General features: G+C 67.9%; 110 protein-coding genes and 1 riboswitch (2 of these 111 only partly in view). Of the genes, 60 read left to right on the top strand and 50 right to left on the bottom strand.

Annotated features, from left to right (window positions below; all coding sequences use genetic code 11):
* Positions 1 to 119, top strand: partial view of an NACHT domain-containing protein gene (locus ABD768_RS27280; protein WP_343967675.1) — the 3' portion only. Its footprint begins 2,164 nt before the window's first position; only the last 119 of its 2,283 coding nucleotides appear in the window; its start codon lies beyond the left edge, outside the window; its stop codon occupies positions 117 to 119.
* Here the strand turns inward: ABD768_RS27280 and ABD768_RS27275 are convergent.
* From ABD768_RS27275 to ABD768_RS27235, 9 genes are read right to left on the bottom strand one after another with little or no spacing between them, the layout of a single operon-like run.
* The gene (locus ABD768_RS27275; protein WP_344845285.1) at positions 102 to 710 is read right to left on the bottom strand and encodes a TetR family transcriptional regulator; all 609 of its coding nucleotides are present in this window, start codon (positions 708 to 710) and stop codon (positions 102 to 104) included. The two genes, ABD768_RS27280 and ABD768_RS27275, sit on opposite strands and share 18 nt — an antisense overlap.
* Positions 707 to 1,534, bottom strand: a complete 828-nt coding sequence (locus tag ABD768_RS27270; RefSeq protein ID WP_344845282.1) for an SDR family oxidoreductase — start codon at positions 1,532 to 1,534, stop codon at positions 707 to 709. The genes ABD768_RS27275 and ABD768_RS27270 overlap by 4 nt, the downstream gene beginning before the upstream one ends.
* Positions 1,527 to 3,083, bottom strand: a complete 1,557-nt coding sequence (locus ABD768_RS27265; protein WP_344845280.1) for an AMP-binding protein — start codon at positions 3,081 to 3,083, stop codon at positions 1,527 to 1,529. Before ABD768_RS27265 ends, ABD768_RS27270 begins: the two co-directional genes overlap by 8 nt.
* A gap of 54 nt (positions 3,084 to 3,137) precedes the next feature.
* Positions 3,138 to 4,295 carry an acyl-CoA dehydrogenase family protein gene (locus ABD768_RS27260; RefSeq protein ID WP_343966634.1) on the bottom strand — a complete coding sequence of 386 codons (1,158 nt, stop codon included), beginning with the start codon at positions 4,293 to 4,295 and terminating at the stop codon, positions 3,138 to 3,140.
* A complete protein-coding gene (locus ABD768_RS27255; protein ID WP_344845277.1) occupies positions 4,292 to 6,235 on the bottom strand; it encodes an ATP-binding protein in 1,944 nt (647 codons plus the stop codon). The genes ABD768_RS27260 and ABD768_RS27255 overlap by 4 nt, the downstream gene beginning before the upstream one ends.
* Positions 6,236 to 6,240: 5 nt before the next feature.
* Complete coding sequence (locus ABD768_RS27250) at positions 6,241 to 7,815, bottom strand: acyl-CoA carboxylase subunit beta (RefSeq protein WP_344845275.1); 1,575 nt, start codon at positions 7,813 to 7,815, stop codon at positions 6,241 to 6,243.
* Positions 7,812 to 8,933, bottom strand: a complete 1,122-nt coding sequence (locus ABD768_RS27245) for an acyl-CoA dehydrogenase family protein (RefSeq protein ID WP_344845272.1) — start codon at positions 8,931 to 8,933, stop codon at positions 7,812 to 7,814. Before ABD768_RS27245 ends, ABD768_RS27250 begins: the two co-directional genes overlap by 4 nt.
* The gene (locus tag ABD768_RS27240) at positions 8,930 to 10,651 is read right to left on the bottom strand and encodes an acyclic terpene utilization AtuA family protein (protein ID WP_344845270.1); all 1,722 of its coding nucleotides are present in this window, start codon (positions 10,649 to 10,651) and stop codon (positions 8,930 to 8,932) included. The genes ABD768_RS27245 and ABD768_RS27240 overlap by 4 nt, the downstream gene beginning before the upstream one ends.
* Positions 10,648 to 11,436 carry a TIGR03084 family metal-binding protein gene (locus ABD768_RS27235; RefSeq protein ID WP_343966644.1) on the bottom strand — a complete coding sequence of 263 codons (789 nt, stop codon included), beginning with the start codon at positions 11,434 to 11,436 and terminating at the stop codon, positions 10,648 to 10,650. Before ABD768_RS27235 ends, ABD768_RS27240 begins: the two co-directional genes overlap by 4 nt.
* A gap of 174 nt (positions 11,437 to 11,610) precedes the next feature.
* On the opposite strand from ABD768_RS27235, the gene ABD768_RS27230 reads away from it, so the two are divergent.
* A complete protein-coding gene (locus tag ABD768_RS27230; RefSeq protein ID WP_344845267.1) occupies positions 11,611 to 12,327 on the top strand; it encodes a GntR family transcriptional regulator in 717 nt (238 codons plus the stop codon).
* A 2-nt stretch (positions 12,328 to 12,329) separates the two neighbouring features.
* Here the strand turns inward: ABD768_RS27230 and ABD768_RS27225 are convergent, their stop codons facing one another.
* Together ABD768_RS27225 and ABD768_RS27220 are read right to left on the bottom strand one after the other, a co-directional pair.
* On the bottom strand, positions 12,330 to 12,764 hold the full coding sequence (locus ABD768_RS27225; protein WP_344845264.1) for a MarR family winged helix-turn-helix transcriptional regulator: 435 nt from the start codon (positions 12,762 to 12,764) through the stop codon (positions 12,330 to 12,332).
* A gap of 29 nt (positions 12,765 to 12,793) precedes the next feature.
* On the bottom strand, positions 12,794 to 13,951 hold the full coding sequence (locus ABD768_RS27220) for an ROK family transcriptional regulator (protein ID WP_343966650.1): 1,158 nt from the start codon (positions 13,949 to 13,951) through the stop codon (positions 12,794 to 12,796).
* Between the two features lie 99 nt (positions 13,952 to 14,050).
* Here ABD768_RS27220 and ABD768_RS27215 point away from each other — a divergent pair, with 99 nt between their 5' ends.
* The 5 genes from ABD768_RS27215 to ABD768_RS27195 are packed head-to-tail and all read left to right on the top strand — an operon-like array spanning position 14,051 to position 19,022.
* Positions 14,051 to 15,343, top strand: a complete 1,293-nt coding sequence (locus tag ABD768_RS27215) for an extracellular solute-binding protein (protein WP_343966652.1) — start codon at positions 14,051 to 14,053, stop codon at positions 15,341 to 15,343.
* Positions 15,340 to 16,227, top strand: a complete 888-nt coding sequence (locus ABD768_RS27210; protein ID WP_344845260.1) for a carbohydrate ABC transporter permease — start codon at positions 15,340 to 15,342, stop codon at positions 16,225 to 16,227. The genes ABD768_RS27215 and ABD768_RS27210 overlap by 4 nt, the downstream gene beginning before the upstream one ends.
* On the top strand, positions 16,227 to 17,069 hold the full coding sequence (locus ABD768_RS27205; protein ID WP_343966657.1) for a carbohydrate ABC transporter permease: 843 nt from the start codon (positions 16,227 to 16,229) through the stop codon (positions 17,067 to 17,069). Before ABD768_RS27210 ends, ABD768_RS27205 begins: the two co-directional genes overlap by 1 nt.
* Positions 17,066 to 18,070, top strand: coding sequence for an SIS domain-containing protein (locus tag ABD768_RS27200; protein ID WP_344845257.1), 1,005 nt, complete (start codon positions 17,066 to 17,068; stop codon positions 18,068 to 18,070). The genes ABD768_RS27205 and ABD768_RS27200 overlap by 4 nt, the downstream gene beginning before the upstream one ends.
* Positions 18,071 to 18,074: 4 nt before the next feature.
* A complete protein-coding gene (locus tag ABD768_RS27195; protein ID WP_344845255.1) occupies positions 18,075 to 19,022 on the top strand; it encodes a carbohydrate kinase family protein in 948 nt (315 codons plus the stop codon).
* A gap of 113 nt (positions 19,023 to 19,135) precedes the next feature.
* On the opposite strand, the gene ABD768_RS27190 is transcribed toward ABD768_RS27195, so the two are convergent.
* Positions 19,136 to 19,453: a MarR family winged helix-turn-helix transcriptional regulator gene (locus ABD768_RS27190; RefSeq protein WP_344845252.1), complete on the bottom strand. Its 318-nt coding sequence runs from the start codon at positions 19,451 to 19,453 to the stop codon at positions 19,136 to 19,138.
* Between the two features lie 68 nt (positions 19,454 to 19,521).
* Between ABD768_RS27190 and ABD768_RS27185 the strand changes: the two genes are divergently transcribed.
* The gene (locus ABD768_RS27185; protein ID WP_343966666.1) at positions 19,522 to 20,235 is read left to right on the top strand and encodes a hypothetical protein; all 714 of its coding nucleotides are present in this window, start codon (positions 19,522 to 19,524) and stop codon (positions 20,233 to 20,235) included.
* Here ABD768_RS27185 and ABD768_RS27180 read toward each other — a convergent pair.
* From ABD768_RS27180 to ABD768_RS27170, 3 genes are all read right to left on the bottom strand, one after another.
* Positions 20,206 to 21,408 carry an aminotransferase class I/II-fold pyridoxal phosphate-dependent enzyme gene (locus ABD768_RS27180; RefSeq protein ID WP_344845249.1) on the bottom strand — a complete coding sequence of 401 codons (1,203 nt, stop codon included), beginning with the start codon at positions 21,406 to 21,408 and terminating at the stop codon, positions 20,206 to 20,208. The two genes, ABD768_RS27185 and ABD768_RS27180, sit on opposite strands and share 30 nt — an antisense overlap.
* A gap of 91 nt (positions 21,409 to 21,499) precedes the next feature.
* Positions 21,500 to 22,867, bottom strand: coding sequence for an NAD(P)/FAD-dependent oxidoreductase (locus ABD768_RS27175; protein ID WP_344845248.1), 1,368 nt, complete (start codon positions 22,865 to 22,867; stop codon positions 21,500 to 21,502).
* Positions 22,852 to 23,334 carry an Lrp/AsnC family transcriptional regulator gene (locus ABD768_RS27170; RefSeq protein WP_328331787.1) on the bottom strand — a complete coding sequence of 161 codons (483 nt, stop codon included), beginning with the start codon at positions 23,332 to 23,334 and terminating at the stop codon, positions 22,852 to 22,854. Before ABD768_RS27170 ends, ABD768_RS27175 begins: the two co-directional genes overlap by 16 nt.
* 147 nt (positions 23,335 to 23,481) lie before the next feature.
* On the opposite strand from ABD768_RS27170, the gene ABD768_RS27165 reads away from it, so the two are divergent.
* From ABD768_RS27165 to ABD768_RS27145, 5 genes are read left to right on the top strand one after another with little or no spacing between them, the layout of a single operon-like run.
* Complete coding sequence (locus tag ABD768_RS27165; RefSeq protein ID WP_343966674.1) at positions 23,482 to 24,669, top strand: polyamine ABC transporter substrate-binding protein; 1,188 nt, start codon at positions 23,482 to 23,484, stop codon at positions 24,667 to 24,669.
* A gap of 6 nt (positions 24,670 to 24,675) precedes the next feature.
* The gene (locus ABD768_RS27160; RefSeq protein WP_344845245.1) at positions 24,676 to 25,842 is read left to right on the top strand and encodes an ABC transporter ATP-binding protein; all 1,167 of its coding nucleotides are present in this window, start codon (positions 24,676 to 24,678) and stop codon (positions 25,840 to 25,842) included.
* Entirely contained in the window at positions 25,839 to 26,762 is a 924-nt protein-coding gene (locus ABD768_RS27155; RefSeq protein ID WP_344845242.1) for an ABC transporter permease, read from the top strand. The genes ABD768_RS27160 and ABD768_RS27155 overlap by 4 nt, the downstream gene beginning before the upstream one ends.
* Positions 26,759 to 27,583 (top strand): ABC transporter permease, encoded by an 825-nt coding sequence (locus ABD768_RS27150; protein ID WP_343966680.1) that lies wholly within the window; start codon positions 26,759 to 26,761, stop codon positions 27,581 to 27,583. Before ABD768_RS27155 ends, ABD768_RS27150 begins: the two co-directional genes overlap by 4 nt.
* A complete protein-coding gene (locus ABD768_RS27145) occupies positions 27,580 to 28,968 on the top strand; it encodes an NAD(P)/FAD-dependent oxidoreductase (RefSeq protein ID WP_344845240.1) in 1,389 nt (462 codons plus the stop codon). The genes ABD768_RS27150 and ABD768_RS27145 overlap by 4 nt, the downstream gene beginning before the upstream one ends.
* Here ABD768_RS27145 and ABD768_RS27140 read toward each other — a convergent pair.
* The gene (locus ABD768_RS27140) at positions 28,965 to 30,356 is read right to left on the bottom strand and encodes an aspartate aminotransferase family protein (RefSeq protein ID WP_343966685.1); all 1,392 of its coding nucleotides are present in this window, start codon (positions 30,354 to 30,356) and stop codon (positions 28,965 to 28,967) included. The two genes, ABD768_RS27145 and ABD768_RS27140, sit on opposite strands and share 4 nt — an antisense overlap.
* Before the next feature lie 154 nt (positions 30,357 to 30,510).
* Here ABD768_RS27140 and ABD768_RS27135 point away from each other — a divergent pair, with 154 nt between their 5' ends.
* Both ABD768_RS27135 and ABD768_RS27130 read left to right on the top strand, forming a co-directional pair.
* Positions 30,511 to 32,190, top strand: coding sequence for an amidohydrolase (locus ABD768_RS27135; protein WP_344845236.1), 1,680 nt, complete (start codon positions 30,511 to 30,513; stop codon positions 32,188 to 32,190).
* 63 nt (positions 32,191 to 32,253) lie between these two features.
* Complete coding sequence (locus ABD768_RS27130) at positions 32,254 to 33,678, top strand: gamma-aminobutyraldehyde dehydrogenase (RefSeq protein ID WP_344845234.1); 1,425 nt, start codon at positions 32,254 to 32,256, stop codon at positions 33,676 to 33,678.
* A gap of 142 nt (positions 33,679 to 33,820) precedes the next feature.
* On the opposite strand, the gene ABD768_RS27125 is transcribed toward ABD768_RS27130, so the two are convergent.
* Positions 33,821 to 34,651 (bottom strand): LLM class flavin-dependent oxidoreductase, encoded by an 831-nt coding sequence (locus ABD768_RS27125; RefSeq protein ID WP_344845231.1) that lies wholly within the window; start codon positions 34,649 to 34,651, stop codon positions 33,821 to 33,823.
* Between the two features lie 198 nt (positions 34,652 to 34,849).
* Here ABD768_RS27125 and ABD768_RS27120 point away from each other — a divergent pair, with 198 nt between their 5' ends.
* Both ABD768_RS27120 and ABD768_RS27115 read left to right on the top strand, forming a co-directional pair.
* A complete protein-coding gene (locus tag ABD768_RS27120; RefSeq protein ID WP_344845228.1) occupies positions 34,850 to 35,824 on the top strand; it encodes an N-acetylglucosamine kinase in 975 nt (324 codons plus the stop codon).
* A 99-nt stretch (positions 35,825 to 35,923) separates the two neighbouring features.
* Positions 35,924 to 37,198, top strand: a complete 1,275-nt coding sequence (locus tag ABD768_RS27115) for a hypothetical protein (RefSeq protein WP_344845226.1) — start codon at positions 35,924 to 35,926, stop codon at positions 37,196 to 37,198.
* Here ABD768_RS27115 and ABD768_RS27110 read toward each other — a convergent pair.
* Entirely contained in the window at positions 37,187 to 39,250 is a 2,064-nt protein-coding gene (locus ABD768_RS27110; RefSeq protein WP_344845224.1) for a YhgE/Pip domain-containing protein, read from the bottom strand. The two genes, ABD768_RS27115 and ABD768_RS27110, sit on opposite strands and share 12 nt — an antisense overlap.
* Positions 39,247 to 40,047 (bottom strand): ATP-binding cassette domain-containing protein, encoded by an 801-nt coding sequence (locus tag ABD768_RS27105; RefSeq protein ID WP_344845222.1) that lies wholly within the window; start codon positions 40,045 to 40,047, stop codon positions 39,247 to 39,249. Before ABD768_RS27105 ends, ABD768_RS27110 begins: the two co-directional genes overlap by 4 nt.
* Before the next feature lie 58 nt (positions 40,048 to 40,105).
* Between ABD768_RS27105 and ABD768_RS27100 the strand changes: the two genes are divergently transcribed.
* Positions 40,106 to 40,714 (top strand): TetR/AcrR family transcriptional regulator, encoded by a 609-nt coding sequence (locus ABD768_RS27100; protein ID WP_344845219.1) that lies wholly within the window; start codon positions 40,106 to 40,108, stop codon positions 40,712 to 40,714.
* 28 nt (positions 40,715 to 40,742) lie between these two features.
* Here ABD768_RS27100 and ABD768_RS27095 read toward each other — a convergent pair whose 3' ends face one another.
* Positions 40,743 to 42,311, bottom strand: a complete 1,569-nt coding sequence (locus tag ABD768_RS27095) for a molybdopterin-dependent oxidoreductase (RefSeq protein ID WP_344845216.1) — start codon at positions 42,309 to 42,311, stop codon at positions 40,743 to 40,745.
* Between the two features lie 79 nt (positions 42,312 to 42,390).
* The gene (locus ABD768_RS27090) at positions 42,391 to 42,945 is read right to left on the bottom strand and encodes a MarR family winged helix-turn-helix transcriptional regulator (RefSeq protein WP_343966704.1); all 555 of its coding nucleotides are present in this window, start codon (positions 42,943 to 42,945) and stop codon (positions 42,391 to 42,393) included.
* A gap of 198 nt (positions 42,946 to 43,143) precedes the next feature.
* Between ABD768_RS27090 and ABD768_RS27085 the strand changes: the two genes are divergently transcribed.
* From ABD768_RS27085 to ABD768_RS27075, 3 genes are all read left to right on the top strand, one after another.
* The gene (locus ABD768_RS27085) at positions 43,144 to 44,046 is read left to right on the top strand and encodes a DUF8175 domain-containg protein (RefSeq protein ID WP_344845213.1); all 903 of its coding nucleotides are present in this window, start codon (positions 43,144 to 43,146) and stop codon (positions 44,044 to 44,046) included.
* On the top strand, positions 44,046 to 45,506 hold the full coding sequence (locus ABD768_RS27080; RefSeq protein WP_344845210.1) for a hypothetical protein: 1,461 nt from the start codon (positions 44,046 to 44,048) through the stop codon (positions 45,504 to 45,506). The genes ABD768_RS27085 and ABD768_RS27080 overlap by 1 nt, the downstream gene beginning before the upstream one ends.
* A gap of 96 nt (positions 45,507 to 45,602) precedes the next feature.
* Positions 45,603 to 46,199, top strand: coding sequence for a metallophosphoesterase family protein (locus ABD768_RS27075; protein WP_344845207.1), 597 nt, complete (start codon positions 45,603 to 45,605; stop codon positions 46,197 to 46,199).
* Between the two features lie 132 nt (positions 46,200 to 46,331).
* Here ABD768_RS27075 and ABD768_RS27070 read toward each other — a convergent pair whose 3' ends face one another.
* Positions 46,332 to 46,976 carry a GNAT family N-acetyltransferase gene (locus ABD768_RS27070; RefSeq protein ID WP_344845204.1) on the bottom strand — a complete coding sequence of 215 codons (645 nt, stop codon included), beginning with the start codon at positions 46,974 to 46,976 and terminating at the stop codon, positions 46,332 to 46,334.
* Positions 46,977 to 47,028: 52 nt separating this feature from the next.
* Here ABD768_RS27070 and ABD768_RS27065 point away from each other — a divergent pair, with 52 nt between their 5' ends.
* Positions 47,029 to 47,955 (top strand): hydroxymethylglutaryl-CoA lyase, encoded by a 927-nt coding sequence (locus ABD768_RS27065; protein ID WP_344845202.1) that lies wholly within the window; start codon positions 47,029 to 47,031, stop codon positions 47,953 to 47,955.
* Between the two features lie 164 nt (positions 47,956 to 48,119).
* Here ABD768_RS27065 and ABD768_RS27060 read toward each other — a convergent pair whose 3' ends face one another.
* The 4 genes from ABD768_RS27060 to ABD768_RS27045 form a co-directional block, all read right to left on the bottom strand.
* Positions 48,120 to 48,950, bottom strand: a complete 831-nt coding sequence (locus tag ABD768_RS27060) for a helix-turn-helix transcriptional regulator (RefSeq protein WP_344845199.1) — start codon at positions 48,948 to 48,950, stop codon at positions 48,120 to 48,122.
* A gap of 32 nt (positions 48,951 to 48,982) precedes the next feature.
* Positions 48,983 to 49,369: a VOC family protein gene (locus tag ABD768_RS27055; RefSeq protein ID WP_344845196.1), complete on the bottom strand. Its 387-nt coding sequence runs from the start codon at positions 49,367 to 49,369 to the stop codon at positions 48,983 to 48,985.
* Positions 49,369 to 50,064 (bottom strand): EcsC family protein, encoded by a 696-nt coding sequence (locus ABD768_RS27050; protein WP_343966720.1) that lies wholly within the window; start codon positions 50,062 to 50,064, stop codon positions 49,369 to 49,371. Before ABD768_RS27050 ends, ABD768_RS27055 begins: the two co-directional genes overlap by 1 nt.
* Before the next feature lie 123 nt (positions 50,065 to 50,187).
* Entirely contained in the window at positions 50,188 to 51,099 is a 912-nt protein-coding gene (locus tag ABD768_RS27045) for a class I SAM-dependent methyltransferase (protein ID WP_344845193.1), read from the bottom strand.
* Positions 51,100 to 51,196: 97 nt separating this feature from the next.
* Here ABD768_RS27045 and aat point away from each other — a divergent pair, with 97 nt between their 5' ends.
* Positions 51,197 to 51,883, top strand: a complete 687-nt coding sequence (aat, locus tag ABD768_RS27040; RefSeq protein ID WP_343966724.1) for a leucyl/phenylalanyl-tRNA--protein transferase — start codon at positions 51,197 to 51,199, stop codon at positions 51,881 to 51,883.
* Here the strand turns inward: aat and ABD768_RS27035 are convergent.
* Positions 51,867 to 52,556 (bottom strand): TetR/AcrR family transcriptional regulator, encoded by a 690-nt coding sequence (locus tag ABD768_RS27035; protein WP_344845190.1) that lies wholly within the window; start codon positions 52,554 to 52,556, stop codon positions 51,867 to 51,869. The genes aat and ABD768_RS27035 overlap by 17 nt on opposite strands.
* 121 nt (positions 52,557 to 52,677) lie before the next feature.
* Here ABD768_RS27035 and ABD768_RS27030 point away from each other — a divergent pair, with 121 nt between their 5' ends.
* Positions 52,678 to 53,139 (top strand): nitroreductase family deazaflavin-dependent oxidoreductase, encoded by a 462-nt coding sequence (locus ABD768_RS27030; protein WP_344845188.1) that lies wholly within the window; start codon positions 52,678 to 52,680, stop codon positions 53,137 to 53,139.
* A gap of 4 nt (positions 53,140 to 53,143) precedes the next feature.
* Here ABD768_RS27030 and ABD768_RS27025 read toward each other — a convergent pair whose 3' ends face one another.
* The gene (locus ABD768_RS27025; RefSeq protein ID WP_344845185.1) at positions 53,144 to 53,923 is read right to left on the bottom strand and encodes a DUF899 domain-containing protein; all 780 of its coding nucleotides are present in this window, start codon (positions 53,921 to 53,923) and stop codon (positions 53,144 to 53,146) included.
* 1 nt (position 53,924) lies between these two features.
* Entirely contained in the window at positions 53,925 to 54,533 is a 609-nt protein-coding gene (locus ABD768_RS27020) for a DUF1016 N-terminal domain-containing protein (protein WP_343966734.1), read from the bottom strand.
* Positions 54,534 to 54,606: 73 nt separating this feature from the next.
* On the opposite strand from ABD768_RS27020, the gene ABD768_RS27015 reads away from it, so the two are divergent.
* From ABD768_RS27015 to ABD768_RS26995, 5 genes are all read left to right on the top strand, one after another.
* Positions 54,607 to 55,689 (top strand): adenosine deaminase, encoded by a 1,083-nt coding sequence (locus ABD768_RS27015; protein ID WP_344845182.1) that lies wholly within the window; start codon positions 54,607 to 54,609, stop codon positions 55,687 to 55,689.
* A 34-nt stretch (positions 55,690 to 55,723) separates the two neighbouring features.
* On the top strand, positions 55,724 to 56,236 hold the full coding sequence (locus tag ABD768_RS27010; protein ID WP_344845179.1) for a GNAT family N-acetyltransferase: 513 nt from the start codon (positions 55,724 to 55,726) through the stop codon (positions 56,234 to 56,236).
* Between the two features lie 67 nt (positions 56,237 to 56,303).
* Positions 56,304 to 56,999, top strand: coding sequence for a PadR family transcriptional regulator (locus tag ABD768_RS27005; RefSeq protein WP_343966740.1), 696 nt, complete (start codon positions 56,304 to 56,306; stop codon positions 56,997 to 56,999).
* A gap of 149 nt (positions 57,000 to 57,148) precedes the next feature.
* Entirely contained in the window at positions 57,149 to 58,138 is a 990-nt protein-coding gene (locus tag ABD768_RS27000) for an ATP-binding cassette domain-containing protein (protein WP_343966743.1), read from the top strand.
* Entirely contained in the window at positions 58,135 to 58,959 is an 825-nt protein-coding gene (locus tag ABD768_RS26995; RefSeq protein WP_344845177.1) for an ABC transporter permease, read from the top strand. The genes ABD768_RS27000 and ABD768_RS26995 overlap by 4 nt, the downstream gene beginning before the upstream one ends.
* A 169-nt stretch (positions 58,960 to 59,128) precedes the next feature.
* On the opposite strand, the gene ABD768_RS26990 is transcribed toward ABD768_RS26995, so the two are convergent.
* Entirely contained in the window at positions 59,129 to 59,659 is a 531-nt protein-coding gene (locus ABD768_RS26990) for a hypothetical protein (protein ID WP_343966747.1), read from the bottom strand.
* A gap of 67 nt (positions 59,660 to 59,726) precedes the next feature.
* The gene (locus ABD768_RS26985) at positions 59,727 to 60,680 is read right to left on the bottom strand and encodes a GlxA family transcriptional regulator (RefSeq protein WP_343966749.1); all 954 of its coding nucleotides are present in this window, start codon (positions 60,678 to 60,680) and stop codon (positions 59,727 to 59,729) included.
* Between the two features lie 83 nt (positions 60,681 to 60,763).
* Between ABD768_RS26985 and ABD768_RS26980 the strand changes: the two genes are divergently transcribed.
* Positions 60,764 to 61,033, top strand: coding sequence for a hypothetical protein (locus tag ABD768_RS26980; protein ID WP_343966752.1), 270 nt, complete (start codon positions 60,764 to 60,766; stop codon positions 61,031 to 61,033).
* A gap of 52 nt (positions 61,034 to 61,085) precedes the next feature.
* Here the strand turns inward: ABD768_RS26980 and ABD768_RS26975 are convergent, their stop codons facing one another.
* A complete protein-coding gene (locus ABD768_RS26975; protein WP_344845173.1) occupies positions 61,086 to 62,189 on the bottom strand; it encodes a peptidoglycan DD-metalloendopeptidase family protein in 1,104 nt (367 codons plus the stop codon).
* Between the two features lie 192 nt (positions 62,190 to 62,381).
* Here ABD768_RS26975 and ABD768_RS26970 point away from each other — a divergent pair, with 192 nt between their 5' ends.
* The 3 genes from ABD768_RS26970 (at position 62,382) to ABD768_RS26960 (ending at position 66,678) form a co-directional block, all read left to right on the top strand.
* A complete protein-coding gene (locus ABD768_RS26970; RefSeq protein ID WP_344845170.1) occupies positions 62,382 to 64,727 on the top strand; it encodes a tetratricopeptide repeat protein in 2,346 nt (781 codons plus the stop codon).
* Positions 64,728 to 64,849: 122 nt separating this feature from the next.
* Positions 64,850 to 65,791: a DUF6528 family protein gene (locus tag ABD768_RS26965; RefSeq protein WP_344845167.1), complete on the top strand. Its 942-nt coding sequence runs from the start codon at positions 64,850 to 64,852 to the stop codon at positions 65,789 to 65,791.
* A 62-nt stretch (positions 65,792 to 65,853) separates the two neighbouring features.
* A complete protein-coding gene (locus ABD768_RS26960) occupies positions 65,854 to 66,678 on the top strand; it encodes a class I SAM-dependent methyltransferase (protein WP_343966759.1) in 825 nt (274 codons plus the stop codon).
* Between the two features lie 16 nt (positions 66,679 to 66,694).
* Here the strand turns inward: ABD768_RS26960 and ABD768_RS26955 are convergent, their stop codons facing one another.
* Positions 66,695 to 66,838, bottom strand: a complete 144-nt coding sequence (locus tag ABD768_RS26955; RefSeq protein WP_185441943.1) for a hypothetical protein — start codon at positions 66,836 to 66,838, stop codon at positions 66,695 to 66,697.
* Between the two features lie 80 nt (positions 66,839 to 66,918).
* Positions 66,919 to 67,416, bottom strand: coding sequence for a CbrC family protein (locus ABD768_RS26950; protein WP_343966763.1), 498 nt, complete (start codon positions 67,414 to 67,416; stop codon positions 66,919 to 66,921).
* A gap of 145 nt (positions 67,417 to 67,561) precedes the next feature.
* Between ABD768_RS26950 and ABD768_RS26945 the strand changes: the two genes are divergently transcribed.
* From ABD768_RS26945 to ABD768_RS26925, 5 genes are all read left to right on the top strand, one after another.
* Complete coding sequence (locus ABD768_RS26945; RefSeq protein ID WP_343966764.1) at positions 67,562 to 68,419, top strand: DNA-formamidopyrimidine glycosylase family protein; 858 nt, start codon at positions 67,562 to 67,564, stop codon at positions 68,417 to 68,419.
* A 42-nt stretch (positions 68,420 to 68,461) separates the two neighbouring features.
* Positions 68,462 to 68,779: a rhodanese-like domain-containing protein gene (locus ABD768_RS26940; protein ID WP_343966766.1), complete on the top strand. Its 318-nt coding sequence runs from the start codon at positions 68,462 to 68,464 to the stop codon at positions 68,777 to 68,779.
* A 139-nt stretch (positions 68,780 to 68,918) separates the two neighbouring features.
* Positions 68,919 to 72,305 carry a phosphodiester glycosidase family protein gene (locus tag ABD768_RS26935; protein ID WP_344845161.1) on the top strand — a complete coding sequence of 1,129 codons (3,387 nt, stop codon included), beginning with the start codon at positions 68,919 to 68,921 and terminating at the stop codon, positions 72,303 to 72,305.
* A 36-nt stretch (positions 72,306 to 72,341) separates the two neighbouring features.
* A complete protein-coding gene (locus ABD768_RS26930) occupies positions 72,342 to 72,980 on the top strand; it encodes a flavin reductase family protein (protein ID WP_344845158.1) in 639 nt (212 codons plus the stop codon).
* Positions 72,977 to 73,894: a S66 peptidase family protein gene (locus tag ABD768_RS26925; protein ID WP_344845156.1), complete on the top strand. Its 918-nt coding sequence runs from the start codon at positions 72,977 to 72,979 to the stop codon at positions 73,892 to 73,894. The genes ABD768_RS26930 and ABD768_RS26925 overlap by 4 nt, the downstream gene beginning before the upstream one ends.
* Here ABD768_RS26925 and ABD768_RS26920 read toward each other — a convergent pair.
* The 3 genes from ABD768_RS26920 to ABD768_RS26910 form a co-directional block, all read right to left on the bottom strand.
* The gene (locus ABD768_RS26920; RefSeq protein WP_344845153.1) at positions 73,887 to 75,677 is read right to left on the bottom strand and encodes a S9 family peptidase; all 1,791 of its coding nucleotides are present in this window, start codon (positions 75,675 to 75,677) and stop codon (positions 73,887 to 73,889) included. The genes ABD768_RS26925 and ABD768_RS26920 overlap by 8 nt on opposite strands.
* 90 nt (positions 75,678 to 75,767) lie before the next feature.
* The gene (locus tag ABD768_RS26915; RefSeq protein ID WP_344845150.1) at positions 75,768 to 77,546 is read right to left on the bottom strand and encodes an ABC transporter ATP-binding protein; all 1,779 of its coding nucleotides are present in this window, start codon (positions 77,544 to 77,546) and stop codon (positions 75,768 to 75,770) included.
* The gene (locus ABD768_RS26910; RefSeq protein WP_344845147.1) at positions 77,543 to 79,306 is read right to left on the bottom strand and encodes an ABC transporter ATP-binding protein; all 1,764 of its coding nucleotides are present in this window, start codon (positions 79,304 to 79,306) and stop codon (positions 77,543 to 77,545) included. The genes ABD768_RS26915 and ABD768_RS26910 overlap by 4 nt, the downstream gene beginning before the upstream one ends.
* 189 nt (positions 79,307 to 79,495) lie before the next feature.
* Between ABD768_RS26910 and ABD768_RS26905 the strand changes: the two genes are divergently transcribed.
* Complete coding sequence (locus ABD768_RS26905; RefSeq protein WP_344845145.1) at positions 79,496 to 80,926, top strand: MFS transporter; 1,431 nt, start codon at positions 79,496 to 79,498, stop codon at positions 80,924 to 80,926.
* Between the two features lie 52 nt (positions 80,927 to 80,978).
* Entirely contained in the window at positions 80,979 to 81,950 is a 972-nt protein-coding gene (locus tag ABD768_RS26900; protein ID WP_343966783.1) for an ArsR/SmtB family transcription factor, read from the top strand.
* Here the strand turns inward: ABD768_RS26900 and ABD768_RS26895 are convergent.
* Positions 81,947 to 82,975, bottom strand: coding sequence for a GTP pyrophosphokinase (locus tag ABD768_RS26895; protein ID WP_343966785.1), 1,029 nt, complete (start codon positions 82,973 to 82,975; stop codon positions 81,947 to 81,949). The genes ABD768_RS26900 and ABD768_RS26895 overlap by 4 nt on opposite strands.
* A gap of 166 nt (positions 82,976 to 83,141) precedes the next feature.
* Between ABD768_RS26895 and ABD768_RS26890 the strand changes: the two genes are divergently transcribed.
* Positions 83,142 to 84,335, top strand: coding sequence for an ATP-binding protein (locus ABD768_RS26890; RefSeq protein ID WP_343966787.1), 1,194 nt, complete (start codon positions 83,142 to 83,144; stop codon positions 84,333 to 84,335).
* Positions 84,336 to 84,357: 22 nt separating this feature from the next.
* Here ABD768_RS26890 and darG read toward each other — a convergent pair whose 3' ends face one another.
* Both darG and darT read right to left on the bottom strand, forming a co-directional pair.
* Positions 84,358 to 85,413: a type II toxin-antitoxin system antitoxin DNA ADP-ribosyl glycohydrolase DarG gene (gene darG / locus ABD768_RS26885; protein WP_344845142.1), complete on the bottom strand. Its 1,056-nt coding sequence runs from the start codon at positions 85,411 to 85,413 to the stop codon at positions 84,358 to 84,360.
* A gap of 35 nt (positions 85,414 to 85,448) precedes the next feature.
* Complete coding sequence (darT, locus tag ABD768_RS26880; RefSeq protein ID WP_344845139.1) at positions 85,449 to 86,075, bottom strand: type II toxin-antitoxin system toxin DNA ADP-ribosyl transferase DarT; 627 nt, start codon at positions 86,073 to 86,075, stop codon at positions 85,449 to 85,451.
* A gap of 183 nt (positions 86,076 to 86,258) precedes the next feature.
* On the opposite strand from darT, the gene ABD768_RS26875 reads away from it, so the two are divergent.
* From ABD768_RS26875 to ABD768_RS26860, 4 genes are all read left to right on the top strand, one after another.
* Entirely contained in the window at positions 86,259 to 87,116 is an 858-nt protein-coding gene (locus ABD768_RS26875; protein WP_343966789.1) for a DUF3152 domain-containing protein, read from the top strand.
* 60 nt (positions 87,117 to 87,176) lie between these two features.
* Positions 87,177 to 88,034 (top strand): hypothetical protein, encoded by an 858-nt coding sequence (locus ABD768_RS26870; protein WP_344845136.1) that lies wholly within the window; start codon positions 87,177 to 87,179, stop codon positions 88,032 to 88,034.
* A complete protein-coding gene (locus ABD768_RS26865; RefSeq protein ID WP_344845321.1) occupies positions 88,031 to 88,690 on the top strand; it encodes an alpha/beta fold hydrolase in 660 nt (219 codons plus the stop codon). The genes ABD768_RS26870 and ABD768_RS26865 overlap by 4 nt, the downstream gene beginning before the upstream one ends.
* 21 nt (positions 88,691 to 88,711) lie before the next feature.
* A riboswitch (TPP riboswitch) is annotated at positions 88,712 to 88,837 on the top strand.
* Positions 88,832 to 90,166, top strand: a complete 1,335-nt coding sequence (locus tag ABD768_RS26860; RefSeq protein WP_343966793.1) for a purine-cytosine permease family protein — start codon at positions 88,832 to 88,834, stop codon at positions 90,164 to 90,166. Its footprint overlaps the riboswitch before it by 6 nt.
* Here the strand turns inward: ABD768_RS26860 and ABD768_RS26855 are convergent.
* Both ABD768_RS26855 and ABD768_RS26850 read right to left on the bottom strand, forming a co-directional pair.
* The gene (locus ABD768_RS26855; protein WP_343966795.1) at positions 90,099 to 91,307 is read right to left on the bottom strand and encodes a cation:proton antiporter; all 1,209 of its coding nucleotides are present in this window, start codon (positions 91,305 to 91,307) and stop codon (positions 90,099 to 90,101) included. The genes ABD768_RS26860 and ABD768_RS26855 overlap by 68 nt on opposite strands.
* Before the next feature lie 7 nt (positions 91,308 to 91,314).
* A complete protein-coding gene (locus ABD768_RS26850; RefSeq protein ID WP_344845133.1) occupies positions 91,315 to 92,025 on the bottom strand; it encodes a flavodoxin family protein in 711 nt (236 codons plus the stop codon).
* A gap of 155 nt (positions 92,026 to 92,180) precedes the next feature.
* Here ABD768_RS26850 and ABD768_RS26845 point away from each other — a divergent pair, with 155 nt between their 5' ends.
* Positions 92,181 to 92,861 (top strand): class I SAM-dependent methyltransferase, encoded by a 681-nt coding sequence (locus tag ABD768_RS26845; protein ID WP_343966799.1) that lies wholly within the window; start codon positions 92,181 to 92,183, stop codon positions 92,859 to 92,861.
* A gap of 82 nt (positions 92,862 to 92,943) precedes the next feature.
* On the opposite strand, the gene ABD768_RS26840 is transcribed toward ABD768_RS26845, so the two are convergent.
* Both ABD768_RS26840 and ABD768_RS26835 read right to left on the bottom strand, forming a co-directional pair.
* On the bottom strand, positions 92,944 to 93,510 hold the full coding sequence (locus ABD768_RS26840) for a methylated-DNA--[protein]-cysteine S-methyltransferase (protein ID WP_344845130.1): 567 nt from the start codon (positions 93,508 to 93,510) through the stop codon (positions 92,944 to 92,946).
* Positions 93,503 to 93,985: an RNA polymerase sigma factor gene (locus tag ABD768_RS26835; RefSeq protein ID WP_344845128.1), complete on the bottom strand. Its 483-nt coding sequence runs from the start codon at positions 93,983 to 93,985 to the stop codon at positions 93,503 to 93,505. The genes ABD768_RS26840 and ABD768_RS26835 overlap by 8 nt, the downstream gene beginning before the upstream one ends.
* A gap of 344 nt (positions 93,986 to 94,329) precedes the next feature.
* Between ABD768_RS26835 and ABD768_RS26830 the strand changes: the two genes are divergently transcribed.
* The 5 genes from ABD768_RS26830 to ABD768_RS26810 are packed head-to-tail and all read left to right on the top strand — an operon-like array spanning position 94,330 to position 98,889.
* Positions 94,330 to 94,893, top strand: coding sequence for a flavin reductase family protein (locus tag ABD768_RS26830; RefSeq protein ID WP_344845126.1), 564 nt, complete (start codon positions 94,330 to 94,332; stop codon positions 94,891 to 94,893).
* A 12-nt stretch (positions 94,894 to 94,905) separates the two neighbouring features.
* Positions 94,906 to 95,973: an ABC transporter substrate-binding protein gene (locus tag ABD768_RS26825; protein WP_344845124.1), complete on the top strand. Its 1,068-nt coding sequence runs from the start codon at positions 94,906 to 94,908 to the stop codon at positions 95,971 to 95,973.
* Positions 95,970 to 96,821, top strand: a complete 852-nt coding sequence (locus ABD768_RS26820; RefSeq protein WP_344845121.1) for an ABC transporter permease — start codon at positions 95,970 to 95,972, stop codon at positions 96,819 to 96,821. The genes ABD768_RS26825 and ABD768_RS26820 overlap by 4 nt, the downstream gene beginning before the upstream one ends.
* Positions 96,818 to 97,555, top strand: coding sequence for an ABC transporter ATP-binding protein (locus ABD768_RS26815; protein WP_344845319.1), 738 nt, complete (start codon positions 96,818 to 96,820; stop codon positions 97,553 to 97,555). The genes ABD768_RS26820 and ABD768_RS26815 overlap by 4 nt, the downstream gene beginning before the upstream one ends.
* On the top strand, positions 97,552 to 98,889 hold the full coding sequence (locus ABD768_RS26810) for an LLM class flavin-dependent oxidoreductase (protein WP_344845118.1): 1,338 nt from the start codon (positions 97,552 to 97,554) through the stop codon (positions 98,887 to 98,889). Before ABD768_RS26815 ends, ABD768_RS26810 begins: the two co-directional genes overlap by 4 nt.
* Positions 98,890 to 98,943: 54 nt before the next feature.
* Here the strand turns inward: ABD768_RS26810 and ABD768_RS26805 are convergent, their stop codons facing one another.
* Positions 98,944 to 99,873 carry a hypothetical protein gene (locus ABD768_RS26805; RefSeq protein WP_344845116.1) on the bottom strand — a complete coding sequence of 310 codons (930 nt, stop codon included), beginning with the start codon at positions 99,871 to 99,873 and terminating at the stop codon, positions 98,944 to 98,946.
* Between the two features lie 140 nt (positions 99,874 to 100,013).
* On the opposite strand from ABD768_RS26805, the gene ABD768_RS26800 reads away from it, so the two are divergent.
* The gene (locus ABD768_RS26800) at positions 100,014 to 100,367 is read left to right on the top strand and encodes a 5-carboxymethyl-2-hydroxymuconate Delta-isomerase (RefSeq protein ID WP_343966817.1); all 354 of its coding nucleotides are present in this window, start codon (positions 100,014 to 100,016) and stop codon (positions 100,365 to 100,367) included.
* 9 nt (positions 100,368 to 100,376) lie between these two features.
* Here ABD768_RS26800 and ABD768_RS26795 read toward each other — a convergent pair whose 3' ends face one another.
* Positions 100,377 to 101,348, bottom strand: coding sequence for a zinc-binding alcohol dehydrogenase family protein (locus ABD768_RS26795; RefSeq protein ID WP_344845113.1), 972 nt, complete (start codon positions 101,346 to 101,348; stop codon positions 100,377 to 100,379).
* Positions 101,349 to 101,475: 127 nt separating this feature from the next.
* Positions 101,476 to 102,174 (bottom strand): NADPH-dependent F420 reductase, encoded by a 699-nt coding sequence (locus tag ABD768_RS26790; RefSeq protein WP_344845110.1) that lies wholly within the window; start codon positions 102,172 to 102,174, stop codon positions 101,476 to 101,478.
* Between the two features lie 94 nt (positions 102,175 to 102,268).
* Here ABD768_RS26790 and ABD768_RS26785 point away from each other — a divergent pair, with 94 nt between their 5' ends.
* The 4 genes from ABD768_RS26785 to ABD768_RS26770 all read left to right on the top strand — a co-directional run bounded on the left by ABD768_RS26785 (position 102,269) and on the right by ABD768_RS26770 (position 105,282).
* On the top strand, positions 102,269 to 102,649 hold the full coding sequence (locus ABD768_RS26785; protein ID WP_343966823.1) for a winged helix-turn-helix transcriptional regulator: 381 nt from the start codon (positions 102,269 to 102,271) through the stop codon (positions 102,647 to 102,649).
* Positions 102,650 to 102,717: 68 nt separating this feature from the next.
* Entirely contained in the window at positions 102,718 to 103,599 is an 882-nt protein-coding gene (locus ABD768_RS26780) for a glycerophosphodiester phosphodiesterase (protein WP_343966825.1), read from the top strand.
* A gap of 252 nt (positions 103,600 to 103,851) precedes the next feature.
* Complete coding sequence (locus tag ABD768_RS26775; protein ID WP_343966827.1) at positions 103,852 to 104,268, top strand: ATP-binding protein; 417 nt, start codon at positions 103,852 to 103,854, stop codon at positions 104,266 to 104,268.
* A 45-nt stretch (positions 104,269 to 104,313) separates the two neighbouring features.
* On the top strand, positions 104,314 to 105,282 hold the full coding sequence (locus ABD768_RS26770; protein WP_343966829.1) for a DUF5926 family protein: 969 nt from the start codon (positions 104,314 to 104,316) through the stop codon (positions 105,280 to 105,282).
* Positions 105,283 to 105,511: 229 nt separating this feature from the next.
* Here ABD768_RS26770 and ABD768_RS26765 read toward each other — a convergent pair whose 3' ends face one another.
* Entirely contained in the window at positions 105,512 to 106,714 is a 1,203-nt protein-coding gene (locus ABD768_RS26765) for an arginine deiminase (protein WP_344845104.1), read from the bottom strand.
* A 213-nt stretch (positions 106,715 to 106,927) separates the two neighbouring features.
* Here ABD768_RS26765 and ABD768_RS26760 point away from each other — a divergent pair, with 213 nt between their 5' ends.
* Genes ABD768_RS26760 through ABD768_RS26750 form a run of 3 tightly spaced genes read left to right on the top strand, consistent with a single transcriptional unit; the run spans position 106,928 to position 109,634 of the window.
* Complete coding sequence (locus tag ABD768_RS26760) at positions 106,928 to 107,686, top strand: glycosyltransferase (protein WP_344845102.1); 759 nt, start codon at positions 106,928 to 106,930, stop codon at positions 107,684 to 107,686.
* Positions 107,683 to 109,251: an MptA/MptB family glycosyltransferase gene (locus ABD768_RS26755; RefSeq protein ID WP_344845100.1), complete on the top strand. Its 1,569-nt coding sequence runs from the start codon at positions 107,683 to 107,685 to the stop codon at positions 109,249 to 109,251. The genes ABD768_RS26760 and ABD768_RS26755 overlap by 4 nt, the downstream gene beginning before the upstream one ends.
* A gap of 32 nt (positions 109,252 to 109,283) precedes the next feature.
* The gene (locus tag ABD768_RS26750; RefSeq protein WP_344845098.1) at positions 109,284 to 109,634 is read left to right on the top strand and encodes a cupin domain-containing protein; all 351 of its coding nucleotides are present in this window, start codon (positions 109,284 to 109,286) and stop codon (positions 109,632 to 109,634) included.
* Between the two features lie 81 nt (positions 109,635 to 109,715).
* Here ABD768_RS26750 and larC read toward each other — a convergent pair whose 3' ends face one another.
* Together larC and larB are read right to left on the bottom strand one after the other, a co-directional pair.
* On the bottom strand, positions 109,716 to 111,404 hold the full coding sequence (gene larC / locus ABD768_RS26745) for a nickel pincer cofactor biosynthesis protein LarC (protein WP_344845096.1): 1,689 nt from the start codon (positions 111,402 to 111,404) through the stop codon (positions 109,716 to 109,718).
* Positions 111,401 to 112,138: a nickel pincer cofactor biosynthesis protein LarB gene (gene larB / locus ABD768_RS26740; protein ID WP_425558452.1), complete on the bottom strand. Its 738-nt coding sequence runs from the start codon at positions 112,136 to 112,138 to the stop codon at positions 111,401 to 111,403. The genes larC and larB overlap by 4 nt, the downstream gene beginning before the upstream one ends.
* Positions 112,139 to 112,270: 132 nt before the next feature.
* On the opposite strand from larB, the gene ABD768_RS26735 reads away from it, so the two are divergent.
* Positions 112,271 to 112,746: the 5' portion of a DUF4446 family protein gene (locus tag ABD768_RS26735; RefSeq protein WP_343966841.1), read on the top strand. The gene runs 52 nt beyond the window's last position; 476 of the gene's 528 nt are visible here — the first part of the coding sequence; it begins with the start codon at positions 112,271 to 112,273; its stop codon lies beyond the right edge, outside the window.

Raw genomic sequence — 112,746 nt, 5'->3', positions numbered from 1 at the left:
TCATCCACCTACTAGTGCGCGACCACTTGGCCGAGTGCGACCCAGACGCCCTGGCCGCGAAGGTAGACCAACGAATAGCTGCCCGAGCAAACCGAGGCAACCTAGCGCGCAGCCGCTAACACCTGGTCAAGGATCAGCGACCACTGCCGCACAATGCCGCGCCGTCGCGCCGCATCATCAGTCAGCAGGTCTGCAAGCCCCAGCCCGCGAGCCAGGTCGAGCACACCCTGGATGGTCTCCCGCACTCCAGGCGTGCGCTCCTCAACGTCCAATACCTCCAACAACGCCCGGTGCGCCTGCCGCCCGACATGCGCCTCCAGCCGCACGATCTGCTGCCGCAGCGGCTCCTCGGTAGAGGCCGCTACCCACAAGTGCAGCGCTGCCTTGAACAGCGGCCCGGTGTAGACGTCCGCAAGCATCCCGACGATCGCCTCGGTCCGTCCCTCGCCACTAGGTAGCCCGACAGCCTGCTCGCGGATCTCGGCCAGCCGCACCTCAGTCATGTACTCCACTGCCGCCGCAAACAGGTCTGCCCGGGTAGGGAAGTGATGCTGCGCCGCCCCACGTGATACCCCGGCCCGAGCCGCCACCACCGCGACAGTGGTCGCCGCATAGCCCACCTGTGACAGTGACTCGAGCGCTGCCTCCAGGAGCTTCTGCCGGGTCGCCCGGCTCCGATCCTGCTGCGGCTCCCGCAGTACCTCACTCACAGCGAGTCCAGGAAGATATCCGGCGCCAGCTCCGCGTCCGTCGCGCCCGTCCGGTACTGCGAGAAGTCAGTCACCCCGACTGACGCCAGCACCTCGTCATCGATCAGGAACTCACCGGACCGCCGCCCGGTCAGTACGACGTACGCCGCATCCGCCACGATCTCCGGTGTCCGCGATCGCGACGTCGCGGCCTCGCCACCCAGCAGGTTCTGCACAGCAGCCGTCGCGATCAACGTCCGCGGCCAGAGCGAATTGACCGAGATCCCGTCGGCGCGAAGCTCCTCCGCGAGTCCCAGCGTCGTCAGGCTCATCCCGTACTTCGCCATCGTGTACGCCAGGTGCTCCCCGGCCCACCGCGGATCCAGGTTCAGCGGCGGCGACAACGTCAGGATGTGCCCGGCCGCCGATTTGCGCAGCCACGGGATGCACAGCTTCGACAGCAGGAACGTCCCTCGCGCATTGATGTCCTGCATCAGGTCGTACCGCTTCATCGCGATGTCCGCCGTCGGCGTCAGGTCGATCGCCGACGCGTTGTTCACCACGATGTCGATCCCGCCGAACTCCTCCGCCGTCCGCCGGACAGCCTCGGTCACCGACTCGTCCGAGCGCACGTCGCCCACGATCGGCAACGCGTGCCCGCCGGCCGCCTCGATCGCCGCGGCGGCCGTGTAGATCGTGCCCGGCAACTGCGGATGCGGCTCGGCGGTCTTCGCCAGCAACGCCACGTTCGCGCCGTCGCGGGCGGCCTTCATCGCGATCGCCAGCCCGATCCCACGACTGCCACCGGACATGATCAGCGTGCGACCAGCCAGGGTTTCACTCACGCGCGGCCTCCCGTGCCCTCAGCTCGCGCCGCAGGATCTTGCCCGAAGCGGCCTTCGGGACGGCGTCGATGAACTCCACCTGCCGGACCTTCTTGTACGGTGCCACCCGCTCCGCGACGTACTCGATCACGTCCGCCTCGGTCAGCTCCACTCCAGGCATCGCGACGACGAACGCCTTCGGCACCTCGTTGCCATCCGCCTGTACGCCGATCACTGCCGCATCCGCGATCCGGGTGTCGGTCAGGAGCACAGCCTCCAACTCGGCCGGCGGCACCTGGTACCCGTGGTACTTGATCAGCTCCTTGAGCCGGTCGACGACGTACAGGTAGCCGCGCTCGTCCACCCGCCCGATGTCACCGGTGTGCAGCCAGCCATCCGGGTCGATCGTGGCGTCCGTCTCGGCGGGCCGGCCGAGATAGCCCTTCATCACCTGCGGCCCACGGATCCAGATCTCGCCCTCGTCGGCATCGTTGCCGTCGGCACCGACCAGCCGCATCTCGGTGGACGGGAACAGCTTGCCCACGGCGCCGGCCGGCGGGTCGATGTCGTCCTGTGGGACCGCGTGCGTCCCCGGCGACAGCTCGGTCATCCCGTAGCACTGCAGGATCGTGTGCAACCCGAGCCGCTTGGCGCAGGCCTCGGCCAGATCACCGTCGAGCGGTGCCGCGGCGGACGTCACGTACTTCAGCGCGGACAGATCCACTCCGTCCACGGCGGGGTGCTTCGCCAGCGCCAGCACGATCGGCGGCGCGACGAACGCCCGGGTGATCTTCTGCTCGTCGAGCACGGTCAGGAACTGCTGCAGGTCGAACTTGGGCAGCACCACCACAGTCGCGCCGAGCCGCAGCGGCAGATTCATCAGCACGCTCAGGCCGTAGATGTGGAAGAACGGCAGGATCGCGATGATCCGCTCGCCCTCGTCGAGCTCGAACATCGCCTCGGCCTGGGTCAGGTTCGTGCCGATGTTGCGATGGGTCAGCATCACGCCCTTGGCGGCGCCCGTCGTACCGCTGGAGTACGGAAGTACGGCGACGTCGTTCGCCGGGTCGATGTCGACCACCGGCTCCGGCCCGGTCGATGCCAGCAGCTCCTGCACCGAGCGGTATCCCTCGGCCTGGTCGCAGACGAGGATCTCCTGGACGTCGGTACCGTCCACTGCCGCGGTCGCCACCGGCAGGAAGAGCGAAATCGTCACCAGCAATTTCGCCTTCGAGTCCACCAACTGCTTGTGCAGCTCGCTGGCCGTGTAGAGCGCGTTGACGGTCGTCACGGTGGCGCCCGCCCGGGTCGCGCCGTAGAACACCGCCGGATAGATGATCGTGTTCGGGCTGTGCAGCGCGATCGTGTCGCCGTGCACGATGCCCAGCTCGGCGAATCCGGCCGCGATCCGCCGGCTCATCCCGTCCAGCTGGGCGTAGCTGACCTCGCGTCCGCTGACGCCGTCGACCAGGGCGATCCGGTCGCCGTACTCCTGCGCCCGGCCGAGCACCACGTCGTGGATCGGCGCGTCGAGGATCTCGATCGGCGGGTACTGACTCTGAATGACCACGGGCGGGGTCCTCTCTGCGCTGCTGGCCGACGGGTTGGAGGAACGATGACGGAATCAGTAGGACTTCGGTAGGCCCAGACTGTGTTGCGCGACGAAGTTGAGGATCATTTCGCGGCTGACCGGCGCGATCCGGGTGGCCCGCGCCGCCGCGACGAGCGAGGCGACCCCGTACTCGACGGTCATCCCGTTGCCGCCGAGCGACTGCACCGCCTGGTCGGTGGCCCGGACGGTCGCTTCGCCGGCGGCGTACTTCGCCATGTTGGCCGCCTCGCCCGCACCGAGGTCGTCGCCGGCGTCGTACAGGGCGGCGGCCTTCTGCATCATCAGCCGGGCGAGCTCGAGCTCGATCTTGTTCTGCGCGAGCGGGTGCGCGATGCCCTGGTGGGCGCCGATCGCGGTCTTCCACACCTGCCGCTCCTTGACGTACGCGACGGCCTTGCCGAGCGCGTGCCGGCCGATCCCGATCGCGAACGCCGACGCCATGATCCGCTCCGGGTTGAGCCCGGCGAAGAGCTGCATCAGGCCGGCGTCCTCGGACCCGACGAGTGCCTCGGCGGGGAGCTGGACGTCGTCGAGGAAGAGTGAGAACTGCTTGTCCGGGCTGATCAGGTCCATCTCGATCTGCCGGAACTCCACGCCTGCAGCGTCCGTCGGCACGATGAAGAGCGCGGGCTTGAGCTTGCCGGTCTTCGCGTCCTCGGTGCGCCCGACGACGAGCACGGCCTTCGCCACATCGAGGCCGGAGATGTAGACCTTCCGCCCGGACAACGACCAGCCGTCGCCGGTACGCCGTGCCGTCGTGGTGATCTCATGCGAATTGGACCCCGCGTCGGGCTCGGTGATCGCGAAGGCCATCGTGGTGGACCCGTCGGCCAGCGACGGCAACCACTGCTCCTTCTGCCCCTCGGTGCCGAACCGGGTGATCACCGTGCCGCAGATCGCCGGTGACACGACCATCATCAGCAACGGACAGCCGGCCGCGCCCAGCTCCTCCAGGACGATCGACAGGTCGCCCATACCGCCGCCACCGCCGCCGTACTGCTCAGGCAGGTTGACGCCCAGATAGCCGAGCTTGCCGGCCTCCTGCCACAGCTCCGTCGTCTGCCCGCCGGACCGCGCTCGCTCGTTGAAGTACGCGTAGCCGTACTTCTTCCCCAGCTCGCTCACCGCCGCCCGCAACGCGCGACGTTCCTCGGACTCGACGAAGCTCATGCGCTCTCCTCAACTTGTACGACGGCCAGGACGGCCCCCACCTCAACCTGCTGCCCCGCTGCGACGCTCAGCTCCACGAGGACCCCATCGGCCGGCGCGGAGATGGTGTGCTCCATCTTCATCGCCTCCAGCCAGACGAGCCCTTGCCCCGCTGTCACCTTGTCGCCCACCTCAACTCCCACCCGCACCACGGTCCCCGGCATAGGCGCCACCAACGACCCAGCCACCAACTGCTCCGCCGGATCCACAAATCGCTCAACAGGCACCAACGCCACGGCCCCGACGCACACCAACCCCGGATAAGCAGCAACCTCGTACGCCCGCCGCACCCCGCCGACCTCCAGCACCACCCGCTCAGCCGTCGCCTCGACGACCTCCACCCCATCGACCGCTACGCCTGCTCGAGTCGCCCGGTAATCCACGTCGTACTGCCGATCCCCAACCAGGTAACTCTTCCGCTGCCCCTGCGAAGCCAAATTCCGCCACCCACCAGGCAACCCTCGCTGCACAGTCGCCGTGGCCCGACGCCCAGCCGCATCCGCCAACGCCGCCACAACCGCCGCAACCCGCTCACCGGCCTCATCCGCCGGCTCCCCAATCCCATGCGTCTCGAAGAACGCCGTATCGGTATCCCCAGCAAGAAACGCGGGATGCCTGAGGATCCACACCAACAGATCCCGGTTCGTCTGTACCCCGTGGATCGCGGCCCGCCGCAACGCCGCCGCGAGCCGTGCAGCGGCTTGCTCGCGCGTCGCCCCCCAAACGATCACCTTGGCGAGCATCGCGTCGTAAAACGGTGAAACCACCGACCCGCTCACAACCCCCGAGTCAACCCGAACCCAAGGCGAACCCTCCCGGGAACCACCGGGCTCAAAGGAAGAACCAGGCAGTGAGAAGCGGTGGAGGGTTCCGGTCTGAGGTTGCCAATCAGCAGCCGGATCCTCCGCATACAAGCGGACCTCGATCGAATGCCCAACCGCAGCAGGTGGTTCAGCCGGCAGCGCCTCGCCGGCAGCAACAGCAAACTGCAGCGCGACCAGATCGAGTCCAGTCGTCGACTCCGTCACCGGGTGTTCGACCTGGAGGCGGGTGTTCATCTCGAGGAAGTAGAAGCCACCGTCCTCGTCGGCGAGGAACTCAACTGTCCCGGCCCCGACATACCCAATCGCCTCGGCAGCTTTACGCGCAGCATCGAAGAGCCGCGCCCGCATCCCCGAAGTACGTTCCACCAAAGGCGAAGGCGCCTCCTCGACGACCTTCTGATGACGCCGCTGGATCGAGCACTCCCGCTCGCCGACAGCCCACACCGTCCCATGCTGATCAGCCAGCACCTGTACTTCGATATGCCGCCCGCGAGCCAGATACCGCTCGCAGAAAACGGTCCCATCCCCAAACGCCGACAACGCCTCAGCCGACGCCGCATCGATCTCAGCCGCCAGATCCTCCAGCCGCCGCACCACCCGCATCCCGCGCCCACCACCACCCGCCGACGCCTTCACCAGCACGGGCAGGTCGGAAGCACCCACCGATGCCGGCGTCAGCTCGGCCAGCACGGGCACCCCGGCCGCCGCCATCAGCTTCTTCGCCTCGATCTTCGACCCCATCGACGAGATCGCCTCGACCGGCGGCCCGATCCAGGTCAGCCCCGCATCGATCACCGCCGCCGCGAACCCAGCGTTCTCCGACAAGAATCCATACCCCGGATGCACCGCATCAGCGCCCGCCTTCAGCGCCGCCTCGATCACCAACTCGCCCCGCAAGTACGTGTCGCCAGGCGCCGTACCGGGCAGATGCACCGCAGCATCCGCCTCACCGACATACGGAGCGGCAGCATCCGCGGAGGAATGCACCGCCACGCACTCCATCCCCAAGGAACGAGCGGTCCGGAACACCCGCCGCGCGATCTCGCCCCGATTGGCCACCAGTACAGAGGTCATCATCGCCATCACATCCGGAAGACGCCGAAGTTGGCGCCATCGAAGCGGGTGCCCTCAACAGGGCCGGAATGGATCGCGGACAAACAAAGCCCAAGCACCGTCCGGGTGTCCCGCGGATCGATCACACCGTCGTCGTAGAGCCGCCCGGACAGGAACATCGGCAGCGACTCCGCCTCGATCTGCCCTTCCACATAAGCCCGCATCGCGGCATCACCGTCCTCGTCGTACGGCTGCCCCTTCGCCGCCGCGGCCGCCCGCGCCACGATCGACAGCACCCCTGCGAGCTGCTGCGGCCCCATCACCGCCGACTTCGCCGACGGCCACGCAAACAGGAACCGTGGATCAAAAGCCCGCCCACACATCCCGTAATGCCCGGCGCCGTACGAAGCCCCCATCAGGATCGAGATGTGCGGCACCTTCGAGTTGGAGACAGAGTTGATCATCTGCGCGCCGTGCTTGATGATCCCGCCCTGCTCGTACTCCTGCCCGACCATGTACCCGGTCGTGTTGTGCAAGAAGATCAACGGCGTATTGGCTCGATTGGCCAACTGGATGAACTGCGCAGCCTTCTGTGACTCCTCCCGGAACAGCACTCCGCGCGCATTTGCCAGGATCCCCACCGGATACCCGTGCACCGACGCCCATCCAGTCGCCAGCGACGACCCGTACAGCGGCTTGAACTCGTCGAACACCGAGCCGTCCACCACCCGAGCGATCACGTCTCGCGGGTCGAACGGAATCTTCAGATCCCCCGGTACGATCCCGAGCAGCTCGTCCTCGTCGTACAACGGCTCCTCGTACGAGGAGGCCGGCGCCGGCCCGAGCTTCTTCCAGTTCAGCCGGGACACGATCTGCCGCCCGAGCCGGATCGCGTCCGGCTCGTCCACCGCGAAGTAGTCCGCCAGCCCGGACGTCCGCGCGTGCATCGCCGCGCCACCGAGCGACTCGTCGTCCGCGTCCTCACCGGTCGCCATCTTCACCAGCGGCGGCCCGGCCAGGAACACCTTCGCCCCGCCGTCGACCATCACCACGTAGTCGCTCATGCCCGGGATGTACGCCCCACCAGCGGTCGAGTTGCCGAACACCAGCGCGATCGTCGGGATCCCCTCAGCCGACAACCGGGTCAGATTGCGGAACATCGCCCCGCCCGGGATGAAGATCTCCTTCTGCGTCGGCAGATCCGCGCCGCCCGACTCGACCAGGCTGATCACCGGCAACCGGTTCGCCCGGGCGATCTCGTCCGACCGCAACGCCTTCCGCAGCGTCCACGGATTGCTCGCCCCGCCCTTTACCGTCGGGTCGTTCGCGGTGATCAGACACTCGACTCCGCAAACCACACCGATCCCGGTGATCAGGCTCGCGCCGACCGTGAAGTCGCTGCCCCACCCGGCGAGCGGCGACAGCTCCAGAAACGCGGTGTCCGGATCGAGCAGCAACTCGATCCGCTCCCGCGCGAGCAACTTGCCCCGCTTGTGATGCCGCTCCACGTACTTCGGCCCGCCACCGGCCAGCGCCTTGGCGTGCTCAGCCTCCAGCTCGGCAAGCTTGTCGAGCATGGCGGAGCGATTGTCGGTGACAGTCATGCGGTGAACCCCAGTCTCTTGGCTGCCAGCCCGGTCAGGATCTCGGTCGTACCGCCGCCGATGGCGAGAATCTTCTGGTCCCGGTACTGCCGCTCGACCTCGGCCTCGCGCATGTACCCGAACCCGCCGTGCAACTGCAGCGCTTGATCGCAGACCCACTGACCGGCCTCGACCGCGGTGTTCTTGGCGAAGCACGTCTCGGCGATCACGTCCTCGCCGCGCTCGGCCCGCTCGGCGACCGAGTGCACGTAGGTCCGGGCGACATCGATCCGCCGGGCCATCTCCGTCAAGGTGTGCTGCACGCTCTGCCGCGAAATCAGCGGCCGGCCGAACGTCTCCCGGGCCCTGCACCACTCGACGCTGAGATCCAGCGCCCGCTGCGCCCCGGCATAGGCCTGCACGGCAAGTGTCAGCCGCTCGGCGACGAAGTTCACCGCCAACTGCACGAATCCGGTCCCCGCCTCGCCGACCAGGTTGGCCACCGGCACCCGGACATCGGTGAAGGACAGCTCAGCCGTATCCGAGCAGAGCCACCCCATCTTCGACAGCTTCCGCGACACCACGAACCCCGGCGTACCGCGCTCGATCACCAGCAGGCTGATGCCGTGCGCACCCGGCTCGCCGGTCCGTACCGCCGTCGTCACGAAGTCGGCACGGCTACCGGAGGTGATGTACGTCTTGGCCCCGTTGACGACGAAGTGATCGCCGTCGCGTCGGGCCGTCGTCCGCAACCCAGCGACATCCGAGCCGCCGTCGGGCTCGGTGATCGCCAACGCGCCGATCAACTCACCCTCGAGCGTCGGCCGAACCCAGCGCGCGATCTGCTTCTCGTTGCTGGTGGCAACAATATGTGGAAGCGCGATCCCACAGGTCAGCAGCGAGGCGACCAGCCCGCCGGAGCCGCCCGCGTAGTGCATCTCCTCGACCACCGCGATCGCATCGCTCAGCGATCCGCCGCCACCACCCACAGCCTCCGGGAACCCGACGCCGAGCAGCCCGAGCTGGCCGGCCTGCTTGTGCAGCTCCCGCGGCAACTCGCCGTCCCGCTCCCACTGCTCCAGATTGGGCAACACCTCCGCGCTCATGAAGCGCCGGACGCTGTCCCTGAAGTCACTCACAGCAGGACCTCCGGTACGTCGATGTACCGCGACCGCAGCCATTCGCCGACCGCCTTGGCCTGCGGATCGAACCGCGCCTGCGACGCGACCCCGTCACCGAGCAGCCCTTCGACGACGAAGTTCAGTGCCCAGAGATTGGGGAAGACGTGCCTGGTCACCGTCAGCTCCTGCGTCTCGGGCAGCAGCTCCTTGAACTTCTCGACCGTCAATGTGTGCGCGAACCACCGCCAGGCCGTCTCGTTCCGCACCCACACCCCGACGTTCGCGTCGCCGCCCTTGTCGCCACTCCGCGCCCCGGCGATGCGGCCCAACGGCACCTCGCGCGTGAGCGACCTTGCCGGCCGCCCAGCCGCGACGAGCTGCGGCAACGGCATCGGCAGTGCGCCACCTTCCGCCTCCGTCAGCACCTGGGTGTCCTCGGATGGCGCGATGGTCTGGCGCCGGCCGTCGGGCAGCACCACGACATGCTCCAGCTGATGCGGATCGACGTACCCGGCGGTGAACAGCCCGTACGCCGATGCCTCGCCTGGTGGAGCTGTCACGTGGAAGCCCGGGTAGCTCGACAGTGCCAGCTCGACTGCGGCGCTGGTGAACACGCGTCCGGCGACCAGCGGATCGGGGTCCTTGATCGTGCACTTGAGCAGGACGCTTGCCTGCTCCTCGGTCCCCGCGTTCGGCTGCTCGCTCCACAGCACGGACCACTTCATCTCGGCCGGCCGCTTGACCAGGTCCCTTTCGAGCTGCCGCTGGATCAGCTCCGCCTTCGCCTCCAGCTCCAGCCCGGTGAGCACGAAGGTCACCTCGTTGCGGAAGCCACCGTGGCTGTTCAACGACACCTTGTACGTCGGGGGCGGCGGCTCGCCCTCGACGCCGGTGATCCGGATCCGGTCCGGGCCGTCCTCGGACAGCTCGATCGAGTCCATCCGCGCGGTCACGTCCGGACCGGCGTACCGGGCGCCGGTGATCTCGTAGAGCAGTTGCGCCTTGACGGTGTCGATCGTTACCGCGCCGCCGGTGCCGTCGTGCTTGGTGATCACGCTGCTGCCATCGGCGTGGATCTCCGCGATCGGGAAACCGGGCCGGCCGAGGTCGCGGATCTCCTGGAAGAACGAGTAGTTGCCGCCGGTCGCCTGACAGCCGCACTCGATCACATGTCCGGCGACGACGGCGCCGGCCAGTTCGTCGTACTGGTCGCGCCGCCAGCCGTGATGTGCGGCGGCCGGTCCGACGATGACCGAGGCGTCGGTGACGCGGCCGGTGACGACGATGTCGGCGCCGGCCTTGAGCGCTTCGGCGATGCCCCAGGCGCCGAGGTACGCGTTGGCGGTGAGCGGGTCGCCGAAGCCGAGCTCCTCCGCGCGCGAGATGAGGTCGTCGCCCTCGACGTACGCGATCTTCGGGTGCAGTCCGAGCTTGTCCGCGATCTCGTGGATCTTCTCGGCGAGCCCCGCGGGATTCAGGCCGCCGGCGTTGCTGACCACCTTGACGCCGCGGTCGAGCACCTCACCGAGGGCGCCCTCGAGCTGCGCCGGGAACGTCTTCGCGTACCCCATCGAGGGATCCTTCGACCGGTCGCGGCCGAGGATCAGCATCGTCAGCTCGGCCAGGTAGTCGCCGGTCAGCACGTCCAGCGGTCCGCCGGTCAGCATCTCCTTGAACGCCTTGAAGCGGTCGCCGTAGAACCCGGACGAGTTCCCGATCCGAATCGGCTCAGTCATCCGAACTGTCCTCGCTCCCGCCCCTTGCCCGGCATCCCGGCGAACGCCTGGATGATCCCCAGCCACTCGTCCGCCTCGGCTCCCACCGCCTGTACGTCGAGGTCGTCACGATGCCGTCGCTGCGTCGCCAGCAAACAGAAGTCCAGCGCCTTGCCCGTCACCTGCTGCTCGGCGTCCTCGGGCCCCCAGGTCCACGCCTCGCCGTCAGGCCCGGAAAGTTCCACGTGGAACGCCTCGGCCGGTGGCTGCCGGCTGTTCAGCAGATAGGCGAAGTCCCTCGTCCGTACTGCGAGGTGCGCCACGTGCCGGAGCCGCCCGGACGGCCGCCGCGTCACCCCCAGCGCATCGGCGACGTCCTGCCCATGCGCCCACGTCTCCATCAACCGGGCCGTCGCCATCGAGGTCGGACTCATCGGTGGACCGAACCACGCCACCTTCTGCCCGGCCGGCACCGCCTTCAGCGCGTCCTGCACCTCGCCACGCGTCTGCCGCCAGTAGGTCAGCAACTCTCCGGCCGGCAGCGCGGCCCCTTCGGCAGCACCGTCGTCCACAAACCCGGCCGGGTTTTCCACAGCCTTCTGCAGCTCGACCTGGAACGCCTCCGGCTCGGCCGCCGCCAGCCGGGCAGCCTCATCCGTCCAGGCCAGATGAGCGATCTGATGCGCGATCGTCCACCCCTCGGCGGGCGTCGGCGTACGCCATCCATCGGTAGCGAGCCCACCGACGAGCAGATCCAGCTCGACACTCTCGGCACTCAGATCGGCCAGCACATCATCCAGCTGCACGCGCGACTCCTGCCCTAGACCCGGTGTTCCCCGAGCCTCCCACCCAACCCGGAAAGAATCAAGCACGCGTGCTTGTTTTTGCCGTACGACGCCAGGCTGCCCGATCGGTCCGTCCGTAGTTGCATGCTGTTGGAAAAGGTTCCTGGCGACCCTCGGGTGGTGTTAGGCAGGGGGATGCACAGTTCCCTGCCGGGTAAGGCCGCCGAGATCCGGGCGCTGCTGCTCAGCCTGATCGACACGTTGCCGGAAGGTGCCGCGTTGCCGCCTGAGCGGGAGCTGGCGGCTCGGTGGAATGTCGCGCGGATGACGTTGCGGCGGGCGGTCGACGAGCTGGTGATCGAGGAACTGCTGGTCCGCCGGCACGGGAGCGGGACCTACACGGCCCGGCCGAAGGTGGCCAGGTGGCTGGGGATGATGGGGTTCTCCGAGGACATCCGCCGGCGCGGGATGCGGCCGGGGAGCCAGACGCTCGAGTTCCGCCATACGAAGGCCGAACGCGGGGCCGCCCGCCGGCTACGCATCCCGGTCGGCGATCCGGTCCTCACCTTCACCCGGCTCCGGCTGGCCGACGGGATGCCGATGGCGGTCGAGCGCACCACGCTGCCCGGCAGCTACGTACCGGGCCTCGAAGCCGACGACCTGAGCGGCTCGCTGTACGAGCTGCTGACGAACCGGTACGGCATCGAGCTGGCCTCCGGTACGTCGAAACTCGAGCCCGTGATGCCCGACGCCAAGACGGCTGGATGGCTCGACATCCCCAGCACCCAACCGTGCCTGGCCCTGCACGGCGTCAGCTTCGACCGCCGCGAGCGCGTCTTCGAGTACACCTCATCCGTCTATCGCGGCGACCGCTACGCCTTCACCGCCGAACTCCGGATGACCCCGAGCTGACCTCAGCGATTCTTCTGGTGCTCCACGATGTCCTGAAAAGCAGCCTTGAACTCCGCGTACCTCTGCCGCCCCAACCGCCGCGCATGCCGCTCCTGCATCGCCGCCAAAATCCTGTCGGCCGCCGCCAGCTCCGCCACCCCACGCTCAGTCGGACAGATCAACTTGGCCCGCCGATCAACCGGATCAGGCCGCCGCTCGACGTACCCCAGCCCCTCCAGCTCATCAACCATCGTCCCGATCACCTGCTTGTGCTGCCCCGACCGCCGAGCCAACTCGGTAGCCCGAACCCCCTCCGGCTCCAGATAAGCCAGCACCGCCCCATGCCGCGGATGCAGATCATCGAACCCGAGCTCACCCAGCTTCCCGAACAACTCCCCCTGAACGGCGAACAGCAACTGCCCGGCCAACACCCCAAGGTCCACCCGCCTGACAGTCATGATCACTGACTACCACAATTCATCCGCAGCTACCCGGTGACCGAGTCCGGGGCTTCTACTCGGGAGAGGAGTTCGGTGGTTGCGTGGGTGGTGGCGGTGGTGATCGCGCCGACCAGGCTGGCTCGGTCGCCCAGGGCTGAGCGGACGATGGTGGGTGGGATCGGGAGGGCGGCGGCCAGTTCGGCGACTCGGGCGGCCAGGAAGTCGTTGTCGCCGATGCCGCCGCTGAGGATGACTGTTTCGGGGTCGACGACGGCGCAGATGGCGGCGACGATCTCGCTGATCCGGCGGCACTCGTCTTCGACCAGGGAGAGCGCCTGGGGATCGCCTTGCTGGGCTCGTTCGAAGAGGTCGGCCACGTCTTTCAGGGCCGGGTCGAGCGCTTGGGCTTCGCGCAGGAGCGCTTTGCCACCTGCTTCGTCGGCGCTGCTCGGAGTACCGCTGCGGTGGGCGTGGCCGGTTGGCAGGAAGGCGACCTCGCCGGCCGCGCCATGGGCGCCGCGCAGGAGCGCGCCGTTGTGCATGATGCCCGCGCCGACGCCGGTCCCGATCGCGATCACAGCGAACGTCGAGGCCTCGGCGCCGGCTCCGTGCCGCTGCTCGCCGATCGCGGCGAGGTTGACGTTGTTCTCCAGCAGTACCGGCCCGTCGATCGCGGCCGACAGCTGCGAGTAGAAGTCGTACGGCTTGTCCTCACCGACATTCCAGGCGTACCGGACCATCGGATCGTGCCGATTCACCACCCCAGGAATCGACACCCCGGCAGCCAGCAACGGCACATCCACCCGATCGGCTGCCGCGCGTGCCTCGGCCAGCAACTCCACGGCCTGCCGTACAACGCTCGCTGCACCCTTCGCCCGCGTCGACCGCTTGAGCTCCGCCAACGGGGCGCCACTGAGGTCACAAACCGCTGCCCGAAGGTTCGTACCGCCGATGTCGACCCCCGCCACACACCCAGCACCAGCCGGTACGCCGTACAGCGTGGCGGTCCGTCCGGGTAGACCACTCCGCTGCGCCACCGGCTCCGCCAGGCCGAGCGACTCGAGCCGTTCCACCGCGGCGAAGACCGTCGGGCGGGACAGGGCACACGCCACCGCGAGCTCGGACCGGGTCTGTGGTCCAGACCGGGTCAGCAGCTGGGTCAGCACGACGCTCGCGCTGGGAGTGCCGCTCACAACACGGTTCATGCGTCACCTCCGGTTAAGCCTTGACTACCGCCTCGGAGCCTGATGATACTTCCCGTAAGTTAGGCAGGCTGCCTAACAAACTCGGAATCGGAGTGAGTCATGGCAGACAACCTCTCCCGGCGGACCGCCCTGCAAGCGGCGGGTGGACTCGGGCTGGCAGCGTTCCTGGCGGCGTGCGGCGGTGGCAAGGGCGCCTCGACGGGCGACCAGGGCAGCGGCAAGGGCGAGGTCCGCGCGCTGTTCATGAAACAGGCGGGCTACTCCGAGGACGACATCACCAAGATGACGGCCTCCTTCGCCGGCGCGAACCCGGACATCACGGTCAAGCCGGAGTTCGTCGCCTACGAGGCGCTGCACGACAAGATCGTCGCCGCCGGTCCGGCCGGTACGTACGACGTGGTGCTGATCGACGTGATCTGGCCGGCCGAGTTCGGCGGCAAGAAGATGGTCACCGACGTCACCAGCCAGTGGCCAGCCGAGTGGAAGTCCGGCATGCTCGCCGGCGCGGTCGCGACCGCGGAGTACGACCAGAAGCTGTACGGCGTGCCGTGGATCATGGACACCAAGTACTTCTTCTACAACGAGGCGCACCTGCAGACCGCCAAGGTCGACGCGGCCGGCCTGGACACCTGGGACGGCGTGCTCGCGGCCGCCCGCAAGATCAAGGCGACCGGCGCTGCGAAGTACCCGCTGATCTGGTCGTGGCAGCAGGCCGAGGCGCTGGTCTGCGACTACGCCCAGCTGCTCGGCGCAATGGGCGGCAAGTTCCTCGACGACTCGGGCAAGGCCGCGTTCAACACTGGCGGAGGGGTCCAGGCGTTGGAGTTCATGCGGCAGACGATCGTCGACGGGCTGACCAACCCGGCGTCGACGCAGTCGCTCGAGGCCGACGTACAGCGGGTGTTCCAGGCCGGGCAGGCGAGCGCGGTACTGAACTGGACCTACATGTACGGCGCGGCCAACGACGCGAAACAGAGCAAGATCGCAGGCAAGGTCAAGGTCCTCCAAACGCCCAAGGGCTCGGCCGGACGCCCAGGCGTCAACGGCGGGATGGCCCTCTGCGTCACCACCGGCAGCAAGAACCAGGCGGCGGCCTTCAAGTACATCAGCTTCCTCACCAGCCAGGCCGAGCAGAACAAGTACGCCCTCGACTCGCTCCCGGTCTGGAAGACCTCCTACGACGACGCCGCCGTCGTGAAAACCAACCCCGCGGTCGTCCCCCAGGCGAAGAAGCAACTCGACGACCTGATCCTCCGCCCCCAGGCCCGCAACTACAACGCCTTCTCCCAGGCCCTCCAAGCCGAACTCCAGAACGCATTGCTGGGCCGCAAGCCCGCCCAAAAAGCCCTGGACGACGCCGCCGACAAAGCGAACAGCCTCCTGCAGTCGTGAGCCGAACCAGACATGTAGTAGTCAAAGGGGAGGGCAAGTTCGCACTGTTCTTGCTCCTCCCCGCCGCGCTGGTCGTCTTCGGCGTCGTGCTCTACCCGGTCATCCGCACACTGTTGATCTCGCTCTACAAGGTCGACAGTGCGATGCCGGGGAGTTATCCGTTCGCGGGGTTGAGCAACTACACCAAGGTTTTCAGTGACCCGTCGTTCTATCCGGTGCTCGGGCATACGGCGTACTTCACGCTGGTGTCGACCGCGATCGAGCTCGTCCTCGGGCTCGGCGTCGCGCTGCTGCTCAACGCGCCGCTGCGCTTCCGCTGGCTGTGGCGCAGTCTCGTAGTACTCCCGTGGGCGCTCCCGACGATCGTCAACGGCGCGCTCTGGCGCTGGATCTACAACGGCCAGTACGGCGTACTGAACCAGATCCTCGGCACCGACACCCAGTGGCTCGGCTCGCCGTTCCTCGCGCTCAACATGGTGATCGTCGCCGACGTCTGGAAGAACACCTCGATCGTCGCGTTCTTCCTGCTCGCCGGCCTGCAGACCATCCCCGCCGAACTGCACGAAGCAGCCGTGGTGGACGGCGCGAGCAAGCTGCGCACCTTCTGGTCGGTCGTCATCCCGCTACTCAAGCCGAGCATCGCCGTCGTCCTCGTCCTCCGCACGATCGAGGCCTTCAAGGTGTTCGACATCATCTACGTGATGACCGGCGGCGGCCCCGCGTCGGGCACCCAGACCGTTGCCTTCTACACCTACCTGCAGGCGTTCTCGAACCAGCTCTTCGGGTACGGCGCCGCCCTCGCGTACCTGATCGTGATCGCCGTCGGCGCGCTGGCGATGTTCTACCTGCGCATCCTCCGGCAGAACCAGTTGGCAGGTGTCTGATGCGCAACCGCCCCTCTCCCGTGCTCTACGTCTTCTGCGCAGTTCTCGCAGTGGTCGTGCTCGCACCCTTCGCCTGGCTGGTCATCTCCAGCGTCTCCCCATCGAGCGAGCTGACCGCCGGTACGCTCTGGCCGGACCACCCGACGCTCGAGCGCTACCGCGACATCTTCACCTCGTCGTCGGGTGGCGACAACGTGGCCGGCACCTTCCGGCTCGCCATGCTGAACAGCCTGATCGTCGCGTCCTGCACGACGATCATCTCGCTGGTGGTCGGCTCCCTCGGCGGCTACGCCTTCGCCCGCTTGCGGTTCCGCTTCCGCCGTACGACGCTGTTCGCCTTCCTCGCGATCTACATGCTCCCGCCGATCGCGCTGGTGATCCCGCTGTACCTGGCCATGGCGAACCTGCAACTGCTAGACACCAAACTCGGCCTGATCGTCACGTACTGCTCGATCGTCACCCCGTTCTGCCTCTGGACGATGAGCAACTTCTACCTCAGCCTCCCGGTAGAACTTGAAGACGCCGCCCGCGTAGACGGCTGCTCCCGCCTAGGCGCCCTACTCCGAGTAGTCCTCCCCCTCGCCCGCCCCGGCATAGTCGCCACCGCCATGTTCGGCTTCCTCCTGGCCTGGGACGAGTTCCTCTACTCGTTGATCTTCACCTCGACGACCAACGCAAAAACCATCCCAGTAGCCATCGCCGAATTCACCGGCAAATTCTCCTCAGACTTCGGCCTGGTAGCCGCCGGCGGTGTCTTGGCCGCCCTGCCCCCGGTACTCCTGGCCCTACTCTTCCAGCGCTACATAGTCAGCGGCCTAACCGCCGGCTCGGTCAAAGGATGAAGTTCCCCGAAGGCATAGCCGCCCAACCCGCAGCCCTAGCCACGAGCCTCGGCTCCCTCAAACTCCCTTCGTACGAAGGCGGTCTGATCGCTCTAGTAGGAATAGGAGCCAGCGAGTATGCCGCCCAAGGAGCAGCCAGCGCCTGGCGCTCCACCGGCCTCCCAGCAGTCGCCATCCCAGCCTCCGCCCCACCTCTGGACGCAGCCGTAACCCTCCTAATCAGCGAATCCGGCCGCAGCGCAGAAGTCCTCGCCTACAAACCCTCCTCAAGAACAATCGCCCTCACCAACTTCCCCGGCAGCCCGTTGGCTGCCGCAGCCGACGAACTCATCCTCCTGAACTCCGGCCCAGACAGCCCCGTCTACACCACCGGCTACACCGCCACCCTCCAAGCCCTAGGCGCCCTAGGCGACCACTGGACCGCCGCAGCGTCCGCTGGAGTCAGTGCGCCCGCCTCCACCGCGGCCGCCTCCAACGGCGCTGGCTCGTTTGGGTCGGGCTTCGACTGGACTTCGTTGCCGGCTCTCGTCTCCGCCGCGCTCGTCGCGCCGCTAGGCGCGGCGAGCGCGTACCTGGATGAGGCTCGGGTGGTGGATGTGGTTGCCAGCGGTGTGAGTGTGGCGACTGCGGGCGAAGGTGGGTTGTTGTTGCGGGAGTCGGGGCGACTGCATACAGCGGTGCATGAGACTCGGAACTATCTGCATGGGCCGATGGAGATTCTTGATCAGCAGACCACCTGTGTGCTGATCGGGGATGGGCGGGAGGTGCAGTTGGCGTACGACGTACTGGAGTACGGGACCAAGGTTGTGCTGATCACCACGGCCGATGTCGAGCCGGCTGACAACCTGGCTGTCATCAAGTTGCCTGAGGCAAGTAATGGGCTGGCTCGGGCGGTGGTGGAGATGGTGGTGGTGCAGCGGTTGGGGTGGGAGGTTGCTCAGCGGCGTGGGTTGAAGGTTGATGGGTTCAGACATCGTCAGAGCGATACGAAGGTGAGTTGAGGTTTTGCCTACGATTCATGTCATCGGCAACGTGCAGCTCGACGTACTGGCCGATCCGGTCACCGCCCTCCCACGCCCGGGTGGCGACTCGATCATCGAGCGGATCGACGTCCGCCCGGCCGGTGCCGCGGGCAATGTGAGCCTCGCGCTTGCCGCACTCGGCACCCCGCATCGGCTGTTCGCCGCAGTGGGCGACGACTACGCCGGCCGCTGGGTGCTCGCCGAGTTGGAGAAGCTCAAACTCCACGAGGACATCCTCGTCAAACCCGGCGCGACCGGCATCTCCATCGCCGTCGAGGCCCCCGGCCGCGAGCGCGCGTTCATCACCGCGCACGGAGTACTGGCCGACTGGACCCTCGAAGACCTCCCGGACGATGCGACCGAGGCTGACTATGTCCTGCTCACCGGCCACTTCTCCCTCCCCGCCCTCCGCCCCGCCACCCACGAACTCCTCAAGCGGGCCCGCGTGAACGGCGCCACCACCCTCCTCGACACCGGCTGGGACCCCGACGACTGGAAGACCACCGGCCGCCAGGAGATCCTCGACCTTCTCCCGCTGGTCGACCTCTTCCTCCCCAACGAACCAGAGGCGCTCGCCCTCACCAACCTCCCCATCCCGCACGACGCTGCCATCGCCCTCACCAAACACAGCAACCACCAAACAATCCTCAAACGAGGCCCCGCCGGCGCCCTGCTGACCACCCCCACGCCACCCAACAGCCGTCCTGGCGCAGCAACCCCCGGCGCCGACACCATCGTCATCACCGCCCCACCCGCCATCCCCCTGGACACGACCGGCGCCGGCGACAGCCGCGCCGCCGCCATCCTTGCCGAGCTAGCGACCGGCAAACCCCTCCCCGAAGCCCTGACCTTCGCCGTCGCCTACGCCTCCGCGGTAGTAACCCGCCCCTCCCACAACCGCCACCCCACCCGCACCGAGGTATCTCGCTAGCCACCCTGCGCCGAGGAAGTGGCGACCTCGAACACCACGTGGTGACCTTGAACATCTAACAACGTGTTCACGCACACCATTTGGTGTCAAAGGTCGCCACAACTGCTCTGAGGTCAGCGGAGTTTGGCGGCCAGTTCACCCAGTACTTCGCGGAAGACGGCGAAGCGCTCAGCCCCGACCTCAGCCCGCCACGCCTGCTCCACACCGTCGAGCAGCGCGCTCACTTGCCCCACCACGGCGTCCCCGGCGCCGGTACGCCGAATCAGCTTCGCCCGCCGATCATCCGGGTCGGCCGCCAGCTCGACGTACCCCTCGCGCTCCAGGTGCTTGACCAGTTGCCCCAGCCCCTGGCTGCTCACCCGCAACTCCCCGGACAGATCGACGATCCGGGCTACCTCGTCGACCAGGCCCTGGCGATGCCCCGCTGACACAGAGTGATCGGGCAGTCACTATGATCACAAAAGTGATCATGTGCGCAGAATTGTGGGCACGGTAGCCGGTGGACTTCAGTACGCCGATCAGCACCGTGATCCCCTCGCTAGACGGACCCGTGCTCCAAGTGCTCGCGCGCTCCGACCGCATGCTCTCCGGTCGTCAAGTGCATGCCGAAGCAGGCACTGGCAGCGTGGCTGGCGTCCGCCTGGTCCTGCAGCGCCTGGCGTCGACCGGCCTGGTGCACGTCGACGAGGCCGGCACCTCACTGCTCTACCGGCTCAACCGCTCTCACCTAGCGGCTCAAGCAGTGGAACTCCTGGCGAACCTCCGCGCCACCTTCGCCGACACCCTCGCGGCGAACCTCGCCTCCTGGCGCATCCCACCCCTGCATGCCAGCCTGTACGGCGCTGCCGCCCGCGGCGAGGGCGACCTCACCAGTGACGTCGCCCTGCTCCTGATCCGCCCCGACGAGGTAGCCACCGACAACCTTCTCTGGGAGCAACAGGTCGGCGGCCTGATGAACGACATCGTCGAACTGACCGGCAACCCGGTCGACGTCGACGAGCTGAGCCTGCGAGACCTCGCCAATCACCACCACGCCGCCGTCCCGGTGATCGAGGACTGGTTGCACGGGCCGACCATCCTGTACGGCCCGCCACTCCAGGTACTGCTCGCGGCCAGAGCCAGCGTCAACCGCCCGACCCTCGCCGATCTCCCATCCCTCCCCAACCTGGCCAACTTCCCAGCCCTACCGGCCCTGACCGGCGCCCCCAGCTAGCCACTTGGCGATCGCCTGGACCAGGCCGAGGATGTCGTCCTGCGTCTGGTGCACGGTGATGGTCGCGCGCAACCCGGACCGCTTCGCCGGTACGGCCGGATAGCTCGCCGCGTTGACGAAGTACCCGGACTCCTGCAGCCGCCGGACCAGCGTCGCCGTGGACTCGATGTCCCGCCCGGTCACGACGTACCGGATCGGCGATTCGGACTCGTTCAGCAGCGGCAGCCCGTACCCCACCGCCTCGCGGTTGAAGAACCGGATCCGGTCGACCACCCGCTGCTGCCGCTCGGCCACCTCGCCGGACAGATGCAACCGCGCGGACGCGACGATCCCGGCCAGCATCGGCGGCGGCACCGGACCGGAGAAGATCATCGGCAGGCCGAGGCTGAACACCTGGTGGCGCAACTCGTCGGTCGGGAACGTCATCACCCCGCCGGCGATCCCGAACGCCTTGTTCAGCGAGCCGACCACCACGGTCTTCTCGAGCGCCGCCGGGCTCAGCCGGTCCAGCACGTGGCCCCGGCCGTTGCGTCCGGTCCAGGAGATCGAGTGGGCGTCGTCGAAGTACAGCCAGAGTTTCTCGTACCGCTCGGCCAGGTCGCCGAGTTCACCAACGGGGGAGAAGTCGCCGAACATGCTGTAGAGGCCGTCGGCCATGAACCAGACCCGGTCGTACTCGGCGGACAGTTCCCGGACCCGGCGCTCGAGTACCTCCAGGCTGTTGTGCGGGACCGTCCGGATCGGCGCTTCGGTCAGCCTGGCCGCCATCCGCACGCTGCGATGCACCTGCGCGTCGAGGATCATCGCGTCGCCCGGGCCGACCAGAGTCGGTATCGCCGAGAGGTTGCCCATGGTCGTGCTGGCCGAGATCGCCGCCGGCCGGCCGAACAGAGTCGTCAGGGCGGCCTCGGCCTCGGCGTACTGCGGAGCGGACAGGAAGGCTCGCGTGGTCGAGAACTGCGTGCCGTAGCGCTGAACGGCCTCGGCGACGGCGTCCTTGAGTCCTTGGTGCATCTCCAGCCCGGTGTAGCCGCACGAACTGAAGTTGACCATCTCGCGGCCGCCGACCGTGACGATGCGGCCATCCAGCCGCTGGTCCTCCGCGGCGAGGTGGACGACGCCGTGGGTTTCCGCGACGGAGAAGTGGTACATGGCGTCCTGGGCAGGACTCACAGCGGTCAAGGCATGCCTCCGGGGATTCGATGTATCCCGAACCCTAGGCAGCGCAAGCGTTCGTTTCGTGCCTGATGAGGCAGCGCTGGGGTCAGCCTCCGAGGAGCGGCGACATCAGGCGGGCGATCCGGCTGTCGCGGCGGGTCAGCTTCTCTTCGGTGTCGGCGACGGTCATCGCCCGCAGGCCCGCGTTGATGCCCAGCCAGCGCAACGGCTCCGGCTCCCAGCGGGGCGAGCGATGGTCCACCCAGGGGAGGTGGATGAGCGGAGTGTCGCGACGGAGGATGAGGTCCGTCAGTGTCCGGCCGGCCAGGTTCGTCGTACTGACGCCGTCGCCGACATAACCGCCGGCCCACGCCAAGCCCGACTCGTGATCGATCCCGACCGACGCGCACCAGTCCCGCGGTACGCCGAGCGCCCCTCCCCACGCATGCGTGAAGGCAACGTCATCGAGTCCGTCGAAGAGATCGCGCAAGGTGGCCTGCAACGCGGCAAACACCCGCGGCTCCTCATCGAAGGACGGCTTGACCCGGGACCGGAAGTGGTACGGCGCCCCGCGCCCGCCGAAGGCCAGCCGCCCATCAGCCGTCCGCTGCCCATAGATCACCAGATGCCGGTGATCGCTGAACGTCGGCCGATCCGCCAGCCCGATCCGCTCCCATGTCGCCGCACTCAACGGCTCCGTTGCCACCATCAACGAATAGACCGGCGCCAATGTCCGAGCTTCACCGGCAAGCGACGGCGTGAATCCCTCAGTAGCCCGGACGACCACCTCGGCCCGCACCGCCCCGTACGCCGTACGCGCAACCCCACCCGCAATGGAAACCACCGGAGTGTGCTCATGAATAGTCACCCCGAGCCCCTCCACCACGGCTGCCAGCCCCCGCACCAACTTGCCCGGATGAATCGCAGCGCAATGCGGCGTAAACGTTGCCCCCAGCACCTTCGTCGCCCGCACCTGCTCCGCGACCTCATCAGGCTCCAGGAACCGCAGATCCCCCGGCCCCCACTCTCCGGCCGCCGCCACCTCAGCCCGAGCCCGAGCCAGCTGAGCCGCCGATCGAGCCAGCACGATCGTCCCGCCCTTGTGGTAATCGCAGTCGATGCCCTCAAGAGCACTGACCCGACCCACCTCGTTCACCGACCCCTGCATGGCCAGATGCATCGCGATCGCCGACTCCCGGCTCGACCCCGGCAGCGAGGCCAGCCGATGCGAAGACACCGGGAACAACGCCGAACACCAACCACCGTTGCGCCCCGAGGCGCCGAAGCCGGCAGTCGCGGCCTCCAGCACGACAATCCGCAGCGACGGATCAGCCTTGGCCAGGTAATAGGCAGTCCACAGCCCGGTGTACCCGGCCCCGACGATCGCCACGTCGGCATCCCGGTCGCCCGCCAGCCCCGGCCGCTCGACCACAGGTGCCGCGGCCGAGCTCCACAGGATCAGCGCACACCCCACGAGTAGGTCTGCTTGACCAGCTTCAGGTACACAAAGGTCTCAGTACCCTTCACGCCCTTGATCGAACGCACCCGTTCCGACAGCACCCGCAGCAGTTGCTCGTCGCTCTCGCAGAGCACCTCGGCCAGCAGGTCGAACGAGCCGGCCGTGATCACGACGTACTCGATCTCGTCCATCGCCGCGAGTTCGTCGGCGATCGGCTCGAGCGCCCCCTCGGCCTTGATCCCGATCATCGCCTGCCGGGCGAACCCCATCTCCAGCGGATCGGTGACGGCGACGACCTGCATGATGCCGGCCTCGGTCAGCCGCTGGACGCGTTGCCGGACCGCGGCCTCGGACAGCCCGACCGCCTTGCCGATCGCGGCGTACGACCTGCGCCCGTCGACCTGGAGCTCGCGGATGATCGCCTTGGCGGTGTCGTCGAGCAGTACAGCGTTCTTTTCGGGGTTCCCCGTGCGTCCGGTCACCTGCAGATCCTGTCAGCGTCACCGGGGGTAAGCAAGCACGAGTATCGGAATCCGTTGCGAAATGAGCATCCAACTGCGGAATCCCTTGTCTTGACGGAAACCGTTTGACAGTATCGCCCGCTAACAGACCCAGACAGGGAGGTCCGGATGAGCTCTCGTCCCCAGCCTGTGATCGGGCGCCGGGCCCTTCTCCGCGGGGCCGCGCTCGGGCTGGGCGCCGCCGGCCTGCTCAACGGCTGCGGCATCCCGGCCGCGAAGCAGAGCGCCGGCAGTTGCGTCAGTACGGACAGGTCGGCGACCGAGAAGGCGCTGATCTTCTCCAACTGGCCGAGCTACATGGACGAGTCGGACGAGAAGGTCAACGGCAAGACCGTGCTGCCGACGCTGGAGGAGTTCGAGAAGAAGTCCGGCGTCCAGGTCACGTACACCGCCGACGTCAACGACAACTCCGAGTTCTACGCGAAGGTGCGGGACCAGCTCGGCGCCTGTCAGCCCTGCGGCCGCGACATCTTCGTGCTGACCGACTGGATGGCCGCTCGCACGGTCGGCCTGGGCTGGATCCAGCAGCTCGACCACGCCAAGATCCCGAACGTCGATGCCAACCTGCTCAAGCAGCTGAAGGCGCCGCGCTGGGATCCGAACCGCGACTTCAGCGTGCCGTGGCAGTCGGGGCTCACCGGCATCGCCTACAACGCGAAGTACACGAAGGAGGTCGGCAGTTTCGCCGACCTGCTCACCCGTGGGGATCTCAAGGGCAAGGTCACCATGCTGTCGGAGATGCCGGACACGATGTCGTTCATGCTCCGGCTGGTCGGCGCCGACCCGAACAAGTTCGACGACGCCGCCTGGAGCAAGGCGCTCGACAAACTCAGTGGGTACGTCGCGTCCGGGCAGGTCCGCCGCTTCACCGGCAACGACTACGTGCAGGACCTGAACGCCGGCAACATCGTCGCCTGCCAGGCCTGGTCGGGTGACGTCCTGGCGCTCCAGGCGGACAATCCGGACGTCAAGTTCGTCGTACCGGAAGAGGGTCTGGCGCTCTGGTCGGACAACATGCTGGTGCCGAACAAGGCGACGCACAAAGCGAACGCCGAGGCGCTGATGAACTACTACTACGACCCGGAGGTCGCCGCCACGCTGGCGGCCTGGGTGAACTACATCTGTCCGGTCGAGGGCGCCCGGAAGGCGATGGAGAAGGTCGATCCCGAGCTGGTCGACAGCCCGCTGATCTTCCCTGACACCGAAGTGCTCGAGAAGACCTTCGCGTTCATGCCGCTGGACACGGCCAAGGCGAAGCTCTACGAAACCGACTTCAACCTCGCGATCGGGGGCTGACCGCCAATGACCGTCACCGAAAAGGACACAGTCGCCGGTACCACCGCAGGGACCAGCGATCTGGTGCTCAACGGGATCACCAAACGGTTCGCGACCTTCACGGCCGTGAACGATCTGGATCTGACCGTGCCGCAGGGCGAGTTCTTCGCGTTGCTCGGACCGTCCGGCTGCGGCAAGACGACGACGCTGCGGATGGTCGCCGGGCTGGAGGAACCGACCAGCGGGACGATCAGTCTCGGCGAGCAGAACATCACCGGCCTGCGACCGTACAAGCGGCCGGTCAACACCGTCTTCCAGAACTATGCGCTCTTCCCGCACCTGGACATCTTCGAGAACGTCGCCTTCGGGCTGCGTCGCCGCAAGGTCAAGGACGTGAAGCAGAAGGTCGACGAGATGCTCGAGCTGGTCGAGCTCGGCACGTATGGCAAGCGCAAGCCCGGCCAGTTGTCCGGTGGCCAGCAGCAACGAGTCGCGCTGGCGCGTGCGCTGATCAACCGGCCGCAGGTGCTGCTGCTCGACGAGCCGCTGGGTGCGCTCGACCTGAAGCTGCGGCGGCAGATGCAGATCGAGCTGAAACGGATCCAGACCGAGGTCGGCATCACCTTCGTGCACGTCACGCACGACCAGGAAGAAGCGATGACGATGGCCGACACGATCGCCGTGATGAACGGTGGCGTGATCGAGCAGCTGGGGTCGCCGGCGGAGTTGTACGACCTGCCGGCGACGACGTTCGTCGCGAACTTCCTCGGGCAGTCGAACCTGGTCCGGGCCAGGATCGTCAGCCAGGCGGACGGCAACCTGGTCGTCGACGTGCAGGGCGGCAAGGTCGTCGTACCGGTTCCACGGTGCCGGGTGACCGAGGGCGACGTGTGGATGGGGATCAGGCCGGAGAAGGTCTTCCTCGCGCCGTCGGGGTCGGAGGACGACAGTGGCTCGAACGTGCTGCGGTCGGCCGTGGTGACGGATGTGAGCTATATCGGGGTGAGTACGCAGTACCTGGCGAAGCTGCCGTGGGGGCAGGAGCTGACGGTGTTCGAGCAGAACACCGGTGCCCGGGAGGCGTTGAAGGTCGGCGACTCCGTCGATCTGCACTGGCAGCCGTCGCACACGTTCGTCCTCGACGCGGCGCAGGACGCGCTGGCCGGTGTCGAGGACATCGCGGACGCGGGATGAGCGCCCTCGGCCAACTCCCGGGGCCGGCAGCCGGTACTACGGCCGGTACGCCGCCTGCCGCCGTGGAGCCTGAGCGCAAAGGCCGCAGCCTGACGGGGTACCTGCTGCTGGCGCCCGGTGCGCTGTGGTTGTTGCTGTTCTTCGTCGTGCCGATCGTGTCGCTGCTCGCGGCCAGCCTGTACGACCCGAACGGCTCGATCGAGGCCGGCTTCAAGATGACGTGGAGCTTCCACAACTATGTGGACGCGCTCGCCGACTATGCCCGGCCGTTCGCGCGATCGCTGTGGTACTCCTTGCTGACCACGGCTTTCTGCCTGCTGCTCGGCTATCCACTGGCCTATGCGATCGCGTTCAAGGCGGGTCGCTGGAAGAACATCATGCTGGCGCTGGTGATCGCGCCGTTCTTCACCAGCTTCCTGATCCGCACGCTGTCGTGGAAGCTGCTGCTCAGCGACAACGGCTTCGTCGTGGACTTCCTCAAGACGGTCCACATCCTCGGCTCGGACGGCCGGCTGCTCGCCACGACCGCCGCGGTGGTCACCGGCCTCACGTACAACTTCCTGCCGTTCATGATCCTGCCGCTCTACGCCAGCCTGGAGAAGATCGATCACCGCCTGATCGAGGCCGGTGGCGATCTCTTCGCGGGGCCGTTCACCACCTTCCGCACGGTGACCTTGCCGCTCTCGATGCCGGGCGTCGTGGCCGGGACGCTGCTGACCTTCATCCCGGCCGCGGGTGACTACATCAACGCGCAGCTGCTCGGTACGCCGAAGCAGCGGATGATCGGCAACGACATCCAGCGCCTCTTCGCCGCCGGCGCCTACCCGACGGCCGCCGCGCTCTCGGTCACGCTGATGGCCGCGATCGTCGTCCTCGTTCTCTTCTATGTCCGCCGCGCCGGGACGGAGGAGCTGGTATGACCAGGCTGAGTCTGACTGGTTTGGGCCGCTGGATCGGTCGTCACCTGATCCTCTTCCTCGGGCTGCTGGTCCTGCTGTACCTCTTCGCGCCGATCTTCGTCGTGATCCTGATGTCGTTCAACGCGCCCAAGAGCAAGCTGTCCTACACCTTCGACGGCTTCACCTGGGAGAACTGGCAGCACCCGTGCCGCCCGTTCGGGCTGTGTGACGCGGTGGGCAAGAGCCTGCAGATCGGCCTGGCCGCCACCGTGATCGCGACCGCGCTCGGCACGCTGATGGCGTTCGCGATGGTACGTCAGCGCTTCCGCGGCCGGTCCGCGACCAACCTGTTCATCTTCCTGCCGATGGCGTCTCCGGAGATCGTGCTCGGCTCCTCTCTACTCGCGTTGTTCGTGTCGTCCGGTTTCGGCGGCCGGCTCGGCTTCTGGACGATCCTGATCGCGCACGTGATGTTCTGCCTGTCGTTCGTCGTCGTCACCGTGAAGGCGCGGCTGTCCGGGATGGACTCACGGCTCGAACAGGCGGCGATGGATCTGTACGCCAACGAGTGGCAGACGTTCTGGCGGATCACCTTCCCGCTCGTCTTCCCCGGCATCATGGCCGCCGCCCTGCTCAGCTTCTCGCTGTCCTTCGACGACTTCATCATCACCAACCTCAACGCCGGCACCACGGTCACCTTCCCGATGTTCGTCTGGGGCTCCGCCCAACGCGACCTGCCACCCCAGATCAACGTCGTCGGTACTGCGATGTTCCTCCTCGCTCTCTTCCTGGTACTGGGCGGCGAGCTGGCCCGCCGCCGACGAAACGCCCGCGCTCGGTGAGCGAGCCGCCCGTGCTCGCCTTGCGAGACGCCCAGCCCCGTGTCTTCTGGCTGGACGACCCGGCCGCCCCGGAACCGGCTGAACAGCTCATCGGGGAACATACAGCAGACCTGGCGATCGTCGGCGGCGGCTACACCGGCCTGTGGACAGCGCTCCGGGCCAAGGAACGCTACCCATCGCTGGACGTCGTCGTCCTGGAGGCGTCGACTTGTGGCAGCGCGGCGAGCGGTCGCAACGGCGGCTTCTGCGACGCCAGCCTGACGCACGGCTTCGGCAACGGCCAGGCCCGCTGGCCGGACGAGTTGCCGTTGCTGGAGCGACTCGGTGAAGAGAACCTGGAAGCGATCGGCGCGACCATCGCGAAGTACGGAATCGACTGCGGCTGGGAGCGTACCGGCGAACTGACCGTCGCAACCGCGCCCCATCACCTGGAAGGCCTGGCCGAGGAGGCAGCGGCCCGACAGGCACTCGGTCACAAGGTCTCGCTCCTCGACGCGGACGAAGTCAGAGCCGAGGTGAACTCCCCGACCTACCTGGGCGCCCTGGCCGACCACTCCGGCACCGCACTGATCGAACCCGCACACCTCGCCTGGGGACTTCGGCGCGCTTGCCTCGACCTCGGCGTCCGCATCCACGAGCACTCACCCGTCACCGCACTCCGCGGCAACTTGTTGCGCACGGCAACCGGTTCGGTGCGCGCAGGCCGAGTCGCCCTTGCCACCAACGCCTTCCCGTCCTTACTCCGGCGCCTACGCCTGTACACCGTGCCTGTCTACGACTTGGTCCTCACGACGGAGCCGCTGTCGGCTCAGCAGCTGAGCGAGATCGGCTGGCGCGGCCGCCAAGGCATCGGTGACGCCTCCAACCTCTTCCACTACTACCGCCTGACCCGCGACAACCGCATCCTCTGGGGCGGCTACACACCCCTGTACTACTTCGGCAGCCGAATCGACCCAGCCCTGGAACAACGCGACACCATCCACGAGATGCTCGCCCGCCACTTCTTCACCACCTTCCCCCAGCTGGAAGGCCTCCGCTTCACCCACCGCTGGGGCGGTGTCATCGACACCAGCACCCGCTTCTGCGCCTTCTTCGGCACAGCGTCCGAAGGCCGCATCGCCTACGCCCTCGGCTACACCGGCCTGGGTGTAGCCGCCACCCGCTTCGGCGCCGACGTCATGCTCGACCTCCTGTACGCCGAGAAGACCGAACGTACGGAACTCAAGATGGTCCGCGAACGCCCGCTACCGTTCCCGCCGGAGCCGATCCGATCAGCCGGCATCCACCTGACCAGATGGTCGATGGCCCACGCGGACTCCCACGCGGGCCATCGCAACCTCTGGCTCAGAACCCTCGACCGTATGGGTCTCGGGTTCGACTTCTAGAGCTTGGTCTCCGCCTCGGTCAGGACCGAGCGGAGGATCTGCTCCATCTCGTCGAAGTGCGACTGGTCGCAGATCAGTGGCGGGGACAGCTGGATGACGGGGTCGCCGCGGTCGTCGGCGCGGCAGTAGAGGCCGGCGTCGAAGAGGGCCTTGGAGAGGAAGCCGCGGAGGAGGCGCTCGGACTCCTCGTCGTTGAAGGTCTCCTTGGTGGTCTTGTCCTTGACCAGTTCGATGCCGTAGAAGTACCCGTCACCGCGGACGTCGCCGACCAGAGGCAGGTCGAGCAGTTTCTCGAGCGTCGCACGGAACTCCCCCTCGGTGTCCCGGACGTGTTCGTTGATGCCCTCACGCTCGAAGATGTCGAGGTTCGTGAGCGCGACGGCCGCGGAGACGGGATGGCCCCCGAAGGTGTAGCCGTGGGCGAACGACGTGTTGCCCTGCAGGAACGGCTCCATCAGCCGGTCCGTGGCGATCATCGCGCCCAACGGGGCATAGCCGGAGGTGAGACCCTTCGCGCAGGTGATCATGTCCGGCTGGTAGCCGTACCGCTCGGCGCCGAACATGTGGCCGAGCCGGCCGTACGCGCAGATCACCTCGTCGGAGACGAGCAGTACGTCGTACTCGTCGCAGATCTCGCGGACCCGCTCGAAGTAGCCGGGCGGGGGCGGGAAGCAGCCGCCGGCGTTCTGGACCGGTTCGAGGAAGACGGCCGCGACGGTGCTGGGGCCTTCGTTCTCGATCGCGACGGCGATCTGGTCGGCGGCCCAGCGGCCGAACGCGACCGGGTCGTCGCCGTGGATCGGGGCGCGGTAGATGTTCGTGTTCGGCACCCGGAAGGTGCTCGGTACCAGTGGCTCGAACTGCTGCTTGAGCTCCGGCAGGCCGGTGATCGAGAGCGCGCCGTGGGTGGTGCCGTGGTACGCGATGGCGCGGCTGATCACCTTGTGCTTCATCGGCTTGCCGGTCAACTTGAAATAGTTCTTCGCGAGCTTCCAGGCGGTCTCGACGGCCTCGCCGCCACCACTGGTGAAGAAGACGCGGTTGAGGTCGCCCGGCGCGTAGCTGGCGACCCGCTCGGCGAGCTCGATCGACTTCGGGTGCGCGTAGGACCAGAGCGGGAAGAACGCCAGCTCGGAGGCCTGCTTGGCCGCGGCCTCGGCGAGCTCGGTGCGGCCGTGGCCGAGTTGGCTGACGAACAGGCCGGCCAATCCGTCGAGGTAGCGCTTGCCGCGGGCGTCGTAGATGTACGCGCCGTCGCCGCGGACGATGACCGGTACCTCGGCTGTCTCGTAGCTGCCCATCCTGCTGAAGTGCAGCCACAGGTGGTCGCGCGCGGACTGCTGCAACCGGTCGAAGGCGGCGTCGTCAAGGCCGTCGGACGTCATCATCGTTTTCCCCATCTCAAGCTGGCCGTTCCCGCCATCCTGCCCGCCAGCCCGACGCCTGGCAAGTGATTTCGTTCCCGTGTGGCCTATATCCTGCCGATCTCCTCGGTTGAGAACACCATCTGATTCGGATTCCGCACTACGAGAGGATGACTCCGTGGACACCCTCTTCACCAACGGCTCCCTGTTCGACGGCCGTGCACGCCAACCGGGCTGGTCGGCCGTGGTCAGCGAGGGCCGGATCATTGCAGCCGGCCCCGGACCACAGCCCAGCCCCGGCGCCACCAGTGCGGCCAGCTCCGCCCGCCTCTCCTGTCTTCTCGATCACTTCGGTCTGCGCGCAGCGCAGACCGAAGTGATCGATCTTGCCGGTGGCCTCTTGCTGCCCGGCTTCGTCGATGCGCACGTGCACCCCGTGCAGGGCGGACTTGAACGCGCTCGCTGCGACCTCTCGCCGCTCTCGGGTCGCGCAGCAACGCTCGCGGCGATCTCGGCGTACGCCGAAGCGAACCCTGGTGTGGAGTGGATTCTTGGGGGTGGGTGGCATCAGCCCGACTATCCGGGTGGTGCGCCGCTGGCGGCCGACCTTGACGCGATCGTCGGCGACCGACCGGTCTTCCTCGCCAACGCCGACCATCACGGCGCCTGGGTCAACTCGCGTGCTCTCGAGCTGGCCGGCATCGACGCCCGTACGCCGGACCCCGCCGACGGCCGGATCGAACGCGACCCCGACGGCAACCCCACCGGCACCCTCCACGAAGGCGCCATGGACCTGGTCGGCCACCTCGTCCCACCGACAACCCACGATGAGCAGGTCGCCGCCCTCCTCGGAGCCCAGGCGTACCTCCACTCCTTCGGCATCACCGGCTGGCAGGACGCGATCTTCGGCGACTACGCCAACCTCGACGACTCAACCCCCGCATACGTCGAGCTAGCCAACGACGGCCGCCTCACCGCCCGAGTGAACGGAGCCCTCTGGTGGCGCCGCGACCTGGGCGCCGAGCAACTCCCATCCCTGATCGAACGCCGCGACGCCCTCCAACACCCACGCCTCCGAGCCGGCAGCGTCAAGATCATGCAAGACGGCGTCGCCGAGAACTTCACCGCCGGCCTGCTCGACCCGTACTACGACGGCTGCGGCTGCCGAACCACCAACGCCGGCCTCTTCTTCGTCGACCCCATCGCCCTGCGCGACCACATCACCGCCCTCGACAAAGCCGGCTTCCAGGTCCACGTCCACGCGATCGGCGACCGTGCGGTCCGCGAAGCACTCGACGCCTTCGAAGCGACAAAAGCAGCGAACGGCGACACCGACCGACGCCACCACATCGCCCACCTGCAAGTCATCCACCCCGACGACGTCGGCCGGTTCGCCGCGTTGAACGTGACAGCCAACCTGCAGGCGCTGTGGGCGGCCCATGAGCCACAGATGGACGAGTTGACCATCCCGTTCCTCGGTCCGGAGCGGACCCGGTGGCAGTACCCGTTCGGTGACCTCGCGCGGTCGGGGGCACGGCTGGCGGCCGGTTCCGACTGGCCCGTTTCGAGTCCGGACCCGCTGGCCGCGGTACAGGTCGCGGTGAATCGGCGGCATCGCGATTCGGAGTACGAGCCGTTCCTCCCGGAGCAGGCGCTCGACCTGGCGACTGCGCTTGCGGCGTACACGTCGGGGAGCGCGTGGGTGAACCATGCCGACGAGACCGGGCGGATCGCTCCCGGGATGCTGGCCGACCTCGCGATCCTCGACCGCGACCCGTTCGCGCAGCCCGTCGAGGAGATCGGCGAAGCGCGGGTTGTGGCGACCTATGTCGAAGGCGATCGCGTGTATGGCGAGTGAATCCGTTGTGAGCTGCCAGTCAGGCCTACCGAATTCGTTGTGAGTCCAGTTAGGCTCCCGGGCATGCAGACGCTCTCGAATCTTGTGGATGGCAAGCCGGCCGGCGCGCTCGGCGGCGCGACCTACGACGTGATCGACCCGACGACGGGTGAGGTCTACGCGCAGGCGCCGAAGTCCGGGGTGGAGGATGTCGACGCCGCGATGCGGGCGGCGGACCGCGCCTTCGAGACCTGGCGGGACACGACGCCGGCGGAGCGGCAGCGGATGCTGCTGAAGATCGCGGACGCGCTGGAGACGCGCGCCGACGAGTTCACCCGGGTCGAGAGTCAGAACACGGGCAAGCCGCTCGCGCTGACGGCTTCGGAGGAGTTGCCGCCGTGCGTGGATCAGCTGCGGTTCTTCGCCGGGGCGGCGCGCGTGCTGGAGGGGCGGTCGGCCGGGGAGTACATGGCCGGGCATACGTCGTGGATCCGGCGGGAGCCGATCGGGGTCGTCGGTCAGGTGACGCCGTGGAACTACCCGCTGATGATGGCGATCTGGAAGATCGCGCCGGCGCTGGCGGCGGGCAACACGATCGTGCTGAAGCCGAGCGACACGACGCCGGCGTCGACGGTGTTGCTGGCCGAGCTGTGCAACGAGTTCTTGCCGCCGGGAGTGTTCAACGTCGTCTGCGGTGATCGCGACACCGGGCGTGCGCTGGTGGATCACGAGGTCCCGCAGCTGGTTGCGATCACCGGCTCGGTGCGGGCGGGGATGGAGGTCGCGTCGGCCGCGGCCCGGCAGCTCAAGCGCACTCATCTCGAGCTCGGTGGCAAGGCTCCGGTCGTCGTCTTCGATGACGCTGACCTCGAAGCGGCCGCTGAGGCGATCGCCGTCGCGGGCTACTTCAATGCGGGCCAGGACTGCACCGCCGCGACCCGGGTCCTCGCCGGACCGCGCATCCACGACGACTTCGTCGCGGCGCTGACCGATCAGGCTCGCGCGACCAAGACCGGGCGGCCGGAGGACGATGTCGCGTACGGCGCTCTGAACAACGCCGACCAGCTCAGCCGGGTCAGCGGCTTCATCGACCGCCTCCCCGACCACGCCGCTTTGCAGACCGGCGGCAACGCGGTCGGCGACCGCGGCTACTTCTACGAGCCGACGGTCGTCTCAGGGTTGAAGCAGGACGACGAGGCCATCCAGCAGGAGATCTTCGGCCCGGTCATCACCGTCCAGCGCTTCACCGACGAGGCCGAAGCCCTCCGCTGGGCCAACGGTGTCGACTACGGCCTCGCCTCCTCGGTCTTCACCCGCGACCACGGCCGGGCGATGCGGATGGCCCGCCGCCTCGACTTCGGCTGCGTCTGGATCAACACGCACATCCCGATCGTCGCCGAGATGCCCCACGGCGGCTTCAAGAACTCCGGCCACGGCAAGGACCTCTCCATGTACGGCCTAGAGGACTACACCCGCATCAAACACGTGATGTCGAACATCGAGATCTGATCACCCGACCCGTCCTCCGGCCGTCACCCCAACTCGCCCGGCCACTGGCAGGTTCTTCGCCCGCTGGCGTGAAGCATCACGCCAGCGGCACCAAAACCTGCCAGCAACCCAAACCACTCGCCACCCCTGCAGCAGCCTGGTGTCAGCGGTAGGCGTCGAGCTTGGCGCTGACCTTGTCGAAGACGGCCTGCTCGTGTGCCTTGGGGGCGTAGACGACTATCTCGTTGAAGCCGATTGACTCGTAGCGTTCGACCAGGCGGGCGAAGCCGTCTTCGGATGCCCATGGGTCGATCTGCCCGTAGGCGAGCAGGACTCGGCGGATCTGCCGGCCGGCGAGGCCTGCGTCGAGCGTCTTCGCGCGTTCGATCGACTTCGCGTAGAACTCCTCCTCGGTCGCGGCGCCGGGGAAGGTCACCCAGCCGTCCGCGTGGGCCGCGACGACGGCGAGTGCGCGCGGGGCATTCGCGGCGACGATCAGGGGCAGGCGCTCTTGGATGGTCCCGGGCGTCATCGCGGCCAGCGTGTACGGGTAGTACGGACCGTCGTGGTCGCTGACATCGCCTGACAGCAGCCGCTCCACGACGGCGACGAACTCGGCCAGCCGGTCGGTACGCTCGCGCGCGGTCCAGACCGGCGTACCGGCCATCCCGTGGTCGGTCGGCCAGACTCCCGAACCGATACCGAGGTCGAACCGTCCGCCGGAGATGTGATCGAGCGTGGTGGCCGCCTTGGCCAGCACCGTCGGCTGCCGGAACACCATGTTCGCAATCAGCAACCCAACCCGGATCCGACTGGTAGTCGCCGCCCACCCAGCGATGACAGTCGGCCCGTCATGCACCGGGATCGCGGCATCACGCGGATTGCGCAGGTTGTCGCCAGTCCACAGCCCATCGAACCCAACCGACTCGGCAACCTTCGCCCACCGCGCCGCGTCCTCCCACCCAGCCGGATTCACCTTGAGCCCGAAGCGCATTCTCGTACCCCTCCCGAAGTCCTGTTTCCACCACCCTCGCACGCCATCAGTCCGCAACCCCGAGAACCCGCCCCCAACCCCAAAACCCTGCCCACAAGCGCGAAACCCTGCCCGGGAAGACCCCCGGCACGTGACCAGTGGTCTACTCGGTTTGCTCCATCCCACCCCCGCCACACAGAAGGCAAAGGTTCTCATCGCATGACCCACCTAGCTTTCGATGGCGGCCAATCAGCCCTCCGCCTCCGAGTCCTCCCCACCCGCACCACAGCCGAAGGCCCCGGCCACACCCACACCCCCCACAGCCTCCAGGCCACCCTCACCGCCATCCGCCAAACAGCCACCCAGGCCGGCATCCCCGAGCAACTCCCAACCCCCTCCGCCGCCACAGCCCCCGCACCCACCACCTCCACGGAGGCCGCCTCGTCCGCCGGGTTCGGCGGGTGGGAGGGGGTTGAGGTTGTCGCCCTCGGGCTGACCGGATTCCCCCAGGATCCGGTCGCCGCGCGACAACTGGCGGCCGGGATTGCGGAGGTGTTGCAGGCGAAGGAGGTGCGGCTGACGCAGGACATGGTGACTGCTCATGCGGGCGCTCTGCCCGGTGGGTACGGGGTGGTGGTTGCGGCGGGGACCGGGTTGGTCTGCTTGGCGGTGGACCGGGACGGGGCTTGGTACAAGGTGGATGGGCATGGATATCTGTTCGGCGACGCGGGGAGTGCGTTCGCGATCGGGCGCGCGGGGCTGGTCGCAGTACAGCGAGCAAGGGACGGGCGTGGGCCTGCAACCACGCTTGCCGAGACGGCGGTCGACCCCATCGCGCTCTACCCGTCGCCGACCCTGGTGGATGACGTCGCGCGGTTCGCTCCGGAAGTACTGCGGTGTGCCGCCGAGCAAGACCCCATCGCCCAGAACATCGTCACCAGCGCAGTCACTGACATCGCCGAAACCATCGCCACCGCCATCGCCCAACTGTCCGGCAACGAGCCCGTCCCCGTCGCCTGTGTCGGCGGCCTCTTCGCCGGAGCCGGTGACCAACTCACTGACCCCCTCCGCGCACTCCTCCCGCACCGCGCCCACCTCGCCGAACCAGCCGGCAACTCCCTCGACGGCGCCGAACGGCTCGCCACCCAACCACCCGGCCCGTACGCCGACCTACTCGTCATCCACCGCGCCTGATGCCACCGAAGCACCCTCGCTGGATCCTTTGGGGGTGCTGCCTGTCTACTTGGTGTGCACAGGCAGATCAGCACGGGGTTGACGGCTGGAGCATTGAGAATGAGTGAGCTGCTGCTGGCAGCGGTGTCGCTGGACGTGACCCCACCACCGGGTCATCGCCTCGACGGATACGCCGCCCGTGAGGGCAACGCCACCGGTACTGCGGACCCGCTCCGCGCGACCATGATCTGGCTCAGTACGGCGGACTCGCCCGGAGTGCTCTGGCTGAGCCTGGACGCGATAGCCGTCGGCACCGAACTGGTAGCCGAACTCTCCACCGCCGCCGGAGCCGCCGCCGGCATCCCGCCCGAATGCGTCCTCGTCTGCGCCTCCCACACCCACTCGGCCCCCGCAGGCTGGTCCGGCCAAATCCACCCGGTCATCCCAGTACAACGTGAGCCCGCCCTGTACGAACCTCTGACGGCCGCCGTCGCATCGGCTGTTCTAGAGCGCCACCCAGTCCGCGCATCCTGGCGCTCGACCGAAGTCATCGGCGTCGGCACCAACCGCCACCGACGCAACGGCCCGCACGACAACACGGCCGGCATTCTAACGTTGCATTCCGTCGCCGACGGATCACTCAGCGCCGTCCTTCTCGACTTCGCCTGCCACCCCACCACCTACGGCCCCGAAAACAACCTCTACTCCGCCGACTGGCCCGGCGCCACCCGCACAACCCTCACCAGGCTGACCGAAGCACCTGTCGTGGGCTTTCTCCAAGGCGCAGCAGGTGACGTCAGCCCTCGCTTCACCCGGCAGGGGCGAGGCGCTCCCGAGGTAGCCCGCCTAGGCGGCCTGCTGGCCACCCGCGTAGCGGCGGCCATCGCCGCCCCCGGCCTCGACCTTCCCTCCGAGGCCCCGACCATCCGCCGCACCACAGTCAGCCTCAAGGTCCGCGATCTCCCCACCCCACCCGACCTGGAAGCAGTAGTCGCCACCGCCGAAGCCGGCCTCCACACCGGCCAGGACGACCCCACCCAGCGCATAGCCCAAACCCGTCTCGACGGCGCCCGAGGCCAGTCCCTGATGGCCGCCGCCAACCTCCCACTGACCCTGGACCTCCCCATCAGCGTCGTCATGCTCGGCGACGTCGCCTGGGTCCACCTCCCAATAGAACTCTTCGCCAGCCACGGCTGCTTCCTCCAAGCCGACAGCCCCCACCCCATCACCCGGGTAATCGGCTACACCGACGGCTACTACGGCTACGTAGTAGACCCAGACGCCGCCCACCACGGCACCTACGAAGCCCTCATCACCTACTTCGACCAACCCACCACCCAAACCCTCCTGACTTCAGCCACCAACCTCCTCTCCCACGAGGTGTTAGAGGGCTAGTTCGGGTTGGAGTTTTTTGGCGGGCCAGACTCGTTGTTTGCGGGCGGCCAGGGCGGAGGCGCCTAGGCCGGCCAGGAGCCAGGCGACCAGGACGAGGAGGTCCTTGCCGAGGCTGTTGCCGGGGCCGTCGTACATGAGGTGGCGGACGCCGTCGATGGCGTAGCTCATCGGGAGTACGTGGTGGAAGAAGTACAGCGGGGCGGGGATCGTCTGCCAGGGGAAGGTGCCGCCGGCGGAGACGAGCTGGATGACCATCAGGACCAGGCCGAGGAACTTGCCGACGGCTCCGAACCAGGATGAAAGAGCGTGCAGGATCGCGACGAAGGTGATCGATGTGAGCATCAGGTAGAGAACCGTCAGCAAGGGATGTGCGGTGTCGATGCCCAGCCCGAAGATGACCGCGGTGAACACCAGTGCCGCCTGGATCGAACCGAAGATTGCCGGAGGCAACCAACCGCCGAGCGCGACCCGGATCGGCGCCTGCAGGCCGGCCAGGGCTCGGGGTGACAGCGGACGTACCAGCAGGAAGAGGACGTACGCGCCGATCCAGCACGAGAGGCTGAGGAAGAACGGAGCGAGGCCGGCGCCGTAGCTGTCGGCGGTCGCCTGCGAGTCGTTCTTCAGGCCCACCGGAGCGCCGAGGGTCTCCGCCACCGCCTTGCGTGCTTCGGGTGAGGGATCCGGGATCTGCTTCGCGCCATTGGTCAGGGCTGTGTTCAACGAGCCGGCGCCGGTCTTGAGCTTGCCGACGCCCGTCGCGAGGCTGTTGACGCCCGCGAGTAGTTGGCCCTGTCCGGTGACCGCCTGCTGTTCACCCGTCGCGAGTTGCGCGGCGCCGGACTGCAGAGCGTCGACGCCCGTCTTCAACTGGCCAGCGCCTGAGTTGAGCTGCCCGGCGCCATTGGCGGCGCTCGAGATGCCGGCCGTCAGCGCCGGAGTCGCGTCGGCGAGCGTCTGCGCGCCGGTCGCCACCTGCCGCGCACCCGAGGCGAGCTGGTTGAGCTGCTTCGAGGTCGACTGGATCTTGGTGTTCGCCGTGACCACAGGGCCGCGCAGCTTGGCCGTCTCAGTCAGTACCTGGTTGATCTGCGCCTGCGTGAAGCCACGGTCCTTCAGCCGCGCGGCGAGTCCCTTGTCGAGCGCCGACAGATCCGACACCAGCGTGCTCGATGCAGTCGCCACCTCCTGCCCGATGCCTGCGATCCTCTCGTTGCCATCAGCAACTTGATCGGCGCCGTTGGCGAGCTTCCGCGTATCGGCCGGCAGGCTGGCCGTCTTGCTCTTCAAGGTCGTCAGCCCGGAGCTCAACTGGCCGGCCCCGCTGGCGAGATCGCCCGCGCCCTTCGAGGCCGTCGTGAGCCCGGTGCTCAGCTTGCTCGCGCCGGCAGACAACTGCTGCTGTGCGGTGTTGAGCTGACCAGCACCGGTCTGGAGCTTGCCGACACCAGTCGCGGCCGAGGTGAGGCCGGTCTGCAATTGACCAGCGCCGTCCGCGGCCTTGGTGATCTGCCCATGGATCGTGCTGAACCCGGCCAGCAGCTTGCTCGCCGCCGTCTCGCTCACCTGCGCCGCAACGGATTTGGTCACCTGCGCGACGACCTGATTGGCGATCGTGTGGGCGAGGTAGTTGTTGGCGTCGTTGGTCAGCAGCTCGAGATTCGCCTGCCTGGGTTCGAATTCCGCGCTCGACGCGAGGTCGGACGAGAACGACTTCGGCAGTACCAGCGCGAACTCGTACTTCCCGTTCTCCACGCCCGCCAGCGCCTCGGCCCGGTCGACCCGGTGCCAGTCGAAGCTCTTCGACTGCACGAGTTCATCGGCGACCTGCGGTCCGACGGAAAGCTTCTCGCCGGTGGACAACGTAGTACCGGCGTCTTCGACGACGACCGCCGTCGGCACCTTGTCGAGGCGGCCGTACGGGTCGTGGTTCGCGTACAGGTAGAGGCCGCCATACAGCGTCGGGACGAGGATCATCGCGATCACGGCCAGCTTGGGCAACCGCCCCGCGGTCAACCGCCGCAGCTCGCTCATCGCCATCCGGATCGAGGTCATGCTTCGTCCTTCTTCCCGTCAACCGCGGTCGCCTCTGCAGGCTCTTCGTCGTCCAGCACTGCTGTTTCTTCGACCGGCGCTTCAACTTCGGCCGGCTCCTCGACCTCGGTCGGTACTTCGTCCTCGATCGGTACTACGGGTTCGACCGGCGCCGCCGCCTCCACCTGCACCGGATCGGGCTGATTCACTGACCCAAGCTGCGCCGCCTCAACCCCCAGCAACCGCGCCGACGCGTCCGCACACGTGATCACCACGCCGTACCCGCGCGACGCCAGCTCCCGGCCCACCGCGTACCACTCGTGCGGATCTCCGCCGAGCCGATCCGGCATCGTCAGGATCACGAACTTCACCTCAGGCCGCGCCACCGTCAGCTCAGCGAGCATCTCGGTCCGCACCCCGACCGGCAGATGCTCGAACCGCCGCTCCGCGAACTCAGCCCAGTCATGCGAGTCCAGCCACGCATCAACCGCCTTGCGCCCGGCCTTGTGCCCAGCAATCGCCAGCTCCTCGCCCACGACCGTCCGCACCGGCAGTGCGTCGTCAGGCTCGGTGATCCCCGGCGTATCGACCACAGCAACCCGCTGGCGTAGTACGCGCCCAGAGGTATCGCCATCCAGCTGCACGTCCCCACCGTTCGGCTTCAGCCGCCCGGAGAGCCCCAGGGCCAATGCGACGTGCCCAGGTCCGGGATAGCCCGTCAGCAGGACCAACTGATGGTCACTGACGCTGATCGACGTCGCATGCAGCATCGGCGCGTGCGGACCCTGCACGCTGATCGCGTGAGCCTTGAGCTCCATCGTGAACTACCCCGTTCAATACGGTTGTGTATTCAATACAGAACTGTATCCTACTGCCATGGAAACGCCCAAGCGACGTCGCTCCGCCACCCGGGCCCGGCTGCTCGAAGGTGCCCTCGAGGTGTTCGCCGAGCGTGGCTTCCACGGCGCCTCGGTCGAGGACATCTGCGACCGGGCCGGCTTCACCCGCGGCGCGTTCTACTCGAACTTCGCTTCCAAGGACGAGTTGGTGCTCGCCCTGTTCCAGGCGACCACGGATCGCCTGCTGGAGCAGATCGCCGCGCTGCTCCCGGACCTTGCGAATCAGCCAGGAACGCTGCTCGATGCAGTCCTCGGCCTGCTGGACGAGGCCGCGCCAGACCAGCGCCAGTGGCACCTGATCTCGACGGAGTTCACCCTGCACGCCCTGCGCCACCCCGAGGCCGCGGCGGCGCTCAACCTGCAGCGCGCGATGTTCCGCGATCAGCTCACCCGGCTCGTCGAGGAGATCACCCGGGCCAGCGATCTCCAGATGAGCGTCCCGCCACAGCAGTTCGTACGCCTGGTGATCGCCGTCCACGAAGGCGCCCGCGCCCAAAGCCTGCTCGAGCCAGACCTGGTCCCGGCCGGCTCGCTGGAACACACGTTCCTACCGCTGGTACTGGACGCCGTTTCCAGTCGCACCTGACCTCAGCCGCGCCTGACAGGACGTAGTTCTAGCCGACCTTGATGTCGACGCTGTGGAGGCCAGTCGAGCCGTCCGGTGCGGGCGGGGCCTGCGCCTCGATCTGCGGGTTGCCCTGCGCGTCGAACGCCCGGACCTGCAGCACGTGGTTGCCCCTCGGCGCATCCCAGGTCCAATGCCACTGCCGCCACGTATCGATCGACGCGTCGGCTGCCAGCTCGGCCTCTTGCCACTGGCCGCCATCAACACGGACCTCGACCTTCGAGACACCCACATGCTGATCCCACGCGACTCCGGCCACAGTCACCTGACCAGTCGACGCTTTCGATCGCGGTACGTCGATCCGCGACGACAACTTGATCGGCCCCTTCTCCGACCAGCCGCGCGGAGTCCAGTACGCCTCGAACTGGTCGAAGCGGGTCACCTCGATCTCGGCCAGCCACTTCGTCGCCGAGACGTAGCCGTACAGACCCGGTACGACGATGCGCACCGGGAACCCGTGTTCCACCGGCAACGGCTGTCCATTCATCGCGAACGCCAGCATCGACTCCCGATCATCGGTCAGTGCGCTCAACGGCGTACCGGCCGTGAAGCCGTCCTTCGACGTCGACTTGATCGCGTCGGCATTGGCCGCCACTCCGGCCTCGGCCAGCAGGTCCTTGAGCAGGACGCCGGACCAGAGCGCGTTGCCGATCAGGTCGCCGCCGACCTCGTTGCTCACGCAGGTCAGCGTGACCCACTTGTGCACAACCTTGCGCTGCAACAGATCGCTGAAGTTCAGGTTGATCTCGCGATCGACCATGCCGTGGATGCGCAGCTTCCAGTCGCTCGGCATGATCAGCGGAACCGACAGCGCCGTGTCGATCCGATAGAAGTCCTCATTGGGCGTCGCCCACGGACCAGCCCCGGCAGCCTGTACTCCGGCCGGCGGGTCGAGGCTCGGCGGCAACGGCAGCTTGAGCGCGTCGCGTGCCTCCGCGACAGCTGCCCGATGCCCACCGATGACCCGGCCGAGAGCGCCGACCGCGATGGTGCCGAGGGTCACCCCGGCCGAGAGCTGGAGGAAGCCGCGGCGACTGACGCCGTCCTCGGGGTACCTGACCAGGCCGGACAGCCGGGTGGCGAAGAGCCGGAGGATGAGCAGGGCGGTGATACCGGCGACGAAGGAGGGGGCGAAGCCCGTCTGCCCGGCGTCAGGTCTGGTCGAGGCGGCGATTACCGCGACGCCCGCGAGCACGATGACGACGGCCGCGCCGGCCCAGTACCGGAGTACCGACAGGATGCCGCCGAGAGCGGCGAGGGCGAGCAGTACGACGAGGATGCCGGTCTTGAGCGCCAGCTTGTCGTGCGTCCCGAAGAGCGAGATCGCGAGGTCTTTCAGCCACGGCGGAACGCGGTCGATGAACGCCGAGCCGATCGCCACGACGGGCGTCTGGCGGGTTCCGAGAAGGGCGGCGGCCACCGAGCCTGCGGCGAGACCTGCGACGGCGGCGAGGATGCCGCCGGCAGCTGCTCTGACGAAGAGGCCTCTCCGGCCAGGCCGCGCTGGGACGTCGCTACCGGGGTCGCTCAGGGGAGACCGGACCAGAGGATGGTTCACAGCTAAACCATCGCTCGGAGCGGCGTCCGACACCAGCCAGACGCCGCATCCGTTAGTAGCGGGTAATGCGAGGGGTGGTTCAGATCCGGTCGGCCGCGGACAGCGAACCGAGGTTGGGCCGGCCGTTGGGCCAGCGACGGGCATTGTCGCGAACGCGACGGAGCTTGCCGAGGACGAGTTCCTGCTCGTCCGCCAGCTGGGACATCCACAGGCTGTCGATCTCCAGGAGGTGGTCCGGCAGCGCGTCGCGAAGCCGCCGCTTTCCCTCCTCCGTGAGGACCGCGTACGAGCCGCGGGCGTCATCGGGACAGGGCTCCCGGCGCACCAGACCGAGGTTCTCGGCGCGGTCGACCAGCCGGGTGATGCCGCCGGTGGTGACGGTCAGCTCCCGGGCGAGTGAGGTGAGACGCTGCTTCTCCCCGTGGCTGCGGGCAAGCCGCAGCAACAGTTCGAACATTGCCATTTGCAGACCACTGCGCTTGAGGGAATGGCGCATCAGGTGATCGAGTTCGGCTGCTGCTTCTCGCAGCAGGCCGTACGCGGTGATCACGTCGCTTTCCCAGGGTTCGGCGGCGTGAGTGGGTTCTGCATCGGCGAGCGCTAGGGGCGAGCAAAGCGAAGGCGCGATGGTCATGCGCGGACTCTATTAGCTGACGCGGTGACTTCGCTACACGGGGTGACCTATCGGCTACAGGTCGAGACGCGATTGATGGCAGATTGAGCGTGACTGAGGCCGTTTCAGGTGCTGCCTGTGGATAACTTCCGCGGCGGCCGGCCGATCTTTGCCAGGCTTTCCCTTGTCCGTCCGACGAGGGGAAAGCAGGAGTTTCCGATGACCGAGCCCGAAGAGAAATCCCCGTACGGCCCAGGCTTCATCGCGGCCTGCATCACCCTCACCGCCATCCTCGCCTGTGGCGCCCTCCTCCTCTTCACCGCCCCCTCCGACACCCCCAAGTCCGCCAGCAACGCCTGCGCCGACGGCTCAACGGGCGGCGCCTCCACTGGTGGCAGCGCCCCGGCCGGTGTTGGCCAACCCGGGTGTGGGACAGGCGGAGATGGCTCCCGCGACAGCGGCGGTCCAGCCTCCGAACCGACCTCTGGTCAGGAGGGATCCGGCTCGGCCACCCCACCGCCCGCCGGCGAGGCCGTGGCTCTTCCGACTGGGTCGACATCGACGGGGTCGTCCGGTACTTCGAGCAGCTGCGGCCTACCGGATGGCGACCAAGCGACACCGTCCAGCCGGCCGCCGACGGCTGACCTGTGGGAGATCAGCCGTCGAGTGGTGGTGCCGCGCTCATCGGCGTACGGGCCCGCCAAGACCGACTCCGACGGCTTCCGGAGATGCTTCGCGCATTCGCCGACCGGCGCGGTCTACGCGGCGTACAACCTGATCGCCGCCCTGGCGGACCAGACCAAGATCATCCCGACCGCGACCAAACTGATGGTCCCCGGCCGCGACACCGACCTCCTGCTCCAGGAAGTGCGCAAGGAAACCCCCGACACAGCGTCCACTCCGGCCCAGGTCGCGGGCTATCGGATCGTCGACGCCGACCGCGACCGCGTCACCATCATGCTCGCGATGCCGGCGAAGACGGAGTTCATGAGTGGCACGTTCACGCTGACCTGGCATGCCGGCGACTGGCACCTGGTGCCACCGCCAGACGCCGCCGCGGTCGGTACGCCGTACGCCCAGCACCACAACCTCAACGACTTCGTCGAATGGAGCGGTGTCTGATGTGCGGGAACTTCGACGTCGGCTGCAAGGTCAGCGAAGGCCTCGGCAACGTGATCAGCAACGCCACCGAAGGACTGGTCCGGCAGCTGTCCGACGCCGTGCTCGCCTGCCTGCACTCGCAGGCGACCTTCTGGGTGAAGATCCCCGGCCCGACGCTGGCCACCGAGGACGCCAAGCTGCACTGGACGAACCAGCCGACGATCGCCTTCCTGCAGACGCACACCTTCTGGCTGACCACCACGCTGTTCGGGCTGGCGATCATGGTGTCCGGCATCAGGCTCGCCTGGGAGCAGCGCGGCGACCCGCTCCGACAGTTGCTCAAGGCAATGATGACGTTCGCGCTGGTGTCCTCGGCCGGGACCGCCACCCTGCAACTGCTGTCCGCGTGGTCGGACAGCTTCGCCAAGAACATCGTCGACGCGGCGCTGCCGAAGGGCGAGAGCTTCGAGACCGCGATGAGAAGCGTGATGATGCAGGACGGCAGCCAGCTCGCCCAGCGGATGCCGCTGTTCCTGATCATCTTCTCCGCCCTCGGTGTGCTGTTCGGATCACTCATCCAGATCGTGCTGCTGCTGATCCGCGCGGCGATGATCGTCCTGCTGGCCGGCACGTTCCCGCTGGCGGCGGTCGCGACGCATACCGAGCTGGGTAAGGCCTGGTTCAAGAAGTTCTGCGGCTGGGCGCTGGCCTTCATCGCGTACAAACCGGCGGCCGCGTTGATCTACGCGGCCGCGATCCAGATGACCCACGAGGGCATGATCAACTCGACCGGCGACGGCCTGATCCAGACGCTGACCGGCATGATGATGCTCGGCCTCGCCGTCGTCGCCCTCCCCGCCCTCCTCCGCTTCACCGTCCCCCTGACCGCCGCAGCAGCAGGCGGCAGCTCAGGCACCGGCGCCGCGGCCATGGACCCAGGCGGTCTGGCCTCTGGTGCCGTCAACGTAGGCCGCTCCTCAGGCTCAAGCTCCGGTGCCGGCAAGGCCAGCGGAGGGGCCGGGGCCAGCTCCGGTGCGGGCGGCAGTGCGGCTGGTGCAGGCGGCGGCGCCTCCGGTGCGATCGGAGCCGGAGCGGCCGCCGGCGCAGGCCCAGCAGGCGTAGCCATGGCCGGCGCCCAAAAGGCAGCCGGCTCCATAGCCGGCGCAGTAGCCCACTCAGCCGGCGAACCAGGCGGCGGCTCCTCAGCCTCCGGCGGCTCCTCCGGTGGCTCAAGCGGCTCCCGCTCCGGCGGGTCGGGCGGATCCCGGTCCGGCGGCCCCCGCGGCGCTCGCTCAGCCGGCCCAAGCTCAGGTGGTGGCTCGCAGGCGGGCGGCTCAGGTACTGGCTCAAGCGGCGGCTCCTACGGTGGCGGCGGCCCCTCCGGCTCCGGAGGCGGCCAACCCCGCTCCAAACCTCCGCCGCCATCGGCGCCCCCAGGCCCCTCGACGTCCGACCCATCAGCGCCGTCCGGCAGTTGGTGAGCCAACCCCCGACCACCTGCACCGACAGCGCTTCCACCCGCCACCCGCCGGCCGCCGCTCGCCGCCCGGCCGCGGACCTCGGCCCCGGCCTCGTTCTTGCCGAATCCGGCTCGCGAGTTCGACAGCGAAGGTCTGCGGTGGTGGAAGAACGAGCTCCGCGAAGACCAGTGGACCTGGCTGCGCGCACTCCCCTTCAGCCACGACTTCCTGCTCAGCGGCCGCCAGATCCGGCTCTTCCACGCGTCGGCGACCAGCGTTCACCGACGCGTCCGCTTTGACCATGACGAGCAGGAGTTCCTCGGCATGTTCGAGAACACCGAAGCGACCGGCGACGGCCCGATCCCGACGGTCGTCGGCTACGGCGACACCCACGACGCCTTCTACGAGGTCGACCTGCAACGCCGAACCCTCTTCAACACCGGCAGCGTCGGCAACAGCATGTCCGACCCCACCCCTGTCTACGTCATCCTCGAAGGCATCCCCGACTCCCCCGAGGACGGCCCCTTCTCCATCCAGTTCGTCCGGGTCCCGTACGACGCCCACGCCGAACTGGAAATAGCCCGCTCCCTGTCCATGCCAGAACTCAACGGCTACGAAGCCGAAATCCTCCACGGCCTCTACCGAGGCGACCTCTACTCCAACACCACCCCCACCTACCACCGCCGCCCCCACTCCGCGATCCAACCCGCCTAGTTCGACCGGCTCGTCGTCATGCCCAGCTGTGGATAACGCTGTGCAAAAGTCTGGGGACAACGCGTCAGACAGGGAATCGATGCCATCGGCGCCAATCCCATTGTGGCTTTGTGAATTGGCCTTGGGGCGGGGTCAGCGGACGAGCAGGGCTTCGGAGCCGATGGGTTGGTAGTCGGCGGCCAGGAAGGTTCGGGTGGAGGCCGCGTTGCCGGGGGAGACCTGGGACCAGATGTGGGTGCCGGGTGGGATGAGGGCTCGGGCGGCTCGGGCAAGGTGGCGGCCGTGGCCGGTGCCCCGGGCGGAGGTGGGGACTTCGAGGGCGACCTCGAGGCGGCCGGCCAGGCCTCGGCCGGTGAGGACCAGGCCGCCGTACGGGGTGGCGTAGGCGTGGACGTCGTCGCGGTAGCGCCAGGCTCGTTCGATGCGGGGGTGGCCGCGTTCGGTGACCTCGACCAGGCCGTCGACGGCGGCGGCGCGTTCGGCCGGGTCGGTGAGGGCGGGGGCCAGGAGCATCTGGTCGATGGCGTTGACGCGGCGGCCGGTGAGTTGTTCCAGGGCGTACAGGAACGGCGGGTTGAGCGGGGCGGACAGGTCGCCGTCGGGGATCAGGCCGGCGACCCAGTCCGGCGAGACGTCCGCCGCGATCACGATGTGCGCGGTGAAGGCGACCACGCACGCCTCGCGGCCGGACGGAGCCGGTACCACCGTGATGCTCAGGTCCGGGGTGGGGAAGACGCCGCCTTCGATCCCGCGCAGAATGTCAGCCAGAGTTGTCATCACGAGCCATTGTGGAGGAGAACCCTCCCCGGCTCCTGAATTGGAGGCACACGTGCGCAAGCCTGAGTTGGTCACCGCCGAAGGGCTGCCCGAGAGCGTCACGATCTACGAGGTCGGACCGCGGGACGGGTTGCAGAACGAGGACGCGATCGTCGACGTCGCGGTCAAGGCCGAGTTCATCCAGCGGCTCGCCGCGGCCGGGCTGACCACGATCGAGACGACCAGCTTCGTGCACCCCAAGTGGGTGCCGCAGCTCGCCGACGCGGCCGAACTGCTGGCCCGCCTCGACCTGCCGGACGGACTCCGTACGCCCGTGCTGGTGCCGAACGAGCGTGGTCTCGACCGGGCGCTCGAGGCCGGCGTGAGCGAGATCGCGATCTTCGCCAGCGCGACCGAGACCTTCGCCGCGAAGAACCTGAACTCGACGGTCGACGAGCAGTTCACGATGTTCGCGCCGACCGTGCGGCGGGCGCTCGACGAAGGTCTGAGCGTCCGTGGGTACGTGTCGATGTGTTACGGCGATCCGTGGGAGGGCGACGTACCGATCGACCAGGTGGTCAAGGTCGGCGCGCGGCTGGTCGAGCTCGGCTGCCACGAACTCTCCCTCGGCGACACGATCGGCGTCGCCACGCCGGGTCAGGTCGTCGCGCTGATCCACGCTTTCGAGAAGGCCGGGGTAGGCGTGGACAAGCTGGCCGTCCACTTCCACGACACCTACGGCCAGGCGCTCGCCAACACCCTCACCGCACTGCGCGAGGGCGTCACCACCGTCGACAGCTCAGCCGGCGGCCTCGGCGGTTGCCCGTACGCCGAAAGCGCCACCGGCAACCTCGCCACCGAAGACCTCCTCTGGCAACTCGACGGCCTCGGCATCAAAACCGGCGTAGACCTGGAAAGCCTCGTCGCCACCAGCGCCTGGATGGCAAAACAACTCGGCAAGCCTTCCGCCAGCCGCGTTGTGCAAGCGCTGGCCGGGTAACAGACGCGACGACGGCCAACGGAGGAGGCGGAGCGCCGACCAGCGTCCGGGCGCCGGACCGGCAACCCGGACCAACAGCCCAGACCAACAGCCCAGACCAACAGCCCAGACCGGCAGCCCGGATCGGCAGCCCGGACCGGCAACCCGGTCTCGGTCGTTCTGCCCTAAACCCCGGCCGGTTGTCGGCGCGTGAGGGGGAGGCGTTCGCGGGTGTGGGCGTCGGCGGGGGTGTCGACGAACAGGACCAGGTCGGGATGTGCGGGCACTGCCAGCTCTGTCACGGTGAACGACAGCTCCCCGGCGACCGGATGCACCAGCCGCCGCAGCCGTGCCTCGCCATCCGCGACCTCGTGCGTCGCCCAAAGCCGTTCGAACTCCGGGCTCAGCTTGCGGAGGCGGGCCAGATCGGTCTCCCAGTCGGGATCGCCGATGTGCTCGACGTACGCCGAGCGCATCCGGGCGACCAGATACGGCACCTCGGTGTCGTAGTTCAGCAACTGGTCGCGCGCGAGCGGCTCGGTCACGATACACCAGAGCAGGTTGAGGTGGACGCAAGGCAGCGTGTGCCAGTCGTGGTAGAGATCCTTGGACGCCTTGTTGGACTGGAGAATGTCGTAGCGCTTGTTCGTGATCAACGCAGGCAGCGGATCGAGCGCGGCCAGGATCTCGCTCAGCACCGACTCGTTCGCGCAAACGCCGGTCTTCGTGCGCACCGGCGTCGCCTCGGCGAGCGAGTACAGATGCGCCCGTTCCAGATCGTTCAGCCCGAGCGTCGTCGCGACCGCATCGAGCACCTGACCACTGACGTTGATCGGCCGCCCCTGCTCGAGCCACGTATACCAAGTCACGCCGACCCCGGCCAGCTGGGCGAGCTCCTCGCGCCGAAGCCCCGGAGTACGCCGCCGCCCGCCCGGAGGCAGCCCGACGGCTTCAGGCGTCACCTTGGCGCGACGCGCCTTCAGAAACTCCCCGAGCTCAGCCCGACGTGTACTCACCGAATCATGCTGACACGCACCACCGACAAGTTTCACCGGGATTGCGGCGGCCCGGCCTCCGTACCGTAGGTCGTCAGACAGAACGGATGCCCGGCCGGATCGAGAAACACTCGGAACACGGCCGGATGCGGCTGTACCGCGGTCTTGGTCGCGCCCGCCGCGATCGCCAGCAACTCCTCGGCGTGGAGATCCGCGGCCTTGAAGTCGAGATGGCACTGCTGAGGCATGCGCGCATCCGGCCAGGTCGGCGCTCGGTAGTTGAGGTCCCGCTGGCAACCCAGGTTCGCCGAGCCGAGTTGTAGCTCGGCGTAGTGCTCCTGGGAGATGGCGATCTCCCCACCACAGATCCGCTGGTAGAACTCCGCCGGCGCGAGCGGTTCGGGGCAGTCGAGCGTCGGCCCCCAGAACGGCGCGACCACTACTGCTCGATCGGGCGCCGGATCCGCCGGACCAGGCTCTTGTCGGCGTACTGACCGATCCGGAACGTCGACCAGCCGTCGACCCCCGCGCCCACAGCGCCGCCGAGCAGTGGAACGCGCCGCGTCACCATCAGCCCCATCCGCTTGCCGCCGATCCGGGCGATGAGTTCACCGACCACCTCGCCGGCCACCATCCGGTCCAGCTCCGGGTCGAACACCGGCGCGGTCGCGATCGCCAGCGGCGACGTCGGCAGGCTCGCCTTCTTCAACCGGTCCGTCACACCGTCCTCACCGAGCAGACAGGTGATGACCGCCGTCCGCACTCGCGGATCGTCCAAATCAAAACCACGCAGATGAGCGATCGAAGCGACCATCCGAGCCTGTACCACCGCCAGCCCGGTCAAATTGGCCGGAAGCGCGACCGGCAGCGTGACCAGCCCGCCGATGCTGGTGACGAACCCCTGCACGCTGGCCAGCCGGATGTGCTGCTCGATCACCGTGTCGACCGCGAGCTCGGCATCGCCGTCGTGCTTGGTCAGATGCCGCTCGGCCACCTTCTCGGCGCCGGGAAACCGTTGGTACCCGTCGATCGCGATCTCCAGGACCTGACGGAGCACGCCGGCCGCCGCCTGCGGAGCGAACCGCTGGGCAGCAGGCGCAAGACTGCTGGCAACAAACCTGGCTACTCCGGCCACAGCACTCCCTCACAACTCGGACACCCGTCCCCGGAGACCCGTGGACAGGCGCAGCACTCTCAACTCTACGTGCCGCCCCAGTTCGCGCCACTCGGGAGAAACCCCGGCCGATCCCTTGCTTACTCAGAGGTGGGCGCGAGTGCACCGGGTGACGTACGGCATCGTCAGATTCTTGCGACCGCGCAGGTCCAGGTGCGAGTCGAGCAGCTCGGTGACCTGGTGCATCAACTCGTCGCGGTCCGCGGCCGGCATGGTGATGACGTACGACCGCGACGCGACCATGTCGAGCAGCTCGGTCCGCGTGAGCGCGTGCTCCCAGCGGATCTCGAGTCGCTCGACCGCGCGGAACGGCGTACCGATCGGTGGCGCCGAGTCGATCTCCTGGCGAGCGTGCCGGTGCAGCACCCGATCGAGCTCGGCCACCCACGGCACCGTGTGATCGCGGATGTTCCACACCAACCCGAGCGTCCCGCCGGGTGTCAGCACCCGTGCGATCTCGGGCAGCGCCACGGCGGGGTCGAACCAATGCCACGCCTGCGCCACCACGACAGCGTCAACAGCCCCGGCATCCAGCGGAATCGCCTCGGCCGATCCATCCCGTACGTCGGCCGACGGCACCGCCGCAACCAGTTCCTCGCGCATCGCAGCCAGCGGTTCGACGGCCGTCACCGCAAGCTCGCGAGCCGCCAGCAAAGACGTGAGCTTGCCCGTACCAGCGCCGAGATCGAGCACCGACTTCGCAGTACCAGGGACCAGCCAGTCGACCGCCGACACCGGATAGGACGGCCGCCCACGCTGATACGCCGCCGCCGCGTCACCGAACGATGCCGCCTGCGACTGCTTCGACCACCGCCGACTCGCGCCCTGCCGGGTCATCCCGCACGCCTGCCCGATCTCCTCCCAGCTCGCCAGCCGCTGGGACCGCAACTGCTCGATCAGCTCGGTCCGCCGATGCTCGAGCGCCGCGATCACCTCGGTCATCCGCGCCAGCCCACCGAGCCCGCCGGACCCCTCGATCTCTTCGACGATCTTCATGTCTGGCAGCATATGTTGCCAGCCTCACGGCTTGTCAACAGATGTTGCGGCCCGGGTGGGCGTGAGGTCTGTCGGCGGAGTAGGCCAGGATGGTGGGGTGCCAATCGATCCACCTGCCTCCGTGTGGGAGTTCCCGCCGGTCGCGGTCGCTGGTGCCAGCGACGTCGTGGCGGCCGGGGCGGATCTCGAGCCGGGCACCGTGCTGGCGGCGTACAAGCGGGGACTGTTCCCGATGCCGGACAGTCACGGGCCGCTGCTGTGGTGGTCGCCGGTGGATCGTGGCGTGATCGAGGTCGACGGGTTCACGCCGTCGCGGTCGCTGCGGCGAGCGCGGCAGCGGTTCGAGATCCGGGTCAACACGGCGTTCGACCAGGTCATCCGGGCGTGCGCGGATCCGAGCCGGCCGGGGTCGTGGATCGACGACGACATCATCGCGTCGTACACGAAGCTGCACGAGATGGGCTGGGTCCACTCGGTCGAGGCCTGGGACGGCGACGAGCTGGCCGGCGGGCTGTACGGCGTCGCGATCGGCGGGCTGTTCGCGGGCGAGTCGATGTTCCACCACAAGACGGACGGCTCGAAGGCCGCGGTGCTGGGGCTGATCGAGTTGCTCAGCGACAAGTTCGCATCCGAGCGCGTGCTGGACATCCAGTGGGTGACGAGCCATCTGGCGACCCTCGGCGCCGTCTCGATCCCGCGTGAGACGTACGTCCGGCGGGTGGATCGCGCGCTGGCGCTCCCGCTGCCGCTCGCCTTCGGCGGAAGCCTCAGTCGATACCGATGAAGGTGGCCAGCTGGCCGGTCGCGTCCGCGAAGAACTCGTCGGCCGGATCCATCGTGCCGACCAGTTGCCCGAACAGCTCGAAGCTGACCATCCCGTAGAGCTGCGTCAGCGCGATCATCGCGCGAGCCAGCACCTTCAGCGGTACGCCGGGCGCGAGCTCGGCCAAGACGCCGAGCTGCTCCACCATCAACCCGCTGGGCTCCGGCGCGTCCTCAGGCGGAGCCAGTACGCCGGAAGCCTGCGCCTGACCCAAGATGCCGAGCAACGCGATCGCCACCCGGCCGGCCGGCTCGATCGTGCTCTCCGGAGCCTTGTACCCGGCGACCGGCGAGCCGTAGATCAGCGCGTACTCCTGAGGGTGCTTGATCGCCCAGGTCCGGACCGCACGGCAGACGGCGAGCCAGGCTTCACGGGGAGTCCCGGCGTTCTTGGCTGCTGTCTCGGCTGCGAGGCCCAGCGCGTTGTACGCGTCGATGATGAGCGCGGTGAGCAGATCGTCGCGGCTGGGGAAGTACCGGTAGAGCGCCGACGAGACCATGCCGAGCTCACGCGAGACGGCCCGCAGTGACAGCCGCTCGGCGCCCTCGGTGGCGAGCTGGCGGCGCGCGGCGTCCTTGATCTCGTGGGTCAGCTCGGCCCGGGCTCGGTCACGGGCGGTCCGTCCGGCGTTCATACCGGCAGTCTGCCATGATCACCGAACTAAATCGAGAGCACTGCTCTTGACTCGCGTGTCGAAGAGGTGTTCACTGGTCACAACAGAGAGCACCGCTCTCGCAAACTGGGAGGCGATCCTGATGCAGGAGTACAACGACAAGCGAGTAGTGACCACCGGCCGCGGCAGCATGCTGGCGATGAACAAGGTGGTGGCCGCCCTGACCAACCTCGGCATCAGCCTGATGGGCAGCCGGGTGCTCTCGGTCCAGGGCCGCAAGTCCGGCGAGTGGCGGAGCAACCCGGTCAACCTGCTCGTCGTCGACGGCCAGCGCTACCTGGTCGCGCCGCGCGGTCACGTCCAGTGGGTCCGCAACCTGCGCGCCAGCGGCACCGGCACCCTCCGCGTCGGCCGCCGGGTCGAGACGTTCCGCGCCGAAGAGCTCGCCGATGCCGACAAGCCCGACATCATCCGCACCTACCTGAAGAAGTGGGCCTGGGAGGTCGGCGCCTTCTTCGGCAAGGACGTCCGCAAGGACTCCCCGCTCGAAACCCTCCTCCACGTGGCCCCCGGCGTACCGGTCTTCAAGATCCACACCGTCTGAGTCCTCACACTTCGTACTGGTCGGGCAGGCGAAGGTTGGGGCCACCGACCTGAAGACCAAGGGGAGTCGCCCGGCCCTTCGGTTCCTCCCACTCCTCCTGGCGGCCGAGCACGGTGAGGTCGAGGTAGCGGTACATGTTGTGGAACTCCTCGATCCCGCGGCCGAACGTCGAGTAGGTGTGGAAAACCTCGTCACCGACCCGCAGGAACGCGCTGATCCCGGGCATCTCCTCACCGTTCATGTCCGGCGTCCACGGCCCGTTCGTCCACGGCGTACCGACGTCAGCCACCTCGTCCTGAGTCCGGTAGTGCAGCACCACGGGCGCTACCCGATCGTCGAGCGTGGCGTGGAAGTCGTAGTTGAAGTCGCTCCCGTACGACGAGTACCAGGGAAACGTCCAGCCCATCCGCTCGCGAAACGCGGCCAGCTTCTCGTACGGCGCACGCGACACCGCCACGAGTGAGGTGCTGCGTACGTACAACTGCCTGAGCCGGCCGATCCCGTCGGCCGCGGAGCTGCAACTCGGACAGGCGTCTTCCCAGTCCGGCGCATACATGAAGTGATGCATCACCAGCTGCGGCCGGCCGTCGAACAAGTCGGCCAGCCCGACCTCGCCCTCGGCGCCCTGGAAGCGATAGTCCTTCTCGACCCGGACCATGGGCAGCCGCCGTCGCTCGGCGTTGACCTCGTCCCGAGCCCGCGTCACCGCCTTCTCCTTCTCCAGCAGCGCCCGCCGAGCCGCGAACCATTCGTCCTGCCCGACCACGGGCGGCAGATTCCCCATTTCACTCCTCCTCGGTCTCCCCGTCCTCGTTCCCCACGACCCGCTTCTCCAGTACTCCGGAATCACCCGAAATCGGCTCGGGGCAGCTCGGGGCAGCGGGTTCGGGCGTGTCGGAATCGCGCTTCGGCCGGGTCGGATTGGGTTTGGCGGGCCGGCGGAGGTGGGCTTGGCGGTAGAGGTTGGCGGCGATGTTGGCCTTGAGGTCGGCGCGGGTCCAGTCGTGGTCGAGGGCTTCACGGGCGTACCAGAGGCGCAGGGTGGGGCTGTCGAGGAATTGCAACAGAGTCAGATGGTGGTACCAGGGCAGCGCGGCGAGTGGACCGCGGGCGTACGCCTCGTGCGGCCAGGCCTCGGCGAAGGCTCGCATGTAGCTGAGGTTGCGGACCGAAAGCCCTTTGTGCGCGGGGAAGCGGGCCATCAGGTCGGTGGAGAGGTGGACGAGGCAGCGGCTCGTCCAGTCGGGTTTCTGCTGCCAATGCAGGATCTCCCGGCCGATCGACCAGTGGATGAGCAAGGGCTCGCGGTCTGTGGCGAGGTGGGCGGTGATCGTCTCGAGGAAGGCCGGGTACCAGGACGGCATCGAGGGCCTGGCGGCGGGAATCGGAGTCATGCCAGACAGGATGTGACCGAGGCCGGCGGCGACACGAAGGCCTTCGGCGGGCAGCTTGGGGCAAGATGGCGGCATGATCTCGCAGGAGGAATTGAAGGTCGCGCCGAAGGTCTTGCTGCATGACCACCTCGACGGTGGGTTGCGGCCGCAGACCGTGGTCGAGCTGGCGGCGGAGGTCGGGCACAAGCTGCCGCGGACGGACCCCGGCGAGCTCGGGCAGTGGTTCGTCGAGTCGGCCGATTCCGGGTCGCTCGAGCGGTACCTGGAGACCTTCGACCAGACCGTCGCGGTGATGCAGAACGCCGAGGCGATCAAGCGGGTCGCCAGCGAGTGCGTACAGGATCTGGCCGCCGACGGGGTCGTGTACGCCGAGATCCGGTACGCCCCGGAGCAGCACCTCACCGCCGGGCTCAGCCTCGAGCAGGTGGTCGACGCCGTCCGGGAAGGGTTCGAGGACGGCATGGCCCGCGCTGAGCGGCCGATCGTCGCGCGCCAGCTGCTGACCGCGATGCGGCACCAGGCCCGGTCGATGGAGATCGCCGAGCTGTCGATCGCCTATCGCGACGGCGGTGTCGTCGGCTTCGACATCGCCGGCGCCGAGGCCGGCTATCCGCCCACCCGGCACCTGGACGCCTTCGAGTACCTGCAGCGCGAGAACGCGCACTTCACCATCCATGCCGGCGAGGCGTTCGGGTTGCCCTCGATCTGGCAGGCGATCCAGTGGTGTGGCGCCGACCGGCTCGGTCACGGCGTACGGATCATCGACGACATCTCGTACGACGAGAGCGCGGGGCTGGACGGCAAGGTGGAGCTCGGCCGGCTGGCGGCGTACGTGCGCGACCGGCGGATCCCGTTGGAGATGTGCCCGAGCTCGAACCTGCAGACCGGCGCGGCCGACTCGATCGCCCAGCACCCGATCGGCCTGCTCGCGAAGCTGAAGTTCCGGGTCACCGTGAACACCGACAACCGGCTGATGAGCGGTACGTCGATGAGCCGCGAGCTCGCCCTGCTCGCCGAAGCCTTCGACTACGGGCTGGCCGACTTCCGCTGGTTCGCGATCAACGCGATGAAGTCCGCGTTCATCCCCTTCGACGAACGCCTCGCGATCATCGACGGCATCATCAAGCCCTGGTACGCCGAGACGCTAAACAAATAGACGCCGAGCCCCAGTCCGCAGCAGCATCGACGGCATGACGACCAAACAGATCCGCTTCGTGGAGTTGTCCCCGACGACGATGGCCGCGTTGCTCGCGGACGATCTGGCCGCGGCCGGCCGGGAGGCCGGCGTCGCGCTGACCGAGTTGTTCACCAACGACGAGTCGAAGTGGCTGTGGAACTACCGGATCGCCCAGCTGGAGGACGATCCGGAGGCCCAGCGGTGGATCGTCCGGGCCGCCGTCTCCGAGCCCGAAGGTGTCGTGATCGGCCACGGCGGCTATCACGGCCCGCCCGACGAGAACGGCATGGTCGAGGTCGGCTACACCGTCGACGCGGCGTACCGGCGGCAGGGCTACGCGAAGGCGATCCTCACCGCACTCATCGAGCGGGCCGTCGAAGAGCCCGGGGTGAAGATCGTCCGGGCCTCGATCAGCCCTACCAACTCGGCCTCGCTCGCGACCATCGCCGGCTTCGGCTTCCTCGAGGCGGGCGAGCAGTGGGACGAGGAAGACGGTCTCGAGCTGCTCTTCGAGCGGGCCGTCTGAATACTTGACATCGGATACCCGTGAACTAATACTCGATTTCGAGTAATCGAGATCGAGGAGTCGACGCATGGCCAAGCGCAAGGTGGCGAACCCGCTGGCGTTCGCCGTGCTCGGCAGCCTCGGCGAGCGGCCGATGCATCCGTACGAGATCTCCACGATGCTCAAGACCCGCGGCAAGGACCTGAGCATCAAGCTCAACTACGGCTCGCTCTACTCGGTCGTCGCGGCGCTGGAGAAGAACGGGTTCATCGAGGCGGTCGAGACCGTGCGCGACGGCAATCGCCCGGAGAAGACCGTCTACGCGATCACCGCCGCCGGCCGGGACGAGTTCGCCGACTGGCTGGCGGAGCTGCTCGGCAGCCCGGAGCGTGAGTTCAGCCAACTGGAAGCGGGCCTGGCCTACCTGCCGGCGTTCTCGCCGGACCGGGTGGTCGAGTTGCTCGACCAGCGGATCGAGGCGCTGGCCGCCGAGGTCGAGAAGCTGGAGACCACGCACGCGGAGATGGCATCGCACAAGTTCCCGCGGATCTTCTGGGTCGAGTCCGAGTTCCGGCTGGCCCTGGTGAAGGCGGAGATCACCTACACCCGGCAGCTGGTCCGGGCGATCAGGACCGACGAGCTGGAGGGTTCCGCCTTCTGGCGCAAGGGTTTCGAGGCCGTCGAGAAGTACGGCATCCAGCCCGCCGACCTGTTCAAGGATCCGGTCAAGTACTTCGGAGAGGAGCTTCCCTGGCTGCAGGAGATCCCACCGGAAGCCAAATAGGCACGGCCCCCGACCAGGGCGCGGCAACGCCGAGGTCAAGGGCCGCAGTTCCTCGAGTCGATCCCGCAAGCGAGACCTGACACCCAAGGCGCACTCGTCAGGATAGCCGGGTCGACTCCTCATCACTCAGCAAGAGGAGTCACGTCACCATGGCACCACCCCCTGCCCTCGAGGCAGCAGAACTGGTCAAGACCTATCCCGCCGGCCGCAAGAAGCCGCCGCTGCGGGCGCTCGACGGGCTGAGCTTCACCGTCCCGGAGGGCGTAGTGCTGGGGTTGCTCGGGCCCAACGGCGCGGGCAAGTCCACCACCGTCAAGATCCTCACCACGCTGTCGCGGGCCGACTCCGGCACCGCGCGGGTGGCCGGCTTCGACGTCGTCAAGCAGCAGGCGGAGGTCCGGCACGCGATCGGCTACGTACCGCAGAAGTCCAGCTCCGACCCGATGGCGACCGGCGTCGAGAACCTCGTCCTGTCCGGCCGCGTCTACGGCCTGTCCAGGCAGGAGTCCGTACGCCGGGCAGCCGAACTCCTCGCCCGTTTCGACCTCACTGACGCCGCCAACCGCCAAGTACGCACGTACTCAGGCGGCATGCAGCGCAAGCTCGATGTCGCTCTCGGACTCGTCCATCGCCCGCGCGTGCTCTTCCTCGACGAGCCGACCACCGGCCTCGACCCGGAAGCCCGCGCGGACCTGTGGACCGAGGTCGAGCGACTCTCCGGCACCGAAGGCCTCACCGTCCTGCTGACGACCCACTACCTGGAAGAGGCCGACCGGCTGGCCGGCCAACTCGCGATCGTCGACCACGGCAAGATCGTTGCCGAAGGCACTCCCGAGGCGCTGAAGGCCGAGCTGCGCGGTGACTCCGTCCAGGTCGAGCTGGTGGACACCGATCTCGACGGAACCGTTCAGAAGCTGTTGAGCACCCTCCCCGGCGTCGGCGAGATCGTTGTCGACGGCAACACCTTGCGAGCCCGCGTCGACCGTGGCGCGACGGCGGTTCCCGCGGTCCTGGGAGCCCTTGAGGAGAAGGCGATTCCGGTCACCGCGGTGACCGTGTCGAGGCCGTCGCTGGATGACGTCTATCTGCAGTACACGGGTCGTTCGTTCAAGACGGCGGACAAGGAGCAGGCGGCATGAACACACTGACGGCAGAACGAGTCGCCACCCGGAGCGCGGTCCGCCGCGGCGGCTTCCTCACCCACACCGGCTTCATCACGGGCCGCTGGCTGCGAGCGCAGTACCGGTCTCCTGCTCTGATCGCCTTCACCTTGGTGCAGCCCGCGATCTGGCTATTGCTGTTCGGGCAGCTCTTCAAGGGCGTCGTGGCACTGCCTGGGTGGAGCGACTCGTCGTACATCGCGTTCCTGACCCCAGGCATCGTGATGATGACTGCCCTGATGACGAGCGGCTGGAACGGCACCACCTTCATCGCCGATATGGAACGCGGCGTCATGGACCGGATGCTGACTTCACCGGTCCGCCGCGGCGCCCTGATGGCCGGCCAGTTGATCAGCAACGGCACCACCACGGTCATCCAGACAATCCTGGTCTTCGCCATCGGCTTCGCAGCCGGCGCCCGCTACGACGGCGGCGTCCTCGGCTACGTAGTCACCATCGTCGTCTCGATGCTGGTAGGCACAGCCTTCGGCTCCCTCTCCAACGCCGTAGCCCTGCTAACCCGCCAGCAGGAAGCATTGATCGGCATCTCCCAATTCATCTCCCTCCCCCTGACCTTCATGTCCTCGATCATGCTCGACCCCAAACTCGCCCCCCACTGGGTAGCCGTAGCAGCCCGCTACAACCCAGTCGACTGGGCCGCCATCACCGCCCGCCAGGCCCTCTCAGCCACCCCCGACTGGACCTCAGCCCTCCACCACGGCCTCTACCTACTGACCTTCACCCTCATAGTCGGCTACCTCTCCACCCGAGCCTTCCGCACCTACCAACGCTCGGTCTGACGAAGACCCTCGAACTGTTCCCTCCGGCAGCCGCCGCAGGGTGCAGTTCGAGATGGAAAGCTGGGGCAGTGAGTGTGTAAAGTAGGCAGCAGCCTAGGCAATAGCCGTGGGAAGTGAACCCGGGAGCCGTCCGGACGGTCGGTCGCCCGGGTTTCGCGCGTCTGGGCCCTCAGGGCTCGATGTCCCGGAGCCGGACATCCCCGCACCGGCGCTTCCAATCGCCACCCCGCCCAACAGCCCAAGCAACAATGTCAGGCAGCCACAGCAACGGTTCGCCAGCCGGCGCCGAATGCAGATAGCTGAAGCGCTCCTCCGCCTGGGCCTTGACCACCATCTCGCGAATGACCTGGTTGTCCTGCCGGTCCTGGTCACAGGACTCGACCACCATCCGGGAGACCCCGAGTTCCTCGATCAACTCAGGCACCATCACCCGGATGCACTCGTCCCTGGTTCGTCGCTCGGACCGGCCGTCGAGTTTGGCGCGGTAGATCCGGGTCTCGATCTCCAGTTGGGCGACCACGCTGAGGATCTCCCGCCGTCTTCCGTCGCTCTCGTGCTTCATGTGGATACGTCGTTGGCCGGGCTTGCGCAGGCTGCGGAGAGTTCGCCGGGCCGGAGCGAGGTCGGTTGGCAGCAACACCACCGCGCAGAGCAGGTAGCCGCCTCTGGAGGATTCGTCGACGAAGGCATGGGCGGGCATGATTCGTCAACGATAGAAGGGATTGCGGGCCTCACCAAACCGACGGGAAGCTGAGCTGTCAGCGACGTCAGCTGGCGGTTTGAAAGGTTCGGCGGTAGTCCTGCGGCGGCACTCCGACCACTCTGCGGAAGTGGTGTCGTAGCAGGGCTGCGGTGCCGAAGCCTGCCTCGGTGGCGATTTGTTCTATGCCTAGGCGGGTTTGTTCCAGCAGGGTTCTGGCGTGCAGGACTCGTTGGGTGGTGACCCACTTCAGGGGAGTGGTACCGGTTTCGGCGACGAAGCGGCGGGCGAAGGTTCGGTCGGACATCTGGGCGCGGCGGGCCAGGTCGGGGACGGTGTGTTCGATGGTGAGGTTGTCGACCATCCAGTCCAGGACGGGCTGCAGGCTCTCGCCGGACGATTCGGGAACCGGTACTTCGACGTACTGGCGCTGGCCGCCGTCGCGTTGCGGTGGGACCACCATCCGGCGGGCGATCCGGGTCGCCACTGCGCTGCCGAGCTCGCGGCGGACGAGGTGGAGGCAGGCGTCGATGCCGGCGGCCGTACCGGCGCTGGTGATGATGTCGCCGTCGTCGACGAAGAGCACGTCCGCGTCGAGTTTGGCCAGCGGGAACTGCTCGCGGAACTTGTCCGCATACCGCCAGTGGGTCGCGCAGCAGCGTCCGTCGAGCAGCCCGGCCATCCCGAGCACGAAGGCGCCCGAGCAGACCGTCAGCAGGATCGCGCCGCGTTCGTGCGCCTTGCGGAGCGCGTCCAGGATGCGTTCGTCGTACGCGCCCCGCCAGGTGGTGGCCGGCAGCGCGACCAGGTCGGCATCCTCCAGCTCCTCCAGCCCGTACGGCGCGATCACGGCCGAGTGGCTGCTCGTGCTCAGCGGGACGCCCGGGGTGGTCGAACAGACCTTGAAGTCGAAGGCCGGTACGCCGTCGTCGGTCCGGTCGATCCCGAACACCTCCGACAGCACGCCGAACTCGAACAGCGCGACGTCCTCCATCAGCACCACAGCGATCTTCCGCAGCATGCGCACCAGTATGGCAGTAATTTGTGGATGACTGTCAATAGTGCCAATTGTGGCTGGATGTAGTTGGTAGCATGATTACTGCCATGAACGGAATCATCGTCCTCGCAGTACTCGCGCTGGTAGTCATCGCGGCTCTCGAAGGCAGCAGCAGGCGGAACGCCACCGGGCTCGGACACGCGCCCGACGGCACCTGGGTTGCCGACGACCGCGACCTCGCCAGGTCCAAGCTCGACCTGCTCGCCCTCGGTGGCGCGGCAGAGCCGTTCTCCCACAAGCCCGTCGCCAACACCGGCAGCGTCGTCAGCATCCGTCGCGCCCGGGTCCTTCACTCGCACGGCCGCCACGCGGCCTGACAGCTAGCACCACAGTGGCGGGGAGGTTCACCCTCCCCGCCACAGCTGTGTACTACGGGCAGGTGCCGTTCACCGGCGTCGCCAACCCGGTCCACATGAACGCGTCGCTCACCCAGGTGCCGTCGCTCAGCCGGTTCCACAGGCTGGTGGTCCCCCAGCGGCCTGTGTGCGACGTGCCGTTCTTCGAGCAGGAGATGTTCACCGTCGTCCCGTCGGCCACACTGCCGGCCAGCGCGTAGTTGGTACCCGGCCCAGTCCGCTTGTTGACGGTAGTACCGCCGAACGAGTCGATGATCCCCTGCGTGAAGCCCAGCGCTCCGTAGTTGTACAGCTGCTGCCCCGGGCTCCGCAGTGTGCTCCCATGCAGAGCAGTGCCGTTGTACGCCGACGCTGCGTTCTGGAAGACCCAACCGCCGACGTTGTGCCCGGCGATCCCGACATACGCGCTGTTCTGCCGCAGGGCGAAGTGCACGTGGTTGCCACTGGCCGAGCCGCCGCACGACACGTCCGTACCGATGTTGCCGAGGAACGTGCCCTCACTGACGGCCAGTCCGTTCGCCGCGATGTTGTTGAACATGTGGTAGTAGTCCGTGGCGTATCCGCGGTCGTGGATGACCCGGATCCAGCCCTTCCCGTTGCCACACATCGTGTACGCCGTACCGCCGCGCGCCGCGAGCACCTGGCCGTTGCCGCCGGCCAGGTCCACTGAGCTGTACGGCGTATCGGTACCGGCCCAGCCGTGCGGGCCGCCCGGCATGCTCCAGGAAGCGCCGGTCGCGAACGGCAGCCGCATGCCGGTCCGGAAGTCGCCACCAGCCGCCTGCGGAGCGAAGGACTGCCCGAAGAGCTGCTTCTCCTTCGCCGACACCACTGGGGACGCAGCGGCCAGCTCACTGAAGGCACGCTCGCCTTCGAGCCCGACCTGCCACTTCCCGTCGACCAGCCTGGCTGCGAACAACCACCCCTCGGGATGACTGTCCTGCCCCTTGGGCGCCAGCGAAACGGTAGTACCGAAGACCGAGTCCGTACCGGCGCCCCGAGTCACATTGACCTGGATCCCAGCCGTCTTGGCCTTACTCGACTTGGCCAGATTGACCTTGGCCGTCACCGCCTGCTGCAGATCCTGCTGCGGCGCTTGCGCGGCCGTGGCAGGCACAGCCAAAACTCCCGCAAACAAGCCGGAACCAAGCACAACTGCCCAGCGCCGACGCGAGTTGAACGTCATAACAGACCTCCTGATGGGACGGAACAGGATTGGTGGCTCGAAGCTATCGATCGACTACGGAGCGTCGGTTATGTTGTGGGCTGGATGCCGTCCAGAGACTGTCCACTGGGGTGAGGTGAGGCAATGGACAGCTCCGCCCTGGCCGCGCTCGGCGCTGCCATGCTCCGCTCCCGCCTGTCCCGCGGCTTGTCGCTCCGCCAGCTGGCCGCCCGCCTGGGCATGCAAGGCCACGGCGGCCTCTCCGACTACGAAAAAGGCCGCCGCCTAGCCCCGGCCGATCTGATCGAACGCTACGAACAACAACTTCAGATAACCGACGGCCAACTCACCGCGCTCCGCGCGGCCGCTCTCGCTGAGCGCGCGGTGCAGAAAACAGAACCGCAGTGGGCGTCAGGTGCAGCGGGCGGGGACGGGGAGGGAAGTGGGCGAGGCGTAGCCGGGCCAGGTGCGGGCGAGATCGGGCGCGGGTGGCGGGAGGAGGCGGGGCCGGGCGGCGCCGCCGGAGACGAGGCCTGGCGGCCGGCCTTTGCTATTGCGGAGTTGCCGGCTGCGCCGGCGGACTTTCAGGGGCGTGGGCCGGAGGTGGCTCGGCTGTTGGGGGCCGCTGCGGATTGTTTGGCCGGCGGTGGGCCGGTGACGGTGGTGGTGGCGGGGCAGCCGGGGGCGGGGAAGACGTCGTTGGCGGTGCGGGCGGCTACGCATGCGTTTGCGTTGGGGTTGCGGGATGCGCAGTTCTTTGTGGAGTTGGGGTCCGCCTCGCCTGGGGTGGTGTTGCATCGGTTGTTGCGGGCGCTGGGTGTGCCGGATGTGCAGTTGCCGCCGGATGTGGCGGGGGCAGCAGCGATGTTCCGGTCGCGGCTGGCGGGGCGACGGTGCGTGCTGGTGTTGGACAACGCGCGGGATGAGGCGCAGGTACGTGCGCTACTGCCTGGACCAGGACCTGTACTAGTTGTTGTTACCAGTCGTCAGCGGCTGACCGGCTTGGCCGGTGCCCGGCGGGTGGACCTCGCAGAGCTGGCCGAGGACGACGCGCAAGCGCTGCTGACGGACATAGTCGGCAAGGCGCGTGCAGCCGCCGAGCCAGAAGCCGTCGCCGAGGTAGTCGCCGCCTGCGGACGCCTACCGCTCGCAGTGCGCATCGCCGGGAACAGACTCGCCTGCTGGCCCGACTGGTCGATCGCACACCTCGCCGAGCTGCTCAGAGACGAGCAGAGCCGACTAGGCCGACTCACCGCCGGCGACCTGGCCGTACGAAGCGCATTCGCCTTGTCCTACAGGGAGATCTCGCCAACGGCCGGCCGGCTCTTCCGTCGACTAGTACTCGCCCCAGGCGCCGACTTCGAAGTACAGGCAGCTACTGCTCTCCTCGGCGCACCAGCCGAAAGCGCCTTGGAAGAACTAGCCGGCGCAAGTCTCATCGGACTAGCAGCGATCCCCGGCCGCTACCGCATGCACGACCTGCTCCGCCTCTACGCCTCCGAACTCCTCCAGGAGGAGGGCCAACGAGCAGAAGCCGAATACGCCTTGTTTGCATGGCTTTTCGCCCAGGCGCGAGCAGCTGCAGCCGCACTGGCCCCAGAGTCGTCCGACTACCCCGGCGGCCGCCCAGCCGCCTTAGCCTGGCTCGACGCCGAGGCAGGCGCGCTGCTGGGCGCAGTACGGCGTACCGGTGAACGCCTAGACGGCGAACTCGATCCCCTCCTACGAGACCTCACCCAACGCATCCCCTGGTACTACGACCTGCGCTGCCGCTGGTCCGACATGGTCGAAGTCGCCAACCACGCTCGAGTCGCCGCCGACCGCTCAAACAACCTGGCAGAGCGCGCTTTCGCCCACAGCATGCTCGGGCTAGGACAACTCGGCCAACACCAGTACCGCGCAGCCCTAGCCTCCTGCGAACTCGGCCTCAAAGACGCCAGAGCAGCAGGACTAGCCGCCGAGGAAGCAGAACTCTTCGGCCGCCTAGGCCTCGCCTACGAAGGCCTAGGCCGGTACGCCGAAGCAGAAGCCCGCCATGCCGACCACGCGGAGCAGTGTCGAGTACTAGGCGACCAGTGGGGCGAAGCAGCCGCAATAGGCCGCAGATCCCACGCCCTGCAGATGCTGGGCAAGCACACCGAAGCAGCAGCCTGCCTCCGCCGAGCCCTGAAGATGCGCTCCGAGCTAGGTGATCAGCGAGGAGTCGCCATGGCCGAGTACCGCTTCAGTGCCCTCCGCAACGACCAGGGCAATCACGAGGAAGCCCTGCAACGGGCCCGCCGAGCTCTGGCCGTCTTCAAATCCCACGACGACCAGTGGGGCACCGCAGTAGCCCACTACGAACTAGGTCGCTCCCTAGCCGGCTTAGGCCGCCTCCGCGAAGCAGCATCGGCGTACCGGACAGCAGTGAAAGGCCTGGACGAGGTAGGCGAATGGCAACGCCTGGCCGAAGCCTCCGCCGCCCTCACCGACGCACAAGCTCGCGTCTGAGCACCAAGCCGGCGGCTGCCGGGCGGCGGTAAGAATCTGTCAACCAATTCGACTCAGATCGAAAGTTGACCCCATCGGTTGGCAGGGTGGATGGTCCACCCCGACTGACGGAGGATCACTTGATGGAGCGCAGGACCCTACTTCTCGGCCTGGCGGCGGCACCCGTGGTGGCGGCTCTCGGACAGCAGCAGGCGCAGGCCGCGGCGACGGCGAGCTACTACGTCGGCACCACCGAGCAGACGCAGAACAAGGTGATGGTCTTCGACAAGAACAAGGCGTTCAGCGACGCTAACCGGCACTGGAGTTTCAGTCCGGGCGGCGGGGCCTGGGCCAACCTGTCGGATGTGAAGTTCCGGGCGACCGAGGCGCAGGGGTGGATTGCGCTGGTGGCCGCGTCGGGTGGCAAGGCCGGGATCGTCAACATCGGCAGCGAGAAGGACACCGAGCTCAACGACCTGTCCTGGTCGGCGACACCGGGTGGCAACCCGCACGCGATCGAGCGCGTACCCGGCAACGGCTCGGTGGTCGTCGCCAGCTCGGACGGCAAGCTGACCGTGTACGCGCCGAGCAGTGTCGGCAACCTGGGCAGCCTGGCGAAGGTACAGACCATCGACTACGCCGGCGCGCACGGCGTGCTGTGGGACCCCACCTACGAGTTGCTCTGGGTGGTCGGCAAGAACCGGTTCAGCCACTACGCGGTGACCGGCAGCAAGCGCGCTACCAGGCTCAAGTACGCCGCGCACTTCAGCCTGGGCAGCGGAAACCTCGGCCACGACCTGCAGCCCGACTACACCAACAAGCAGAAGATGTTGATCACGGCAACAAAGGGTGTGTACGAGCTGCTCACCGACGGCGGTACGTTCCGGAGCCGGCAGATCTCCACCGAGCGCAGCGTGAAGTCGTACGTGAAGCACTCGTCGGGCGAGGTCGTCTCGATCAAGGGCGACGGCACCCAGCCGCGTGACTGGGCCAACAAGACTGTCCGCTTCTCCGCGTCGCCCGACCGGACCCGCACGGGCGCACAGTTCTACAAGGCCCGGATCTGGACCACCGCCTTCCAGTAAGCCGGTGCCGTTGGGGTAAAACCACAGGCGTGGCCCGGGGAAGCTGTGCCACAGTCGGGCTCATGGACGACTACCGCACAGTGAACCGGGCCAGCTGGGACGAGCGGGTGCCCGCGCACGCCGCGTCTCCCGACTACATGCTGGACAAGTTCGCCGACCCCGAGTTCCTGAGCCAGGTCGTGCAGTTCGACCTCCCGCGACTCGGCGACATCGCCGGGCTACGGGGCGTGCATCTGCAGTGCCACATCGGGACCGACACGGTGTCGCTGGCGCGGCTCGGGGCGCGGATGAGCGGGCTGGACTTCTCCGGGCCGGCCATCGAGCAGGCCCAGAAGTTCGCCGACGGGCTCGGGCACCAGATCGACTTCCACCAGGCCGATGTGTACGACGCGGTCGAGGTGCTCGGCGAAGCGCAGTACGACCTGGTATTCACCGGGATCGGTGCGATCGGCTGGCTGCCGAGCATCCAGCGCTGGGCCGACGTGGTGGGCGCGCTGCTCAAGCCCGGCGGGCGGCTGTTCATCCGCGAAGGGCACCCGATGCTGTGGTCGCTGGGCGTCTCGAAGACGAGCGGTGAGATCGTCCTCGACGCGCCCTACTTCGAGACCGAGGCGCCGCAGGTCTGGGACGAGGGCGGCACCTACGTCGAGACCGACACCGAGTTCAGCCACAACACCACCCACGAGTGGAACCACGGACTCGGGGAGATCTTCACGGCGCTGCAGAAGGCCGGCCTGGACGTCACCCACCTCGAGGAGCACGACAGCGCTCCCTGGGATCCGCTGCCCGGCCACATGACGCGCGACGAGCAGGGCGAGTGGCGCCTCACGGATCAACCGGAACGTCTCCCCGCCACCTACACCCTGCAAGCGCGCCGCCGGCAGTAGCTGTCCAGCTAGGTGCCTAGTGAGCGCTCCGGCGCTGCTGCACCTTCTGGAACATCTCCTTGGCCTTGCGCTGGTTCTCGGGCTTGCTGAGCTCACGCTGTGCGACCTGCAGCAGCTTGGCGACCACAGCGCCCTTGACCAGTGTCTTCACGAAACCCATTGGGGGCCTCCTTCTCTCCTGCCTACGACGTTAGCGGTACCCACAACCATTCCCCATGGGTGATCCCCCGCAGCTGTCCCTCAGACGTGGTCGCTGTAGGCCAGGTGGGTACCGCAGTGGAGGCAGCGGAACAGGTAGCCGGTCGCCTCGCCGGTGGGCGACAGGGTCCGGACATAGTCCTGCTGGACCATCTCCAGCGCCTCGGGGACGGTCAGTAGGTCCTCGTACCCGACCTTGCCCAGGTACGCCGCGGCGTCGGCGCAGTGGAACATCCAGTGCTCCTGCTGCCAGCCGCTGAATCCAGGGGTGCGGGTGAGCACTTCGGTGAGCACCGCGCGCGGTACGTCGTCCGGAACGTTCGCCACGTCGGTGAACTCGGCCTCGAACAGCGTGGCCGCCGAGCCGTCCGCGATGCACCACAGGCACAGCTCCTCGACCACCTCGTCGGCGCTGTAGACCGGCCCGGTGTAGATGAATCCCCGCTGGCGGCCACAGCACCGGCACGGCGCGTCACCGGTGATCACCTCGCCGGTGGCCACCGGATCGGGGTGATAGCGGAAGGTCGGTACGTCGCTCACCCCCAGACCTTGGCGGACCGAAGTACAGGCGTGCAAGTCACCCGCATTACCCCGTCCTCATTCCCTTGTGCTGTCCCCCGGCTTCCTCCCCTCCGCCCTCCTTTCTTTCCTTGCACTGTCGGTGCCGTAAGGCACACTGGGGGGCGTGCCCGAGTTGCCGGAGGTTGAGTCGCTGGCGGGGTTCCTGCGGGAACGTGCCGTCGAGCGGGCGTTCGTGCGCGCCGACATCACCGCGATCAGCGCGCTGAAGACCTACGACCCGCCGATCTCCTCCCTGGTGGGCCTGCTGATCGACGACGTGCAGCGGCACGGCAAGTTCATCGACATCTCCGCCCAGGGCATCCACCTGATCATCCACCTGGCCCGCGCGGGCTGGCTGCGCTGGCGCGAGGAGCAATCCACCGGCCTGGTCCGCCCGGGCAAGGGCCCGATCGCCTGCCGGGTGGTGCTCGACGACGGCTCCGGTTTCGACCTGACCGAGGCCGGCACCCAGAAGAAGCTCGCGGTGTACGTGGTCCGCGACCCCGCCGAGGTGCCCGGCATCGCCAAGCTCGGCCCAGACCCGTTCACGCTCACCATCGAGGAGTTCGGCGACATCCTGAAGGCCGCCGGCCGGGTCCAGATGAAGGGCGTACTGCGCAACCAGTCGGTGATCGCCGGCATCGGCAACGCGTACTCCGACGAGATCCTGCACGTCGCGAAGATGAGCCCCTTCAAACCGGCCTCCAACCTGTCCGCCGACGAGCTCCAGCAGCTCTTCGACGCGATGCAGGACACCCTGCGCGACGCCGTCGCCCGCTCGGCCGGCCTCGCCGTCCAGGACCTGAAGTCCGAGAAGAAGAGCGGTATGCGCGTGCACGGCCGGACCGGCCAGAAGTGCCCGGTCTGCGGCGACATCGTCCGCGAGGTCAGCTTCGCCGACTCCTCGCTGCAGTACTGCGCCACCTGCCAGACAGGCGGCAAGCCGCTCGCCGACCGCCGCCTGTCCAAGCTCCTCAAGTGACCGGATGACGCGGCGGCCGGCCGGGGCTGCGATGATCAACCTATGACTCCGGAGATTCCCGCAGTGGTGGTTGCCGACGTCGATGACGCGTTGCTCGCCGAGGCGTTCGTGCTCGACGTCCGTGAGCCGGACGAGTGGGCCCGCGGCCACATCGAGGACGCGGTGCACATTCCGCTCGGCCAGCTGCAGGAGCGGGTCGGCGAGGTGCCGCTCGGCCAGAAGGTGCTCTGCGTCTGCGCGGTCGGCGGCCGGTCCTCGATGGCGACCCAGTTCCTGGCGTCCCAGGGCCGCGACGCGATCAACCTGGACGGCGGCATGACGGCCTGGGAAGGCGCCGGCCGCCCGGTCGCGCTCGACTGAATCTGGAAATAATCTTCCGGTAGCCGATCAAAGACGTTACTTTGTCACCGATCGGTTGACCGGCGTACACCTGCGTCTCACACGGCGGTAGGTCGCACGGCGTCGGATGGCCGCGTCCGCCCACGCCGAGGAGGCCGCTGTGTCGTTCCGTCGCGTTGCCGTCAGTGTCACCGCAGCGACCGGCCTGGTGCTCGGTACTGCGCTCAACCCGGCCTTCTCTCAAGCCGTCGAGCACCAGCCGGTCGAGCAGCAACCGCTCCCCGACAGCGCCATCGCCGGGGACGGGCTGGTGACGAGCCGGCAGGACGACCCGATCGCACCCGGCGTCGGCCACACCGCGTTCGAGCGGCTCGACGCCCGCGGCTGGCTGCGCGGCGACATCATCGTCGCCGATCTCGACCAGCACGGCGTGACCGTCGACTACGTGAACACCGGCAAGGTCTCCGGCGGCCAGCCGCTCAGTCAGCAGCTCGCCCGCGAGGGCGCGATCGCCGGTGTCAACGGCGACTTCTTCGACATCAACGACACCACTGCACCGCTAGGCGTCGGGATCGACCACGGCCGGCTGGTCAACGCCCCAGCAGCCGGCCACAACGACACTGCCGTGATCGGCAAGGACGGCCTCGGCCGGATCGCCCAGGTCTTCCTCCAAGGCACCGCGACCGACGACGACGCCGTCAAGCTCGACCTGACCAACCTCAACTCACCAGGCGTCAACGCGGGAGGCATCGGCCTCTACACCCCCGAGTGGGGCGACGCACCCCGCACCAGAACCGTCGACGGCGTACCCGACGTCCGCGAGGTCCTCCTCCGCGACGGCGTGGTCGTCTCCTCGACCACCACCCCCGGTACGACGCCCCTAACGGCGAACGAACTAGCCCTGATCGGCCGAGACGCAGGCGCCACCTCCCTGACCGCCTTCGAACCCGGCGACAAGGTGGAAGTCCACTACGGCCCCCGCCCCGACGCGCTCGACGCCACAGTAGCGATCAGCGGCAACGTCCAGCTGGCCCACGATGGCAAGGTCCCCGACGACGTCCCCGATGCCGACCTCGCCCCCCGAACCGCCGTCGGCTTCACCGAGAACGGCCGCCGCATGGTCCTCCTCACCGTCGACGGCCGAGCCACCGGCTCCCGCGGCCTGTCACTGAAGGAAATGGGCCAGCTGATGATCGGCCTCGGCGCCGACGACGTCCTCAACCTCGACGGCGGCGGCTCCTCCACGATGCTCGCCCGCTCACCCGGCGAGGCCGCGCCCGAGGTCGTCAACGACCCTTCCGACGGCGGCGAGCGTCTGGTCCCCAACGGTCTCGGGCTCGTTCCCACCAAGGGCTCCGGCAAGCTCAAGGGCTTCCAGATCGAAGCAACCGGTACCGCGGCCGAAGACGCCGACACGGACGTCTCCAAGAGCGCCCGCGTCCTCACCGGCCTGTCCCGCGTACTGACCGCGCACGGCTACGACGAGACCTACGCGCCGGCCACCGGTACGCCGAACTGGTCCACCGGCAGCAAAGCTGTAGTGAGCCGCGAAGGCGTCGTCACCGGCCGCCGAGCAGGCGATGTCATCGTCACGGCCGCGAAGGGGTCGGCCCGCGGCCGGTTCCCGATGACCGTGCTCGGCACGCCGATCCGCCTGGCCCCCTCGACCCGGCAGGTCTCGTTGTCGGACGCCACCGCCAAGGGCTTCTTCACCGTCAACGGCTACGACGCGGACGGCTTCTCCACCTGGGTCGAACCGCGCGACGTCGAGCTCACCTTCGACGACAAGCTCGTCACGGTGGTTGCCCGAGGCAATGGCTTCGACGTGAGCGCGATCGGCGCCGACGCCGTCTCGACGGTCGTCACCGCGAAGGTCGGCGCGCTCACCACCCAACTCAGTGTGACCGCAGGGCTGACCAGTCAGGTCGTGGACGAGGTCGACGACCCGAGTCACTGGGTGGCGAACGCAGTACCGGTCGGTGCTGCCACCGCGTCCCGGTCGGTTGCCGAGGGGCACGATGGTGGTCAGGCGATCGCGTTGGACTACTCGTTGACGGGGAGCACCGCGACGCGGGCGGCGTACCTGGCACAGACTCCGCAGCAGACGCTGCCAGGGCAGCCGCAAAAGCTAGGCGCGTGGATCTACGGCGACGGCAAGGGCGCCTGGTTGCGCGCGAACGCCTACGACGGCGCGGGCGGGTCGGCCCAGACGCTCAACCTGGCGGCGGCGGTCGACTGGACCGGCTGGAAGTACGTCGAGGCGAACATCCCGCCGGGGCTGACGATGCCGCTGCGGTTCTGGCGGATCTACGTCGTCGAGACCGTGCCGACCCGGCAGTACTCCGGCCGCATCGTGATCGACGACCTGACCGTCCGCGGTGCCCCGCCGGTGACGGTCGCGCCGCCGGCCAAGGTGATCGACCCGATGGTCGTCACGGACGGTACGGCGACCGGCGGCGGCCGCTGGAAGTTCGCGGTCATGTCGGACGCGCAGTTCACGGCCGACGACCCGAACTCGGACTTCGTGAAGCAGGCCCGCCGGACGATCCGCGAGGCGCTCGCGCAGCACCCGGACTTCCTGGTGATCAACGGCGACTTCGTCGATCGCGGGTTCGCGCAGGACATCGCTCTGGCGAAGAAGATCATCGACGAGGAGGTCGCCGGCAAGGTGCCGGTGCACTACGTGCCGGGCAACCACGAGAGCTACGGGCCGGGCGATCTGTCCGAGTGGACCAAGGTTTTCGGCGCTCCGACCAGCACGTTCGACCACAAGGGCACCCGGTTCATCCTGCGCGACTCGTCGCTCGGGTCGCTGCGGGCCGGTGGGTTCGCGCAGATCGTCGACCTCAAGCAACAGCTCGACGACGCAGCAAGCAACAGAACCATCAAGAACGTCGTGGTGATGGCGCACCACCCGATAGACGACCCGTCGCCGACTCAGAACTCGCAGCTCGGCGATCGCAAGGAGGCTGAGCTGCTGGTCCGCTGGCTGGCCGACTTCCGGTCCTCGACGGGCAAGGGCGCGGCATACCTGGCGGCGCACGCCGGGACCTTCGCAGCGACCCGTACCGACGGAGTGCTGCTGCCCTTGACCGGCAACTCGGGTAAGGGCCCAGCAGCGGCTCCGGACGCTGGTGGCTTCACTGGGTGGGCGCTGGTGGGCATCGACCCGTCAGCGAAGGAGGCTGCCGCCGGTGAGCGGCACTGGTCGGCACCAGAGAGGGACTGGTTCCAGGTCGAGCTCAGGGCGCATGTGGACTCGCTGGAGCTCGCCGCGCCAACCACGCTCAAGATGGGCAAGACAGCACCGGTCGCGGCGACCGTAGTACAGGAGAACCGGCGGGTGCCCGTGTCCTTCCCCGTCTCCGCCGACTGGTTCGGCTCGTCCCTCCTGCACATCGGTCCGGTCCGTACTGCGCCCTTCTGGGCCGTGGCCTCCTACGACCCGGCTACTGGCACCCTCACCGGCCTACGACCCGGCACTATCCAGCTAGGGGTGACAGTCAACGGCACCAGCAAGAGCACACCCGTGCAGATCGACTGGTAGCCCTCACACAATGCGGAGCGCAGCCGTTCAATGGGCATGAAGCGAATCATCGAGCCCAAGGTCCTGTACTTCGGAACGCCAGTGGTCCTCATCAGCTCACAGAACCCGGACGGCAGCACCAACCTTGCGCCGATGTCCTCAGCGTGGTGGCTGCACCAGACGACGATGCTGGGGATGGCCGCTGCGTCGCAGACCGTGCAGAACCTGACCGAGCGGCCGGACTGCATCCTCAACCTGGTCGAGCCGGCCATGGTCGCAGGGCTCGACCGGATCGCGCTGCTGACCGGCTCCCAGCAGATCCCCGAAGCGAAGCGGGCACGCGGTTATCGCTACGTGCCGGACAAGTTCGCGGCGGCCGGCTGGAGCAGGACGCCGGGAACCCTGGTGGACGTGGACGCCGTCGAGGAGAGCCCGATCAACCTCGAGGGGCGGATCGAGGCGATCCACACCGTCGGCGGCCCGGACTCGACGCTGCGGGCGATGGAGATGTCGGTGCGCCGTGTCCACGTGCGGGAGGACCTGCTGATGAACGACGACCGCTACATCGACCCGCTGCGCTGGGAGCCGCTGATCATGAAGTTCACCGAGTACTTCGCCGGTGGCGCGCCGGCGTACGAGTCGTCACTGGCGCGCGGCTGGCAGATGCCGGCGTTGCAGGTAGCGTCTGGTGCATGACTGAGGTGAGGCGCCCGCAGCGGCTGCGTAGTGGGGATCGGGTAGCAGTGGTGGCTCCGGCCGGCCCGATGGATGCGGGGCGGCTGGAGAAGGGATCTGCGCACCTGCGGGACTGGGGTCTGGAGATCGACGTCATGCCGACAGTGCTGACCCGGCATGAGCGGTTCCCCTACCTCGCCGGTGACGACGCTGCGCGCGCAGCGGACTTCCGGGACGCGTGGCTGGACCCCCAGTACGCAGCTGTCTTCTGTGGCCGCGGGGGCTACGGCGTGCAGCGGTTGCTGCAGCATCTGGACTTGGACGAGCTAGCTGGAGTCGACAAGGTACTGGTCGGCTTCAGTGACATCACCGCGTTGCACGAGGCATTCAACGCCCAGGGGCTGGTCACCGTTCACGGCCCGATGGCTGCGGCCGTCGAGCAACTGGGCGCGCTCGAAGGGCGTGAGCGGTTGCATGACCTGCTGTTCGAGCCCGAGTCCGTCAGGGACCTATTGGCGCCCAGAGCCGCCCGAACCGTCGTGGGCGGTACTGCGGAGGGCCGGTTGCTGGGTGGCAACCTGGCGCTGCTGGCCGCCAGCCTGGGTACTCCGACCTCCGTCAAGCCGGACGGCATCGTCGTGCTCGAAGACGTGGGTGAGGACGGCTACCGCGTCGATCGCCTGCTCACCCAGCTGTTGAGGTCCGGCTGGTTCGACCAGGTCACCGGGCTGGTGATCGGTGACTTCAGCGAGGCTGACGATCAGGGACTGGTCGCCGACGTGGTTCGTGAGCGGCTCGAGCCACTCGGCGTACCGATGGTCGAGGGCGCGGTGATCGGGCACGAAGAGGTCAACCTGGCTGTCCCGCTCGGACTGCCGGTTCGCCTCGACGCGGCGGTCGGCACCCTCACGCCACTGCTGCCGGCCTTCAGCTAGACAGGTGCTCTTTGAGAAAGGCGAACGCCTTCGGGTAGGCGTCGAGGCGGTTGGCGCGCTTCGCGAGGCCATGGCCCTCGTCCGGGTAGACCAACAGCTGACATGGAACGTCTCGCTTGCTGAGCGCCTCGACGATCTGCTCCGCCTCTGACAGCGGCACCCGCGGGTCGTTGGCGCCGTGGATGACGAACAGCGGCGCCCGGATGTCGTCCACCCGGTTGAGCGGGCTCGCCTCCTCCAGGAACTCACGGTCCACCGCCAGTACGCCGTACTCCCGCTCGCGCGCCACCCGTCGATACGACGACGTGTTCTCCAGGAACGTCACCAGCGAAGCGATCCCGACGACATCCACCCCAGCCGCCCAGCGCTCCGGCTGGAACGCGAGTCCGGCCAGCACCATGTAGCCGCCGTACGACCCGCCCCACAACGCAGTGCGCCGGGGATCGACGTCGATCGAGGGCAGCCAGTCGTGGATCGCCGCCAGATCCTTCACGGAGTCGAGCCGCAACTCCTTGTCGTCCAGCGAGTACCAACGCTTCCCGTACGCCGCTGAGCCGCGCACGTTGGGCACGATGACCGTGTGGCCCTCGGCGGTCAGCGCCGTGACCACGGGATTCCAGGTGCGCATCGCCATCATCTCGGGGCCACCGTGCACCCACACCACGGCCGAGCCGTCGCTGGTGCCCTCCACGGGCCGGTACACGAAGACAGGGATCTGTTCGCCATCGAAGGAGGTCACCCGATGGCTCTCTGGATGCCTGAGCCCCCGCGGCAGCTCAAGACCAGCAGGGGTCTGGATGGCGTCGACCTCGCCCGTCTCAAGGGTGTAGCGGAACACCGACAGCGGGTCGATCGGCGAGGCGTGGTTGAGCAACGCGTAGCTGCCATCAGCAGACCAGAGTGGGTCCGGGGCCACGATGAGCCGGGCAGCGCAGCCACCGATCGGCAGGTCGAGCTGCGCGATGTACGAGGCGTCCGCCAGCTTGTGCAGCGCCATGGTCACCACACCGTCGTCGGTGGTCCCGACCAGGAGGTGCTCGCCGTCCGGGCAGACCCACCCGGCCAGGTCGTGCTTGTCGTCGACCAGGAGGTCGGTCCAACTCGCAGTACCGACGTCGTACCGGCGTAAGGCCAGCCGGTCGCGCCCTTCATCGCTGGCGACGACGAACCCGGACGAGTCGGGCAGCCACGAGGCACCCTCCTGGTACGTCGGGTCGTCGTACCCAGTGAGCGCAGTGACCGCCTTATCGGCTACATCGACCAGCAAGAGCTGCACCGAGTTGCCAGGGCCGCCGGCGAGCGCGACTACCGCCCAGTGCTCGTCGGGGGACACGTGTGCCGACGACAGATACCCGCCACCGTCGTACAGCGTGGTCTCGTCGCCACTGGTCAGGTCGAGCATCACCAGGTCGAAGTCCACCTCGTTGCGGCGGTTCGTGGTGAAGAAAACCCTGCCTGGCTTGGCATCCACGAGGTGATGGAAGTACGCAAGATCATGCGTCAGGGGCGAGAGCACCCCACTGCTGTCAGCCAGATCGAGTAGGGACAGCTGCCCCCGCTCATCCCCACCGCTGTCGTGCTCAACGACCACCAGCCGACTCCCCGGCACGAACCGAGCCGCCCGAGCCGTCTCATCCAAGGCGGTCAACGCACGCCAGGAACCGTCCACGGCGACGAGATGGATCTGCCGGACCCCGCTCTCGTCGTACCCGACGAGCAGATTCCCCGCCGGATCCACATCAAAGGCCATCACGGTAGGCAGCGAGAGCAGCGTCGTCAGCACTCCCCAATCCTGGCACGCAGCCAACCACTGTGGTCTGCAACTTCGTGCAAGGTGCTGGGTGAGGGGCTTGATGCCCCTCACCCAGCTAGGTCAGCGTTCGCCGTGCCAGGAGTGCCAGAGAGCCGCGTAGGGGCCTTGGGCTCCTACTAGTTCGTCGTGGCCGCCCAGCTCGACGATCCGGCCGTCCTCGACCACCGCGATCACATCCGCGTCGTGCGCGGTGTGCAGCCGGTGGGCGATCGCGACGACCGTCCTGCCTTCCAGTACTCCGGCCAGCGACCTCTCCAGATGACGGGCCGCACGCGGGTCCATCAACGAGGTCGCCTCGTCCAAGACCAGCGTGTGGGGGTCGGCCAGGACCAGCCGGGCCAATGCGACCTGCTGTGCCTGTGCCGGAGTCAGCGAGACTCCACCCGACCCGACCTCCGTGTCGAGGCCGTGCTCGAACCCGGCCACCCACGCATGCGCATCGACCGCCCGCAAGGCAGTCCACAGCTCTGCGTCGGCAGCAGCGGGCCGGGCCAGCCGCAGGTTGTCCCGGACGGTACCGACGAACACGTGGTGCTCCTGGTTCACCAGCGCCACGTGGCTCCGCACCTGCTCGGCAGACATCTTGTCCAGCGCTGCCCCACCCAGGGTGATGTCACCCACCCGTGGCGAGTAGATCCCGGCCAGTAGTCGGCCGAGCGTCGATTTCCCTGCTCCTGAAGGGCCTACGAGAGCAACCCGGGCACCGGGCTCGACGGTCAGCGTGACGCCGTGCAGCACGTCGCGGCCTTCCAGGTAACCGAACCGAACCTCGTCAGCCAGCACAGTCCGACCCTCGGGCTCGTCCTGCGCGGCAGCCGTCTCTTCCTCGATCTCTCGCACGCCGACCAGGCGAGCCAGCGATACCTGGGCCACCTGCAGTTCGTCGTACCAGCGGATCATCATGTTGACCGGCTCGACCAGCATCTGGATGTAGAGCGCACCCGTGGTCAGTGCGCCGACGGTGATCCAGCCCTTGATCGACAACCCACCACCGATCACCAGCACCGCGGCCAGCGCGACCGTGTGGGTCATGTTGATCACCGGGAAGAGCACCATCCGCAGGGACAGCGTGTACCGCTCCCAGGCGACCCACTGGCCGATGCGGGTGTCACCCATCTTCACCCGGCGGTTGCCGAGCCGGTGCGACTCGACGGTCCGCCCGGCGTCGACAGTCTCGGCCAGCGCCGAGGCGACGGCCGCGTAGCCCGCAGCCTCGGACCGGTACGCCGATGGCGCGCGGCGGAAGTACCAGCGGCCACCGATGATCAGGATCGGCGCGGCGATGACGATCGCCACGGCCAGCTCGGGCGCCGTCACGATCAGGGCGCCGATCAGCAGCCCGGCCCAGATCACCGCGATGGTCAACTGCGGCACCGCATCTCGCATGGCGTGCGAGAGACGGTCCACGTCAGTGGTGATCCGGGACAGCAGGTCACCCGTGCCGGCCCGCTCCAGCACGCCGGGCGGCAGCGCGACGGCACGGACCAGGAAGTCCTCGCGAAGGTCCGCGAGCATCTCCTCACCCAGCACCGCGCCGCGGAGCCGGGTGAGCCGGACGAAGACCGTCTGCACGGCAAGGGCGATGACGAAGCCCAGCACCACATAGGGAAGGTCGACATCGGTCTCACCGAGCGACAGCTTCTCCACCACGTTGCCGAGCAGGTAGGGCCCGACCATGCCGCTCAGCGCCGCCACTGCGTTCACCAGCGTCAGCCAGCCGAAGGCACGCCGGTGCCTGCGGAACAGCGTCTTCAGATAGGCCGACACCGTCGCGCTACCGGCCACCGGCAGGCGAGCCGCCTCCTGCGGGGCTGCCGGGTCGTACTCGGGGCGCTTCACAGCGACTCCTCAAGAGTTGGCTCGTCTTCACGGGTGACCACCGCGCGGTAGCGAGGGTTGGTGTGCAGCAGTTCGTGGTGGGTGCCGACGGCGTCCACCCGGCCGTCCGGCACGAACACGACCCGCTCAGCCCGGTCCAGCATCAGCGGGCTCGAGGTGAACACCACGGTGGTCCGGCCCGACCGGAGGGACCGCAGGCTGTCCGCGATCCGCGCCTCCGTGTGGGCGTCCACGGCACTCGTCGGCTCGTCGAGCACGAGCACCGCGGGATCGACGTACAGGGAACGGGCCAGTGCGACCCGCTGCCGCTGTCCACCCGACAGGGACCGGCCGCGCTCGGTCAGCACGGCTGCCGTGGCATCAGTGCCGCCGTCAGGCAGCGACTGACGCAGTACGTCGAGGATGTCGGCGCACTGAGCCGCATCGAGGGCTGCCTCGACCGACACGGCTCCACTCGCCGGTACGTCGAACAGCTCACGGACGGTGCCTGAGAGCAGTACAGGGTCCTTGTCCTGCACGAGCACTGCGGTCCTTGCGGAGTACAGCGGGAGGTCGTCGAGGGCGACGCCACCCAGCAGGACAGACGGGTCGCCCGGCTCGGCCTCGGGACTGTGACCGCCGAGGCGGTCCGCGAGCAGACCGCCTGCATCCGGGTTGCCACAGACCACGGCCGTGAAGCTCCCGGTCGGCACGGTCAGCCCGGACAACGGGTCGACCAGGTCACCGTGCGGCACCTCAGCCTCGGCTGTCCCCTTGCTGTCGTCCATCCGCTGCAGCGACAGCACGCGAGCAGCACGCCGCGCGGACACCTTGGAGAAGATGAACGCGCTCGCCGTCTCCTCGAAGGTGTGCAGCGGAACGAGCATGAAGGTGATGAACCCGTACGTCGTGACGAGCTCACCGACGCTGATGTGCCCATCGGTGACCAGCCCGACTCCCAGCCAGACGATCAGCACCAGGAACAGCCCGAACAGCAGCACCTGGATGGCCGCGATCAGCGACCACATCCGCGCGCTGCGGACTGCGCTCTGCCTGTACTCCTGGGAGGCCGCCCGGTAGCGGTCGAGGAAGAGCTGCTCACCGCCGATGCCACGCAACACGCGCAGACCGGCCACCGTGTCGGCAGCCAGCTCGGTCGCGCGGCCGCCCTTGGCCCGCTGCGCGTCGGCGCGACGCTCGGCGGGACCCATCAGCGGCACGATCGAGAAAGCCAGGATCGGTACGGCGATCAGCACCACCAGGCCGAGTCGCGGCTCGTAGAAGAGCAGGCCGACGACCACCGCGAAGCAGGTCAGCAACGCGGCCGTGAACCGGCCGAGCACCTCGACGAACCAGCCGATCTTCTCGACGTCACCGCTGCTGACCGCGACCACCTCGCCGGCTGCGATCCGGCGGGTCAGCATCGAGCCCAGTTCAGCAGCCTTGCGGGACAGCAGTTGCTGGAGCCGGGACGCGGTGGCGATCCAGTTGGTGACGACGGCCTTGTGGAAGAACGAGTCGGCGCCCGCCTTCGCGGCACCCATCGCGAGCAGCAACAGGCCGGCCACGAAGAGCTTCGGCCAGGACTTGTCGATCACGGCCTGGACGGCCAGCCCGACCGCGACGGGGGCGGCGGCGATGCCACCGAAGTACAGCAGACCCCAGCAGAGCGCTACGGCCTGACCACGCAGCTGCTGGTGTTCGAGCCAGAGTATGAGACGGAGGCCGGACCGGGTGTCTGGCACACCCGGATCGGCGAACGGAATGAGGCGCAGCGACATGACGTCCCAAAGGAACTAGAGGGGCTTGTTCGGACCTGATCAGGCGAATGGATCCAGACTAGGTGGGCCCGCCGACACTTCGCCAAGGCTTTTCCGGCGGCCGGATCGAGGCGGCTGGAAACGGTTCCGGCGCGGGCGGTGCGGTACTGGGTAGTACAGTCTTCAACAGGTCCGGAGCGAGGGAGACGAGTGCAGGAGCTGAGTCGGCGGCGTCGGTTGCTGGTGCTGGCGATCTGTTGCCTGAGCCTGTTCATCGTGGGCCTCGACTCGACCGTGGTGAATCTCGCGCTGCCGTCGATCCGGTCCGAGCTGAACGCCTCGGTCTCCAAATTGCAGTGGACGATCGATGCCTACACGCTGGTGATCGCCAGCCTGCTGATGCTGTCCGGCTCGACCGCGGACCGGATCGGCCGGCGGCGGACCTTCCAGGCCGGGCTGGTGCTGTTCGGGCTCGGCTCGCTGGCCTGCGGGTTCGCACCGACGGTCGGCCTGCTGATCGCGTTCCGGATGCTGCAGGCGATCGGCGGCTCGATGCTCAACCCGGTCGCGATGTCGATCATCACCAACACCTTCACGGATCCGCGCGAACGCGCCCAGGCGATCGGCGTCTGGGGTGGCGTGGTCGGGCTGAGCATGTCGGTCGGCCCGGTGGTCGGCGGCGCGCTGGTCGACTCGGCCGGCTGGCGGTTCATCTTCTTCGTCAACGTGCCCGTGGTGCTCGTGGCCTTGTTGCTGACCGCGTTCTTCGTCCCCGAGTCGCGGGCGGCGGTCGCGCGCCGGCTCGATCCGGTCGGGCAGTCACTGGTGATCCTGTTCCTGGTCGGGCTGACCTACGGGATCATCGAGGGCCGGTCGGCCGGCTGGGGTTCGCCGCTGATCATCTCGTGCTTCGTCGTCGTGGTGCTATCGATGCTCGCTCTGGTTCTGTACGAGCGCCGGCGTGAGCAGCCATTGCTCGATCCGCGGTTCTTCCGCAGCGCTCCCTTCTCCGGCGCGACGCTGATCGCGGTGGCCGGGTTCGCCGCGTTGTCCGGCTTCCTGTTCCTGAATTCCCTTTATTTGCAAGAGGTTCGGGGCTTCACCGCGCTGCACGCGGGTCTGCTGACGCTGCCGATGGCCGCGATGACGGTGATCTTCGCCCCGGTCTCCGGCTGGCTCGTCGGTAATCGTGGGCCGCGGCTGCCGCTGGTGGTCGCCGGCACGATGCTCGCCCTGAGTGGGCTGATCCTCGCCCAGTTGACCGCCACCACCGCCGTCCCGTTGCTGCTGCTCGGGTACCTGATCTTCGGCCTCGGCTTCGGCATGCTCAACTCGCCGATCACCAACGCGGCCGTGTCCGGGATGCCTCGCTCGCAGGCCGGTGTCGCCGCGGCGATCGCCTCGACGAGTCGCCAGGTCGGCGCCTCGCTGGGGGTCGCGATCGTCGGTACCGTGCTGACCGCCCGATTGACCGGCCCGCTGGAGACCGGCTTCGTCTCGGCGGCCCGGCTGGGGTGGTACATCATCGCGTGTTGCGGCGTACTGGTTCTCGTCTTCGGACTGATCACCAGCGGCCGCTGGGCACGCGCCACGGCAGCCCGGGTGGCCAACCAGATGGAGTCCCCAGCTCGAATTGCTTGACAGGGCGTCGCCGCTCGCCTTCGATCTGTAGTCGAGGCCGACTGGGGGCGACATGCTGCGAGTGATCTTCACCGAAGACGACCTCTCCCAAGTCCGGGTCGCCGCGACTGCCGACCCGCTGTGGGAGATCGCGAACAGTCTCGACCGGCTCCAGACCAGGCGGGGCCGGTGGGCCTACGCGCCCTGGTACCGCGCTGCCTCCGAGACGCTGACCGAGCCTGTACTGCGCAAGCAGGTCACCTCGATGCTCCTGCCGTTGTTCCCCCGGGCCGCGTACTTCCCCGACTTCCTCACCCCGCCGGCCGCGCCTGACGGCCTCGAGGCCGACATCGACGCCATCTTGTCGACCCCGTCCGAACGGGTCACCGATGAACTCAAGACGCTGGCACTGGTCCACCAGGCTCCTTCGTGGGGTCCTCGGCTGGCCGCCGGCGACCTGCGCTCCGACCTCGGTGCCGCCCTGCGGACGTACCACCAGAAAGTGATCGAGCCGCACTCCGACCTGATCTCCGCAGAGCTCGCAGCGGACCGGGCGACCCGAGCTCGCGCGCTGGCCCGGGGCGGCCCCGACCGACTACTGAGCAGTTTCCAACCCCTGATGCGGTGGCGCTCTCCAGTCCTCGAGGTCCGCTACCCCGTCAACCGAACCATCCACCTGGCCGGCCGCGGCCTCCGCCTGGTCCCGTCCTACTTCTGCTGGCAGAACGCCATCACTCTGGCGGACACAGAACTCTCGCCGGTCCTCGTCTACCCGGTACTGGCTGAACCGCCCAACCCCAAGAACGCAGAGGTGACTGCGGCAGCCCTGCTCGGCAAAACCCGCGCTGCCGTACTGCGGTCCACCGCCTCCGGTCTGACCGCCGGAGAGATAGCAGTCCAGGTAGGCATCGGCGCCCCCACCACCAGCCATCACCTGACCGTCCTCCGCGACAGCGGCCTGATCACAACCCACCGCGCCGACAAGACAGTGCTGCACGTCCTCACCCCACTCGGTGCGGCACTACTACGCCAGCGGCCGCGCTAGCCCTCGAACAGGCCGGCCCGGGCGAGCGCCTTCAAGCGGCCGCGCAGGATCTTCTGCCGACGTTCCTCCGCCGGGAAGAGATCCACGTACTCCGAGCCCTTCGCCGCCAGCAGGTCGTCGTCGAGCCGGCGGACCGTACCGGCCGGGAAGCGATGGGTCATGGCCGCTTGGACGGCATTGCTGTCGATGTCCTGCAGTAGCTCGGTCAGCTGGTCCTCGGTGGTGACGCCGAGCTGGGCCAGGATGCCGAGGATCCACGCGTAGTGGTTCGTCTTCGCGTGCGGGGCGTCCGGGTAGCGCCTGGTCAGGTACGTCGTGAGCGTTGCCGTCGTCAGGTCCATCGGCGCCGCGTCGGGCTCGGCGGCGGCCAGTTCGCGGTACAGCTTGTCGATCTCGGCGAACTCGTTGTCCGCCAGCTCCATCAGCGCGGCGGCGAGCAGGAAGCGCCGGTCGAACTCGGGCTTGCGGTCCGGCGGGATGTCCAGCTTGTAGCGGATGTCGTGCTCGAACTCGGCCCAGGCGTGCTGGACGGCGGTACGGACCTGGATCTCCATCGTCAGGTTCTTCAGCACCGCGTACTCCGGCAGCTCCCGGCGGTGGGCGTTCAGGCGTACCAGGTAGTGCTTGCTCGCGTACCCGAAGGCGCCTTGGGCGCGAGTGTGCGCACCCATGTCGGTGTGCTCGACGATCTCGAACTCCGACTCGATCACCTCGCAGACCCGGTCGACGGCCTCGACCAGGAAGGTGATGATCCGGGCCGCGACCAGGTCGGTGATCTGGTTGAGCGGATCGTCGTACTTCGGTTTGGCGGGATCGTCCGGATGCGGTTTGGAGGCCTTCGCCAGGAACGACTCGGGATCTTTGGCCCGGGCCGTCGCGCTGAGGTAGTTGATGCCCTCTTCCTCGCCGATCAGCTCGTTGATCAGCGCTTCCAGCTTCCGGGCGCCACCGACGTACTGCTGATGCGTCCGCTCGTACTGCGCAGCCGCCTGCACCGTCCAGTCCTGCAGCTCAGCCCCACCCATGCGCAGACCATAGTGCTGATCGTGGTTCCTAGGCTGCGCTACGCGTGTCTAGCATTTTCTAGTGTTTTCGGTAGATATGGACAGAAGCTGACAGAACAGCGACACGCGATCGGGTTGACTAGCGAAATCTAAGGAAAACACTAGACAGCCTCATAGAGTGAAATGCATGGATCCGATCCGGAATCCCTATGCGCCCGGCGCCGGCCAGCGCCCGCCCGAGCTGGCCGGACGCGACACCGAGGTGCGGCAGTTCGAGGTAGTACTCGAACGTGTCGCGGCGGGACGGCCGGAGCGCAGCCTGGTGCTGTCGGGGCTGCGCGGGGTCGGCAAGACAGTCCTGCTCAACACACTGCGGAGCCAGGCGATCAAGCGCGCCTGGGGTACCGGCAAGATCGAGGCGCGGCCGGACCAGAGCATCCGGCTGCCGATCGCGCAGGCGCTGCACACGGCGATGCGGGAGCTCGGGCACCGGCACCGCGACTCCGATCGGGTCGACGAGTTCAGCGCAGTACTGAAGGCCTTTGCGCTGCGTACCGGGCTGAACGACCGCAAGGGCATCCGGTGGCAGCCGCCGGTGGATGTGGTCGCTGCGAAGGGCCGGGCCGACTCGGGCGACCTGGAGATGGACCTGATCGAGCTGTTCGCCGATGCCGCCGACCTGGCCGGCGACCTGTCGGTGGGGGTCGGGCTGTTCATCGACGAGATGCAGGACATCAGCGCCGACGACCTGTCCGCGCTGTGCGCCGCCTGCCACGAGATCAGCCAGCAGAGCGCCGCCCTGGTCGTAGTAGGCGCCGGCCTCCCGCACCTTCCTGCTGTCCTGTCCGCCAGCAAGTCCTACTCCGAACGCCTCTTCCGCTACGTCCGCGTCGACCGCCTGTCCCGCGAGGCCTGCGACCGGGCCCTGATGGTCCCCGCCGAAACCGAGGGCGTCACCTTCGAAGAGGAGGCCCTCGACGAGCTCTACGCCCAGACCGACGGCTACCCGTACTTCGTCCAGGCCTTCGCCCACGCCACCTGGGACCACGCCCCGACCAGCCCCATCACCATCAAGGACGTCGCGGTCGCCGGCCCCGAAGCCTCCGCCGAACTCACGGTCGGCTTCTTCGGCTCCCGCTACGAACGCGCCACCCCCGCCGAACGCGAATACATGCGAGCCATGGCCGAGCTGGGCATCAACGCCGACGACGGTTCAGTCCCCACCGCCGAGGTAGCCACCACCCTCAACCGCAAACCCCAGTCCCTCTCCCCAGCCCGAGACGGCCTCATCAAAAAAGGCCTCGTCTTCTCCGCCGAACGCGGCACAGTCGCCTTCACAGTCCCCCACTTCGGCAAATTCCTCCGCACCCGCACGGCCTAGAACTACAACGCGCCAATGGTGGTCAGGAGGCGACCAAACCTCGATCGTGCAGGCTCTGCCAAGCGCGTTCGACGTGCGGCTGGGTGAACAGACCCGACTTGCGCTGACTCCAGTCTCTGACTGCGGCGTGCGCTGCGGCTGAGTCGTCCCGGGCCGCTGGGTCATGAGTCATGACCCAGTGAACGGACGCGAGGAGTTCAAGTCCGTAGGCGCTCTCGAAGCCGGCGATCTCGTCGAGCACGGCTGCGATCCGGCGAGCTGTCTCTGGATGTGTCGCGATGTACCCGTCGATCTGGCCGATTGCCTCCGGCAACACCTCGATCGGCGCAGCATCCGCAACACGAGCTGATCCGTCGCCGAAGCCGGTGATGTAGTGCCCCTCCATCGCCGAGAGAGCCCTGCGCAGCGCATCGGCGTACGGACCGTAAACGTGTGGTTTGAACTCCATGTTCAGGTCCTCGCCGCTGAGCTGCAGGAAGTATGCGAGCTTCTGCACCTCGATCAGACTCGGAGGTCCGAAGGTGAACTGAACATAGGCATGGATGAGCGCCAGCATCGCTGACCGTGTCGAGTTGAGCGGCGGGGGCTTCTGCCGGTTCACCATGGTCTTCGCCTCGGGAGCCCCGTCCGGAGCGAACACCCTGACATCCACGTGATCGGCGACCGGCGCGAGCGCTTGGTGAATCAGCGGTTCGACGTCAGCCCAGTCGAGCCCGCCGTTGCCGCATCCCAAAGGTGGCACGGCGACGGAACTGATCTCGTGTTCGTCGATGACCCGGACCAGGTCAATGAGCCCAGTCTCGATGTCCTCCAGCCTTGAACGAGACCGCCAGTGGCCCTTGGTTGGAAAATTGATGATGAACCGCGGACTGGTCAGCGATCCGGTCGGCCAGACGTGCATCGTCCCCAACTGGACTTCGCCGCGCTTGCAGGCGGCTTCGTACTCCTCGAACATCTGCGGCCAGGCCCGCTTGAACTGGAGGGCGATTCCCTTCCCCATGATGCCTGCCGTGTTGACCGTGTTGATCAGGGCGTCGGCATCCTGGCGAAGTAGATCGCCCTTCACGTTCCTGATCATGACTGCCAACTCCCTCTGTCCATCGGCGTCCACCTCTAGAAGTACCAGGCTGGTCGGACAAGTGCCCGCAACGACGACCCGTGCTGCTCGAGTACTTGATCCACTTCGGCCGCAAGATCCGGCGATTTCACGCCGATCGCGAGCAGATTCCCGAACGGAACGGTGTCGTGGACGAGGAACTCGGCCATCCGTCGTTCGATCCGGTCAGGGTGATCAGCGACAGGAATGCAGGGCTCGAGAGTCATGACCTGCCAGTCGATCATGTCGGTCACCCGGGCGTCGTCGAGGGAGAACTCCGCGGTCTTGAGTACGGCGTTGCGATCCGTTGCGACCCAGGTGCTGTCGGCATGGACCAATTGTTGGGTAGTGGTCGCTAGATAGATCAGCCGATCAGTGCCGTCCTGGTACGAGGGCACCTTGCCGCTGTGGATGTTATGCATCATCGGACTGCGAGGAGCGTAATAGAACGGTGTGTAGTCGGCGACGACACCACCAGGACCGACGTGAACGGGTGTTTCGGCTCGCCGTTGCTTGATCGATTGCTGGCCTACCTCGATCTGCATCAGCCCAGCTGCCCGTGCACGCGAGTCGGAAAGCAGCCCACTTTCGACAATGCTCGACAAGTGCTCGACTCGCGTGAAGTGGAAGACCTTCGTCGGCATCGGACGGCTAACCATGGTGGGCAGACTTTACTACTCGCCTCTTCGCTAGGCCGCTCCGCGCTGCATCGGCCGGCACCCGAACCGGGGAGAGGGCTCGAAGGGCTCGGCGGAGTACGTGGCCCTGTCGTTGCCGGGGAAGTTGCCCTTTTGTGATGTAACTCGGAGTCGATAGGGTGAGTCGAGATGACTACCGGGCGAAGTGGGCGGCGTTCGGGGAGTGGTGTGCGCCGGGTGAAGTCGGGGCGGCACAGCCGGCGGAAGTCGTACAAGGCGCAGTGGTTCTCGGTGACCGCGCTGGCGGTGCTCGGGGTGGTGATGGTGGTGCATCCTGACGCCACTCAGGAGCGCAATCTGGCCGCGCAGTTCAGTGGCAGTGTGGTTGCGAAGAGCGAGCCGACGCAGGCGCCGGTCGCCAAGCCGACGCATGTGCCGACGCCGACGGCAACGTTCACCACACCGTTGCGGCCGGCACCGACTCTGACCCGGCGGCCCAAGGGGTCCAAGCCGAATGTCACCGTGTCGACCGGGCGTTTGCTGGTGGTGTCCGGGTTCGCGCGGGCGACCGAGCCGCGGAACAAGCTCACCTACCGGGTCGAGATCGAGGACGGGCTGTCCCTCAACGGGGAGAAGGTCGCGGCCGAGATCCACAAGACGCTCACCGACCCGCGCGGCTGGCAGGCGCTCGGGCCGGTACGGTTCGAGCGGACCGACAAGGTCGACGCCGACCTGCGCGTGATCGTCGCGACGCCGACATTGACCGACAAGCTGTGCCTGCCGCTCGATACCGGCGGCGAGGTCTCCTGCCGGGTCGAGAACCGCGTGGTGCTCAACGCCAAGCGCTGGATGTACGCCGTACCGGCCTACGCCGGCAAGGTCGACCTCTACCGCAGCTACCTGGTCAACCACGAGGTGGGCCACGCGCTCGGCCACGGCCACTCGCTCTGTACCAAGCCGAACACCCCCGCACCGGTGATGATGCAGCAGACCAAGGGCCTGGCCGGCTGCCTCCCCAACGCCTGGCCGACAGTCAAAGCCACCTAGATCCTCTCCCCGTGAGAACCTGTCCGGAAGACGGTCTGAGTGAGCGGGAGGGCGCAGCGAATGTCGTCACAGGACTTCCCCACCTACGGCCGGGGTGACAACCCCGACGAGTCCCCCGAGGACGACCACTACGCCAAGCCGGCCCCCTACGGCGGCAATACCTACGCCCAAGGCACCAGCCCCACCCAGCCCGGCCCGTACGCCCCACAGCCCGGCCCGTATCAAGGTCAGCCCGGCGCCTATCAGCCGCAACCCGGCCAGCCGCCGCAGTACGGCGTACCGCCCCAGTACGGCGAGCAGCCACCACCCCCGGCCTATAACCAGCCGCCGGCCTACCGCCCCGGTGCTCCCTACGGCCCGCCCGCCAACCCCCAGCCCCACGAGCTGCCGACGTACGGTCGCCCACCGGCCCGCGACCCCCGCGCAGCCCGGGTAGTCCTCCTAGCCGCCGTCATCGCCGGCATCTACGGACTACTGGTCATCTCAGTCCAGCGCATCTCGCTCCGGGAGATCTCCCAGCTCCCCGGCTCCCCGCTGAACCACCCGCTCCGCACGGACGCGATCGACACCATCGGCCAGCTCCTGACCCTCATAGTCGGCCTGGCCGCCCTGGGCATGTGGCTGCGCGACGTGCTCAACCGTCGCAAGGCCGACCGCCAGCCAGACCCGATAGAGCTGACCGGCCTAGGCCTGGTCGCCCTGTCCCTGATCCCGATCCTGGTCTGGTTCGTGATGGTCCTGACCACCGGCATGGGCGCCATCGACGACTCCCTCCACCGCCTCCCCACCGCATACGCCTGGGGCGGCACCGGCCTCCTCATCCTCACCGTCGGCCTAGCCCTCGGCCATCGCGAGCTCAAGCCGGAAGTACGCAACCCCGTAGTCCAGCAAGCCCCGGACCGCCCGCCTTGGGAGTGACCCAGGTCGTCCTGGTTCCCGGGCTGGGCCTCGGGCCGGAGTCCTATGCCCCGACCGTCCAGCACCTCACCACGCCGTACGAGATCGTCACCCTCCCCGGGTACGGCGATCCGGCTGGCCCCGACGACGACCTCCACACCGAAGCCCTGGCCACCCGCCTGCTCGAGCACGTCAACCGCCCAGCAGTCCTGGTCGGCCACTCGGCCAGCTGCCAGATAGTGGTCGCAGCCGCCCTCGCCCAGCCCGGCCTGGTGAAGGCCCTTGTACTGATCGGCCCCACCGGAGACGTCACCGCCTCAGACTGGCCGACTCTCGCCGCCAGATGGCTCCGCTCGGCAGTGTGGGAGTCGCCGAGCGTGGTGCCCATCCTGGCTCCCCAGTACGCCCGCACCGGACTGGTGTCGATGGCCCGCGCGATGGAGGTCGCCAGGCACTACGACCTCGCAGCAGCGATCCGCGGGGTCACCTGCCCGACAGCGGTCGTCCGCAGCGAGCACGACAGCCTGTCACCGGCCGACTGGGCCCAGCGAATCGCCGACCTGGCAGGAGCGCAGGCCTGGACGCTGCCCACCGGTGCTCACATGCCGGTGCTGACGAACGGCGAAGAGGTTGTGACGTTCATCAAGCGGGCGGTCGGTGTATACAACGGTCAATGACGCGTTATCGTTGACGAAGTAACAAACCTCCGCGGGAGCTCGCGCCGATTGGCGGGCTGAGAGGGCGACGAGCTGGAAGCAGCCGGGTCGCCGACCGCCTGAACCTGACCGGGTAATGCCGGCGTAGGGAGCAGGTCAGCCATGACCACTACCGCTGCACGCACGTCCACCGCCACCGAGGCGCCGCTCGTCCTGACCACGGACGCGCCCCGCACCTTGGGGTTCCTCGACCAGTTCACGCTCTGGGGCAACTTCGGCATCTCGCTGTTCGGCCCGGTGACCGGCGCGCTCGTCGCGGCGTACACGGGCTCCCTGGTGAAGGGCCTGATCGCCGTCGTGGTCGGCTGCGGGATCGGCGCCCTGGTGCTCGGCGGCGCCGCCGTCTTCGGCTCGCACACCGGCGCGCCCGCGATGGCCAGCCTGCGCGGGCTGTTCGGCCGCCGCGGCTCGATGGCGCCGACCGTGCTCAACATCGCGCAGAACATCGGCTGGGCCACGATGGAGATCATCGTGATCTCCCAGGCGGCCGTCGCCGTGACGAGTGAGCGCTGGCGCTGGCTGTTCGTCCTGATCGCCGGCTTCATCGCCACCGCGATGGCCGTCCGGCCGCTCGGCAGTGTGAAGCTGCTGCGCAAGTTCATGGTCTGGCTCGTCCTGCTCGCCTCGGTCTACCTGTTCATCCAGGTGCTCAGCAAGCCGGTCCACGACCTCCCGCAGGACGGCGTCTTCGGCTTCTGGCCCGGCGTCGACCTCGCTGCGGCCGGCGTCGTATCCTTCGCGCCCCTCGCCGCCGACTACACCCGGCACTCACGTACGAACAAGGCGGCCTTCGCCGGTTCAGCCTTCGGCTACGGCCTCGCCGCGATCCTGTACTACGCACTCGGTGTGATCGCCGTCGCCACCCTGCAGACCAACAGCACCGACGTCATCACCGCGCTGGTCACCCTGCCGGCCGGCGCGATCGCGTTGTTCGTCCTGCTGGTGGACGAGGTCGACGAGGCCTACGCGAACGTCTACTCGACCACGATGGCCGCGCACAACCTGATCGGGCACATCGACCGGCGCTGGATCTCGATCGCCATCGGCATCCTCGCCACCGTGCTCGCGCTGTTCGTTGACCTGGGCAACTACACCCAGTTCCTCTACCTGATCGGCTCCGTCTTCATCCCGTTGTTCGCGGTCGCGATCGCCGACTTCTTCGTGGTGAGCAAGATGAACTGGGACGTCTCCGAGACCGCCAGGTTCCGTTGGCAGCCCACGCTGGCCTGGGTGTTCGGCTTCGTCGCCTACCAGCTCGTCAACCCCGGCACGGTCGAGGGCTGGTCGCCGTTCTGGCTCGACCTCCAGCAGTCCCTCTTCGACAACCACGCCGTACCAGGCTGGCTCGGCGCGACCTACACCTCCATCATCATCTCGATGCTGGCCGCGATCCTGTTCGGCCGGCTCGGTCGCCGTCCAGCAACGTCAACGCGATAACGGGAAAGAGCAGCACCGACAGCAATCCCGCGCAGACCAGAGCGGCGGCGGTGACCGGGGACATCAGCCCGGTCGCCGTCCCGATCTGGCTCGCGGTCACGATGAACGGCAACGAGGTTGCCTGCAGCAACGCCACCGCCCCCGTCGGCCGGGGACCGAGTGCCCGCAGCGACAGCAGCGCCGGTACTCCGCGAGCCAGCAGCAACGCCAGCAGGAACAACGGCACCCGGAGCATCGCCGCCGGGTCGTCGACCAGCCCGCTGAGATCCAGTCGCAGTCCACTGGTCACGAAGAACACCGGAATCAGGAAGCCGTAGCCCAGCGCCTCCAGCTTGACCCGGAACTGCGGATGCGACCGGGAGTCGCGATCGACCAGACCGACCACCGCACCGGCCAGGAACGCACCGAGAATCGTCTCCAGCCCGAACCGGCCGGCGAGCACCACGAAAGCGACGAGCAGCACCACGGCGGCCCGCACCCGGATCTCGGCTGTCGTGTCCTGCAGCCGGAACAGCGCCATCTCGATCTGCCGCGACCGCCCGGCCGTTGCTACCACCAATCCCGCGATAGCGACCAGCGCTGCGAACAGTACGAGCATCACCACCCGCTCGCCGGGGCTGCCGCCCTCGGTCGAGAACACCAGCGAGAGCACGAGTACCGCGGCGAAGTCAGCCACCGAGGCCGAAGCGACCGCCAGTCGCCCGACCTCGCCATCGGCTTGCCGGGCGTCCTTCAAGACCGGTACGACGAGGCCGAGCGAGGTGGCGGACAGCGTGACCGCCAGCAGGAACGGGCTCTTCACCCAGCCCGCCGCCGAGAAGCCGAACCCGGCCGCGACACCGACGGCGAGCGTCACGAGATAGCCGAGTATCGCGAGCCGCAGTACCCGGCCGCGGAGCTGGTGCAGGTCGATCTCGAGCCCGGCGAGGAACAACAGGAAGGCCAGCCCGAGCAGCGAGACGATCTGTACCGGCAGGTCGATGTCGATCACCCCGAGAGCGTGCGGGCCGAGCGCGATGCCGGCGACGATCTCCAGCACGACGGCGGGGATCCGCAGCGCCGGCCGAAGTCCGAGCAGGAGCGGCGCCAGCAGCGCGATCAGGGTGACGGCGAAGAGATTGCCGAACTCCACGGCGGGCATCGCAGGCTCAGCGGTACTCGGGGTTCTCGAAGTCGAAGCGCGAGCCCGCGTCCCACTCGGACCGCTGGTTGCCGTAGGCGGGAATGCCGCCGGCGTCCTTCAGCATCCTTGCCAGGTGCAACAGGTTCCAGGTCATGAAGGTCGTGTTCCGGTTGGTGAAGTCGTTCTGCGGGCCACCGGATCCTTCGTCCAGGTACGACGGACCCGGGCCGGCCTCGCCGATCCAGCCCGCGTCGGCCTGCGGCGGGATCGCGTAGCCGAGGTGCTGCAGGCTGTAGAGCACGTTCATCGCGCAGTGCTTGACGCCGTCCTCGTTGCCGGTGATGACACAGCCGCCGACCCTGCCGTAGTACGCGTACTGCCCGGCGGCGTTGAGGATCGAGGAGTTCGCGTAGAGCCGCTCGATCACCTTCTTGGTCACCGAGCTGTTGTCGCCCAGCCAGATCGGTCCGGCGATCACCAGGATGTCGGCCGCCATCACCTTCTCCTGCAGGGCGGGCCATTCGTCGCTCGCCCAGCCGTGCTCGGTCATGTCCGGCCAGACGCCGGTGGCGATGTCGTGGTCGATCGCCCGGATCACCTCGACCGCCACGCCCTGCTTCTCCAGGATGTGCCTGCTCACGTCGATCAGACCCTCGGTGTTGCTGCGCTCGGGCGACCGCTTCAGCGTGCAGTTGATGAACAGCGCGCGCAGATCGTCGTAGCTGGTGGTGGACATGGCTCTCCTTCGGCTGAAGTCGTTGCTGTGGCTCAGTGTCATCGCCCAGCCTGGTCCCGCACGAGAGCCGCACGATTACCGTTCGCCGACTTCGGAAGGTCTCGATCCGGTTCCCGATACTGACAGTGACCCAGCGTGGCCGGGATACTGGCGCAATGCTGAACTCTGCACTGCGCAGCCGGGCCGAGTACGAAGAACTCGGGGTCGAGGGGCTGGCCAGTCGCACCACGCCGGAAAGTGACGCCGCCATCGTCCAGGCCGTCGAAGAGCTCCTGGAGGGCCGGGAGTCCGTACTGGACCTGTGCTGCGGCTACGGCCGGATCAGCCTGCCGTTGCGGCGGGCGGGCAAGACCGTGCGAGCTCTGGACATCTCCCCGAACCTGGTCGAGGCCGGTCAGGCCAAGGCGCGAGAAGAAGAGCTGTCGATCGACTGGGCGATCGGATCGATGACGGACCTGCCGTACAAGTCGGACTCCTTCGACGCGGTGCTCTGCCTGTGGACGGCGTTCCACGAGCTGTTCGCCGAGGACGAGCAGATGTCGACGATCTGGGAGATCTCCCGGGTACTACGCCCTGGCGGGCTCGCCGTGATCGAGGGGCCGGTCTGGGGCCCGGCGACCGCGTCGGAGATCGCCAACGGGCTGCGGCAGGGCCCCGAGCACCGGATCGTCACCACCGAGCACTTCGGCACCAGCAGCGTCCACTACATCCACGACGAGGCCAGCTACGGCCGGCTCTGCGCCGCGGCGGGCATCAAGGACTACAAGGTCTACAAGCGCGAATGGGGCGGCCGCCGCCGGCTCATCCTGGAAATCCACCAGCCCGGCAACGAATAAAAAGAACAGCAGGTCCCCACTCCACATTGGGGACCTGCTGCTTTCACCCGAGTATAAAGAAAACGATCGACCGCCGGAAAAGTTAACTTTTCGATTCAAGATTCAGCAGGAACCGCTTCGCCTCCAGGCCGCCGGCGTACCCGGTGAGCGCCCCGCTGGCACCGATCACCCGGTGGCAGGGAATCACGACGCACAAGGGGTTCGCGCCGAGCGCGGTACCGACTGCCCGGGCCGCCTTCGGCCGGTCGATCTCACCTGCGACCTGCCCGTACGTCGTCGTCTTGCCGTAGCTGGTGTGATCGGGGAGATCGGTCAGTACGAGCCGCTGGAATGGTGTCGCCAGGGTCAGGTCAACATTTAATTCAAACGCCTTTCGTTGACCTGTCAGGTATTCGTCCAATTGCCGCCGGACGTCGTCGAGTGGCCCGGGCTGGCGTAGTACCCGCGGGGAGATCGCGCGGGCCAGCCTGTCGGTCAGCGTCTCCTCGTCGCCGAAGGAGCTGGCCACCACCCGGTCGCCCGCGACCGCGAGCAGCAGCGTGCCGATGGGGGTGTCGTGCAGGGTGTAGGAGACGTCTGCGGTCGGCAGGACCGGCGGGCGGGCGCCTCCATGGGTGAGCCGGCTCAGCCGGCCTTCGAGGTCAGTCATGATCCACTCCGAGTTTGGTACGCAAGGTCGCGAGCGCATCGCTGACGAGTCGGCGGGATGCGGCGGGCGTGGTGTCCAGAGCGGCGGCCACGCCATGGTGGTCCAGGTCGCCGACGTACTTGAGCGTGACGGCGACGCGTTGCCGCTCGGGCAGGTCCTTCACGGCCTGCCAGAGCTCCGGATCGGGGAAGTCGGCGGCCTCCGGGCCGTCGACGGCGATCGGTGGCGCGTCGTCGAGGGGTGTCTGGGGTTTACGGGCTCGGTGCACGTCGGTCGCGCAGCGGGCGGTGATGGTGAGCAGCCAGCTGCGCAGGTTCCGTGCCGAGGTGAGGTTCGGATAGGCGGCGAAGGCCTTCTCCCAGGCGCGCTGGGCCACGTCGTCGCCGTCGACCGGTCCGGCCAGCGCCCGGGCGAGCCTGGCGACGTCGCGCCAGTGATCGTCGATGAGCGCCTGGAACGGCGGTAAGGAAAGCATCACGTCAGTAGAACGCATGCACGTCGCGAGATGTGAGGGTGCTCCCTGGACTGTCGTATCGAATACCGAGATTGTCTAGTTTTCCAGTGGACTTTGATGAGAGAGTCGTTGACATGACGACGAACTTGCCGGTGCTGATCAGCAGTCTGCTGACGCGCCGTCGCGTCATCGACCAGATGCGCACCTCCAGCGCGACCTGTCGCTAGTACGTCGCACCACCGCCTGTCCACGTGACGGCGACGACGCCTCCTGGCCACTGAGCCAGCTGCTACCCCACCCGTCCGGTTGCGGTTGATCCTGCCTGTCCGCTGCCGGTCGTCCCTGCCCCGTCCCGAGGGAGAGACATGTCCGTCCATGCGATCAACCCTGCCCTGCCCAGCCGCCCCGGCCTCACCGTCGTACGGGATCCAGACGATGTGGAGCGCACCGTCGACGCCGACATCTTCCGCTCGGTGTTCCGCCGGCACGCGGCCGGCGTGGTGGTGATCACCGCGGACGCGGGCAACGGCCCGGTCGGCTTCACCGCGACCTCGCTCGTCTCGGTCAGCCTGCTGCCGCCGCTGGTGTCGTTCTCGATCGCCACCACCGCGTCCAGCTGGCCGACCGTGCACCGGGCCGACAGCCTGGTGATCAACTTCCTCGACGCCGGCCAGCACGAGATCGCCGGCCGGTTCGCCACCAGTGGTGTCGACCGGTTCGCCGAACCGACCCGCTGGTCCCGGCTGCGGACCGGGGAACCCGTACTGGACGAGGCCCCGAGCTACCTGCGGGCTCTCGTCGAACACCGCTTCGCAGTGGCCGATCACCACATCGTCGTGGCCCGGCTCGCCACCCACGCCGAACGCCGCGAACACGAGCCGTTGCTGTACCACGACGGCCGCTACGCAACCACCGACCGGCCCTCCTGAACCCCTGTCTGGATGAAGCTCATGCCCAAAAAATCCCTTGCTGCACTTGCCGCCACGGCCCTCGCCGCCGTCACCCTGCTGTCCGGCTGCGGCGGCGACGCCCAAGCCGGCGGTACCGGCGCGAAGCTCGCGCTCGACGCCCCGCTGCCCACCGAGGTGCCGGACGGCGTCAAGATCGTCGTCGGCGATCCGGCCACCCAGGTCGCCTTCAAGCTGTCGGGCCAGCTCGACAAGGTCTCGAAGTACACCACCTTCGCCAACCTCAGCGGTGGTCCACAGACCACCGAGGCGTTCCGCGCGCATGCGCTGGACCTCGGCTCGGTCGCGGAGATCCCGTCGATCCATGCCACCTGGACCGGGCTGCACGTCAAGATCGTCGCCTCCAAGTTCCGGCTGGACCCGATCAATCACCCGATCTACGAGCTCGGTATCGCTCCCGGCGTACAGGTGAAGACGCTGGCCGATCTGCGCGGCAAGAAGATCGCGTACAGCCCGGGCCAGGCGCAGGGCGCGCTAGTGCTCAAGGTGCTGAAGAAGGCAGGGCTGACCAAGGAGGACGTCAAGCTCGTCGAGCTGCCGAGCACGGGGGACGTCTACCCGAACGCGCTCGCGGCCAAGCAGATCGATGTCGCGCCGATCGGCGGCGTCCAGATCAAGCGGTACCTGACGAAGTACGGCAAGGACGGCGGGATCACGATCCAGCACGGACTCCGCGATGATGCCGGTCACCTCTACGGGCCGACCGAGTCGCTCGAGGACGCGGGCAAGGCGGCCGCGATCCGGGCCTATGTCGCCGCGTGGGGAGTCGCTCAGGACTGGATCGACAAACACCCCAAGGAATGGATCGAGGGGTACTACGTGAAGGACCAGGGACTCACCGAGGCCGATGGCCAGTGGCTGGTCGACAACGCCGGGCACCCGGACATCAGCGGTGACTGGACCGACGCGATCAAGCGCCACCAGGAGACCATCGAGCTGCTCGCCAAGGAGACCGGCAAGCCGGTGATCCAGGCCAAGGATCTGTACGACCTGCGCTTCCAGACCGTCGCCTCCGACGCGATCAAGGCGGCGGCCAAGTGACGCAACTGGCGATCCCCGGCCTCCGGACAGGGGAGCGGGAGCAACGCGCGATCGCTCAACCGCTCCGTCGGCGCCGCCGGCTCGGGCCGGGTAGGCAGATCAAGTTCGGCGCCGCGCTCGGCCCGATCCTCTTGCTGGTGGTGTGGTCGATCGGATCCGCGACCGGCCTGCTCGATCCGCGCGTCCTGTCGGCGCCGTGGACCGTCGTCACCACGACCGGCGACCTGATCGCGGACGGCCGGCTCCAGTCGAACCTGCTGACGTCCGCCCAGCGAGCCTTCGCCGGCCTCGGCATCGGCGTGCTGCTCGGCACCGTCCTGGCGTTGCTCTCGGGCCTGAGCCGTCTCGGTGAGGCGATCCTCGACGGGCCGATCCAGATCAAGCGCGCGATCCCGTCGCTCGCCTTGCTGCCGCTGCTGATCCTCTGGCTCGGCATCGGCGAGTCGATGAAGATCACCACCATCACGCTCGGCGTCTTCGTGCCGATCTACATCCACACCCACAACGGCCTGCGCACGATCGACAGCCGGTACGTCGAACTCGCCGAGACCGTCGGGCTGTCCCGCTGGGAGTTCATCCGCCGGGTCGTACTGCCCGGCGCGTTGCCCGGATTCCTGCTCGGCCTGCGCTTCGCCGTGACGGCCGCCTGGCTGTCGCTGGTGGTCGTCGAGCAGATCAACTCGACCAGCGGCATCGGCTACATGATGGAGCTGGCCCGCACCTACGGACAGACCGACATCATCATCGTCGGCCTGGTCCTGTACGGCGCGCTCGGCCTGCTCTCCGATGGCGCGGTCCGACTGGTCCAGAGGAGGACGCTGTCATGGCGACGCACACTGGCGGACTGACCCTTGAAAAGAACAAGGGAAGGAAGGAAAGCGAGGGAGGGGGGAAGGCTGTCGAGGTTCGTGGACTGACTCGACGCTATGACGACCGTGCCGTTCTCTCCGACCTCGATCTGAGCATCGAACCGGGCGAGTTCGTTGCCCTGTTGGGAAAGAGTGGTTCCGGCAAGAGCACCTTGCTGCGGGCGCTGGCCGGGCTGGACTACGACGTCGCGGGGGAGGGCGAACTCGTCGTACCGGCGAACGTCTCCGTTGTCTTCCAGGACTCACGATTGTTGCCTTGGGCCCGGGTTCTCGACAACGTCGTGCTGGGCTTGCGCGGCGCCGAGGAGCGGGGACGGGAAAGCCTTGCCGAGGTGGGGTTGGCGGGGCGCGAGAAGGCCTGGCCGAACGAGCTCTCCGGTGGCGAGCAGCAGCGGGTCGCGTTGGCACGCTCGTTGGTTCGCGAGCCTGCGTTGCTGCTCGCCGATGAGCCGTTCGGAGCGCTCGATGCGCTGACCCGGCTGAAGATGCATGTCCTGTTGAGGAAACTCTGCGCCGCGCATCAGCCGGCCGTCCTGCTTGTCACCCATGACGTGGACGAGTCGATCGTGCTCGCCGACCGGGTGATCGTGCTCGACGAGGGCCGGATCGTCGCGGAGGAGGCGATCGAGCTCGCCGAGCCGCGCAGTCCGGCGGATCCCGGGTTCGCTGCCGTTCGTACCAGACTTCTCGATGCGTTGGGAGTTTCGCTGTGAGCCGTCATCTGCACCTGAACGCGTTCTTGATGAGCACCGGGCATCACGAGGCCTCCTGGCGGTTGCCCGAGAGCAACCCGGTCGCCAACACGGACGTGGCGCACTACCAGAACCTCGCCCGGATCGCCGAGCGCGGCAAGTTCGACTCGGTCTTCTTCGCCGATTCGCCGCAGCTGATCGGCGACATCGGGCGTCGGCCGGCCGGTGCATTGGAGCCGACCGTGCTGCTGACCGCTATCGCGGCGGCCACTTCACGGATCGGGCTGATCGCTACGGCCAGTACGACGTACAACGATCCGTACAACCTGGCGCGGCGGTTCGCGAGCGTCGATCACGTGAGTGGCGGGCGCGCGGGCTGGAACGTGGTCACCACGGCCGGGCCGGAGGCGGCGAAGAACTTCAACCTGGCCGACCAACCAGCGCACGCGGAGCGGTACGACCGGGCGGCTGAGTTCCTGGAGGTCGCGTACAAGCTGTGGGACTCGTGGGAGGACGACGCGACGCTGGCGGACAAGGAGTCCGGTATCTGGGGCGACGACGCCAAGGTCCAGCCGATCGAACACGTCGGCCGCCACTTCCAGGTCCACGGCGCCCTCAACCTGCCGCGCTCACCGCAAGGCCATCCGCTGATCGTCCAGGCCGGATCGTCCGAGGACGGCAAGGGATTGGCAGCCCGGTACGCCGAGGCCGTCTTCACCGCGCAGCAGACGCTCGAAGACGCGCAGGCCTTCTACAGCGACCTGAAGGCCCGTACTGCGGCGCTCGGCCGTGACCCGTCGACGCTGAAGATCCTCCCCGGCATCGTCCCGGTAATCGCCGACACCGAGGCCGAGGCGCTGCGTCTGGAACGCGAACTCGACGACCTGATCAAGCCCGAGTACGCCCGCCGGCAACTGGCCAAGACGTTGCGGGTCAAGCCGGAGGATCTCCCGCTCGACCAGCAGCTGCCCTCCAACCTCCCCGACGAGGACGAGATCGAAGGTGCCAAGAGCCGCTACACGCTGATCGTCACGCTGGCTCGTCGCGAGAAGCTCACCGTCCGCCAGCTGATCGGCCGCCTGGGCGGAGGCCGAGGCCACCGAACCTTCAGCGGCACCCCCGAGCAGGTCGCCGACGCCATCCAGGAATGGTTCGACGCCGGCGCCGCGGACGGCTTCAACATCATGCCCGCCGTCCTACCGTCCGGCCTGGAGGTCTTCACCGACCACGTAGTCCCGATCCTGCAAGCCCGCGACCTGTTCCGCACGGACTACACAGGCACAACCCTCCGAGACCACTACGGCCTCGCCCGCCCAGCCGGCCGCACGAAATCCCTACAAGAAGCGGTCAGCTAAGAAACTTGCCCACCGCGTCTCCTCCAGGACGCGGTGGGCAACTACGTCAGGAAGTCACTCGCCGAGCAGCTGCGGTCCGTCGCTCCCTGTGCGGAGGAGACGGACACTGCTGGCCTTCGAGTGGAGTTCGATAGTGCCGAGAGGGTTGATCACGGTCTTGGTGCCGTTGGCGTGGCTGACGGCGTAGGCGGTCGCCACCTGGCTGGTCTTGCTGAGCCCGGCGAGCATGGTGCTGCTCGAGCCACACCGCTGGGCGACCAGATAGTCGTACGCCTTGAAACCGGTCGAGCGGACCAGCTTGAGGGTCGCCTTGAACGGCGCGGTGACCGGGATGTGAATGGTCCACAGAGCCCCGGCCTTGGTGCTGGCCAGCAGGGTGTCGTACCCAGCCGTCTCGGAGATCACCGTGATCGCCTTGAATCCCGCGTAGCCAGGGGCCGACCCGTACGACTTCACCGCGCCGGTGGTGACGTTGTACCGGTACAGCGAACCGTTGGTGTGCAGGCCGTAGAGGAACTTGTGTCCCTTGGAGCCCAGCACATTGGAGGTCGCGATGGTGCTGAACCCGGCCCAACCGGTGCCGACCCGCTTGGCTGTCGGTGCAGTGGCATCGCCGAACTCATAGTTCGCCCTGGCGAGGTAGAGGTTCGAGCCCTGCAGGACGTACGCGCTGTAGTACGACTTGGGCGTGTTGACACCCGTGTAGTACCAAGTGGCGCTGGCGCGGATCGGGAAGAACTTGAAGTCCATCGGCCCGCCTGCGCTGAGCGGTTTGGTCGCATAGATCTTGTTTGCGCTGGCCTGTCCGGTGCTGTCCACGGCGCCGACCTGCACGTCGCACGGCCCCGCCGCCTGCGCCTGACCGGCTGCCGCAAAATCCGGCCCGGGCTTGCCCTGTACTCCGGCAGTGGCCTGGCCGGCCCCCACAGCGCCCGCGGCCAGGCTCAGCCCGGCTACTGCGAGAGCGAATCGACGAATCCTCATCAGCAGAGTTCTCCCTTGGTCGCGATGCCGCAGGTCCCCCGCGCACCGCCGAATGTCAGGCACACCGTACCGGCGACCGCCACCCCCATCGCCCGAATTGCATCAACCTGCAACGGCCGGGGCCTTGGATAATGGGTCGCATGCCTCAGATCAGAGTTGAGTACTCGGAGTCGTTGACGGACGCGTTCGATCGGCAGGGGTTTGCGCTGGCGCTGCATCCCGCGGCGGCCGAGGTGATCGGCAGCACCGTGCCCGCCTTCAAGACCCGCTTCCGGCCGACCGGCGAGACCGTCATCGCCGACGGCAACCCCGGCGAGGCGATGATCCACCTCGAGATCGCGCTCCTGCCGGGCCGCGACACGGAAACCAAGGACCGCCTGGCCGAACTCGTCCTCGCGCTACTGACCGACCACCTCAAGCCCACCCCGGACCTGAACATCCAGCTCACCGTAGAGATCCGCGACCTCGCCAACTACCACAAACAAGTCCGCTGACGGGCGAAGTCAGCTGACCCGGACCACCAGTTTGCCGACTGCTTCGCCGGCTTCCATGATGCGGTGGGCCTCGGCGATCTCGTCGAGGGCGAAGACGCGGTCGATCCGGATCGGGAGTTTGCCTGCGGCAACTAAGTCGACATAGCGCTGCAGGGCGGTGGCGGGGAGGTCGCTGGATTCGCCGCTGTAGGCAGTGAGTCGGACGCCGTTCGGGAGGTAGCCGATCGGGTAGAAGTCGGGGATCGTCCAGGCGTCGCTCAGCATGCCGGTGAAGCAGACGGTGCCGTGGATGGCGGTGGCCTTCAAAGTGTCCGGCAGGACGTTGGTACCGACTAGCTCGAGGGCCGCGTTGACGCCGTCGGGGAGGATCTCGCGGACCTGTGCCGCGACGTTGCCGTCGTCGAGCAGTGGGTGATCGACGCCGAGCTCGCGCAGCATCTCCAGCCGCTGCGGGTTCCGGGTCGTCGAGAAGACCGTCAGCCCCTGCTCCTTGGCCAGTACGGCGGCGGCGACGCCGACTGACGACGTACCGCCCCGCACCAGGATCGACTGGCCCGCCTGGATCCCGAGCCCGGTGTGCAGCGAGCCGTGGGCCGTCTGGAGCATCTCCGGCAAGGCGCCGAGCGTCGCCCAGTCGAGGTCGGTGGTCACAGGTACGACCGAGCCGGCCGGTACGACGGTGTACTCCGCGTACCCGCCGTCGAACTCGCGCCCCATCCCACCCATCATCGCGACCACCTGCTGCCCGACCGCGAACTCGCCACCGGGCGCCAGGTCCACCGTGCCGGTCGCCTCGATCCCCGGGATGACCGGGAACTTCGCGTTCGTCGCCATCCCGGCCCGGAGGTGGTACTCGGACCGATTCAGCCCGAACGCCTCGACCTTGATCCGCACCCACCCGGCCCGCGGCTCCGGCCGCTCCACACTGCTGACCTTCAACGACTCCGGCGGCCCAGGCTCGGTCAACACAACTGCTCGCATGGTGGTCACCCATCCAGTGTCCCCGACGCCCGCCCGCCCCTCCCGTCCCCAAGGACAGGATGTCCGCGATGGCGTCTAGTGCACTTGAGCGGGGCCGGAGCCGATGTGTACGGCGTACGGGGGTGCACTACCTGTCGTTCGGCACATCGGGGACGGCCGAGCGGGGGTTGTGGCCAGCGGCCACCACCCGCATCACGAACCCAGCCGCCTCCTCCAACTGCCGGGCACTACCCAGGTCACCGACGACCGCCACCTCGCCTCCGAGGTCCCGCACAAGGCCCCCGACAACCTCGAGAGCACCTCCGTCGTCGCCGCAGACAGCCACAACCGCCCGCCCACCCGAGGCGTCCGCCGCCCCGGCCCCGCCGACCGCCCCGGCCCCGCCGACCGCGTCGGCGCCTCGCGCGGCGTTGGGTCGGCCTGGCCAGGACGTTCCGGCGAACATGTGCAGTGCCTTCACCACGTGTGCGCCTGGTGCGAGCGAGGCGACCAGCTCAGCAGCCGAGCCGGTCTCGGGCTTCAGCCGGCCGGTGGTGTAGTCGACGGCGTTGGTGCAGTCGATCACCGTCTTTCCGGCGAAAACCCCGTCCGGAGCACCAGCCATCGACAGCATCGGCGCCAACCCCTCCCACGCCACCGTGACCACGATCACGTCGGCGACCGCGGCCAGCCCGGCCGGCGCGATCGGCGTACCGGAGAACGCCGCGGCGGCCTTTGCCGAATTGTCCGACGATCGTCCCGCGACAAAGATCTCGTGCCCGGCCGCCGCCCACACCTTGCCGAGTGCAACGGCCAGGTTCCCGGTCCCCAGAAAGGCAATCTTCATTTGATCAAATCCTCCACTTGTCCAGTTTTCTGCAATTCACGCTAGGGACCGTTCTCCGACCGATCGGTAGGGAACTTCCTGCGACAATCGAGAGGTGGACAACGGCGGCTGTGAGACCTTCGTGGCGGACTGCAGACTCCGGCAGGCGACCGAGCTGATCGCCCACACCTGGGACCCGCTCGTCCTGATGGCGCTCAGGCGCGGTACTACGCGCCGCCGCGACCTCCTGGCAGGTATCGGCGGGGTCAGCGACAAGGTCCTCAGCCAGGCCCTCGCACGACTCACCAAGCACGGCCTGATCACCCGCACGGCGGTGCCCGCCGATCACCGGGGCGTCGCCTACGAGCTCACCCCCACAGGCTCCTCACTAGCCGCTGGCCCCCTCGCAGCCCTCGCACAATGGGCCGCCGACAACGGCGAAGCGATCCTCCCGGCCGCCCCGGCGACCCACGCGGCTCCGGCCGCCCGGGCCTAGCCGCCGGGGCGAGCGCGTTGGGCGCGCCTGCCGGAGTTGTTGACGAGTGAGCGTGTCAGAGTTGGCTCATGGCGAAACGCCCCAGCGTGGTGGCCCATCGTGGCTCCAGCGAAGTCAGTCCCGAGCACACGCTGGCGGCGTACCGCCGGGCCGTCGAGGCCGGAGCGGACGGGCTGGAGTGTGACATCCGGCTGACCGCGGACGGGCACCTGGTCTGCGTCCACGACCGGCGGATCGACCGGACCTCCAACGGGCGTGGGGTGCTGTCCACGATGAGCCTGGAGGAGCTGGACGGCTTCGACTGGGGCTCGTGGAAGAACCCCTGGGCCGAGCTCGACGACGAGGCCGAGCTGCCCGACCCCGACCTCACCAAGGTGCTCACCCTCGAGCGGCTGCTGGAGACCGTACGAGACGCCGGCCGCCCGCTGGAGCTGGCGATCGAGACCAAGCACCCCACCCGGTACGCCGGGCTCGTGGAGCGCCGCCTGATCGAGATGCTCGACCGCTTCGGCTGGGCCCACCCCAAGATCGGCACGGAGTCGCCCATCCGGGTGATGAGCTTCTCCTGGCTCTCACTGCGCCGGATGCGCGTCCTGGCGCCCGGCCTCCGCACGGTCCTGCTGATGGACCGCGTCCCGCTCCGCTTCCGCGACGGCTCCCTGCCCACGGGGGTCTCGTATGCCGGTCCGAGCCTGGAGATCGTCACCGCCCACCCGGAGTACGTCGATCGCGCCCACAAACACGGCCACCAGGTGCACGTCTGGACCGTGAACACCGAGCAGGACGTCCGGCACTGCCAGGACATCGGCGTCGACGCCCTGATCAGCGACCGCCCGGAGCTGGCCATCCAGACGCTGGCGACCCCTCCGCAGACCTCGCCGGCCCTCCCGGCCCAGCCCTCCCGCCGCAAGCTCCACCTGCCGCTGCGGCGCTCCCACCGACCCGATTGACCACTCCGGTTCGCGCTCATTCGAGCGAAGCCGGTTGCGGAGCGTTTGTGCAGTGCGTCTCACTTTGTCCTTCTGCGTGACGGGCCGAATGCGAGCTGTTATTTGGACGTTCAATTCCGTCCGAATTGTCTCGGTTTCTCTGCTAAACGCGTGAACTTCGGCGCCGCTATGTAACGGAATACGCAAGGGTGTTTTCGGACGCCCGATCGGGGGCAGAAGTGGGAGTGTTGTTCCGACTTGAGGAGACCCTGCTTGTCCTCTGCGACCTTGCCCGCCGACGTGAGTGTTGTGGACGTCGTACTGCCGCATGAAGTGTCCGCGGTAGCGGACGCCCGCCGCCGTCTGGCCGGCTATCTGAAGCGGCACCGGGTGACAGAGCACGCTTGCGACGACGCGCAGCTGGTCCTCTCGGAGCTGCTCTCCAACGCGATCCGGTACGCGCCGCCGCTGCCGGGTGGTGAGGTGCGTGCCGCCTGGTGGATCGACAAGGCCGGAATCCATCTTGAGGTGGTCGACGGCTGTGGTGAGACCGAGCCGCGCCGGATCGCCGACGCGCACCCCGATGCGGTCGGCGGCCGCGGCCTGGCGATCGTGGACGTGCTGACGTCCGAATGGGGCGTCCGGACCGCTCAGCACCGGCGTACCGTGTACGCCCTCGTTCCGCGCTGACCGCGAGTTGGTGACCGGTAGCCCGGTACTGCAAGACTGCGGGGTATGGGAAAGAAGTCGCGCAACCGCGCCAACAACACCACGACCGTCACGCTGGACCCGGCCGACCTGGTCGACGTCGGCCCGCGCGAACCCTGCCCGTGTGGCTCCGGCAAGCGGTTCAAGCAGTGCCACGGCCGTGAGAAGGCGCAGGCGGCCGACAGCTTCGTGGTCCGCCCGTTCGAGGGCCTGCCGTCCGAGTGCGACCTGATCGCCTTCCGCGAGATCGTCCCGGCCGGTACGGCGGAGGTCACGCTGGCCGGCGAGCACAAGGGCAAGACCGTCAACCTGGTCACCCTGCTGCCGATGGCGATGCCCGGGCTGGTCCGCGACGACGAGACGATCTGGATCGGCCTGCAGACGCACGCCTCGTCCGGTGACCCGAGCCGCGACGTCGCGCACGCGATCACCGCCGCGCTGGCGACCGAGCCGGGCAACCCGATCCAGCTGGGCGACCTGCTCAAGGACGGTCCGCGGCTGCAGGACCTGATCGACACCTCCAAGCCGATCACCGTCAAGGTGCACGAGGGCTTCGACTACTGGGTCGGCGAGAACGTCGACGACCCGACCGGTGAGGTGGCGGCGGGGCTCGAGCGCGCCAACGCGGCGGCTGCTCCGACCGTACGGCTGGAGTCGGTCGAAGCGGCGTACTGGACCCAGATCGGTGACCGCCGGTACCTGCGCTGGGTGCTGCCGCATGCGGAGGACACGCTGCTCGACGCGCTCGCCCGGCTGCACGCGGCCGGCTCGTCCGCGCTGACCGAGGGCAGCCGTCTGATCGGTTCCTTCCGCGCCCTCGGCGTACTGGCGCCGGTGTGGGAGCTGCCCGCCGACGCGGAGGCCGCTGACCTGGAGAAGCCGGCTGGTGAGTTCGCCGTCGCGCTCGACAAGGCGCTCGCCACCGAGGCTCCGCTGACGACCGAAGAGCGGGCGGCCCGGGCCGGTCTGGCCAGCCGTCAGTTGACGATCCGTTAGGACGGAACAAAGGGCCCCGCACTCGATGAGTGCGGGGCCCTTTCACGTGGACGGCCCAAGTCCTGCTGACGGGGGAGCAACAGGGCCTGGGCCTAGGCATGAAGAGTACTCATAACCGGCCCTGTCGACAACCCCCGATTTCACTCCGCGTGTCGTCCCTCGTACTTGCGTTGTCAGGTACCTCTCCGGATGCGGCATCGCTGCCACATCCGGAGCCTGATTGCTTGCGTCAGGCGACGGTGACCGGGTCCCGTAGTACCGGGCAGGACATGCATCGCGGGCCGCCTCGACCGGACCCGAGCTCGGAGCCGGCGATGCGGATGACCTCGACGCCGGACTCTTCCAGCCGCTGGTTCGTCTCGACGGTCCGTTCGTACGCGACGCAGACGCGCGGGGCGAGCGCGAGGGTGTTGTTGCCGTCGTCCCACTGTTCGCGCTCGGCGGTGACCGGGTCCAGACCGGTATCGATCCGGCGCAGGGTGTCGATGCCGAGCGCCTTGGCCGCGGCGACCAGGAACGGCTCGGACTCCGCGACGTGCAGCTCGTCGCCCTCGGCGGTGACGGCGAGAGCGCGCATCTCCTCGGCCATGTTCGGGTACATCAGCACGGCGTCGACGTCGACCATCGTGCAGATGGTGTCCAGGTGCATCGTCGCCCGCTGCTGTGCGATCGGCACGGCGAGGACGGTGTGCGCCAGGCCCTTCGCGAACACCCGCCGCGCGAGTCGCTCGACCCCGGCCGGCGTGGTCCGCTCACCGACGCCCACGGCCAGCACTCCGGGCCCGAGGGCGAGGATGTCGCCGCCCTCGACGTGCTCCAGGCTGTGGTCGTACACCTTCTCGGCCCCGGCGAAGCGTGGGTGGTACGTGTAGATCAGCTCGGTCAGCTGCGACTCGCGAACGCGGGCCGGCATCGCCAGTGAGGTGACGGCGACGTTGTCATGGATCCAGACGCTCGAGTCGCGGGTGAACAGCAGGTTCGGCAGCGGGTCGATCAGGAAATCCTCGTGGGCGAGCAGCGACGTGACGAGCCCACCTCCGGCCCGTACTTCGTCGTTGCGTACGCCGGCCATCAGCGCCTCGGCCAGCTGCTCCGGGTCGAGCGCGGTCAGACTCGCCTGCAGGTAGCTGCGCAGCGTGTCGCCGAGTCGCAGATCCTCGGTCGCGCCACTGACCGCCACTGCCCGGGCGGCCGGGTCGCTCAGTGACTCGGCGAGCAGCTTGTGCAGGTAGAGCACCTCGACGCCGCGGTCGCGGAGCACCTGCGCGAACGCGTCGTGCTCGTCCTGCGCGCGGCCCACCCAGGGGAGGCCGTCGAAGAGCAGCTTGTCGTTGTTGCGTGGTGTCAGCCGGCGGAGCTCGTTGCCCGGCCGGTGCAGCATCACGGTTCGCAGCGGCCCGACCTCGCTGTCGACGCCATACGCCTCGGTCATCTGCCTGCCCTCTCGTCCGGATCCCGTCCCACCAAGCTACGGCAGCCTGGCCGTGAGCGGCAGGCTGCCGTGATTCTGTCTGATTGTCCGACAATTTTGCAGGATTTCCAACTTGGCGAGGAGGGTGCCGGGGATCGGTCGAAAGGACGAGATATCCACAGGGTGCGGGTACGAAGGCGGGGATCGGCTGCGGAACAACTAGGCTGCGGTGCTGTGTCCGGTACTGATCTGCCTCCCGTCGAGCCCACGCTGGGATCCGTCGCGTGCGTGATCCCGGCCAAGGACGAGGTCGAGCGGATCGTCGCGACCGTCGACGCGGTGCGCAAGATCGCCGGCGTCGACCTGGTCGTGGTCGTCGACGACGGCTCCACCGACGGGACGGCCGAGGCCGCCGAGCGGGCCGGCGCGACCGTCGTACGGCACCCGAAGAATCGCGGAAAAGCCGCGGCCATGGAGACCGGCGCCGCCGCCGTGGCGGAGCAAGATGGTGCGCAACCACGACACCTTCTCTTCCTCGACGCAGATCTCTCCGACTCCGCGGCCGGCGCCGAGCCGCTGATCGAGCCCGTACTGGCCGGCCGTGCCGACATGACGATCGGCACCCTCCCCGCCCAGATCCGCGCCGACGGCAGCAAGGCAGGCGGCCACGGCTTCGTAGTACGCCTGGCCCGCTCCGGCATCGAGCAAGCCACCGGCTGGGCCCCCGAACAACCCCTCTCCGGCCAACGCTGCCTCACCCGAGTCGCCTTCGAAGCAGCCCGCCCCCTGGCCCAGGGCTTCGGCGTAGAAGCGGCCCTCAGCATCGACCTGGGCCGCAAAGGCTTCCGCATCCTGGAAGTCCCCATCGACGTCCGGCATCGGGCCACCGGCACAGACCTCCGAGGCCAACTCCACCGAGCCCGCCAGTACCTCCACGTCCGCCGAGCCTTGTCGGCTCGCAACGCCGTCCCCACCCGCGGACCCAGCAAATGAGTACTGAAAACGCCGAAGAGGTGGTTGCCGCCTCGCCGGCCGCCGACCGTGACGGCAAGCGAGCAGTCGGTTTGTATCTTGCGTCGACGGCTCTGATCGTTGCTGCCGGGTTGCTGGGGCCTTCGGTTGTGGTGTTGACGTTGACCAATCGGCACGCCTGGCTGCCGTCGTACTGGTTCAACACGAAGCCGAACGACTGGCTCGTGACGTTGATGATCTACGTCGCGATCCTGCTCGGCGGCTACGGTGTTTTCCTTGCAGCACGGGCGATCAAGAACGGCTGGGCCCCCCGCGTCAACCGATTGGTTGCCCTAGGCATCGGTACTACGGCCGCCGTCACCCTGGTACCTCCGATGGCATCCGGCGACGTCCTGATCTACGCCGCGTACGGCCGGATCATGTCGCTCGGCGGCAATCCGTACACGACAGCCCCCGCCGACACCATCCGCCTCGGCTACGACCCGGTGATCGCCGCGACCGAGCGCCCGTGGCAGGGCGCGAAGAGCGTCTACGGCCCGATCGCGACCTGGGTCCAGTGGTTCTCGTCCTGGGTCGGCGGCGACTCGATGCAGCTCACCGTCTGGATGCTGCAGCTGTCCGTCGCGGTCAGCCTGATCGTCTCCGGCCTGCTGCTGATGAAGCTCGTCGGCCCCAGCCTCCCCGCCAAGCGCCGCGTCGCCATGCTCGCCCTCGGCAACCCACTGCTGCTCTGGACCGTACTGGCCGGCGCCCACAACGACGCGATCGCAGTGATGTTCGCGGTGATCGCGCTGGTGCTCTTCCGCCGACACATCCTCCTGGCCGGCATCATGCTCGGCATCGCCGGCTGTACGAAGCTCTCGATCGGCCTGGTCGGCGTAGCCATGCTCTGGTCACTGCGCGCCGACCGCCGCAAGGCGATCATGTTCTGCATCGGCGGCGCGATCTCGATGGCCGGCCTGTACGCCGTAGTCGGCCTCGAAGCCCTCCAGCAGGCCCGCTCGAACAGCTCCTTCATCTCCACCGGCACCCCGCACAAGGTGCTGCTCAGCTTCTTCACCCTGTTCCTGCCGAACGGCCTGGTCCGCACGGTGCTCGCGATCGCCGCCTGGGTCGGCCTGATCGTGCTGGCGATCCTGCTCTCCCAGGTCTTCCCGAAGTCGCTCGTCCCGCGCACCCACCCGGACGACCACACCCCCGAGGCGATCCGCTACACCGCCATCTACGGGATCGCGTGGATCGTCACGGCGATGTACTCCCTGCCCTGGTACGACGTGATCGCGTGGGTCGCGCTGGCCGCGGTGGCCGCGTCGAAGGTGGACAAGTGGATGGTCATCCGGACCACCATGATCGCGATCGCCTACGTCCCCGGCCGCGACCCGAACGCACGCCAGGTGGCGCCGTTCCTGTCCGACTCGCTCGAGTGGTTCAGCACCCGCCTCCGCGACACCGTCTGCCCAGCGATCGAGCTCGCTGTCCTGATCGGCCTGATCGTCTGGGCCCGCCGCGGCGGCGCCCAGTGGTGGCCGTACGACTGGCCGAAACGCAAAGCCAAGCCAGAAGCCCAGAAGGTCTCCACGCCCTAGGGCTATCCGGCTGGGTGCCCTAGTCTCAGCCGGTGCACAAGATTTCAGGGGCGGGCGAGTTCAAGCACGAGCTGCCGAGCCATTACGTGGATCAGCTGACGACCAAGTCGTTGTCGGTCGGGACGTACTCGATCCCAGTCGGCGGAGTCGATGACCAGCAGCCGCACCGCGAGGACGAGATCTACGTCGTCACCACCGGCCGCGCCACCCTGGTCACCCCGTCCCGGACCGAGCTGATCGGCCCGGGCGACGTCCTCTTCGTCCCCGCCGAAGAACCCCACCGCTTCGTCGACGTCACCGAAGACCTGGCCCTCCTCGTCTTCTTCGCCCCGCCCTACACCGGCCGCCACCCAGACCTGCCCCACCCAGCCGACGCTTCCTAGTCGCGCAGCCCTGGCAGCGTCAGGGTGCCGGGCGCCGGCAGGCTTCCGGCGCTGCCCTCTCCGGCACCGCAGCACCTGGTGCTAGCTCCAGAGTTCGTGGCCCGCGGCGATGGCTTTGGCCAGGACGGACTTGATCGGCTTCTTCAGGACCGAGGCGGCCGCGGCGACGTCGTCGTACTCGGGCTGCACGTTGACCACCTGGCCGCCGTACCGGGCGATCTTGACGTGGATGCGCTGGCCGTCGACCTCGACGCTGGCGAACTCACGGTCGGCCGCGTGCTTGCGGATCGACGACTCGCGCAGGCCGATCGCGGACGTCTCGGACAGGATCACCGAGCGGACCTCCTCGGCGTTCGCGCCGCCGACCAGCACCGACAGGGTGTGCGCCGGGCGACCCTTCTTCATCAGGATCGGGGTCAGCCAGGCGTCCGCCGCGCCGGCCTCCATCAGCCGGGCGAGCACCTGCGGCCAGATCCGCGGGTCGAGGTCGTCGACGTTGGTCTCGTAGACGAGTTCGCTGGCCGGCCGCTCGAGCGCGTCGCCGACGATCACCCGGACGATGTTCGGCACCTCGACCGGGTCACGCCCGCCGGCGCCGATGCCGGTCTGCTGGATCCGCATCGGCGGCAGCAGCCCGAAATCATCCGCCAGCGAGGCGAGCAGCGCCGCCCCAGTCGGCGTGGTCATCTCGTACGGCGCCGTACCACCGACCACAGGCGCATCTGCCTCACTCAACAAAGCCAGCACCGCGGGCCCCGGCACCGGAATCCCCCCATGCTGCCCGCGAACCTGCCGCCCGCCCCCCAACGCGATCGTCGAAACAACTATCCGATCCAGCTCCAGCGCAACCGACGCCGCCGCAACCCCCACGATGTCCGCGATCGCATCCAACGCCCCGACCTCATGAAAGTGCACCTCATCAGGCTCGACCCCATGAGCCGCCCCCTCAGCCCGAGCCAACCGGGCAAACACATCCAACGCCCGCTCCCGCACGGCGTCAGAAAGCCCAGCCCCCTCAATCAGCCTCCGCACCTCACCCCAGGTCCGCGTATGCCCACCGCCCCCGCCATGCCCATGCCCAGCCCCGGCCCCGCCATCGGGCCCGTCACCAGCATGCCCATGCCCGACGTCACCCTCCGACGCATCACCAGCGTGCCCATGCCCAGCCCCGGCCCCGCCATCGGGCGCGTCACCAGCGTGCCCGTGCCCATGCCCATGCCCGACGTCGCCCTCCGACGCGTCACCGGGGTGCCCATGCCCGTGCCCGTGCCCGGCTCCGTGCTCCTGCCCGGGCACGTCACCAGCGTGCCTATGCCCGTGCCCGTGACCAGCGGCGTGCGTGCCATCGGCCTCACCGTGTTCGTGCCCCACCTCCCCGGCCGAGGCCGAGCGGAGCGATGGCACATCACCAGCGGGCTCGGCGGCATCGGCCTCGTGGCCGGTCGCCTCACCGGCGCGGTCGCTGCCGTGCCCAGCCTCGCCCGCCACCCGTTCGGGCGTGCTCAGGGCCTCAACGTGATCCGACGCGCCGGCGTTAGCCGACGCCAGGTCGGGGAAGTTCTCCGGGTGGAGTTCTCCGCTGACTCGGACCGATGCCTTGGTGGCTGCGATCTGGTGCCTTGTGGTTCGTTCGACGGTTATCGAGAGGGACGGATCCACAGCGGCTACTGCTGCGTTGACTAGCTCGAGGTCGGCTCCGGCGGAGAGGAAGGCGCCTAGGAGCATGTCGCCGGAGGCACCGGCCGCGCAGTCGATCCAGGCGATTCTCACTGGGACTTCACCTCAGCCGGGGCAGCACGACGCGCGACCCGGGCGGCGAAGACCCCGGCCCCGAAGCCGTTGTCGATGTTCACCACGGTCACCCCAGGCGCACACGAGTTGAGCATCCCCAGCAACGCGGCGACCCCACCGAACGACGCCCCATACCCAACAGATGTCGGTACTGCGACCAGCGGCACCCCCACGAGCCCACCGACGACACTCGGCAGCGCCCCTTCCATCCCGGCGACCACGATGAGGCAGTCGGCCGCATCCAGCCGCTCACGCGCGCTCATGATCCGGTGCAGCCCGGCCACCCCGACGTCCGTGATCAGGTCCACGTTGGCCCCGAACACCCCGACAGTCGTCGCAGCCTCGGCCGCCACCGGTGCATCCGAAGTACCGGCTGCTACGACCGCCACCGTCCCTCGCAGCACAGGTGCAGAGCCCAGCACCGCAGTACGGCCAACCGGGTCGACTACTGCCTCCGGCAGAGCGGCGGTGACCGCCTCCTGCGCCTCGACGGTCAGGCGGGTCGCCAGTACGGCGTGGCCCGGGTGTGTCTCGTGCAGGGTGCGCAGGAGCTCTACAACCTGCTCAGGCGTCTTCCCGGCGCCGTAGACCACCTCGGCGTCCCCGGTGCGTTCCAGGCGGTCGGTGTCGAGGCGTGCGTAACCGAGGTCGTGCACTCCAGGCAGAGGGCCGGGGCTGTTGCTGCGGCTGCTGGGGTCAGGCGAATGAGTCACCCCGCGAATCTACGTGCCCGACCACGAATAGCCCGATTCGGACCCTGCCGGGGCTCCGCGGGGCAGCCGTGGGGCACCCTGCCGGGCAACGCAGCGCAGCCGCTTGACCACGCAGCCATTAGGCTGCGGTGCGTGTCTTCGACGTTAGCCGGTGCTTTCGGGATCGCCGCTCTGTTCGTGGCGGTGCTCGCCCTCGTGTTCGCCATTCAGGCGCTGAGGGCGCAGTCCGGCACGCCCAAGGCCGCGGCGAAACTGCCCGCCACCCCGCAACCGCAGCCCCAGACGGTGTCCCAGACCGAGCCCCAGCCGGCTCAGCCCGAGGCCAAGCCGGGCACGGTCAAGTCCGAGCTGCGCAGGCTGAGCAAGGAGCTGGAGGACGCCCGCAGCGAGCTCCGCGAGACGCTGCAGCACCTCGCGGTCGTCCGCTACGACGCGTACGGCGACATGGGCGGCCGCCTGTCCTGGTCGATGGCCCTGCTCGACGACAAGGGCGACGGCGTCGTCCTCACCTCGATCAACAGCCGCAACGACGCCCGCTCGTACGCCAAAGAGGTCAAGTCCTTCGAAAGCGACGCCAAACTCTCACCGGAGGAAGAGGAAGCCCTCGA

The sequence above is a fragment of the Kribbella ginsengisoli genome, from assembly GCF_039537185.1.
In the GTDB taxonomy this organism is placed as follows: Bacteria; Actinomycetota; Actinomycetes; order Propionibacteriales; family Kribbellaceae; genus Kribbella; species Kribbella koreensis.
Note: the sequence above shows the minus strand (reverse complement) of the source record. Positions and strands in the feature narration are given on the sequence as shown.

Coding starts and splice junctions, on each gene's coding strand:
- ABD768_RS27260 (WP_343966634.1), bottom strand. CDS start 4,295: ATGAGCTTCGTCGAGTCCGAGGAACGTCGCGCGTTGCGGGCGGCGGTG.
- ABD768_RS27255 (WP_344845277.1), bottom strand. CDS start 6,235: ATGATGACCTCTGTACTGGTGGCCAATCGGGGCGAGATCGCGCGGCGG.
- ABD768_RS27250 (WP_344845275.1), bottom strand. CDS start 7,815: ATGACTGTCACCGACAATCGCTCCGCCATGCTCGACAAGCTTGCCGAG.
- ABD768_RS27240 (WP_344845270.1), bottom strand. CDS start 10,651: ATGACTGAGCCGATTCGGATCGGGAACTCGTCCGGGTTCTACGGCGAC.
- ABD768_RS27230 (WP_344845267.1), top strand. CDS start 11,611: ATGCACAGTTCCCTGCCGGGTAAGGCCGCCGAGATCCGGGCGCTGCTG.
- ABD768_RS27225 (WP_344845264.1), bottom strand. CDS start 12,764: ATGACTGTCAGGCGGGTGGACCTTGGGGTGTTGGCCGGGCAGTTGCTG.
- ABD768_RS27220 (WP_343966650.1), bottom strand. CDS start 13,951: ATGAACCGTGTTGTGAGCGGCACTCCCAGCGCGAGCGTCGTGCTGACC.
- ABD768_RS27215 (WP_343966652.1), top strand. CDS start 14,051: ATGGCAGACAACCTCTCCCGGCGGACCGCCCTGCAAGCGGCGGGTGGA.
- ABD768_RS27205 (WP_343966657.1), top strand. CDS start 16,227: ATGCGCAACCGCCCCTCTCCCGTGCTCTACGTCTTCTGCGCAGTTCTC.
- ABD768_RS27200 (WP_344845257.1), top strand. CDS start 17,066: ATGAAGTTCCCCGAAGGCATAGCCGCCCAACCCGCAGCCCTAGCCACG.
- ABD768_RS27165 (WP_343966674.1), top strand. CDS start 23,482: ATGAGCTCTCGTCCCCAGCCTGTGATCGGGCGCCGGGCCCTTCTCCGC.
- ABD768_RS27160 (WP_344845245.1), top strand. CDS start 24,676: ATGACCGTCACCGAAAAGGACACAGTCGCCGGTACCACCGCAGGGACC.
- ABD768_RS27155 (WP_344845242.1), top strand. CDS start 25,839: ATGAGCGCCCTCGGCCAACTCCCGGGGCCGGCAGCCGGTACTACGGCC.
- ABD768_RS27150 (WP_343966680.1), top strand. CDS start 26,759: ATGACCAGGCTGAGTCTGACTGGTTTGGGCCGCTGGATCGGTCGTCAC.
- ABD768_RS27140 (WP_343966685.1), bottom strand. CDS start 30,356: ATGATGACGTCCGACGGCCTTGACGACGCCGCCTTCGACCGGTTGCAG.
- ABD768_RS27130 (WP_344845234.1), top strand. CDS start 32,254: ATGCAGACGCTCTCGAATCTTGTGGATGGCAAGCCGGCCGGCGCGCTC.
- ABD768_RS27125 (WP_344845231.1), bottom strand. CDS start 34,651: ATGCGCTTCGGGCTCAAGGTGAATCCGGCTGGGTGGGAGGACGCGGCG.
- ABD768_RS27120 (WP_344845228.1), top strand. CDS start 34,850: ATGACCCACCTAGCTTTCGATGGCGGCCAATCAGCCCTCCGCCTCCGA.
- ABD768_RS27115 (WP_344845226.1), top strand. CDS start 35,924: ATGAGTGAGCTGCTGCTGGCAGCGGTGTCGCTGGACGTGACCCCACCA.
- ABD768_RS27110 (WP_344845224.1), bottom strand. CDS start 39,250: ATGACCTCGATCCGGATGGCGATGAGCGAGCTGCGGCGGTTGACCGCG.
- ABD768_RS27105 (WP_344845222.1), bottom strand. CDS start 40,047: ATGGAGCTCAAGGCTCACGCGATCAGCGTGCAGGGTCCGCACGCGCCG.
- ABD768_RS27100 (WP_344845219.1), top strand. CDS start 40,106: ATGGAAACGCCCAAGCGACGTCGCTCCGCCACCCGGGCCCGGCTGCTC.
- ABD768_RS27090 (WP_343966704.1), bottom strand. CDS start 42,945: ATGACCATCGCGCCTTCGCTTTGCTCGCCCCTAGCGCTCGCCGATGCA.
- ABD768_RS27085 (WP_344845213.1), top strand. CDS start 43,144: ATGACCGAGCCCGAAGAGAAATCCCCGTACGGCCCAGGCTTCATCGCG.
- ABD768_RS27080 (WP_344845210.1), top strand. CDS start 44,046: ATGTGCGGGAACTTCGACGTCGGCTGCAAGGTCAGCGAAGGCCTCGGC.
- ABD768_RS27070 (WP_344845204.1), bottom strand. CDS start 46,976: ATGACAACTCTGGCTGACATTCTGCGCGGGATCGAAGGCGGCGTCTTC.
- ABD768_RS27045 (WP_344845193.1), bottom strand. CDS start 51,099: ATGAAGATCGTCGAAGAGATCGAGGGGTCCGGCGGGCTCGGTGGGCTG.
- ABD768_RS27035 (WP_344845190.1), bottom strand. CDS start 52,556: ATGAACGCCGGACGGACCGCCCGTGACCGAGCCCGGGCCGAGCTGACC.
- ABD768_RS27030 (WP_344845188.1), top strand. CDS start 52,678: ATGCAGGAGTACAACGACAAGCGAGTAGTGACCACCGGCCGCGGCAGC.
- ABD768_RS27025 (WP_344845185.1), bottom strand. CDS start 53,923: ATGGGGAATCTGCCGCCCGTGGTCGGGCAGGACGAATGGTTCGCGGCT.
- ABD768_RS27020 (WP_343966734.1), bottom strand. CDS start 54,533: ATGACTCCGATTCCCGCCGCCAGGCCCTCGATGCCGTCCTGGTACCCG.
- ABD768_RS27015 (WP_344845182.1), top strand. CDS start 54,607: ATGATCTCGCAGGAGGAATTGAAGGTCGCGCCGAAGGTCTTGCTGCAT.
- ABD768_RS27010 (WP_344845179.1), top strand. CDS start 55,724: ATGACGACCAAACAGATCCGCTTCGTGGAGTTGTCCCCGACGACGATG.
- ABD768_RS27005 (WP_343966740.1), top strand. CDS start 56,304: ATGGCCAAGCGCAAGGTGGCGAACCCGCTGGCGTTCGCCGTGCTCGGC.
- ABD768_RS27000 (WP_343966743.1), top strand. CDS start 57,149: ATGGCACCACCCCCTGCCCTCGAGGCAGCAGAACTGGTCAAGACCTAT.
- ABD768_RS26995 (WP_344845177.1), top strand. CDS start 58,135: ATGAACACACTGACGGCAGAACGAGTCGCCACCCGGAGCGCGGTCCGC.
- ABD768_RS26990 (WP_343966747.1), bottom strand. CDS start 59,659: ATGCCCGCCCATGCCTTCGTCGACGAATCCTCCAGAGGCGGCTACCTG.
- ABD768_RS26985 (WP_343966749.1), bottom strand. CDS start 60,680: ATGCTGCGGAAGATCGCTGTGGTGCTGATGGAGGACGTCGCGCTGTTC.
- ABD768_RS26980 (WP_343966752.1), top strand. CDS start 60,764: ATGAACGGAATCATCGTCCTCGCAGTACTCGCGCTGGTAGTCATCGCG.
- ABD768_RS26970 (WP_344845170.1), top strand. CDS start 62,382: ATGGACAGCTCCGCCCTGGCCGCGCTCGGCGCTGCCATGCTCCGCTCC.
- ABD768_RS26965 (WP_344845167.1), top strand. CDS start 64,850: ATGGAGCGCAGGACCCTACTTCTCGGCCTGGCGGCGGCACCCGTGGTG.
- ABD768_RS26960 (WP_343966759.1), top strand. CDS start 65,854: ATGGACGACTACCGCACAGTGAACCGGGCCAGCTGGGACGAGCGGGTG.
- ABD768_RS26955 (WP_185441943.1), bottom strand. CDS start 66,838: ATGGGTTTCGTGAAGACACTGGTCAAGGGCGCTGTGGTCGCCAAGCTG.
- ABD768_RS26940 (WP_343966766.1), top strand. CDS start 68,462: ATGACTCCGGAGATTCCCGCAGTGGTGGTTGCCGACGTCGATGACGCG.
- ABD768_RS26930 (WP_344845158.1), top strand. CDS start 72,342: ATGAAGCGAATCATCGAGCCCAAGGTCCTGTACTTCGGAACGCCAGTG.
- ABD768_RS26925 (WP_344845156.1), top strand. CDS start 72,977: ATGACTGAGGTGAGGCGCCCGCAGCGGCTGCGTAGTGGGGATCGGGTA.
- ABD768_RS26910 (WP_344845147.1), bottom strand. CDS start 79,306: ATGTCGCTGCGCCTCATTCCGTTCGCCGATCCGGGTGTGCCAGACACC.
- ABD768_RS26900 (WP_343966783.1), top strand. CDS start 80,979: ATGCTGCGAGTGATCTTCACCGAAGACGACCTCTCCCAAGTCCGGGTC.
- ABD768_RS26895 (WP_343966785.1), bottom strand. CDS start 82,975: ATGGGTGGGGCTGAGCTGCAGGACTGGACGGTGCAGGCGGCTGCGCAG.
- ABD768_RS26890 (WP_343966787.1), top strand. CDS start 83,142: ATGGATCCGATCCGGAATCCCTATGCGCCCGGCGCCGGCCAGCGCCCG.
- darG (WP_344845142.1), bottom strand. CDS start 85,413: ATGATCAGGAACGTGAAGGGCGATCTACTTCGCCAGGATGCCGACGCC.
- darT (WP_344845139.1), bottom strand. CDS start 86,075: ATGCCGACGAAGGTCTTCCACTTCACGCGAGTCGAGCACTTGTCGAGC.
- ABD768_RS26875 (WP_343966789.1), top strand. CDS start 86,259: ATGACTACCGGGCGAAGTGGGCGGCGTTCGGGGAGTGGTGTGCGCCGG.
- ABD768_RS26870 (WP_344845136.1), top strand. CDS start 87,177: ATGTCGTCACAGGACTTCCCCACCTACGGCCGGGGTGACAACCCCGAC.
- ABD768_RS26860 (WP_343966793.1), top strand. CDS start 88,832: ATGACCACTACCGCTGCACGCACGTCCACCGCCACCGAGGCGCCGCTC.
- ABD768_RS26855 (WP_343966795.1), bottom strand. CDS start 91,307: ATGCCCGCCGTGGAGTTCGGCAATCTCTTCGCCGTCACCCTGATCGCG.
- ABD768_RS26850 (WP_344845133.1), bottom strand. CDS start 92,025: ATGTCCACCACCAGCTACGACGATCTGCGCGCGCTGTTCATCAACTGC.
- ABD768_RS26845 (WP_343966799.1), top strand. CDS start 92,181: ATGCTGAACTCTGCACTGCGCAGCCGGGCCGAGTACGAAGAACTCGGG.
- ABD768_RS26840 (WP_344845130.1), bottom strand. CDS start 93,510: ATGACTGACCTCGAAGGCCGGCTGAGCCGGCTCACCCATGGAGGCGCC.
- ABD768_RS26835 (WP_344845128.1), bottom strand. CDS start 93,985: ATGCTTTCCTTACCGCCGTTCCAGGCGCTCATCGACGATCACTGGCGC.
- ABD768_RS26830 (WP_344845126.1), top strand. CDS start 94,330: ATGTCCGTCCATGCGATCAACCCTGCCCTGCCCAGCCGCCCCGGCCTC.
- ABD768_RS26825 (WP_344845124.1), top strand. CDS start 94,906: ATGAAGCTCATGCCCAAAAAATCCCTTGCTGCACTTGCCGCCACGGCC.
- ABD768_RS26805 (WP_344845116.1), bottom strand. CDS start 99,873: ATGAGGATTCGTCGATTCGCTCTCGCAGTAGCCGGGCTGAGCCTGGCC.
- ABD768_RS26800 (WP_343966817.1), top strand. CDS start 100,014: ATGCCTCAGATCAGAGTTGAGTACTCGGAGTCGTTGACGGACGCGTTC.
- ABD768_RS26795 (WP_344845113.1), bottom strand. CDS start 101,348: ATGCGAGCAGTTGTGTTGACCGAGCCTGGGCCGCCGGAGTCGTTGAAG.
- ABD768_RS26790 (WP_344845110.1), bottom strand. CDS start 102,174: ATGAAGATTGCCTTTCTGGGGACCGGGAACCTGGCCGTTGCACTCGGC.
- ABD768_RS26780 (WP_343966825.1), top strand. CDS start 102,718: ATGGCGAAACGCCCCAGCGTGGTGGCCCATCGTGGCTCCAGCGAAGTC.
- ABD768_RS26770 (WP_343966829.1), top strand. CDS start 104,314: ATGGGAAAGAAGTCGCGCAACCGCGCCAACAACACCACGACCGTCACG.
- ABD768_RS26765 (WP_344845104.1), bottom strand. CDS start 106,714: ATGACCGAGGCGTATGGCGTCGACAGCGAGGTCGGGCCGCTGCGAACC.
- ABD768_RS26755 (WP_344845100.1), top strand. CDS start 107,683: ATGAGTACTGAAAACGCCGAAGAGGTGGTTGCCGCCTCGCCGGCCGCC.